At 71.2% G+C, this 112,728-nt stretch carries 101 protein-coding genes, 1 pseudogene and 2 riboswitches (1 of these 104 cut by a window edge); of the genes and pseudogenes, 51 read left to right on the top strand and 51 right to left on the bottom strand.

All coding sequences use genetic code 11. The features are described 5' to 3' along the window. Positions 1-943: the 5' portion of a YafY family protein gene (locus ACIBO2_RS33835; RefSeq protein ID WP_358543174.1), read on the bottom strand. Its footprint begins 65 nt before the window's first position; the window shows 943 of its 1,008 coding nt (coding positions 1-943); it begins with the start codon at positions 941-943; its stop codon lies off the left edge, out of view. A 138-nt stretch (positions 944-1,081) separates the two neighbouring features. On the opposite strand from ACIBO2_RS33835, the gene ACIBO2_RS33830 reads away from it, so the two are divergent. Both ACIBO2_RS33830 and ACIBO2_RS33825 read left to right on the top strand, forming a co-directional pair. Then, complete coding sequence (locus ACIBO2_RS33830; protein ID WP_358543177.1) at positions 1,082-1,456, top strand: nuclear transport factor 2 family protein; 375 nt, start codon at positions 1,082-1,084, stop codon at positions 1,454-1,456. Positions 1,457-1,668: 212 nt separating this feature from the next. Then, positions 1,669-1,881 (top strand): annotated as a pseudogene (locus ACIBO2_RS33825) (helix-turn-helix domain-containing protein); the annotation flags it as partial. 126 nt (positions 1,882-2,007) lie between these two features. Here the strand turns inward: ACIBO2_RS33825 and ACIBO2_RS33820 are convergent. Next, the gene (locus ACIBO2_RS33820; protein WP_358543179.1) at positions 2,008-2,889 is read right to left on the bottom strand and encodes a nucleoside hydrolase; all 882 of its coding nucleotides are present in this window, start codon (positions 2,887-2,889) and stop codon (positions 2,008-2,010) included. Between the two features lie 259 nt (positions 2,890-3,148). Here ACIBO2_RS33820 and ACIBO2_RS33815 point away from each other — a divergent pair, with 259 nt between their 5' ends. Together ACIBO2_RS33815 and ACIBO2_RS33810 are read left to right on the top strand one after the other, a co-directional pair. Continuing rightward, entirely contained in the window at positions 3,149-3,862 is a 714-nt protein-coding gene (locus ACIBO2_RS33815) for a haloacid dehalogenase type II (protein ID WP_358543182.1), read from the top strand. Positions 3,863-3,934: 72 nt separating this feature from the next. After that, the gene (locus ACIBO2_RS33810; protein WP_358543185.1) at positions 3,935-5,116 is read left to right on the top strand and encodes an erythromycin esterase family protein; all 1,182 of its coding nucleotides are present in this window, start codon (positions 3,935-3,937) and stop codon (positions 5,114-5,116) included. 142 nt (positions 5,117-5,258) lie between these two features. Here ACIBO2_RS33810 and ACIBO2_RS33805 read toward each other — a convergent pair whose 3' ends face one another. Further along, a complete protein-coding gene (locus tag ACIBO2_RS33805; RefSeq protein ID WP_358543187.1) occupies positions 5,259-5,873 on the bottom strand; it encodes a TetR/AcrR family transcriptional regulator in 615 nt (204 codons plus the stop codon). Between the two features lie 98 nt (positions 5,874-5,971). Between ACIBO2_RS33805 and ACIBO2_RS33800 the strand changes: the two genes are divergently transcribed. Next, positions 5,972-6,721, top strand: a complete 750-nt coding sequence (locus ACIBO2_RS33800; protein ID WP_358543189.1) for an NADPH-dependent F420 reductase — start codon at positions 5,972-5,974, stop codon at positions 6,719-6,721. A gap of 94 nt (positions 6,722-6,815) precedes the next feature. On the opposite strand, the gene ACIBO2_RS33795 is transcribed toward ACIBO2_RS33800, so the two are convergent. Both ACIBO2_RS33795 and ACIBO2_RS33790 read right to left on the bottom strand, forming a co-directional pair. After that, positions 6,816-7,325 (bottom strand): MarR family transcriptional regulator, encoded by a 510-nt coding sequence (locus ACIBO2_RS33795; RefSeq protein ID WP_358543192.1) that lies wholly within the window; start codon positions 7,323-7,325, stop codon positions 6,816-6,818. 132 nt (positions 7,326-7,457) lie between these two features. Then, on the bottom strand, positions 7,458-10,418 hold the full coding sequence (locus ACIBO2_RS33790) for a glycosyl hydrolase (RefSeq protein WP_358543195.1): 2,961 nt from the start codon (positions 10,416-10,418) through the stop codon (positions 7,458-7,460). A 262-nt stretch (positions 10,419-10,680) separates the two neighbouring features. Here ACIBO2_RS33790 and ACIBO2_RS33785 point away from each other — a divergent pair, with 262 nt between their 5' ends. Continuing rightward, positions 10,681-11,559 (top strand): helix-turn-helix transcriptional regulator, encoded by an 879-nt coding sequence (locus ACIBO2_RS33785; RefSeq protein ID WP_358543198.1) that lies wholly within the window; start codon positions 10,681-10,683, stop codon positions 11,557-11,559. Positions 11,560-11,674: 115 nt separating this feature from the next. Then, the gene (locus ACIBO2_RS33780; RefSeq protein ID WP_358543201.1) at positions 11,675-12,139 is read left to right on the top strand and encodes a hypothetical protein; all 465 of its coding nucleotides are present in this window, start codon (positions 11,675-11,677) and stop codon (positions 12,137-12,139) included. A gap of 36 nt (positions 12,140-12,175) precedes the next feature. Here ACIBO2_RS33780 and ACIBO2_RS33775 read toward each other — a convergent pair whose 3' ends face one another. After that, positions 12,176-12,565, bottom strand: coding sequence for a RidA family protein (locus ACIBO2_RS33775; protein ID WP_397302123.1), 390 nt, complete (start codon positions 12,563-12,565; stop codon positions 12,176-12,178). Between the two features lie 67 nt (positions 12,566-12,632). On the opposite strand from ACIBO2_RS33775, the gene ACIBO2_RS33770 reads away from it, so the two are divergent. Continuing rightward, positions 12,633-13,280, top strand: coding sequence for a CGNR zinc finger domain-containing protein (locus ACIBO2_RS33770; protein ID WP_358543207.1), 648 nt, complete (start codon positions 12,633-12,635; stop codon positions 13,278-13,280). A gap of 279 nt (positions 13,281-13,559) precedes the next feature. Here ACIBO2_RS33770 and ACIBO2_RS33765 read toward each other — a convergent pair whose 3' ends face one another. Continuing rightward, positions 13,560-14,462, bottom strand: coding sequence for a LysR family transcriptional regulator (locus tag ACIBO2_RS33765; protein WP_358543210.1), 903 nt, complete (start codon positions 14,460-14,462; stop codon positions 13,560-13,562). A gap of 79 nt (positions 14,463-14,541) precedes the next feature. On the opposite strand from ACIBO2_RS33765, the gene ACIBO2_RS33760 reads away from it, so the two are divergent. The 5 genes from ACIBO2_RS33760 to ACIBO2_RS33740 all read left to right on the top strand — a co-directional run bounded on the left by ACIBO2_RS33760 (position 14,542) and on the right by ACIBO2_RS33740 (position 19,457). Beyond that, positions 14,542-15,798, top strand: a complete 1,257-nt coding sequence (locus ACIBO2_RS33760) for an MFS transporter (protein ID WP_358543213.1) — start codon at positions 14,542-14,544, stop codon at positions 15,796-15,798. A gap of 2 nt (positions 15,799-15,800) precedes the next feature. Next, positions 15,801-16,688, top strand: coding sequence for an SDR family oxidoreductase (locus ACIBO2_RS33755; protein ID WP_358543216.1), 888 nt, complete (start codon positions 15,801-15,803; stop codon positions 16,686-16,688). Positions 16,689-16,700: 12 nt separating this feature from the next. Continuing rightward, positions 16,701-17,120, top strand: coding sequence for a hypothetical protein (locus tag ACIBO2_RS33750; RefSeq protein WP_397302119.1), 420 nt, complete (start codon positions 16,701-16,703; stop codon positions 17,118-17,120). 73 nt (positions 17,121-17,193) lie between these two features. After that, complete coding sequence (locus tag ACIBO2_RS33745) at positions 17,194-17,328, top strand: hypothetical protein (protein ID WP_358543222.1); 135 nt, start codon at positions 17,194-17,196, stop codon at positions 17,326-17,328. 101 nt (positions 17,329-17,429) lie between these two features. Then, on the top strand, positions 17,430-19,457 hold the full coding sequence (locus ACIBO2_RS33740) for a hypothetical protein (protein WP_397302117.1): 2,028 nt from the start codon (positions 17,430-17,432) through the stop codon (positions 19,455-19,457). On the opposite strand, the gene ACIBO2_RS33735 is transcribed toward ACIBO2_RS33740, so the two are convergent. Further along, complete coding sequence (locus ACIBO2_RS33735) at positions 19,439-21,385, bottom strand: hypothetical protein (protein ID WP_397302114.1); 1,947 nt, start codon at positions 21,383-21,385, stop codon at positions 19,439-19,441. The two genes, ACIBO2_RS33740 and ACIBO2_RS33735, sit on opposite strands and share 19 nt — an antisense overlap. Before the next feature lie 73 nt (positions 21,386-21,458). Continuing rightward, the gene (ftrA, locus tag ACIBO2_RS33730; RefSeq protein WP_358543228.1) at positions 21,459-22,427 is read right to left on the bottom strand and encodes a transcriptional regulator FtrA; all 969 of its coding nucleotides are present in this window, start codon (positions 22,425-22,427) and stop codon (positions 21,459-21,461) included. Between the two features lie 98 nt (positions 22,428-22,525). Here ftrA and ACIBO2_RS33725 point away from each other — a divergent pair, with 98 nt between their 5' ends. Continuing rightward, positions 22,526-22,984 carry a rhodanese-like domain-containing protein gene (locus ACIBO2_RS33725; protein WP_358543230.1) on the top strand — a complete coding sequence of 153 codons (459 nt, stop codon included), beginning with the start codon at positions 22,526-22,528 and terminating at the stop codon, positions 22,982-22,984. A gap of 37 nt (positions 22,985-23,021) precedes the next feature. Here the strand turns inward: ACIBO2_RS33725 and ACIBO2_RS33720 are convergent, their stop codons facing one another. The 4 genes from ACIBO2_RS33720 to ACIBO2_RS33705 are packed head-to-tail and all read right to left on the bottom strand — an operon-like array spanning position 23,022 to position 26,738. Continuing rightward, entirely contained in the window at positions 23,022-24,239 is a 1,218-nt protein-coding gene (locus tag ACIBO2_RS33720) for an SGNH/GDSL hydrolase family protein (RefSeq protein WP_358543232.1), read from the bottom strand. Between the two features lie 12 nt (positions 24,240-24,251). Next, positions 24,252-25,556 (bottom strand): FAD-binding oxidoreductase, encoded by a 1,305-nt coding sequence (locus tag ACIBO2_RS33715; RefSeq protein ID WP_358543234.1) that lies wholly within the window; start codon positions 25,554-25,556, stop codon positions 24,252-24,254. Between the two features lie 31 nt (positions 25,557-25,587). Continuing rightward, positions 25,588-26,292, bottom strand: a complete 705-nt coding sequence (locus ACIBO2_RS33710) for an SDR family oxidoreductase (RefSeq protein ID WP_358543237.1) — start codon at positions 26,290-26,292, stop codon at positions 25,588-25,590. Beyond that, on the bottom strand, positions 26,286-26,738 hold the full coding sequence (locus tag ACIBO2_RS33705; protein WP_357958631.1) for a carboxymuconolactone decarboxylase family protein: 453 nt from the start codon (positions 26,736-26,738) through the stop codon (positions 26,286-26,288). The genes ACIBO2_RS33710 and ACIBO2_RS33705 overlap by 7 nt, the downstream gene beginning before the upstream one ends. Positions 26,739-26,896: 158 nt before the next feature. On the opposite strand from ACIBO2_RS33705, the gene ACIBO2_RS33700 reads away from it, so the two are divergent. Then, a complete protein-coding gene (locus ACIBO2_RS33700; protein WP_397302108.1) occupies positions 26,897-29,755 on the top strand; it encodes an AfsR/SARP family transcriptional regulator in 2,859 nt (952 codons plus the stop codon). Positions 29,756-29,859: 104 nt separating this feature from the next. On the opposite strand, the gene ACIBO2_RS33695 is transcribed toward ACIBO2_RS33700, so the two are convergent. The 5 genes from ACIBO2_RS33695 to ACIBO2_RS33675 all read right to left on the bottom strand — a co-directional run bounded on the left by ACIBO2_RS33695 (position 29,860) and on the right by ACIBO2_RS33675 (position 37,183). Next, positions 29,860-30,576: an alpha/beta hydrolase gene (locus tag ACIBO2_RS33695; RefSeq protein ID WP_358543241.1), complete on the bottom strand. Its 717-nt coding sequence runs from the start codon at positions 30,574-30,576 to the stop codon at positions 29,860-29,862. A gap of 91 nt (positions 30,577-30,667) precedes the next feature. Then, complete coding sequence (locus ACIBO2_RS33690) at positions 30,668-31,903, bottom strand: sensor histidine kinase (RefSeq protein WP_397302105.1); 1,236 nt, start codon at positions 31,901-31,903, stop codon at positions 30,668-30,670. A 1-nt stretch (position 31,904) separates the two neighbouring features. Further along, entirely contained in the window at positions 31,905-33,326 is a 1,422-nt protein-coding gene (locus ACIBO2_RS33685) for an alpha/beta hydrolase (protein WP_397302103.1), read from the bottom strand. A gap of 664 nt (positions 33,327-33,990) precedes the next feature. Next, the gene (locus ACIBO2_RS33680) at positions 33,991-36,231 is read right to left on the bottom strand and encodes an alpha/beta fold hydrolase (RefSeq protein WP_397302100.1); all 2,241 of its coding nucleotides are present in this window, start codon (positions 36,229-36,231) and stop codon (positions 33,991-33,993) included. 34 nt (positions 36,232-36,265) lie between these two features. After that, positions 36,266-37,183 (bottom strand): ATP-binding cassette domain-containing protein, encoded by a 918-nt coding sequence (locus ACIBO2_RS33675; protein ID WP_358543253.1) that lies wholly within the window; start codon positions 37,181-37,183, stop codon positions 36,266-36,268. Positions 37,184-37,393: 210 nt separating this feature from the next. Between ACIBO2_RS33675 and ACIBO2_RS33670 the strand changes: the two genes are divergently transcribed. Both ACIBO2_RS33670 and ACIBO2_RS33665 read left to right on the top strand, forming a co-directional pair. Then, positions 37,394-38,566, top strand: a complete 1,173-nt coding sequence (locus ACIBO2_RS33670) for a sensor domain-containing protein (protein ID WP_358543256.1) — start codon at positions 37,394-37,396, stop codon at positions 38,564-38,566. After that, positions 38,551-39,210 (top strand): response regulator transcription factor, encoded by a 660-nt coding sequence (locus ACIBO2_RS33665; protein ID WP_358543259.1) that lies wholly within the window; start codon positions 38,551-38,553, stop codon positions 39,208-39,210. The genes ACIBO2_RS33670 and ACIBO2_RS33665 overlap by 16 nt, the downstream gene beginning before the upstream one ends. 771 nt (positions 39,211-39,981) lie before the next feature. Here the strand turns inward: ACIBO2_RS33665 and secD are convergent. Then, complete coding sequence (secD, locus tag ACIBO2_RS33660; protein ID WP_358543262.1) at positions 39,982-42,273, bottom strand: protein translocase subunit SecD; 2,292 nt, start codon at positions 42,271-42,273, stop codon at positions 39,982-39,984. Positions 42,274-42,310: 37 nt separating this feature from the next. Further along, positions 42,311-42,643 carry a hypothetical protein gene (locus ACIBO2_RS33655; RefSeq protein ID WP_358543265.1) on the bottom strand — a complete coding sequence of 111 codons (333 nt, stop codon included), beginning with the start codon at positions 42,641-42,643 and terminating at the stop codon, positions 42,311-42,313. 123 nt (positions 42,644-42,766) lie between these two features. Here ACIBO2_RS33655 and ACIBO2_RS33650 point away from each other — a divergent pair, with 123 nt between their 5' ends. The 5 genes from ACIBO2_RS33650 (at position 42,767) to ACIBO2_RS33630 (ending at position 47,650) form a co-directional block, all read left to right on the top strand. Next, positions 42,767-43,144 (top strand): hypothetical protein, encoded by a 378-nt coding sequence (locus ACIBO2_RS33650; RefSeq protein ID WP_358543268.1) that lies wholly within the window; start codon positions 42,767-42,769, stop codon positions 43,142-43,144. Between the two features lie 271 nt (positions 43,145-43,415). Beyond that, the gene (locus ACIBO2_RS33645) at positions 43,416-44,189 is read left to right on the top strand and encodes a rod shape-determining protein (protein WP_397302096.1); all 774 of its coding nucleotides are present in this window, start codon (positions 43,416-43,418) and stop codon (positions 44,187-44,189) included. Positions 44,190-44,221: 32 nt separating this feature from the next. Further along, the gene (locus ACIBO2_RS33640) at positions 44,222-44,563 is read left to right on the top strand and encodes a TraR/DksA C4-type zinc finger protein (protein WP_225302033.1); all 342 of its coding nucleotides are present in this window, start codon (positions 44,222-44,224) and stop codon (positions 44,561-44,563) included. Between the two features lie 57 nt (positions 44,564-44,620). Beyond that, positions 44,621-46,321, top strand: a complete 1,701-nt coding sequence (locus ACIBO2_RS33635; protein WP_397302092.1) for a PucR family transcriptional regulator — start codon at positions 44,621-44,623, stop codon at positions 46,319-46,321. Between the two features lie 84 nt (positions 46,322-46,405). Beyond that, positions 46,406-47,650: an NAD(P)/FAD-dependent oxidoreductase gene (locus tag ACIBO2_RS33630; protein ID WP_397302089.1), complete on the top strand. Its 1,245-nt coding sequence runs from the start codon at positions 46,406-46,408 to the stop codon at positions 47,648-47,650. A 70-nt stretch (positions 47,651-47,720) separates the two neighbouring features. On the opposite strand, the gene ACIBO2_RS33625 is transcribed toward ACIBO2_RS33630, so the two are convergent. The 3 genes from ACIBO2_RS33625 to cobF form a co-directional block, all read right to left on the bottom strand. Beyond that, complete coding sequence (locus ACIBO2_RS33625; RefSeq protein ID WP_358543282.1) at positions 47,721-48,947, bottom strand: MFS transporter; 1,227 nt, start codon at positions 48,945-48,947, stop codon at positions 47,721-47,723. A 186-nt stretch (positions 48,948-49,133) separates the two neighbouring features. After that, positions 49,134-49,766 (bottom strand): DJ-1/PfpI family protein, encoded by a 633-nt coding sequence (locus ACIBO2_RS33620; RefSeq protein WP_358543285.1) that lies wholly within the window; start codon positions 49,764-49,766, stop codon positions 49,134-49,136. Between the two features lie 167 nt (positions 49,767-49,933). Then, positions 49,934-50,692 carry a precorrin-6A synthase (deacetylating) gene (gene cobF / locus ACIBO2_RS33615; protein WP_358543287.1) on the bottom strand — a complete coding sequence of 253 codons (759 nt, stop codon included), beginning with the start codon at positions 50,690-50,692 and terminating at the stop codon, positions 49,934-49,936. 63 nt (positions 50,693-50,755) lie between these two features. Here cobF and ACIBO2_RS33610 point away from each other — a divergent pair, with 63 nt between their 5' ends. The 4 genes from ACIBO2_RS33610 (at position 50,756) to ACIBO2_RS33595 (ending at position 53,976) form a co-directional block, all read left to right on the top strand. Beyond that, on the top strand, positions 50,756-51,142 hold the full coding sequence (locus tag ACIBO2_RS33610; protein WP_358543290.1) for a pyridoxamine 5'-phosphate oxidase family protein: 387 nt from the start codon (positions 50,756-50,758) through the stop codon (positions 51,140-51,142). Further along, the gene (gene cbiE, locus ACIBO2_RS33605) at positions 51,139-52,350 is read left to right on the top strand and encodes a precorrin-6y C5,15-methyltransferase (decarboxylating) subunit CbiE (RefSeq protein WP_397302085.1); all 1,212 of its coding nucleotides are present in this window, start codon (positions 51,139-51,141) and stop codon (positions 52,348-52,350) included. The genes ACIBO2_RS33610 and cbiE overlap by 4 nt, the downstream gene beginning before the upstream one ends. Continuing rightward, on the top strand, positions 52,347-53,102 hold the full coding sequence (gene cobM / locus ACIBO2_RS33600; protein WP_397302082.1) for a precorrin-4 C(11)-methyltransferase: 756 nt from the start codon (positions 52,347-52,349) through the stop codon (positions 53,100-53,102). The genes cbiE and cobM overlap by 4 nt, the downstream gene beginning before the upstream one ends. A 73-nt stretch (positions 53,103-53,175) precedes the next feature. Then, positions 53,176-53,976, top strand: coding sequence for a cobalt-precorrin-6A reductase (locus tag ACIBO2_RS33595; protein WP_397302079.1), 801 nt, complete (start codon positions 53,176-53,178; stop codon positions 53,974-53,976). On the opposite strand, the gene ACIBO2_RS33590 is transcribed toward ACIBO2_RS33595, so the two are convergent. Genes ACIBO2_RS33590 through cobG form a run of 3 tightly spaced genes read right to left on the bottom strand, consistent with a single transcriptional unit; the run spans position 53,967 to position 57,359 of the window. After that, positions 53,967-55,448: a precorrin-2 C(20)-methyltransferase gene (locus ACIBO2_RS33590; RefSeq protein ID WP_397302076.1), complete on the bottom strand. Its 1,482-nt coding sequence runs from the start codon at positions 55,446-55,448 to the stop codon at positions 53,967-53,969. The two genes, ACIBO2_RS33595 and ACIBO2_RS33590, sit on opposite strands and share 10 nt — an antisense overlap. A gap of 5 nt (positions 55,449-55,453) precedes the next feature. Beyond that, positions 55,454-56,074, bottom strand: a complete 621-nt coding sequence (locus ACIBO2_RS33585; protein WP_358543922.1) for a precorrin-8X methylmutase — start codon at positions 56,072-56,074, stop codon at positions 55,454-55,456. A gap of 37 nt (positions 56,075-56,111) precedes the next feature. Beyond that, positions 56,112-57,359 (bottom strand): precorrin-3B synthase, encoded by a 1,248-nt coding sequence (gene cobG / locus ACIBO2_RS33580; protein ID WP_397302072.1) that lies wholly within the window; start codon positions 57,357-57,359, stop codon positions 56,112-56,114. Between the two features lie 12 nt (positions 57,360-57,371). Further along, positions 57,372-57,580, top strand: a riboswitch (cobalamin riboswitch). 30 nt (positions 57,581-57,610) lie between these two features. On the opposite strand from cobG, the gene cobN reads away from it, so the two are divergent. Then, positions 57,611-61,294: a cobaltochelatase subunit CobN gene (cobN, locus tag ACIBO2_RS33575; RefSeq protein ID WP_397302069.1), complete on the top strand. Its 3,684-nt coding sequence runs from the start codon at positions 57,611-57,613 to the stop codon at positions 61,292-61,294. Here cobN and ACIBO2_RS33570 read toward each other — a convergent pair. From ACIBO2_RS33570 to ACIBO2_RS33535, 8 genes are all read right to left on the bottom strand, one after another. Continuing rightward, positions 61,249-62,670, bottom strand: a complete 1,422-nt coding sequence (locus ACIBO2_RS33570; RefSeq protein ID WP_397302555.1) for a cobyrinate a,c-diamide synthase — start codon at positions 62,668-62,670, stop codon at positions 61,249-61,251. The genes cobN and ACIBO2_RS33570 overlap by 46 nt on opposite strands. An 8-nt stretch (positions 62,671-62,678) precedes the next feature. Continuing rightward, positions 62,679-63,281 carry a cob(I)yrinic acid a,c-diamide adenosyltransferase gene (gene cobO / locus ACIBO2_RS33565; RefSeq protein ID WP_393479134.1) on the bottom strand — a complete coding sequence of 201 codons (603 nt, stop codon included), beginning with the start codon at positions 63,279-63,281 and terminating at the stop codon, positions 62,679-62,681. Positions 63,282-63,283: 2 nt separating this feature from the next. Further along, positions 63,284-65,446: a VWA domain-containing protein gene (locus ACIBO2_RS33560; RefSeq protein ID WP_358543312.1), complete on the bottom strand. Its 2,163-nt coding sequence runs from the start codon at positions 65,444-65,446 to the stop codon at positions 63,284-63,286. A gap of 38 nt (positions 65,447-65,484) precedes the next feature. Continuing rightward, positions 65,485-66,132: a histidine phosphatase family protein gene (locus tag ACIBO2_RS33555; protein WP_397302065.1), complete on the bottom strand. Its 648-nt coding sequence runs from the start codon at positions 66,130-66,132 to the stop codon at positions 65,485-65,487. A 6-nt stretch (positions 66,133-66,138) separates the two neighbouring features. After that, a complete protein-coding gene (locus ACIBO2_RS33550; RefSeq protein ID WP_358543317.1) occupies positions 66,139-66,876 on the bottom strand; it encodes a CbtA family protein in 738 nt (245 codons plus the stop codon). 8 nt (positions 66,877-66,884) lie between these two features. Then, on the bottom strand, positions 66,885-67,073 hold the full coding sequence (locus ACIBO2_RS33545) for a CbtB-domain containing protein (RefSeq protein WP_357960438.1): 189 nt from the start codon (positions 67,071-67,073) through the stop codon (positions 66,885-66,887). Positions 67,074-67,107: 34 nt separating this feature from the next. Beyond that, a riboswitch (cobalamin riboswitch) is annotated at positions 67,108-67,237 on the bottom strand. Next, positions 67,215-68,765: a M28 family peptidase gene (locus ACIBO2_RS33540; protein ID WP_397302062.1), complete on the bottom strand. Its 1,551-nt coding sequence runs from the start codon at positions 68,763-68,765 to the stop codon at positions 67,215-67,217. It overlaps the preceding riboswitch by 23 nt. Positions 68,766-68,943: 178 nt before the next feature. Next, entirely contained in the window at positions 68,944-70,437 is a 1,494-nt protein-coding gene (locus tag ACIBO2_RS33535; RefSeq protein ID WP_358543321.1) for a phosphoesterase, read from the bottom strand. Positions 70,438-70,780: 343 nt separating this feature from the next. On the opposite strand from ACIBO2_RS33535, the gene ACIBO2_RS33530 reads away from it, so the two are divergent. From ACIBO2_RS33530 to ACIBO2_RS33505, 6 genes are all read left to right on the top strand, one after another. Then, on the top strand, positions 70,781-71,260 hold the full coding sequence (locus tag ACIBO2_RS33530) for a CrcB family protein (protein WP_358543324.1): 480 nt from the start codon (positions 70,781-70,783) through the stop codon (positions 71,258-71,260). Continuing rightward, positions 71,257-71,610 carry a DUF190 domain-containing protein gene (locus ACIBO2_RS33525; RefSeq protein WP_358543327.1) on the top strand — a complete coding sequence of 118 codons (354 nt, stop codon included), beginning with the start codon at positions 71,257-71,259 and terminating at the stop codon, positions 71,608-71,610. The genes ACIBO2_RS33530 and ACIBO2_RS33525 overlap by 4 nt, the downstream gene beginning before the upstream one ends. Before the next feature lie 8 nt (positions 71,611-71,618). Further along, positions 71,619-71,981: a CrcB family protein gene (locus tag ACIBO2_RS33520; RefSeq protein WP_358543928.1), complete on the top strand. Its 363-nt coding sequence runs from the start codon at positions 71,619-71,621 to the stop codon at positions 71,979-71,981. Between the two features lie 74 nt (positions 71,982-72,055). After that, on the top strand, positions 72,056-72,868 hold the full coding sequence (locus tag ACIBO2_RS33515) for a sulfite exporter TauE/SafE family protein (RefSeq protein WP_358543329.1): 813 nt from the start codon (positions 72,056-72,058) through the stop codon (positions 72,866-72,868). 163 nt (positions 72,869-73,031) lie between these two features. Next, on the top strand, positions 73,032-73,784 hold the full coding sequence (locus tag ACIBO2_RS33510; RefSeq protein WP_358543332.1) for a Chromate resistance protein ChrB: 753 nt from the start codon (positions 73,032-73,034) through the stop codon (positions 73,782-73,784). Continuing rightward, a complete protein-coding gene (locus ACIBO2_RS33505; protein ID WP_358543334.1) occupies positions 73,781-74,209 on the top strand; it encodes a DUF1232 domain-containing protein in 429 nt (142 codons plus the stop codon). The genes ACIBO2_RS33510 and ACIBO2_RS33505 overlap by 4 nt, the downstream gene beginning before the upstream one ends. 171 nt (positions 74,210-74,380) lie before the next feature. On the opposite strand, the gene ACIBO2_RS33500 is transcribed toward ACIBO2_RS33505, so the two are convergent. The 5 genes from ACIBO2_RS33500 to ACIBO2_RS33480 all read right to left on the bottom strand — a co-directional run bounded on the left by ACIBO2_RS33500 (position 74,381) and on the right by ACIBO2_RS33480 (position 78,810). Continuing rightward, complete coding sequence (locus ACIBO2_RS33500; RefSeq protein ID WP_397302056.1) at positions 74,381-75,160, bottom strand: ABC transporter permease; 780 nt, start codon at positions 75,158-75,160, stop codon at positions 74,381-74,383. Then, positions 75,153-76,178, bottom strand: coding sequence for an ABC transporter ATP-binding protein (locus ACIBO2_RS33495; RefSeq protein WP_358543338.1), 1,026 nt, complete (start codon positions 76,176-76,178; stop codon positions 75,153-75,155). Before ACIBO2_RS33495 ends, ACIBO2_RS33500 begins: the two co-directional genes overlap by 8 nt. A gap of 170 nt (positions 76,179-76,348) precedes the next feature. Next, on the bottom strand, positions 76,349-77,641 hold the full coding sequence (locus ACIBO2_RS33490; RefSeq protein WP_358543340.1) for an ArsB/NhaD family transporter: 1,293 nt from the start codon (positions 77,639-77,641) through the stop codon (positions 76,349-76,351). Then, positions 77,638-78,090: a CBS domain-containing protein gene (locus tag ACIBO2_RS33485; RefSeq protein WP_397302053.1), complete on the bottom strand. Its 453-nt coding sequence runs from the start codon at positions 78,088-78,090 to the stop codon at positions 77,638-77,640. Before ACIBO2_RS33485 ends, ACIBO2_RS33490 begins: the two co-directional genes overlap by 4 nt. 33 nt (positions 78,091-78,123) lie before the next feature. Then, positions 78,124-78,810 (bottom strand): TetR family transcriptional regulator, encoded by a 687-nt coding sequence (locus ACIBO2_RS33480; RefSeq protein WP_358543346.1) that lies wholly within the window; start codon positions 78,808-78,810, stop codon positions 78,124-78,126. 102 nt (positions 78,811-78,912) lie between these two features. Between ACIBO2_RS33480 and ACIBO2_RS33475 the strand changes: the two genes are divergently transcribed. Continuing rightward, positions 78,913-80,052, top strand: coding sequence for an NAD(P)/FAD-dependent oxidoreductase (locus tag ACIBO2_RS33475; RefSeq protein WP_358543349.1), 1,140 nt, complete (start codon positions 78,913-78,915; stop codon positions 80,050-80,052). Between the two features lie 13 nt (positions 80,053-80,065). On the opposite strand, the gene add is transcribed toward ACIBO2_RS33475, so the two are convergent. Both add and ACIBO2_RS33465 read right to left on the bottom strand, forming a co-directional pair. After that, the gene (gene add, locus ACIBO2_RS33470; protein ID WP_358543353.1) at positions 80,066-81,010 is read right to left on the bottom strand and encodes an adenosine deaminase; all 945 of its coding nucleotides are present in this window, start codon (positions 81,008-81,010) and stop codon (positions 80,066-80,068) included. Then, positions 81,007-81,981: a nucleoside hydrolase gene (locus ACIBO2_RS33465; RefSeq protein ID WP_358543355.1), complete on the bottom strand. Its 975-nt coding sequence runs from the start codon at positions 81,979-81,981 to the stop codon at positions 81,007-81,009. Before ACIBO2_RS33465 ends, add begins: the two co-directional genes overlap by 4 nt. A gap of 69 nt (positions 81,982-82,050) precedes the next feature. Between ACIBO2_RS33465 and ACIBO2_RS33460 the strand changes: the two genes are divergently transcribed. The 6 genes from ACIBO2_RS33460 (at position 82,051) to ACIBO2_RS33435 (ending at position 87,134) form a co-directional block, all read left to right on the top strand. After that, positions 82,051-83,046, top strand: a complete 996-nt coding sequence (locus tag ACIBO2_RS33460; RefSeq protein WP_358543358.1) for a LacI family DNA-binding transcriptional regulator — start codon at positions 82,051-82,053, stop codon at positions 83,044-83,046. A gap of 40 nt (positions 83,047-83,086) precedes the next feature. After that, positions 83,087-83,515, top strand: coding sequence for an MmcQ/YjbR family DNA-binding protein (locus ACIBO2_RS33455; protein WP_358543360.1), 429 nt, complete (start codon positions 83,087-83,089; stop codon positions 83,513-83,515). 148 nt (positions 83,516-83,663) lie between these two features. Then, positions 83,664-84,482 carry an NAD(P)H-binding protein gene (locus ACIBO2_RS33450; protein WP_358543362.1) on the top strand — a complete coding sequence of 273 codons (819 nt, stop codon included), beginning with the start codon at positions 83,664-83,666 and terminating at the stop codon, positions 84,480-84,482. A gap of 185 nt (positions 84,483-84,667) precedes the next feature. Continuing rightward, positions 84,668-85,105, top strand: coding sequence for a hypothetical protein (locus ACIBO2_RS33445; protein WP_397302047.1), 438 nt, complete (start codon positions 84,668-84,670; stop codon positions 85,103-85,105). Next, a complete protein-coding gene (locus tag ACIBO2_RS33440; RefSeq protein WP_358543370.1) occupies positions 85,102-86,325 on the top strand; it encodes a divalent metal cation transporter in 1,224 nt (407 codons plus the stop codon). Before ACIBO2_RS33445 ends, ACIBO2_RS33440 begins: the two co-directional genes overlap by 4 nt. Further along, positions 86,322-87,134, top strand: coding sequence for a hypothetical protein (locus ACIBO2_RS33435; RefSeq protein ID WP_397302044.1), 813 nt, complete (start codon positions 86,322-86,324; stop codon positions 87,132-87,134). Before ACIBO2_RS33440 ends, ACIBO2_RS33435 begins: the two co-directional genes overlap by 4 nt. Positions 87,135-87,186: 52 nt before the next feature. Here ACIBO2_RS33435 and ACIBO2_RS33430 read toward each other — a convergent pair whose 3' ends face one another. Further along, on the bottom strand, positions 87,187-87,780 hold the full coding sequence (locus ACIBO2_RS33430) for a helix-turn-helix domain-containing protein (protein WP_358543373.1): 594 nt from the start codon (positions 87,778-87,780) through the stop codon (positions 87,187-87,189). Between the two features lie 229 nt (positions 87,781-88,009). Here ACIBO2_RS33430 and ACIBO2_RS33425 point away from each other — a divergent pair, with 229 nt between their 5' ends. Next, positions 88,010-88,885, top strand: coding sequence for an LLM class flavin-dependent oxidoreductase (locus ACIBO2_RS33425; RefSeq protein WP_397302041.1), 876 nt, complete (start codon positions 88,010-88,012; stop codon positions 88,883-88,885). 15 nt (positions 88,886-88,900) lie between these two features. Further along, entirely contained in the window at positions 88,901-89,860 is a 960-nt protein-coding gene (locus ACIBO2_RS33420) for an alpha/beta hydrolase family protein (RefSeq protein WP_397302038.1), read from the top strand. A 17-nt stretch (positions 89,861-89,877) separates the two neighbouring features. On the opposite strand, the gene ACIBO2_RS33415 is transcribed toward ACIBO2_RS33420, so the two are convergent. From ACIBO2_RS33415 to ACIBO2_RS33395, 5 genes are all read right to left on the bottom strand, one after another. Continuing rightward, the gene (locus ACIBO2_RS33415) at positions 89,878-91,674 is read right to left on the bottom strand and encodes an ABC transporter ATP-binding protein (RefSeq protein WP_358543378.1); all 1,797 of its coding nucleotides are present in this window, start codon (positions 91,672-91,674) and stop codon (positions 89,878-89,880) included. Then, positions 91,671-92,159: a hypothetical protein gene (locus ACIBO2_RS33410; protein WP_358543380.1), complete on the bottom strand. Its 489-nt coding sequence runs from the start codon at positions 92,157-92,159 to the stop codon at positions 91,671-91,673. The genes ACIBO2_RS33415 and ACIBO2_RS33410 overlap by 4 nt, the downstream gene beginning before the upstream one ends. A 75-nt stretch (positions 92,160-92,234) precedes the next feature. Then, a complete protein-coding gene (locus ACIBO2_RS33405) occupies positions 92,235-92,429 on the bottom strand; it encodes a hypothetical protein (protein WP_357960560.1) in 195 nt (64 codons plus the stop codon). Between the two features lie 74 nt (positions 92,430-92,503). Next, positions 92,504-95,443 (bottom strand): BTAD domain-containing putative transcriptional regulator, encoded by a 2,940-nt coding sequence (locus ACIBO2_RS33400; protein ID WP_397302034.1) that lies wholly within the window; start codon positions 95,441-95,443, stop codon positions 92,504-92,506. A 12-nt stretch (positions 95,444-95,455) separates the two neighbouring features. Further along, a complete protein-coding gene (locus ACIBO2_RS33395; protein ID WP_397302031.1) occupies positions 95,456-95,893 on the bottom strand; it encodes a S26 family signal peptidase in 438 nt (145 codons plus the stop codon). A 211-nt stretch (positions 95,894-96,104) separates the two neighbouring features. Here ACIBO2_RS33395 and ACIBO2_RS33390 point away from each other — a divergent pair, with 211 nt between their 5' ends. Beyond that, positions 96,105-96,950, top strand: a complete 846-nt coding sequence (locus ACIBO2_RS33390; RefSeq protein ID WP_397302028.1) for a universal stress protein — start codon at positions 96,105-96,107, stop codon at positions 96,948-96,950. A 120-nt stretch (positions 96,951-97,070) separates the two neighbouring features. Here ACIBO2_RS33390 and ACIBO2_RS33385 read toward each other — a convergent pair whose 3' ends face one another. Continuing rightward, positions 97,071-97,712 carry a response regulator transcription factor gene (locus ACIBO2_RS33385; protein ID WP_358543387.1) on the bottom strand — a complete coding sequence of 214 codons (642 nt, stop codon included), beginning with the start codon at positions 97,710-97,712 and terminating at the stop codon, positions 97,071-97,073. 190 nt (positions 97,713-97,902) lie between these two features. On the opposite strand from ACIBO2_RS33385, the gene ACIBO2_RS33380 reads away from it, so the two are divergent. The 7 genes from ACIBO2_RS33380 to ACIBO2_RS33350 all read left to right on the top strand — a co-directional run bounded on the left by ACIBO2_RS33380 (position 97,903) and on the right by ACIBO2_RS33350 (position 107,723). After that, positions 97,903-99,165, top strand: a complete 1,263-nt coding sequence (locus ACIBO2_RS33380; protein WP_358543389.1) for an MFS transporter — start codon at positions 97,903-97,905, stop codon at positions 99,163-99,165. Beyond that, the gene (gene ppk2, locus ACIBO2_RS33375; protein WP_358543391.1) at positions 99,162-99,962 is read left to right on the top strand and encodes a polyphosphate kinase 2; all 801 of its coding nucleotides are present in this window, start codon (positions 99,162-99,164) and stop codon (positions 99,960-99,962) included. Before ACIBO2_RS33380 ends, ppk2 begins: the two co-directional genes overlap by 4 nt. 40 nt (positions 99,963-100,002) lie before the next feature. Next, positions 100,003-103,656 carry a nitrate reductase subunit alpha gene (locus ACIBO2_RS33370; RefSeq protein WP_358543393.1) on the top strand — a complete coding sequence of 1,218 codons (3,654 nt, stop codon included), beginning with the start codon at positions 100,003-100,005 and terminating at the stop codon, positions 103,654-103,656. Next, entirely contained in the window at positions 103,656-105,311 is a 1,656-nt protein-coding gene (narH, locus tag ACIBO2_RS33365) for a nitrate reductase subunit beta (RefSeq protein ID WP_397302024.1), read from the top strand. The genes ACIBO2_RS33370 and narH overlap by 1 nt, the downstream gene beginning before the upstream one ends. Beyond that, complete coding sequence (gene narJ, locus ACIBO2_RS33360) at positions 105,308-105,937, top strand: nitrate reductase molybdenum cofactor assembly chaperone (protein ID WP_358543398.1); 630 nt, start codon at positions 105,308-105,310, stop codon at positions 105,935-105,937. The genes narH and narJ overlap by 4 nt, the downstream gene beginning before the upstream one ends. Beyond that, positions 105,934-106,650, top strand: a complete 717-nt coding sequence (gene narI / locus ACIBO2_RS33355; protein ID WP_358543400.1) for a respiratory nitrate reductase subunit gamma — start codon at positions 105,934-105,936, stop codon at positions 106,648-106,650. The genes narJ and narI overlap by 4 nt, the downstream gene beginning before the upstream one ends. 89 nt (positions 106,651-106,739) lie before the next feature. Further along, positions 106,740-107,723: an Acg family FMN-binding oxidoreductase gene (locus ACIBO2_RS33350; protein ID WP_397302020.1), complete on the top strand. Its 984-nt coding sequence runs from the start codon at positions 106,740-106,742 to the stop codon at positions 107,721-107,723. A 22-nt stretch (positions 107,724-107,745) separates the two neighbouring features. Here the strand turns inward: ACIBO2_RS33350 and dxs are convergent, their stop codons facing one another. Beyond that, complete coding sequence (gene dxs / locus ACIBO2_RS33345; protein ID WP_397302018.1) at positions 107,746-109,671, bottom strand: 1-deoxy-D-xylulose-5-phosphate synthase; 1,926 nt, start codon at positions 109,669-109,671, stop codon at positions 107,746-107,748. Between the two features lie 51 nt (positions 109,672-109,722). Next, entirely contained in the window at positions 109,723-110,403 is a 681-nt protein-coding gene (locus ACIBO2_RS33340; protein WP_358543406.1) for a GntR family transcriptional regulator, read from the bottom strand. 99 nt (positions 110,404-110,502) lie between these two features. Between ACIBO2_RS33340 and ACIBO2_RS33335 the strand changes: the two genes are divergently transcribed. Beyond that, on the top strand, positions 110,503-112,131 hold the full coding sequence (locus tag ACIBO2_RS33335; protein ID WP_397302014.1) for a GAF domain-containing protein: 1,629 nt from the start codon (positions 110,503-110,505) through the stop codon (positions 112,129-112,131). A 30-nt stretch (positions 112,132-112,161) separates the two neighbouring features. On the opposite strand, the gene ACIBO2_RS33330 is transcribed toward ACIBO2_RS33335, so the two are convergent. After that, positions 112,162-112,581 (bottom strand): pyridoxamine 5'-phosphate oxidase family protein, encoded by a 420-nt coding sequence (locus ACIBO2_RS33330; protein ID WP_358543411.1) that lies wholly within the window; start codon positions 112,579-112,581, stop codon positions 112,162-112,164. Positions 112,582-112,728: the final 147 nt, after the last annotated feature.

Raw genomic sequence — 112,728 nt, 5'->3', positions numbered from 1 at the left:
GGCGGAGCTCGGCCGGAGCGAGGACTTCGGCGTCGGTACCGAAGGCCAGCAGTACCTCGGCCGCGGCCAGAGAGCGGAAGCGCAGCTCGACGTGCACCCGCTCCGGTTGGTCGTCGGCGTCCGGCGAGAGGTCGGTGGGAGGGGGCCCGGCCAGATCTGCTTCGTGGATGCGCAGGAATCTGGCAAGGATGTCCCGGTGGACGCTGACCGTGACGGGCAGTGGGGCGGGAATGTCGTCGATGTGGCGGCGCAGGCCGTCCCAGACGTCGGCCAGTTCGAGGCCGTCGCGGCGTCGTACGGGCTCGTCGAGTATGCCGGCTGACTGGGCTCGATCGGTTCGGAAGAGTGCGGGCTCGCCGCGATGGTCGGCGATGAGGTACCAGACGCCTGCCTTGTTGACCAGGCCGTACGGATCGAGGGTGTAGGAGCGGACGCGGTTGTCGCGGCCGTGCCGGTAGCGCAGGCGCAGCCGCCGGTCGGTGAAGATGGCCTGCTGGAGTACGGCCAGATCGACGGCCGGCCCGGTGGCGGGGCGTGCCGGTCCGCCGCGCCAGCGCACCGGGTCGATGAGGATACGGCGGCTGGCCAGGTCGGCGTCCGGCCGGTGCGGGGCGGGCAGGGCGGCCATCAGCTTGCGCAACGCGGAGCCGAGGGCCCGGCCCAGGCCCAGCTCGGTGTGAGCATGATCGGACAGCAGGACGAACAGGGCGCGGGCCTCGTCGGCGGTCAGGCCGGTGACATTGGTGCGGTAGCCGGGCAGCAGGGCGATGCCGCCATGGGGCCCGCGCACGGTGTAGACGGGCACACCGGCCGCCGACAGCGCCTCGATGTCGCGCATGACGGTGCGGACCGACACTTCCAGGCGCTCGGCCAGGTCGCCGGCGGGCAGCCGGCCGTGGGTCTGGAGCAGCAGCATGATCGACAGCAGTCGCTCGGACCTCATGGTGCCAAATTTACCTATGTATATGACAGCACCTGACATATACCTCGGTGAAGCTACAGGCAGAGAGCCACCTACAGGAGGCGGCTCCGAGCGTCCCCGGGCTCGCCAGGGATAAAGCGCCACGAAAGGAACTGTGCTGTGACCGCAACGAACGCGCTCGCCCAGAAGGTCGCCGAGGACTTCGTCCGCGCATGGACCAGCAAGGACGTCGAGAAGGCGCTGAGCCTGCTCGCCGACGACGTCGTGTGCGAGGCCCCGACCGGCACGTTCGAGGGAGTAGAGGGCTACCGCCAATTCCTCGAACGGTTCGCGAACTCGCTCATCGGCGCCACCGTCATCGACGTCCTGAGCAACGACACGAACGCGGCGACCGTGTACGCCGTCGACACGCCCATCCTGAAGGACTTCCGCGGCATCGACTACCTCACCGTCGAGAACGGCGAGATCACCCGCGTGATCAGTGTCTTCGACCTGCTCCCGATGGCTAAGGCCAGAGGCGACATCCAGCACTGACCCGGCCGCGCCGGGGCCCGCATGCGTGAGCGGCAACAGCCTCGGTCAGCAGGCGCGGGCCTGCTGGGCCGCGTCGCGGGCAGCCATTCAGGCGGTGTGCGGGTCGAAGGCCGCCCGGTTCTGGGCGACGAAGCTCTCCCCATCGAAGGGGCCGGCGCCGCCGATCTTCTTCACGAGGTCGTTCGTGCCGGCGAAGACGCCGTGCCGGGCGGATGTGGGTGACGGCCACCGGGAAGCGCTCCAGCACGCGTTCCGCGACCCAGTGCTGGCGTGCCGCGTTGCTGGCGGTGTCGCGACGGACACTGATCCGCCGCTTCCGCGAGGAGAGCGGCACTCCGCCCATGGCCTGGCTGACCGACGCGCGCATCGACCGGGCCCGCGAACTGCTGGAGGCGACCACCGTGCCCATCGAGCAGATCGGCCGCCTCACCGGGCTCGGCGCTCCCGGGCCGCGTTCCACCGGCACCTTGGCACCTCGCCTCAGGAATACCGGAGCCTGTTCCGCCACGAGGACGAGATGGCGGACGCCTGACCGATCACACCCGCGCGCGTCAGTCGTGCTCGCGGCCGAACGCCCTGATCTTGGCGAACATGTCCTCCAGCAGGAAGCGCACGTCGATCTCCTCGCAGACCTTGATCGGGTGGTTCGAGCCGGGCAGGTAGGAGCCGCCCGCGCCGAAGCGGGGAGCGGGCCTGACGCGCAGGTTTCCGCTCGCGGGAAAGAGCATCAGCGCGATGGCCGGTGAATCGCCCAGTGAGCGGGACTCGATCGGGCCGGGGTGGTACGTCGCGTTCCACTCGTGCAGCTGCTTGATCAGGTAGCGGCCCAGCGGGCCGGCGTCGCCGATCTTCTCCGCCAGTTCGGCATAGCTCACCGAGACCTTGGTGTAGACGTCTCTGGGCACCTGCCACACGCTGATGCCGGAGTCGAACACCACGTTGGCGGCGTGGATGTCGTTGGAGAGGTTGAACTCGATTCGCGAGCCTTCGTCGTAGCCGCGGTACCCGGAGCCACCGATCCAGATCACCACCACCGGCCGTCGTACGAGGTCGGGGTCCAGCAGGATCGCCGAGGCCATGTCGGTCAGCGGCCCGAGGAACGCCACATAGAGCGGGTCTTCCTCGCTCGCGAGCTTCGACTCCTCGATGATCAGCCGGGCCCCGGGAGAGTCCACCGCGGTGTGCTCGTCCGGCAACGGCGTCGCCGCGCCGTTCGCGACGGTGACGGAGCCGGTCAGGCCGAGCAGATCCAGCAGGAGATCGATCTCCTCGCGAGACTCCTCCATGCTCCGCTGCGACCGCGAGCTGCCGAAATGGGCGGGGATCAGCCCGCGCATGTCGAGAGTCGGCGACAACAACCCGTGGACGATGGCGAACTGGTCATCGGCCTCGTTCTTGGCGTCGGTGTTGATGATCACTCTGCGCTGGCGCATCGCAGCTCCAATTGCATAATTATGCACTGCCGCATAATCTTCCGTTCCGGTAGGTTGTCCGATCTCCGGGGCGCTGTCAATGAGGAGCGCTGTCAACGACTGGCAGATGATCTCGGATCGCCTGACTGCCTGTTATACGGTTAACCGTGTCGATTAACCCGATTACGGTGGCGGGCGCCGTCGCCGACGAGCTGTGCCGTCGGCTGTTCGCCGGCCTGGTAGGCGCAGTGCGGAAGACCTCGTCCCAGGAGCGTGCACGGTGACCTTCAGCGATTTCGACGCCCTCAGCTTCGACTGCTACGGGACCCTCATCGACTGGGAGACCGGCATCGCGGCCGTCCTGCGTAAGTGGGCCGGCACACACGGTCTCCGGATGACTGACGAGCAACTGCTGGCGGCGTACGCGCCGCACGAGGCGCAGGCTGAGGTCGAGCACCCCAGCGACCTCTACCCCCGGATCCTGGCCCGCGCGATGCGGGGCCTGGGTGCGAAACTCGGCGTGCCGGTCAGCGACGAGGAGGCAGAGCGGCTGGCGGTCTCCGTGCCTGACTGGCCGGCCTTCCCCGACTCGGCGGAGGCGCTCGAGCGGCTCGCGCGCCGGTACAAGCTCATCATCTTGTCCAACGTGGACCGGGCCTCCTTCGCCGGCTCGAACAAGCGCCTCGGCGTCACCTTCACCAGCATCCTCACCGCTGAGGACATCGGCTCCTACAAGCCGTCTCCCCGTAACTTCGCGGCGCTGGTGGGCGAGGCCGGGCGGCTCGGAGTGGCCGACGGCAAGTTGCTGCACGTGGCGCAGAGCCTGTTCCACGACCACGTGCCGGCCAAGGCCGCGGGCCTGCCGACGGTGTGGATCGACCGCCGTCATGACAACCCGGGTGGGGGAGCGACGCCGGCGCCGTCGGCCGATGTCACCCCGGACTGGACCTTCACGTCCATGGGCGCGTTCGCGGACGCGGTCGACGCTGTTTGACGGTACACACACGTAAACAGTCTGAAATGCCGCCAAAGTTTACACAGAAGGTTCAACGATACAGTCGAATTCATGACGGCCTTCAGCCGGGACGCCGCCCGCCCCCTCACCGGCGGCGCCCTCACCGCGCTCCTGTCTCCCGCCATCCGCCTGCTCGGCCTCGGCGAGCCCACCCACGGCGTCGAAGCCTTCCTCGAACTGCGCAACGAGCTCTTCCACCACCTCGTCGAGCACGAGGGCTACCGCTCGATCACCTTGGAGAGCGACTGCCTCGCGGCCCTGACCGCCGACGCGTACGTCGCCGACGGCACCGCGACCCTCGACGACGTGATGAGCCGCGGCTTCAGCCACGGCTTCGGCGCCTCACCCGCCAACCGTGAGCTCCTGCGCTGGATGCGCGCCTACAATGAGCAGCGTTCTCCGCACGAGCGGCTCCACTTCTACGGCTTCGACGCCCCGCTGGAGGTGACCGGCGTCGCCAGTCCCCGCCCAGCCCTGACCGCGCTGTACGACTACCTCGCCGCCCACCTCGACCTGGCCTGGAGTCGCGAGACCCTCGACGAGCTGCTCGGATCCGACGAACGCTGGATCGACCGGGGCATCATGGATCCCACCGAGTCCGTCGGCCGCGCCCCCGGGGCCAAGGAACTGCGCCTGCTCACCGACGACCTGCGCGCGCTGCTCACCGCGCACGCCCCCCACCTGGCGGCCACCACCTCACTCGACGACTGGTGGCGCGGCGACCTGCACGCCCGCACCGCCGCCGGGCTCCTGCGCTATCACGCCGGCCTGGCCGACACCGCGCCCACCCGCCTCGGCACGCTCATGTGCCTGCGCGATGCGATGATGGCCGACAACCTCGACTCCATCGTCCGCCGCGAGGCCCGTCGCGGCCCCACGCTCGCGTTCGCCGGCAACCGCCACCTGCAGCGCGACAAGAGTCACTTGTGGTTCGCCGGTCAGTCGCTCCAGTGGTGGAGCGCGGGCGCCATCATCGGCACCCACCTCGGCGACCAGTACGCCTTTGCCGCCGCCACCTTCGGCACCCGCGGCTCCGATGTCCCTCATCCCGACACCCTCGAAGGGCTCCTGTCGACCCTGCCTCACGCCCGCGCCGTCATCGATCCCGGCCGCCTCGCCGAGACCCTCGACCGGAAGCTGACGCCTCGCGTGCCGGCCGACCACACCTATCTGCCCCTCGACCCGGCCACCATCGACCAGATCGACGCCATCGTCTTCGTCAAGGAAATCTGAACCACCCATCGTGGCCGCCGTCCCCGAAAGGGGTCCCTTCCTGGGCGCGGTTCGTCACACGACCGCCTCAATGCCTGTGACGGCCTGTCGTGGCCGGGGCCCCTTGATGGGAATGCCCTTCGGGGGGAGATGGCCGACCACCTCAGTGGTGGGTGGGTGTGCCGTCGAGGTGGTGGAGGGCGGCGAGGAGGGGCCAGGTCGACGCGGCCATCTCGTTCGGTGTCCGCGGGCATCCGCGCTGGAGCCAGTCGGAGGCCACGCCGATGAGCGCGCCGGCGGTGAACGCGGCGGGTACGTCATGCGGGACCTCAGGCGCCGCGACCGGTGACGCGCATGCGGCGAGGTGGATGGTCGCGGTGATGCGGCGGCGTACGTGGTCGATGACGCGCGCGCTGCCCTGCGGCCCCAGCAGGCTGCGATAGAGACCGGCGTACTCGGCGAGGTTGGCGAAGAACGCGGCCAGCGCCTGGATCGGGTCCGGCGCCTCGTCCGCCGTCTCGCAGGCGAGGGCGGGCAGGGACTCGATCAAGTCGTCGACCATGGCGGTGCAGGCGGCTTCAGCCAGCTCGTGTACGTCCCGGTAATGGGAGTAGAAGGCGGAACGGCTCACCTCGGCCCGCTCGGCGACGTCGGCGACGCTGATCTGCGACAGGTCCCGCTCCTCGGCGAGCTGGATCAGAGTGCGCCGCAGGGCCGCCTGGGTGCGTCGCACGCGCAGGTCGACCTTCGGGGGATTGCTGTCTCTGGTCGTTGCCACATCCGTAACTCTAGCCTACCGTACATGTGTCTTTATTCTTGCATGTGTGCTGTATCTTGCAGATGTCCCGTAAATTTCCTCACTGAGATGGAGACGCCATGACCAAGACCCTCGGCCTCATAGGCACCGGAATGATCGGCGGCACGCTGGCCCGCCTCGCCGTCGCCGCCGGCCTGAACGTCGTTCTGAGCAACTCGCGCGGCCCCGAGACCCTCGCCGATCTCGTGACCGAGCTGGGCGGGCAGGCCCGCGCGGCCACGCCGGCCGCGGCCGCCGAGGCCGGTGACCTGGTCGTGGCCACCGTTCCGCTGCACGCCTACGAGCAGCTGCCGGCCGCCGCTCTGGCGGGCAAGATCGTGATCGACACGATGAACTACTACCCGGAGCGCGACGGACGCATCGCCGAGCTGGACTCCGACGAGCTGACCTCCAGCGCCCTGGTGCAGCGGCACCTGGCCGGCTCACGCCTGGTCAAGGCGTTCAACAACATCGACTTCCACCGCCTGTCCACCAGCGCCCGGCCGGCCGGGGCCGCCGACCGCAGCGCCCTGCCCATCGCGGGTGACGACCCGGCCGCCAAGGCCGAGGTGATCGCGCTGCTGGACGTCCTTGGCTACGACGCGGTGGACGCCGGGTCACTCGCCGACAGCTGGCGCGTCGAACCGGGCACGCCGGTGTACGTTCAGCCGTACTTCCCGGGGCAGATGCCCGAGGGGGTCGGCCAGGACGAGGCGTTCCGCTGGTTCTTCGAGACCCCGGGCGTCCCGGTGTCGGCCGCTCAGGTGAAGGAACTGATCGACAGCGCCGTCCGAGGCGTGGCGGGCGGAAAGCTTCCCTCTGTGGCGTAGTCCGGCGCGGCCGGGATCGGGCTGACGCCCTCGCCCACGATGGCGTGGGGGCCACTCAGCCCGACCTGGCATGGCCTTTCGGCGTCGGCAGTTTTCACGTTGACAGTTGCCACATCGTGTCGCGGGCAAAGCGGGCGAGGAGGCGTTTGAGCGTGTCCACGTCCTCGTCGCTCCAGTCCGCCAGGAGCGACTCAAGGTCCTGCTGGACGCACTCCATGATCCGCTCCCCGATCTCCCGTCCCCGGGGAGTGAGGGCGAGCAGCACGCTGCGTTCGTCCGATGGCTCGCGAACACGCACGATGAGGCCCGCGTCGTGCAGGCGATGGGCGATCTTGGTGAGATTGGCCCGCCCTGTTCCGAGGGCCAGCGCGAGGTCGCTGGGCCGCATCGCTCCCCGGTAGCTGAGCTGGTTCACGACGAGGAACATCGGCACATCGTTGACGGGGAATTCGACGGCGGCCATGAGGGCCAGCCGTACCGCATGACTGTCCGCCCAGTGGATGATCGAGGAGAGGGAGACGCGCGGATCGAGGAGGTCCGGGGCGATGACGGAGGACAGGTCGATGTCCTGATCGTCCAGCTCGTGGCGTTGTGTCCGCGTCACGATGTGCCTCTCCTCGCCCGTTGTATCCCCGGGAACCCTACTGCCGGTCGGGCGGGTGGGCGACCGGATGCGGAGGCCCACCGCGCGACCGGTCGCCGGCCCGGCCGCTTCAGCCCGCCCCTCCCGGCTGGCTCAGCTCGCCGTCGCTTCGCGCAGTAGCAGCAGTCGCACCGGTCCGAGCAGGCCGTGGTCGTGTACCTCGGTCTGCTGCATCCCAGCGCCTCCGGCGAGCTGTGCGGCGATGTCGGGAATCGAGTCGTAGTAGCCGCGGGCGAGCAGCCGGTTGTTCAGCGAACTCGACACCCGGACCGTCACCGTGTTCTCCCCGGGCCGCAGGTCGGAGGTGACATCCACGGTCGGGCGGGAGGTGTCGAAGCCCTTGACCGTGCCCTCATTGACCTGGACGGAGCCGAGGCCACCCGCCGTCGATCCGAGGTCCAGCACGTACCTGGCCCCCGCGACGGGCGCCTCCTCCAGGGTGAACGTCGCGTCGTACGCGCCGACGCCGCTGACGTCGGGACCGACCTCGGGGAGGTCCTTCCACGGGCGGAGCGAGCCGTGGCCGCCGTCGAGGCGGGTGATCGCGGTGGTGGGCCGTACCTCGCGGGTCTCGTAGCCGAGCCCGCGGTCCTCGCTGATCACCTCGAACTCGCCGGCGTCCCAGCTCTCGACCGTGGTCGTCCACTCCACGATCTCCTGGAGGAGGCGCGGCTCGACGGGCTCGGAGCCTGACGGCTGCCGTGCCGAGCGGTCGATCGTGAACAGCGCGGTCTCCCCGGGCGCCAAGCTCACGGTGATGATCGTCCGCCCCGCTTCGTGCCGGACGCCGGAATGAGGGCGGATGTCGCCGGTCCAGGGGTCGATCCGGTGAGCCGTCCCGGTGCCGGGGAGGGCGATCTCGACCGTGGCCGCCTCGCCGGTCTCGTACAGGAAGTGGTACAGGTACAGGTGCAGCAGGTCGCCGTCCTCGCGCAGGTGGCTGAGCAGGCTGCGGTTCTCGCCGGTGAACTCGGCGCGTCCGGCGATGCCGAGTTCGCGCAGCGCCTCGACGGTGCCGGCCGGGGCGTTCACCTCGGCGACGGTCGGCAGCGCGCGGAGTCGCGCCATCGTCTGGGCGAGCTCCTCGTCGCGGCCGTCGAGCCCCGGAGTGCGGGCGGCGGCATGGGGGTGGGTGGTGTACTGGCCGGCCATGAGCCACTTGAGCTCGGTGGCGCCGTTGACGATGAGCAGCTTCAGCCCCTGCCGCGCCCACTCCAGGAGCTTGACCGCCACGTCCGGGTCGAGCGTGTCCTGGTAGACGACGAGCGCCTGGTAGCCGGGGCCGTGCGGCTGCACTAGCCCGTCCGCGAACGACACCTCCTCGCGCAGCAGCAGTGAGCCGTCGAAGAACTCGTAGGTCCACCCGGCGTCCTGCATGCCCAGGTCCCGCCACCAGTGGTTGTCCCGGTCGCGCATCCACATGCGCCCGTAGGCGTCCTCGTCCGGGACCCGCCGCCCGTCCTGGTCGAGGAAGACCAGCCCCGAGGTGTTGTCGGTGAAGTGGTCGGTACGGAGGATCCCCACGTCGATCCGCGGCCGGCCCTGCCGCAGGACGCACTGGTAGCGGCCGATCGCCTTGTTCCACAGCGGGTAGAACTCCGCCGCGGGCTGACGTGTGTCGAACCGCTCGGAGAACATCGGCCACATGCCCTCATGTCCCGGCCAATGGGTGACACCCTCCGCGCCCGCGGTGCTCGCCCAGCCGTGCAGCACGGTCTTGGTGATCCCCGCCGCCAGCTGGGTGGCGATGATCTGGTCGTAGAAGCGGTGGTCGAGCATGTGATTTCGGGTGGTCGCGCCGGTCTCGGAGGAGTACTGCTTGCCGAACAGGTGCGCCGGACCGGCCAGCAAGCGATAGGCGTCGATCTGCGCGCCGAACTCCAGGGACTCCGTCTCGATGCCGTCGACCTCCGGCCCGGGCCGGGTGAGCTCGAACGGCAGTCCGTAGCTGATCTCGGCGCGGAGCGAAATCCCGTTGGCGTGCAGGAACGCGGCGAAGGGGCGGAGCATGTTCTCGATGTAGAGGTCGGTGAGCGTACGCACGTAGTCGAAGCGCACCTTCTCGACGGTGACGCGGTGCTCCTCGCGCACGTCGTTCTGGTAGATCGTGCTGACAGCCATGAAGGGCGCGGACCGGATCAGGAAGGGCAGCCAGCGGGTGAGGTCGTACCCGCGACGGGCGCGGAACTCCCGCGCGAGGGTGCGCCCCCAGAACATGCCCCCGGCGCCGTAGACGGACAGTTCGAGGGAATCCATGTACATCTGCGCGCGCGGGTTGCGGCTGATCTGCTCGCGCAGCTCCGGTGTGAGGACGACCGAGTCCCAGTAGTCGATGACCGCGTCGACTCCGTCCCGGTCCAGGTAGTTGACGGTGTAGTTGACCGACGCCGAGGGGGAGGCGGTCTGTCCGGTGCCGTGCATCCAGAAGACGAACAGCCGCCAGTCGCCGTCGGCGGGCGCGCTCCACTCCAGCGCCTCGTCCCGCACCTGGTCGGAGAGGTCGACGACGGAGTCGAGGTCGAGGATCGCGCCCGCCTCGCCGCTCTCCAGCAGGCGGGCGGCCACGACGGCCACCAGGTGCTGCTCGGTGATCTTGCCGCGGTGGCCGGGAATGTGCAGCGTCGGCGGCTCGGCGTCCAGGTCGACGCGCGGCAGCGCCCCGCTGCGGGAGCTCGAAGGGGCGAGGTCCTCGAACACCACGTCGAGCTCCTGGGCCGCGGCCGGGTCGTCGGGGGTGATCGTGGGGAGATTCGCGTTCGACCAGTTCGTGCCGGAGGTGAAGCTCACCGACATGTTCCGCTTAGTGGTCTCTTCGACGACCACCTGGGAGTCGTGCACCCACTCCTCCGCGCCCCAGCCGTAGCGAGAGTGGTCGATGGCGCCCTCGTCCATCGCGAGGAACTCCATCCCGCCGAAACCCAGCCGGTGCGCGGTGTCGATCTCGCGGATCAGCGTCTCGTCGGTGTGCAGGCCCTCCGCCAGCCACCAGCGCAGCTCGGGCCGGAACTCGATCGACGGGTCGGCGATCATGCGGGCGAGGTCGTCAAGTGACACGCGTTTCTCCCTGAACGTCAATGGGGCCCTGAGAGTGCCCGCCGGACCGACACTAGGGCGCGCAACAGCAGAAAACAATGTCGTGAGGAAACAATAAATTGTCCTGAGGAAACTTGTGAGCTCTCGCGTACGCCTCGGAACAACGGCTCGACAGTGGCTCGACAGCGTCTCGGCTTCGCGGCAAGCTTGAGATCAGTGGACGCGGCCGCCAGCGGTCCGAGCCGGAACTACCCGAAATGTCAGCCAGTGGCGTGGAGCGGATATGACGGTTCCGAGGCCGGACAACCACTACGCGCGCCTGCTCGGCGCCACCCTGCGCGGCCACCGGGTGGCGCGCGGCATGTCGTTGCGCAAGCTGGCCGGTCAGATCGGGCTGAGCGGGCACGGCACGCTCGTCGACTACGAGCACGGACGGCGCATTCCGCCGGAGGACCTGCTGACGGCCTGCGAGAAGGTCCTGGACATAGCCGACGGCCACCTGCTCAACCTGCGGGAGAAGGCCCTGGCCGAACGCGCGGGCCACGCCGCCGCCCTCCTGCTCGACCCGCCGTCCGAGTCGGGGTTGGAGCCGGTGCCCGAGCCACCTCGCAGGCGGCGTGGGCTGATCCTGTCCGCAATCGTGCTGCTCGTCGCCCTGACGGTCGGCGCGGTGGTGACGTTCCCACTGATCACGGGCGGCGCCGCCGCGACGGTCCGGGTCGGGTTCGAGCGCGACACCGACGACTGGGTCATCCTGTACGGCCCGCAGGTCGCCCAGGCCGAGGTGACGACGAGCATGGCGTACGAGGGCCGCCACAGCCTCCTGGTCACGGTCGCCGGCGCGTCCTCGTCCAAGGGCTACTCCGCCGTGGGCACCACGCACGACCTCACCGGCCTGCGTACCGGGATGAAGGTGACCTTCCACCTCTGGGTCCCGGGACGTCAGTCCGGCGGCGTCCGGTTCTTCGCCTACGACTCGGCCTCCAAACCCCATTGGGCCCCGGAGACCGGCGAGACGGAGGTCCACCTGCCGTCCACCGCGGGTTGGTCCGCGTTCACCTGGACCGTCCCGCAGGTGGACCGCGTGCACGCGATCGGCATGCAGATCTGGTCGGAGTCCGACCGGCCGCTCATCGTCGCCGTGGACGGCGTGGCCTGGTAGCCGGTTCACCGATGGTCCGGGAACGGTTCCCGTTTGGTCCGCTTCGGGTCGCGGCGGCTTGACCAGGGATAACGTCCCCATCGTCGCGTACCCCTCACCGGCAAGGAGAGCAGGCATGATCCCGAGACTCCGCAAGGGCAGGCTCGCCGCCACGGCGGCCGTGGCGATGGTCGCGCTGTCCCTGATGGCCGGCCCGGCGGCCGCGTCCAAGGGCGGCTGCAAGGAGAGCTCCACCATCCAGGGCTACCAGATGGGTGTGTGCCTCTCGGACCTGGACCAACCCATCCTGACCTTCCCCGACGTCTACGTGAACAAGACCCCGGCCAGCACCTCCGGCTGCCGGCTGTACCTGGAGCTGTGGGAGGGCGGCAAGTGGGAAGGGGAGGTGGTGACCGACCCCTTCTCCTGCGCCAAGGGACACTACCCGCTGGTCGCCGGCGACAACGGCATCGCCAGGGAGCCCGGCTGCCACAAGCTGCACTCGCACGCCTACATCCGCATCAACGGCGGCCCCATCATCCGGATCGGCGACAGCCCCGAGATCTGGTACGGCTGGCCGGGCGACACCTGCCCTTCGTGACCTACCGGGACGCCCCCCGCGCGGCGACGCGGGGGGTCACACGACGGCGACGGCGTCGACCTCGACGAGGAACCCGGGGCCCAGGCCGGCGACGACGTGCACCGTGATGGCCGGCGGTGGGTCGGCCCGGTTCCACACCTCCTGGAAGGCGGCCACGCCCTCGTCGAAGGTGTGGCCGTCCACCACGGCGATGCGCCAGTGCACGATGTTCGCCAGGCTCGCCCCCTCGCTCGCCAAGATGGCCGCGAGGTTGCGGAACACCTGCCTGGCCTGCTCCCCGACCGTGGGACCGACGACCTTGCCGTCGGCGTCGACGCCGTTCTGCCCGCCGATGTAGATCGTCTTGGCCGGCTGTTCGACCACGACGGCCTGGCTGAAGGCCGGGCTGCGGTGGAGTCCCTCGGGGTTGATGTGCCGTGTGCTCATGTGTCGCCCTCCTTTGACGCTGACACCAGTAATAGTGGTTTCGTACGACACCAGTTATAGTGGTTTCATGCGTATGAGCACAACCGGCCGGATGCTGCACGACCCCAAGGGAGGGTCGTTCTGGTTCGACGCCGGCGCGGTCTGCCTGGACTTCGCCCACACGGGCGGCGAGGGTCGTTACGCGGTGTTCGAAACCCTGCACGAGCCTGCCGACCTGGGCGAATGGCTGGCCGAGCCGCCGCTGGCCGCGGTCATGACGGTCCCCGTGACGGCCCGCGAACTGATCGCGGCCAAGGCCCTCCGCCAGGCGATCTGGGACGCGGCGCACGCCCAGGCCGCGCGTCGCCCTCTCCCCGCCGAGGCGGTCGCGACCATCAACCGGGCCGCGGCCGAAGCGCCGCTGGTTCCCGAGCTGGTCTCCGCGTCGGTCTCGGCGTCGGTCTCCGCGTCGGTCGCCGGAGGCGCGACCGCGGGGTGGGTGTCGCCCGTGCGGGCGACGCAAGCGCTGTCGACGCTGGCGCGGGAGATGATCGAGCTGCTGTCCGGGCCGCTCTCCGGGCGCATCCGCGAGTGCGCGAGCGACGACTGCCCGCTCGTGTTCGTCGACTCCTCCCGCCCGGGGGCCCGGCGCTGGTGCGCGATGGAGCGCTGCGGCAACCGCCACAAACTCCGGGCGCACCGCGCCCGGCGCACCACGGAGCCGGATGGCGGCTGATGCCGCCATCCGGCCCGGGGAACGTCAGCGCGCAGGTTTCACGTCTTGCTCACGGCATGCCGAAGGCGAGGCCCGTCCGGCGGCCTGGTCGTACCGATGAATCCAGGAAGTGATCCCACCGCCAGCTTGGTTGTCGCCTGCCAGTTCGATCACGGAAACCTTGCCGTACGTGGTTGAGGCGTCGCGAACAGTTCCGATCACTGCACGCTCGCGCCGCTGGCCGTGGCGTTGGTGAAGGACGGCGCAGGCGACGCCGCGGCCGTTGAGCGCTTTCTTGACCTATTCGTCGGGAACCGCCACCGCGGATTCCGCCGCCGAGATGCCGAGGGCGGACAGGAACGCCGCGGCGACGGGGGAGGGAGAGAAGCGACTCCAGATGAGGTGCTCCATACGGGCGGGAGCGTCGCGAAGCTGGAGGACGGGCAGATCGGCGAGTTCGGCCACGAACGCGGCGGGCAGCATCCCGATGCCCAGGCCCTGCCGAACCAGGCGAGTGATGAAGTCCACGGTCGTCACCTCGAAGGCGACCTCCCGCCGCACCCCGGCCGCCGCGAACGCCTCGTCCGACTGGGCCCGCGCGGCGGTGCCCGGGGGGAAGTCGACGAACGGTTCGTCCGCCAGTTGACGCAGGTCCACACGCTGCTCGTCCGCCAGCGGGTGGTCGGGCGCGACCAGGGCGACGAGGTCGCCGCGCGCCAGTTCGCGGCCGCGGACTCCCTTGGGGCGCACGCCCAGGGGAAGCCCCAGGAAGGCGACGTCCAGGGTGCCCTGGCTCACCCCTTCGATGAGATCCTCGCTCGCGCCCGAGCGGAGGCTGATCCGTACCTGCCGATGCCGCAGGTGGAACTCCTTCAGCGCGGCCGGCAGATCGACCGCCGCGACCGTGGGGATGGTGCCGATGGCGAGCCGGCCGCGGATCTCGCCGGCGGCGGCCGCCACCTCGGCGCGGGCGCGTTCGGCGGCGTCGAGAGCCTGGCGGGCCGCGGGCAGGAACGCCGCGCCGGCGGGGGTCAGCCGGACGCGGCGGCTGGTGCGCTCGAACAGCTTGGCACCCAGCTCGCGCTCCAGGCGGGCGATCTGGTGGCTCAGCGCGGACTGGACGACCAGGCACTGCTCGGCGGCGCGGGTGAAGTTGCTCGTCTCCGCGACCGCGACGACGTAGCGCATCTGCTGCAGTTCCATGGATCAATCGTGATACACGATCGGTCCGATGACAAACATGCGTTGGACTCATTGATCTCCTGTCGCCCAAGGTAGGGGCATGACGGCGATGAGACCTCACAACACGGACGGCGGCCTGTCACGCGGGCTGCTCCTGCTCATGTCGGTGGCGACCGGGCTGGCCGTCGCGGGCAACTACTTCGCGCAGCCGCTGCTCGACCTGATCGGCCGGGAGCTGGGGATCGGGTCATCACGGGCGGCGCTGTTGGTGACGGCCGCGCAGATCGGGTACGCACTGGGGCTGGTCCTGCTGGTGCCGCTCGGCGACCTGGTGGAGCGGCGGCGGCTCGCCATGTCGCTCTACGCGGCGACCGCGGTGTTCCTGCTGGTCTCGGCCATCGCTCCCCATGGCATGGTCCTCCTGGTCAGTACGGCCCTCACCGCGCTGACCTCGGTGGGCGCGCAGGTCGTGGTGCCGTTCGCGGCGACGCTGGCGGCTCCGGCCGAGCGTGGCCGGGTGGTCGGCACGGTGATGACCGGGCTGATGCTCGGCCTGTTGCTGGCGCGTACGGCATCCGGAGCCCTGTCGGAGCTGGGCGGCTGGCGGACGGTCTACTGGGTGACCGCGATCCTGATGGCGTTGATGGCCGTGCTGCTGCGCGCCTTCCTTCCCCGACTCGGCGGAGGCGGTGGGCGCCGGTCTTATGTCGGTCTGCTGCGCTCGACGGCGGCGATGTTCCGGTACGAGCCGTTGCTGCGGTGGCGGGCGGGCATCGGCGCGTTGAGCCTCGCCTCGTTCAGCGTGCTGTGGACGGCGCTGACCTTCCTGCTGGCGGGCTCGCCGTACGGCTGGCCGGAGTCGGCCATCGGCCTGTTCGGGCTGGCCGGTGCCGTGGGCGCGCTGACCGCCACGGTGGCCGGGCGGCTGGCCGACCGCGGGTACGTGCAGATCGTTTCCGGCGCCGGGACGGTCCTGCTGGTGGCGTCCTGGCTGGCGCTCGCGGCCGGGGCGCACTCGCTGGTCTTGCTGCTCGCCGGCGTGATCGTGCTGGACCTGGCCCATCAGGCGGTGCTCAACAGCAGCCAGAACGTCCTCTACGCACTCCGGCCCGAGGCCCGCAACCGGATCAACTCCGCCTTCATGACCTCCCTGTTCGTCGGCGGCGCGGTGGGGTCCGCGCTGGCCTCGGCGGTCTGGGCGAACAGCGGCTGGACCGGCGTGTGCGTCCTGGGCGCCACCCTCTCGGCCGGGACCCTCGTGCTCTGGATCCTGGAGCGCGTCATCGTCGACCGGGCGACAGGCAAGCCCCCTAAGGTCGTCCGCGACCTCGTCCGTACCTCCACCAAGGGAGAATGAGCATGTCGCGTACCGTGCTGATCACCGGCGCCACCGGAACCGTGTCCACCGCACTGATCAACGCGCTGGAAGGCGCCGATGTGGACCTCCGGGCTCTCGTCCGCGAAGAGTCCAAAGCGGCCGGCCCGCGCGAGCGGGGCGCCGAGGTCTTCGTCGGTGACCTCGACGACGCCCGGTCGCTGCCGCCCGCCTTCGAGGGCGTGCAGGACGTGTGGCTGCTCACCCCGAACAGCCCGCGCGCTCCGGAGCACAACATGAACGCCGTGTGGGCCGCCCGCCAGGCCGGCGTGGAGCGCGTCGTGCGCCTGTCCGTCGTCGGCGCGGCGCACGACGCGCCGAACCGCAGCGGCAGGTTGCACGCGCTGTCGGACCGGGAGACCGAACGGTGCGGCATGCGCTGGACGATCCTGCGTCCCCACTGGTTCATGCAGAACCTGCTGAACGAGGCGGGCGACCTCGCCGCCACCGGCACCTTCTCGCTGAACATGGCCGCGGCGCGGGTCGGCATGATCGACGCACGCGACATCGCCGAGTGCGCGGCCCGCGTGCTCCTCGACGACCCGGATCGCCACCACGGCCAGACGTACACCCTCACCGGCCCGCGCTCGCTGACGTTCGACGAGGTCGCCGGCCACCTGGGTCTCGCTCTCGGCAGGTCCATCACGCACGTGCCGGTCAGCGACGACGCCAAGCGCAAGACACTGCTCGGCTACGGCGTTCCGCGGTGGATCGTCGACATGCTGGAGGAGTACGCGCAGGCGTATGAATCCGGCTGGGGAGACTTCATCACCGATACGGTCGCCGACCTTCTCGGCCGCCCGCCGCGCGACGTCGCCGACTTCGCCCGCGACCACGCCGCCGCGTTCGCCCCGGCCGCCGGCAACGACTGAAGGCATCAGACCATGCGACCAATCACGGGATTTGGTGCGACTCTCGCCGCACTCATGCTGGCCATCACCATGGGCGGTTCCGCCGGAGCGACATCGGACCGGCGGGCCAGGACGTCTCCGACCTCCCTCTCGTTACCCGACGGCTTCCAACCCGAGGGCATCGCCATCGGACCCGGCCCGTTCGCCTTCATCGGCTCCATGGCCGACGGCTCCCTCTACCGCGCCGACCTGCGCACCGGACGCGGCGCGATCATCAGCCGCGGGCCCGGCACACCGTCACTCGGGATGAAGACCGACCCGCGCGGACGGCTGTTCGTGGCGGGCGGCACGGGTGATGACGCGCGGTGCGGATCCCGCTCACCGGGGATCTGGTGTACGGCGACGGCTTCAACGCCAACGGCATCACCCCGACTCCGGACGGTCGGGGCCTGATCGTCGTGCAGTCGAACACCGGCGGACTGTTCCGCTGAACGCGGCGGGGACCAGCGGCCGCGTCGTGCGGCGGGTGAGTGATCGCCGGTTCGACGTGCCGGCGACCGTGGCGGCCTTCGGGTCCCGGCTGTACCTCCCCAACCCCCGCTTCGACACCAGCCCGACCCCCACCACCCCGTACACCGCCGTCGCGATCCCCCGCCCCTGAGCTGCGGTCGTGAGTCGCCATCGCGTCCTCCTAGGCCGACTACGGCCCTAGCCGTAATAGGAGTACTTGACCGTCACCCCCCTACTTCCTAGATTTCGGTCATGACCTTAATCAGGAGAATCCTGGCGGTGGGGCTCAGCGCCGCCATGCTGCTGAGCGTGGCGCCCCCCGCCCACAGCGCGGCCGACCGGCACCGGACGGGCCGGGTGACCGATCTCGGCGTCCCGCTGCAGGACGTGCTCCTCCTCGGCGGCGTCGTGGCTCCCGGCCCAGACGGCCAGGCGGCGCTTTGGGGCGCCTCCTCGGGTACCCCCGCCCACCTCAACGCCGTCGACCCCGCCACCGGCGCCGAACGCGGCCGGTTCGACCTGCCGGGCGCCGCCGGGTCCTGGGCGGTGGACGCGACGCCCGACGGCAGCCTCTACGCCGGCACGTACGGCGACGGCCGCCTCTACCGCTGGACCCGCCAGGGCGGCGTCGCCGACCTGGGCCGCCCCCTGCCGTCGGAGAACTTCATCTGGTCCGTGGCGGCCGGCGAGGGCGCGACCGTCTACGGCGGTACGTCACCAGGCGGCCGGCTGTTCGGCTACGACCCGGCCGGCGGCGTCCGGGACTACGGCCGGCTGTCCCCGTCGCACGCCTACGTCCGCAGCGTCTCCCACGCCAACGGCAAGATCTACGCGGGTACGGAAGCCCCGGCGGCCGTCTTCGAGGTCGATGCCGCCACGGGCGTGGCCGAGCGGCTGCCCGCCCCGCCGGGGCTGGACCTCACCGACAAGTGGGCCTACGACGTCAACGCCGTCGGCGGGTTCCTCTATGTCAGGTTCGGCAGCGCCTTCCCGGGGCCGTTGCACGTCTGGGACATCGCCGCCCATGCCTGGACGGACACCGTCGAGTCGGCCCACGGCCTCGACGTCTCACCGCCCGACGACCAGGGCCGCGTCTACTTCGTCAAGGCCGCCGAGCTGGTGTGCTACGACCCGCGCACCCGTACGGTGACCGGGACCGGGATGCCGTTCACGGGGCGGGTGGCGAACACCCGGGGCATCGGCTGGGCGGAGCTGGGCCTGCCCGACTATCCCGGCAAGAGCCTGGTCGGGCTGCTGTGGAGGGGGCTGATGTTCCGCTACAACCCGCAGACCGGCGCGCGCTCGTTCGTACAGACCGGCATCAAGGGCGAGCCGATCGACATCACCGCCATCGCCGATGGTCCGGACGGCCGCGTCTACACCGGTGGCTTCCTCAACGGCGGGTTCGCCGCGCTCGACCCGAAGACAGGGGAGCGGGCCGAATTCCACACCTTCTCCCAGAGCGAGGCCATGACCGCGCACGCCGGCAAGCTGTACGTCGGCGCCTACCCCGAGGCCAGGGTCTACGCCTACGACCCCGCGCTGCCGTGGAACAGCACCGAGTACTCGCCCAGCCCGGAGCCGGGACCGGCGCCCAACCCGGCCAGGCTGTTCGACCTCGCGGCCGACAAGCAGATCAGGCCGCGCGCCCTGGTGTCGGCGGGGCGCTACCTGGTCGCCGGTACGATGCCCGACCTCGGTCAGCTCGGCGGGGTGCTGGCGGTGTGGGATCCGGTGAAGGGCGAGCTGAAACACGCCGCGCGCAACGTCGTACAGGACCAGAGCATCGTGTCGCTGGCCTACCGCGACGGCGTCGTCTACGGCGGCACCTCGATCTACGGCGGCCAGGCGGCCACCCCGCCCACCCAGCCCGAGGCCAAGCTGTTCGCCTGGTCGGTGCGGGAGAACCGGCTGCTCTGGGAGATCGTCCCCGCGCCGGGCAAGCCGGCCATCCCGGCGCTCGCCTTCGACCGCCGCGGGCGGCTGTGGGGGATCGCGGGCGGCGAGGTGTTCGCGGTGAACGTGGCGGCCCGCAAGGTGGTCTCCAAGGTCACCCTCTCGTCGAGTACGAGCGCGAGCGGCGCCCTCTCCCTCAACAGGAGGGACGGCCTGCTGTACGGCGCGCACGCGGGGACGGAGGTGTTCGCGCTGGACCCGGTCTCCGGGCGGCGGACGGTGCTGCGGCAGGGACCTGTGCACCAGCTCGCGGTGCACAGGTCCGGGGACGTCTACTTCGCCGAGGGGCCGCGGTTGTTCAGGTATCAGCCGCAGAGCCGGTAGGTGGAGAAGTTCTCGAAGCGTGACAGGTACATGTGCTGGTCCGGGCCCTTGAGCAGGATCGAGATCGGGCGGGCGATGAGCGTGAGCGTCATCGCCGCCCGGTCGATCCGGTAGGCCTTGCCCTGCACCTTGCCGTACAGCATGCCGTCGCGGCCCAGCTCGATGTTGGTGTCGAGCCAGACCTGGGTGGCGGTGGACCACGGGTAGGTCTGGTGCCGCACACTGCGCAGGGTCTGGCCCGTGGCCGGGTCGAGCTCGAAGAGCGTGTCCGGCGTGAGCCCCCAGAGCCTGCCCTCGCCGTCGAAGGTGATCGAGCCGAGCGCCAGGTCGCCGGGCACCGGGGTGCTGGTCCACTTGAGGGTGTCGGTGGCGATGTCGTAGGCGAAGGCACGGGCTTCGCCCTGAGGGGTGCTGGTGCCGCCGAACGCCGACGTCGTGCCGTACAGGACGCCGTCGCGGTAGGCCAGGGCGATGATGCTGTGACCCGGGATGAGGTCGCGCCTGATCACCGACCTGCCGGTGGCGGGGTCGAGCAGCCCCAGAGCGCCGCCGACCGTGCCGGCCTTGGGCACGGTGCCGAAGGCGAGCCAGTCGCCGGCCGAGACCATGGCGAAGGGCCGGTCCTGCTCCTGGTCGGCGAGGCCGAGCAGCAGCCGGGGCTCGGTGCCGTCGAACTCGTAGATGCGGGCGCCGGGGTAGACACCGAGGTAGAGCTTGCCCTTGTGGGTGACGATGCCCTCGCTCTGGCCGACGTTCGGCCAGAACTGTGCCGCGCCGGTCACCGGGTCATAGGCGGCCAGGCCGCCGGTGAAGAAGCCGCCCGCGTAGACGCGGCCGTCAGGGCCGACCCCCATCGACCTGATGGAGACGGGCTGGCCGGTCAACGTGGAATCGAACAACTTGCCCCGGCCGCTCTTGCGGTCGTAGTGCCACATACGGCCGGTGGAGGAGGTGCCGACGAGCGTGTGGCCGATCCAGCCCAGCGGGCGGGCGGCGCCGCCGCCGAAGTCGGTGAAGCCGAGCCGGGTCGTCTTCCGGCGCTTGATGTCGTAGACGGCGAGCTCTTCGCCCTGGAACAGGTAGACGCGCTCGCCGCGGGCCCCGCCGCCGACGGTGAGGCTGTCGACGTCCTCCACCACGTCGCGCCATCGGTTCCCGGCCAGGTCGTAGACGCCCATGGGGTTGGCGCCGGTGGAGGTGCCGAAGCGGACCAGCAGGCGACCGGCCACCACGTCCAGGTCGTAGGCATAGCCGCTGCCCTGGATCGGTGGGTCGATGACCTTGATCAGGGTGCCGTCGGGCTTCAACACCGCCACCTTCATGCTCGCGGCGCCCATGCCGGCGTAGATCGTGCCGTCCTTGGCGATGGCGAGGTCGCGTATGTACTGCTCGCCCGGCACCGGGCTGCCCAGGTCCGAGATCCGCCCGGTGGCCGTGTCGTAGCGGAAGAGCCGGCCGTTGGGCGAGGTGCCGCCGTAGACGGCGGAGCCGTCGGGGCTGGCGGCCACGGTCCACACGAACGTCTCGCCCGGCACGGCGATGCCCAGTTCGCTGACCTTGTCGGTGGCGGGGTCGTAGCGGAAGAGCCGGCCCATGGCCCCGGCCGTGGCGTTGTAGCTGCCCACGTAGACGGAGTGATCGGGGGCGACGGTGACGGCCCAGGAGCCGAGCGCGTACGGCAGCGGCCGTTCGGCGACCAGAGTGGCGTCCGCCGCGTTCCTGATGCCGAGCATCGCGGGGCCGGACGCGCTGGAGGTGACCGAGTAGACGCGGGCGCCGTCGCGCGCCGTGCCCGCGGTGGTGGCGCCGGTGAGCGGCAGGGTGCCCAGGCTCTGGAAGCCGCAGCCTGTCGGAGGCGCAGCGGTTTCGGCCTTGACCGGAGATGTGATGGACAGTGCGATGGCTAATGCCACAGCGAGGATGCGCATAGGTCCCTCCAAGAGAGATATAACGGCCTTGACCGTAATTTCTCGCCTGGCTCTCTGGCAAGAGCCGCCAGGGTCAGCGGCCGAATGCCTTCCGGTACGCGGACGGGGAGGTGTGCATCGAGCGGCTGAAGTGGTGGCGGAAGGTCACCGGGCTTTCGAAGCCGACGGCGGCCCCGACCTCCTCGACCGGCGCCGTGGCCGACTCCAGCAGCGGCAGGCTGGCCGCGATCCGCTGCGCGATCACCCAGCGCAGGGGGCTGGTCCCGGTCCTGCGGTTGAAGTGCCGGACGAAACTGCGCTGCGACATCCCGGCGACACGGGCCAGCACCGCCACCGTGATCGGGCGGGAGAGATTGGCCAACGCCCATTCCATCGTCCTGGCCACGGCGTCGTCATCCTCGACGGGGGTGACGGCGGCCTCGATGAACTGCGCCTGGCCGCCCTCCCGGTGCGGTGGCACGACCAGCCTCCTGGCCACCGCGTTGGCCACGCCCGGGCCATGGTCCCGGCGGATGAGGTGGATCAGCAGGTCGATGCCGGCCGCGCTGCCCGCGCTGGTCAGAACATCGCCGTTGTCCACGTACAGCACGCCCGGATCGACCCTGACCTGCGGAAAACGCTCCTGGAGCAGCTCGGCGTACCTCCAGTGCGTGGTGGCCGAGCGGCCGTCAAGGAGGCCGGCCGCCGCGAGGACGAAGGCCCCCGAGCAGATCGACACGACGCGGGCGCCCCGCTCGTGCGCCCGTCGCACCGCGTCGATGAGTGCGGGGGAGACCTCGGCGCGGACGTCCGCCACACCCGGGACGATCACCGTCCGCGCCTCGGCGAACACCTCCAGCCCGTACGCCGCCTGGATGGTGAAGCCGCCGACCGCCCGCAGCGGGACGTCGTGCTCGGCGCAGACGGCGAGGTCGTACCACGGGACGTCCAGCTCCGGCCGAGGAAGCCCGAAGACCTCGACGACGCACCCCAACTCGAACGTGCTCATGCCGTCGTAGGTCAGGACCGAGACGGTGCGGTTGCTGTCATAGCGTCGGAGCATGGCTGGATATTAGCGACATTAGGCATTCATGCCACTCGTGAGGGTGCGGGGGAGCGCTGCACCATTCATGGAAGGAACGAGTTGGAGGTAATCCCGAAATGTCAGCAGTTCTCGCCACGCTGGCCGCCGACGTGGCCGCCACTGTCGCTCACTTTTCCGCCCGTCTGACGTTCGAGACGGACGTGTCCGATGTCCACGCCGATCTCAGCGCGGGTGATGCGAGCATCGTCGTGGTCGACTCGCGCAGCGTGGAGAGCTGGCGTCAGGGCCACATCGAGGGCGCCCTTCACCTGCCCACGGCGGAGATCGCCGCACGCGCGCCATCGATCGTCCCCCGTGACGTGACCGTGGTGACGTACTGCTGGGGGCCCGGGTGCAACGGGGCGACGCGCGCGGCGCTGGAGTTCGCCAAGCTCGGTTATCGCGTCAAGGAGATGATCGGCGGCTTCGAGTATTGGGCCCGCGAGGGCTTCCCCGTCGTGACCGGCTCCGGCGTGGAGAGGCGGCCCGCCGACCCGCTGACGGCTCCCGTCCACGCCGACGCATGCGGCTGCTGACCTGGTCACATACGGCCGCTGACCGCGGACCCCGGCTTCATAGGGTGCGCAGGTCGATGGCGTCGGCCATCGCCTGGTAGCCCGCCGGGTTGGGGTGGAGGTGGTCTCCGCTGTCGAAGCCGGGCCGAATCCGGTCGGGGTCGGCGGGGTCGGCGACGGCGCGCTCGAAGTCGACGACCGCGTCGAACGCGCCGCTGGTCCGGATCCACGTGTTGACCGCGTCGCGGATCCGCTCGGCCTCGTCAGTGAGGTACGCGTACCCCTTGGCGGGCAGGAGGGTGCCGCCGACGATCCGCACGCCGTGCGCGTGGGCGGCGCGGATGAGCTGCCGGTAACCGCCGATCAGGTCGTCGGCACCGACCTTCACCGCGGGCGAGGTGCAGGGCGTGGGTTCCTGCAGGCCCAGGAGGATGTCGTTGATGCCCTCCAGCACGATCACGCTCTTGACGCGGGACCGGTCGAGTACGTCCCAGCGAAAGCGCGCCAGTCCCCGCTCACCCAGGCACGCTGAGTCGTTGAGCAGGCGGTTGCCGGCGATGCCGAGATTGAGCACCGGCCGTCGTCCGGCCAGCCTGTGGGCCAGCGCGTCCGGGTAGCGGTCGTCGGCGTCCTGGGTGGCGCCGTACCCGTCGGTGATGGAGTCGCCGAAGGTCGCCACCGCTGCCGCGTCGCCCAACACGTCTACTCCGGACAGGTAGAACCAGGAGCTGTTGGTCTCGGCGAAGGAGGCCGCGCCGAGGTCGCGGAGGTGATCGCCGATGGCCCGGTAGGAGGTGGCCTGCGCGAGGTTGTGGTAGGTGGCCGGGCCGGTGGTGCCCTGGAAGTAGAGCGTCACGGTCAGCCGCTCGCCCGGCTTGACCGCGAGACGGACGGGATCGCTGGCGGCTTGCCCACCGGTGGGAATGTTCACGGAGGCGGAGCGCGCGAAGGACAGCGGTCGGAGGGTCTCCGCCTGCACTGCGGCGCCCGTGCCGGCCTTGCCCACGCTCGCGCCGGTCAGCCGGAGCGGGGTGCCGCCGTAGCGGTTCGACAGCCGGATCCGGAGCCTCGAGCCGCCGGCGGTGACCCGCACCACCTGGCGGACGGAGTGGTTGGCGAAACCTTTCTCCGCCCAGGTGGGATACCAGACGTCGGCCGACGGCTGCTGGACGGCGCTCGCCCATCCCGCTGTCCACCTGCCGGTTTCCGCGTCGGCGGGTGCCGGTAACGCCGTCAATGTGGCGATCAGGGCGGCCGCGGTCGCGATTTTCCACATGTGGGTGCTCCTTCAGTCCAGGACGGGGAAGTTGGCGCGGAAGACGCCATAGGGATCGCGGTCGCGCTTGATCTCGCGCAGCCGGGCCAGGGCGCCGGCGGGGAAGGCTTGGGCGGCGTTCTCCGCCGGCGCGAGGAAGGTGTACGGTTTGCGCCCGCTGACCGCCTGCCCCAGCGCCTCGACCAGGGCCGCCTGCTTGCCCCGCACCGCGTCGGCCAGGTGAGGCAGCCGCAGGCCGAGCAGGTAGAGCAGGTACGGCTCGGCGAGCACGCCACCCGCGCCGCCGCCGGGATCGGCCTCGGCCAGCGCCCCGCCCAGATGCCGGACCTGCAGGTTCAGCAGCGGCGCGAGGTCGGCGCCGGCGAGCGTCTCCAGCGTCGCCTCGTCCAGGCCGGTCAGCAGTTCGGCGCGGGCCAGCATCGGGCTGGGCTCGATCGGCTCCGCGGCGATCGTGCCCAGGTCGGCGAGGTCCATCAGGCCGCGGCTGTCGGAGAGGCTGCCGCCGATCTCGTCGAAGACGGCCAGCAGCGCCTTGGCCTCCGCGTCGTCGCCGAGGTAGGTCACGTCCACGGTGACCATCGGCGGGGCGGGGGGCGGCGGAGCCACGCGGTTGACCCACACCGACAGCTCGCGTGGCGCGTCCGCGGTGATCTGGCGGAAGGCGTCGAACACCGCGGCCGTACGGGCGGCCGGCCAGACGATCCGTCCGCCGTACACGCTGGGCGCCGGGTACAGCGCCAGCTCGATCGAGGTGATCAGCGCGTAGTCACCGCCACCACCGCGCAGCGCCCAGAACAGCTCGCTGTCGGATTCGGCGGTGACCCGCACCTGCTCGCCGTCGGCGTCGACGATCTCGAAGGCGCGTACCGAGTCGGCGGCCCAGCCGTACTCGCGGCCGAACCACGAGATCCCGCCGCCGGCGACGAACCCGGCGACCGTCACCGCCGGGCTGCTGCCGGCCAGCCCGGTGAGGCCGTACTTGCCGGTCTCGGCCAGCACCCGGCCCCACCGCACGCCGGCACCGACCCGGGCGACACGTGCCTCCGCGTCGACCTCCACCCAGTCCAGGCGGCCGGTACGCAGCAGGATCACCCCCTGCACATCGCCCGAGGCGCCATGGCCCGACGGCTGGGCGGTGACCGTCAGCCCGGCTTCGCGGGCGTATCGCACCAGCGCCGCCACATCCTCGGCGTTCTCGGCCGTCACCACGGCGGCCACCGGCTGGTGCACGCCCACCGCCCACGGCCGGGCCGCCTCGTCGAACCCGTCCTCGCCGGGGAGCAGTACACGCCCTCGGACGGCATTACGCAGATCCATAGCTGTCATCTCCTTCAGGGGTTACCAGGGACTACCAGGGAAGAGGGCCTTCGTGCTGGACGAAGGTGGCGGTGGGGCCGTCGGCTTCCAGCAGGGCCATGGCCACGATCGGTGCGGCGCCTTCTTCGGGGGTTTTGATGCCTTCGTTGTGGTTGATGTCGGTCTTGACCCAGCCCGGGTCGACCGTGTTGACCTTGATCGGGGTGTCCCACAGTTCTTTGGCGTAGGACACGGTGATCATGTTCAGGGCGGCCTTGGAGGAGCAGTAGGCCAGGTTGAGCATCGGCCACAGCGGATGGCTCCGGTCCAGGGTGCGGCCGATCGAGCCGCGCTCGCTGGAGACGTTCACGATGCGGCCCGCCGACGAGCGGCGCAGCAGTGGCAGCATCGCGTTGGTGACCTCGATGACGCCGAACACGTTGGTCTCGTAGACCTGGCGGGCCTGCTCTACCGAGGTCTCGCTGGGCGGCCCGTCGGCGAAGGTGATCCCGGCGTTGTTGACCAGGATGTCGAGCTTGCCGTACTCCTGCTCGATCCATGTGGCTGCGGCTCTGATGCCGGCCGCATCGGTGACGTCGAGTCGCACGTACGGCAGGCCGAGCAGCTCGGCCCCGGCGCGTCCCCGCTCCTCGTCACGGGCGCCGATGATCGCGGTGATGCCCCGGTCACCGAGCTGGCGGGCGATCTCGAAACCGATGCCCTTGTTCGCGCCGGTGACGAGGGCGACCGCTACCATGCCGCGCCCGCGATCTGCCGGGTGGTGGCGTTGAGCCTGTTCCACAGGTTGACGGTGGAGACCGTCATGATCAAGGCGGCGAGCTCGGTCTCGGAGTAGTGGTCGGCGGCCTCGTCCCACACGTCGTCGCCGACCTGACCGCCGTCGGCGAGCCGGGTGACCGCCTCGGCCAGTGCCAGCGCGGCGCGTTCCGCATCGGTGAAGTACGGGGCCTCGCGCCAGGCGGCCACGGCGAAGAGCCGCTCGTCGCTCTCGCCCTGCTTGCGCAGGTCCTTGGCGTGCATGTCGACGCAGACGCTGCACCCGTTGATCTGGCTGGCTCGCAGCAGCACCAGGTCGGACGTGACCTTGGGCAGCCCGGCCTGGTCGGTGGCCTTCTGGAGGTTCATCAGCGCCTGCATGGCACCGGGCAGGACGATGGCGGGGTTCTTCATGCGTGCTTGCATGGTCTGTCTCCTGGAGAGTTCCGAACGTTGTCGCTCATATGACTGAGGCGAGCGGGGGAATGTGACCGCCGCGCCGTACGACCAGCATCACGGGGGCGATTAATACATCGGCGATGCATCGGCGATGTGGTGATCCGCCGCGGATATAGACTCCTGCGATGCTCGGCGGGAATGTACGGTTTGCGGTCCTGGGTGCCGTGGAGGTGTCGGTCGATGGCCTGGAGCTTCCTTCGCTCGCCCCGCGGCACCGTGCGTTCCTGGCGTACCTGTTGCTGCATTCCGGCACGGTGCTGAGTGTCGAGCGGCTGAGCGAGGCGATGTGGGGCCCGACGCGGCCGGACACCGCCCGGGCTCAGGTACACGCCGCGCTGACGGCGATCCGGCGCACGCTGCGCGCGGCGAACGCGGGCCACCTGGTCGAGACCCGGCCGGCCGGATACGTGATCACTCCGGAGCCGGGACAGCTCGACTTACAGGAGTTCACCACGCTCGTGGCCAAGGCGAGGTCCGAACTGGGGTCCGAACTGGGGTCCGAGCAGGGGTCCGAGCCGGCCGCGGCCGTACGGACGCTGCGTGGAGCGCTCGCCCTGTGGCGCGGGCCCGCCTTCGCCGACGTCCAGGCCCATTTCGCCGAGAGCGCCAGGGCACGGCTGGAGGATCGGCGGCTGGCCGCGATCGAGCGGTTGGTGGAGCTCGAGTTCGCCGCCGGAAGGCACGAGGAGCTCATTGATCAGCTGGCCGCCGAGCTGACCGCCCATCCCTTGCGTGAACGACTGGCCGGGCAACTGATGCTGGCCCTGCGCCGCGCCGGGCGCCAGACGGACGCGCTGGCCGTCGGCCGTGGCTACCGCCGCAGACTGGCCGATGAGCAGGGGCTGGATCCGGGCCCTGCCTTCCTGGCCGTGGAGGAGACCGTCCTGCGCGGTGAGCCGCCCGTGGCTGCCACGATCCGGCCCGCGGCGGCCGACCTACTCGCCACGGCGAGGCCCGCGGAGGCCGTGCTGCCCGCTGCCGTCACGGCCCGGCCCGAGGCGGCGTTCCTGCCCTACGACATCGCCGACTTCGCCGGCCGCACCGCGCAGGTGGAGGAGTTGTGCGAGCCCGCCGGCCAGGCGGTGACGATCTCCGCGATCGACGGCATGGCCGGCATCGGCAAGACGGCGCTGGCCGTCCACGCCGCGCATCGGCTCGCCGAGCGATACCCCGACGGTCAGCTCTTCATCGACCTGCACGCTCACACAGCGGGCCAGCGGCCACTTGAGCCCGGGGAAGCGCTGGAGGTGCTGTTGCGGCAGCTCGGCGTGCCGACCGAGCGCATCCCCGCGTCCATGACGGAGCGGGCCGCGCTGTGGCGAGCCGAGCTGGCCGGCCACCGAGTAATGCTGGTGCTGGACAACGCCGCCGACGCCGCCCAGATCCGGCCCCTGCTGCCGGGCGCTTCGAACAGCCTGGTGCTCATCACCAGCCGCCAGCGGCTCACCGACCTGGATGGCGCGCGGGCCCTGTCCATGGACGTACTGCCCCTGCCCGACGCCTTGGCGCTCTTCACCGGCATCGTGGGCGAGCGTGCGGCCGCCGAGCCCGCGGCGGTCACCGAGGTTCTGCTGCTGTGCGGGTTCTTGCCGTTGGCCGTACGCATCGCCGCCACCCGTCTGCGGCACCGCCCTCGCTGGAGCGTGGACCATCTCGCCGAGCGCCTGCGTGATGAGCGCCGCAGGCTCACCGAGCTGGCCAGGTCGGAACGCGGCGTGGCGGCCGCGTTCACCCTGTCGTACCGCCAGCTCACCGCTGACCAGCAGCGGCTCTTCCGCCTGCTCGGACTGCATCCCGGCCGCGACTTCGAACCCTACGCGGCCGCCGCGCTCGCCGATCTCCCCGTGGAGCATGCCGAGGACGTACTGGAGGACCTGCTGGACGCGCACATGCTTCAGCAGCGCGTCTTCGGCCGGTACGTCTTCCACGACCTGCTCCGCCGGTACGCCGCGGACCTGGTGGCCGAGCAGGAGCCGCCGCAGGCCAGGGACGCGGCGCTGACCCGGCTGCTCGGCCACCAGCTGACCACGGCGTCGGCCGCCATGGAGGTGCTCTACCCCGACAGCGCCCACCGGCGACCGCGCATCGAACGAGCCACGCTCCCACCGGTCCCGCTCCATGACGCGCCGCAGGCATTGGCGTGGCTGGAGGCCGAACGAGCCAACCTCGTCCTGGCCGCCGATCGCGACGTGGCGCACACCAGCCTGCTGGCCACCACGCTGTACCGCTATCTCTACGACCACGCCCACCACGACGACGCCCTCACTCTGTACGGCAAGGCACTGCGGGCCGCCCGACGCCGTGAGAATCCGGCCGACGAAGGGCGGGCGCTGACCGACCTCGGCTGGGTGCATCAGGTGCGGGGGCGCCATGACGTCGCCCGTGAGCACTTCGACCGGGCGCTGGCCGCCTGCCGTACAGCTGAAGACCGGCGAGGTCAGGCGCGGGCGCTGCTCGGCTTAGCCAGGGTGAGTACGGACGAAGGCGACCACGAGCGGGCCAAGGAGGCGAACCTGCGCGCCCTTGAACTGTTCCGCGACATCGGCGACCGGTTCGGGGAGGCCGTGACGCTGGACTACCTCGGCATCGTCCACGAGCGGCTTGGCCGGTACGCGCTGGCGGCCGACCTGCATCGTCAGGCGCTGGAACTGTCCCGGGAGATCGGCAGCCGAGGCGGTGAGGCCGACGCTCTGGACAACCTCGGGGTGGCCTGCACCCGGCTGGGCCGGCTCACCGAGGCACGTGACCATCACGAGCAGGCGCTGGAGCTGTATCGGCTCTTCGGCTACCGGCGAGGCGAGGCCAAGGCACTCAACAGCCTGGCCGAGATCGCGGCGACCATGGGAGACCTCGGCCAGGCCGTACGCCTGCACAGCGCGGCTCTCGATCTGGCCGTGGAGCTGAGCAACCGGAGCGAGGAGAAGCGCGCCCGCGAGGCCATCGCCCAGCTCCTCCCCGCACCGGAGACCTCTCACCGAAAGTGACCAGGGGGCTGGCGGTCACCGGTACGACGACGCCTGCGGACGGTACATGTCCTACCGCCGGACCGGCCACAGCCGCCATGACGGACTCGCAGTCGACGGTGGTGTCAGCACAGATGACGGGCGAAGAAGCGCAACGCGCTGTCGGCCTCGAAGGCCGGCACGTCCCCGTGCTTGCCGGGGTTGGCGTGCAGCGTCTTCTCACTCGAACCCAGGGCGTCGAACAGCGCCAGGGCATCCTCGCGCGGAACCCGCTCGTCATCCCACTGAACCAGGAACCGCACGGGCACCGCGACCCCGGCGGCGGCCTCGGCCGAGGCCAGTGACGTCCCGCTCAACCCCAGCACCGCCGCGCGGACGCGCGGCTCGGCGGCGACCAGCGGAATGCCGAGAGCGCAGCCCAGCGACATGCCCCAGTAGCCCACTGGGCCGACATCCCCGAGCGCGTCCAGGACCGCGCGCCATTCCGGGACGGTCTGGGCGGCCAGCAGAGTGTGCAGCTCGGCCAGCAGGGGGAGCGGGTCGCCCGCGCCGGCCATGCGGGCGCGCATCTCGGTGATGATCCGCTCATGTTCGGCGCTTCTGGGCCGGTCGCCATGGGCGGGGGCGTCGATGGCCGCCGCCGCGTACCCGCACTCGGCCGCCAGCCGGACGGCGCGGGCCACCACGCCAGGGGCCCGCTTGTGCTCTCCGCCGCCATGTCCGATGAGAACCAGAGCACGGGGCTCGGCGTCGTCCGGCGTCCACAGTACGCCGGGGATCTCGCCAAGGGTGAAGGGTCGTTCGGTGACGCCGTCGGTAGACGTCTGAGAGATGAAGCGCATGCGCGTTTCACGCCTTTCGGGATGCCTTGCGCGGGCGCTCCCTAGGCCATGCGAGGGAGGGAGCCCCGACCTGTCACAGCGTTGATCGGACTCACCTCCTGGGGTTTGATGCGGTGCACGGCGACGCCGAAGTTATCACAAGGGGGGCGCTCACGTTCCGCAGGGCGGGCGATGCCTGACGCGGCACCAGGGCCGACGGATGGTCAAGGAGCGTCGCGGGTGACGAGGCCGTGTTCGTGGGCGTAGATCGCGGCGTGCACGCGGGTCCGCAGGCCGAGTTTGGTGAGAATCCGGTTGAGCCGCCCGTTTCGACCGGTCCCACCGACAGTGTGCCGTCGAACAGGCGCACCCGTTCCCGCATCCCCCGGATGCCCTGGCCCTCAGCCTGGGACGCCGGCGCAGGGGCGCCGTTGTCGAGGACCTCAACGCACAGGCCGCGGTCGTCATGACGTAGGTGGACGGTGACCTCGCTCGCGGTCGAATGGCGTACGACGTTCGTCAGTGCCTCTTGGACCACCCGGTAGGCGGTGTGGTCGACGGCCGGCGACAGGACGCCTGCTGTCCCCGTACGGCGGATGGTGATCGTACGATCGGCGGAGGTGAGCTGCCCGGCCAGCCGCTCCAGGTCGGCGGTGCCGGGCTGAAGGGCGGCCGGGTGCTCGCTGAGCGTCCGTAGCAGGTCACGCACCTCCGTCAGCGCGGACAGCGACAGGTTCGAGATCACTTCCAGGGCCCGCGTAGCCGAGGTCTCGTCGCGCATTCGCCGGGCCGCCGCGGCCTGCAACCGGATCGCCGTCAGGTGGTGGCCCACGCTGTCGTGCACGTTCCTGGCCAGCCAGGTGCGCTCCTCGGCCAGCACACGCTCCGCCTCGGCCCGCTGCACTCGCAGCGACTGACCGGCCCGGTCCCGGTGCAGCCGCAGCGCGTAGCCCGTGGCCACCGGCGCGACACTCATGATCACTATGCTGGTGAGCGCCAGCCCCTTTCCGCCGGTCACCATGCCGATGCCCGTCACCCAGCATGTGGAGATCGCCAGCACCAGAGCGGGATGCCGCGGCCGGTGGTAGACGGCCGCGCAGAACACGGCCATCGTGACCAGCATCCCTTCCCAGCGGTGCAGCTGGACCATCCCGGCCAGCGCGATCACCGCGGAGGCCACCGCGGCGGTCAACGGCAGCACCCGCCGGATGAACAAGGGGAGGCTGACGCCGGCACTGAAGACGACCAGGAGCGGCACGTCGGGCGGGACCGACCCTTCCAGCGCCGTCAGCAGCGTCGCAGCGGTCGCGGCGCCGACGACGAGCAGAACCTCCCTCAGCCAGAGCATGTCACGATGATGCCGGACCGCAGGTCGTGCCCAAGGGCGGGAGCTGCCCGGTGATCAGGTAGCGGTGCACCTGATCGCGGATGCAGGGATTGCCGCTCAAGTAGAGCGCGTGACCGCCCTTGGCCGCCATGTAGCGGGCGCCGTCAAGTTGTGCCGTGATCCGGCGGGCGTACGCGGGCGGCGCCACGTCGTCGTACAGGCCGCCGGCGATCAGGATCGGGGGCAGGCCGCGAGGCTGTACCGGATGGGGCGGGAAAGGCGTCTTTCGCGGGAGTCCGGTGCAGAAGTTGGCCAGCGGCCACGCGATGGTCCAGCCGATGCGCGGCGCGGTGCGCTTCAGCCGCTTCTCCGTGGCCTTGACCTCGTCATATGCGGTCGGGTACGGGAAGTCGGCGCAGTTCGCGATCCTGCTGAAATCCGGATCGGCCACACCGGTGGACGGCTTGGCGAACCGGGTGGCGTCACCCGCGTACGCCTCGGCCAGGGACTCGGCCAGTCCGGGCCACGTCGCATCGAACGTGACAGTCGCGCGGGAGGCGATCAGTGTCGCACTGGCCGCTGCTCCGGCGCCGGCGCCGGGCGCGGGGATCGGCCGCTTGGCTGCGCGGTCCATGACCTCGTCCCACACCTTGAGCACGTCGCGGCCGTGGAGCGCGCAGCTCTGGTCGGTGGCGCACCACTCGGCGAAGCGATGGAGGTTGTCTTCCTTGACCTTCGCCTTGGGCAGGAGCCATTCGGCCCACGATCGGTTGGTGTGGTCGATCGGGCTGTCCAGGTACATGCGGCCGACGCGTGAGGGGAACTTCTCGGCGTAGGCCACACCGAGGACTGTGCCGTAGGAGTTGCCGTAATAGTTGATTTTCTGTTCGCCCAGCGCCCCTCGGACGGTCTCCAGGTCATGGGCCCCTTGACCGGAGTCCAGGTGGCCCGCGAGCGGGCCGGCGGCCTCGGCGCAGCCGTGACCGAAGCGGCGGTTCTGCTCTGTGTACCGGGTGTAGGCGGCGCGGTCGGGGAACACCCACTCCGCGTTCGCAGCCCACGGCGCCGGGCCGGGGCAGCGCACCCCGGTGCTCGCCTCGAATCCGCGCGGGTCGAAGACCACCACGTCGAACCATTGGGTCAGGTCGGCGAAGGCCTGCTTCGCCTGACGCAGGACCGAGATCTGCTGGGCGGGGCCGCCCATGTTGAGGACGAGCGTCCCCTTCTTGGCGGCCGGGTCCCTGGCGGGCAGCTTGGCGAGTCCCAGCGTGATCTGCTCACCCTTGAGGGCGGCCCAGTCGGCGGGTACGGTGAGCCGGCCGCATTGCAGGCCGTCTCCGCAGTCCTGCCAGGAAAGCTTGGCGCCTGCCGTCGCTGTCGCCGGTGCCGCCGCCACCGCGGAGAGCAGCATCGTGCCGAGCACGGCGAGGATCGTCTTCTTCATGACCCTCAGCCTTGCCGGACGGCCTGTTGGTGGTCGTCCACCTTTCGATAGATCCTCACGCGCGCGCACCGGCGATCACCTTTCGATGGATCTTCACGCGTGTGCACCGGCGCTCGCCTTGCGATTCGCCGAACCGGCGCATGGTGTGGGTGATGTAGGGCGAGACGGTGGGATCGAGGCCCAGCAGCGCGCCGAGGCGAAGACCGGTCGCCGTCCTCGCAAAGCACCAGCGTGCCGCGGGTGCTGACCGTCATGTTGTCGGGCAGGTCCAGCGCCAGTGTTGTCGGGCAGGTCCAGCACCGAGTAGCGCGGCGACCTGCGCCTGCCCTGGGTACGGCCCTCCGCTCGAGTCCACGCGGCCAGCCCCAAGTGCTCACCCGCTGCCGGCTGTCAGACACGAGTCTGCCGCGTTGCATCGGACGGACCCGTTAAGACTGATTAGTAGCTAAGCGTGACGATGACCACACTCCGCATTCTCAGATCTGAGCAGTTGTGGAAGCGGGAAGACCCCGGCAATGTGAGTGAGATCGCCGGGGTTCTTGATGTTCACGTCGGCGGCTGAGGGCGCGTTTCCGTCGGCTACCGAGACGTGGCCCGCCCCCTTGCCGTGGCCAGATGGCCCACTCTTACCGCAGCACCGGGCTCCGCACCACCATGCTGAGCTTCACTCGGCGGGGCGGCAGACGGTGCCGGGTGGAGGGAGACGCAGGCTGGTCAGGTAGCGGTTGACGTGGCCGATGATGCAGGAGACGCCGCTGTTGTAGAGCGCGTGGCCGTACGCCTGGTATTGGATCGCCGCCGAGCCCGGTACGCCCCGTACGAGGTCCGCGGACGGGTCGAAGTCGGTCCAGGAGCCGACGCCGAGAAATGGCGGCAGTCCCTTGGTGGGCAGCGGCTCGAACGGGTCGGTGACGGGGGTGGGCCAGCCGGCGCAGCCGAGCCGGTGCCACAACTCGATACCGGAGAAGTTGGGCAGCAGCCGCTCCCCCTTACGGCGCTTTTCGCGGTAGTCCGCGTAGGAGTTGTATCCCATGCCATCCGGGCAGTGGGTCATGTTCATGCCGACGACCGAGGGGACCTTGAGGCTATACGTGCCTTGCCGGACATAGTCGGCGAAGCCGGAGGCATCGCCGATCACGGCCCGTTTGATCGCTTCGGCGAGTTGCGTCCATCGCGGATAGTCGGGCTTCTGACCAGGCGAGATGACGCTGGGAGCGGCGGCCTCCTTGATGTCGAACCCGCTGTAGGCGACCTGCGACGGCTCTCCCCTGATCGGGATCGGTGAGCGGTCGGCGCGCTTGATCAGCGCCCGCCAGACCTCGCCGACGTCCTGGCCGTGCAGGGCGCAGGCGGTGGTCGCCGCGCACCAAGCGGCGAAGCGTTCGAAGGACTTCTCGCTGGTGAGCCTGCTCTCCGCGTCGTCCATGGTCGGGCTCATCGTGCCGTCAATCACCAACGCCCGGACTCGGGCGGGGAACAGGCGGGCGTAGGTGACGCTGGGGATGCCGCCGTAGGAGGAGCCGATGAAGCTCAGCCGCTCCTCGCCCAGCGCGACACGGATCGCCTCCATATCACGCGCCACGGACGCCGAGTCGAGGTGGTCGAAGTACTCCGGGTCGGCGGCGCGGCAGCGCTGCGCGGCTTCCCCGTTGCGCCGGCCAAGCTCCGCGTACTCGGCGGGGCTGTCGGGCAGGGCGATCCACGGTCCACCGATCAGACACTTGTACGGCAGCACGCCCTTGTCGACGGTGTTACGCGGTTCGACGGTGACGATGTCGAAACGTTCGCGCAGTTCGGAGAAGCTGCCCGCGTACTTGCTCAGGTCCTTGACTCCGGAAGCGCCCGGGCCGCCAGGGACCGCGAACACCGCGCCGATGCGGCGTTGGACACCTGTGTTCGGCAGCATCCCGACGGTCAGGCGGATCTTCCTGCCGGATGGCTTGGACCAGTCCACGGGCACCTCGATCGAGGCGCACCTCATCTCCTTGGACAGTTCCTTGTCCGCGCATGCCGCCCAGTCCAGCGAGGAGGTTCCAGAGCCGGGCGAACCGGACGCGGCAGCGGGCACCGCCGACACCAGCATGGTGACGGCCGCACCGATGGCCAGGGCCCTGATCCGGCGTCCCCTGAGCGTGATCGCCGTCGCGCCCGCCGTCAGTGCGGCGATCACGTACGCGACCAGCAGCCCCGCCGCAGCCGCGGGCGACAGCTGCCCACCGCCGACCCCCGCGATCTGGAGCGGCAGATTCTCGATCATGAACGAGCCGACCTGGGCGCGTAGGGAGGAGGGCAACGTCTTGACCACCACCGGCAGCACCACGATGATCACGGTCAGCACGACCAGGGTGCCGGGGGTGGAGCGGACGGCGGCCCCGACGCCCAGCCCGATCAAGGCGAAGGCCGCCATCGACAACCCAGCGCTGATCACCGAGGCGAGCACGCCCGGCTCCGACAGTGACGTGCCCAGCGTCTGGCCGTCGCGGAGCAACTGGCCGGCCCGGTCGCCGAGCACCACCATGGCGGCCGCGTGCATGGCGAACGCCAGAATCTGACCCGCCACCAGCGCGACCGCGGCCAGGCCCGGGATCTTGGCCAGCAATAACGCGTGCCGGCGCGGCACGGCGACCAGGCTCGTCTGGATCATCTTGGTGCTGTACTCGGAGGTGATCGTGAGGGCGCCCAGCGTGGCGAAAACGAAGTAGGCGACCGCGATCCCGTTGCCAAGGCCGTCGCCGTTGCCGGTGAAGGCCATCCGCTCGTCCGGCGACTGGTTGTCGAACCCGCGGCCGATCATGAACGCCACGCCGGCGCAGGCCAGGACGGCCGCCACCGAGCAGGCCAGCAGGTAGAGATTCGAGCGGAGCGAGCGGAGCTTGAGCCACTCGGAAGCGATCACATCGATCATCGGACGGCCTCCCTGTCACCGGCCTTGTATTCCGTCATCGGACGGCCTCCCCAGCACCGGCCCGGTATTCCGTGCTGTCCTCGGTGAGCCGCATGAAGGCGTCCTCCAGGGAGGCGCCGCGCGGGGACAGCTCCGCCAGCGCGATGCCACCGGAGAGCGCCAGCGCGCCGATCCTGGCCGCGTCGAGATTCCGTACGGACAGGGCGCCGTCGTCCTCAGGGGTCACCGTCGCACCGTGCGCGTCCAGAATGGCGGCGAGGCCGGCCGGGTCGGGCGTGCGGACCAGCACGTCGCGCTGGAAGTGGCCGGCCAGAGCATCGATGGGGGTGTCGGCGATCAGCCGGCCCCGTCCGATGACGATGACGTGATCGGCGGTGAGCGCCATCTCGTTCATCAAGTGGCTGGACAGCAGCACGGTGCGGCCCTCGTCGGCCAGCGAGCGCAGCAGATCGCGCAGCCAGCGGATGCCCTCCGGGTCGAGGCCGTTCAGTGGCTCGTCGAACATCAGCACCCCCGGATCCCCGAGGAGCGCAGCCCCGATCCCCAGGCGTTGCCGCATGCCCAGCGAGAAGCCGCCGATCCGCTCGTCGGCGACGCCGGTCAGGCCGACCTGCTCGAGCACGGCGGCCACCCGGGCACGGCCGATGCCGTTGCTGCGGGCCAGGCAGGCGAGATGCGCCCGCGCGCTGCGGCCCCCGTGCACAGCCCCGGCGTCGAGCAGCGCTCCCATTGAGCGCATGGGCCTGGACATTGACGCGTATGGACGGGCGTTCACCAGGGCCTTGCCCGCGAGGGGCACCTCCAGGCCGAGCACGACGCGCATGGTGGTGGATTTGCCCGCGCCGTTCGGGCCGAGGAAGCCGGTTACCAGTCCCGGTTTCACGCTGAATGTTAGGTCGTCCACGGCGACCTTGTCGCCATATCTCATGGTCAGTCCGCTCACTTCGATCACGGCCTGGCCTCCCTTCGTCGGTTGACGGCCGCCGGCCTTCTGGCTCGGGTCGCCGATCTCGATGCCTGCTTCGGTTGACGGCCGCCAGCTTTCCGGCTCGGGTCGCCGATCTCGATGGGCGTGCGCCCACCGGCCGGGGCGAAGATTCCCACCTCCGGAGGTAGGCCTAGACCTACCGACCGCGCTCCGCGCATCGGGCAGACTTCTGGCGTGACCGGCATTCGAAACCTCATCGCCGCAGGTGGTGGGCTGCTGCTCAACGTCGCCACGGGTGTGGCCGCGCTGGTGCTGCTCGCCATGCTGCTGGTGAGCCTCGCGCTGGTCCCGGTAGCCGGGCTCGGCCTGCCGCTGCTGGTCCGCGTGCTCGCGCTCGTACGGTCTCTGGCGCGGCTGCAGCGTGACTGGGCGAGCCAGGTGCTCGACCCGGCCAACCACCGGCCGCACCGGTGGCACAGCAGACCGCGAACCCCACTGGTCCTTGTGCTGCGGGATGCGCGGACCTGGCGGGATCTGGCGTGGCTGGTCGTGCACGGCCTCACCTGGCACGGCCCGGCGCTCGTCATCTGGGCGCTCCTGGCCGCGTTCGACTACATCTTCTCGGTGCAGGTGGTCGTGGTCGACAGCGTGACCACGTTCGCCTTCAGTGTGGCCGTCGTGGCCATCGCGGTGATCGCCGTCATGGCGGTGCCCGTACTGCGCACCGGGCAGGCACGGCTGACGGGGATGTTGCTCCTGCCTGACGCGACCCCGGCCGCGCGCATCCGACACCTGACCGAGTCGCGGGCCGTGGTGGTGGACGCGCAGGCGGCCGAGCTGCGCCGGATCGAACGCGACCTGCACGACGGCGCGCAGGCCAAGCTGATCGCGATCCGGATGAACCTGGGTCTGGCCCGCAACGCCCGCGATCCCACCCAGGCCCAGCTGATGATCGACGAGGCCAGGGAGGTCGCCGGCCAGGCGCTGACCGACCTGCGTGACCTGGTGCGCGGCATCCACCCTCCGGTGCTGACCGACCGCGGTTTAGCCGGGGCGATCCAGGCCGCCGCGCTGCTGTGCCCGATACCGGTGACGGTCGAGATCGAGCTGCCTGGCCGGCTGGAGGCGCCGGTCGAGTCCGCGGTCTACTTCGCCGTCGCCGAGGCCCTCACCAACGTGGCCAAGCACAGCGGCGCGTCGCGTGTGTGGCTGCGGCTGTCCCATGTGGGCGGCCTGCTGCGCGTGAAGGTGTGCGACGATGGCCGCGGCGGAGCCAACCGGGCCAGCGGCAGCGGCATCCGAGGCATCGACGCGCGTCTGTCGGCCTTCGACGGCCGGCTCATCATCCGCAGTCCTCTCGGCGGCCCTACCGAACTCACCATGGAGTTGCTGTGCGCGTTGTCATAGCCGAAGATCTCGCCCTGCTCAGGGATGGGTTGATCCGCTTGCTGACGGCGTACGGCTTCGAGGTGGTCAAGGCGGTCGACAACGCTCCGATGCTGCTCGACGCGCTCGCTCATGGCCGTCCGGATGTCGCCGTGGTCGATGTGCGGCTGCCGCCCGGCTATACCGACGAGGGGCTGCGCGCCGCCCTCGAGGCGCGGCGGCTGGTGCCGGGCCTGCCGGTGTTGATCCTTTCGCAATACGTGGAGCAGTTGTACGCCCGCGAACTGCTCTCCGACCGGCCTGGTGGGGTGGGTTACCTGCTCAAGGATCGCGTCGGTGACGTCGACCGGTTCGTGGACGCGGTGCGTCAGGTGGCCTCCGGCGGCACCGTGATGGATCCCGAGGTGATCTCGCAACTACTGAGCCGTCACAGCCGCGACGAGCCACTGGGTGAGCTGACCCCTCGGGAGCGGGAGGTGCTGGCGTTGATGGCGGAGGGGTTGTCCAACATGGCGATCGCCGCCCGGTTCCAGGTCACGGACAAGGCGATCAGCAAGCACACCAACAACATCTTCGCCAAGCTTGGCCTGCCGCCGTCCGACGATCACAACCGGCGGGTGCTGGCGGTGCTCGCCTACCTGCAGGCCGCCCCAGAGACGGCTTGACCTGGCGGCCTCTCAGGCCGGGCTGTCGAACTGGCGGCCTCTCAGGCCGGGCTGTCGAACTGGCGATCCCCCAGGCCCGGCTGCCGAACTGACAACAGTTGGATAGGCGACCCCACACCAGTCTGGAACCCACAGAACGACAACTCCCTCCTGTGCCGGGCAGCGAGGAGCAATCGTGCCAGGCGTGCGCGGTCGTGGTGGCATCGCTCCGGCGGCGGCTTCTTGCTCAAGGCTGCCCGGCGGTTTCCAACAAGGTTGCCCGGCGGCTTCCCGCTCAAGATGGAAGGAGGGCGGGGGGAGCGGCAAGGTCGTGGGAAAGCATCCGGCGGACACGCTCGTTAGCTCTGGCCCAGCCTGCCGGGCCTCGACTTCGGTCCTCTTCGGCCTACTCCTCCAGCTGCCGGGGTGCTTCCGCCACCCGTTGCCTGCGCTGCTGAACGCCACCCCACGCCTCTTCGGGGATAGGGTCTCATTGCGAATCTACATTGTAAAGGCGCTCAACTGAGAACTTTCCACACACCAACAAAGCACGGGCTTCGCCCGTACCCCCATCAACAACTCCATTGACGACTCGCTGATGGGAACGCAGCGGACTGGGGGGCAGGGCGCTCGGCACATCTGTCAGCGCCGGCTCACCCAGTCGCTGAGCCGGCGCTGGTGACGGGGGCGGGGGCGGAGGGCGGGGCGCTCCGGTGGCGTGGATGACTCCTCTGCATAGTTCCACCGGGCGCCCCGTGCGGTGCTTACAGGACCGCGCCGCCCCGTGCGGTGCTACAGGACCGCGCCCGTGCCCTGCCGGCGGCGTTTGCGCGGCTGGGGCGGCTGGGGTGGGGGTTGCTTGCTGAGGCGTTCGAGCTCGATTGCGAGGGGGCCGGCCACGAACGATGACGACGCGGTCCCCACCACGATGCCGAAGATGAGCGCGATGGCGAAGTCGCGCAGCGTGTCACCGCCGAAGACGGCCAGCGCGGTGAGGATGAACAGGGCGCCCAGGCCGGTGTTGACGGTACGCGGCACGGTCTGCAGGATCGCCGCGTTGACGATGCCGGGGAAGCGTGCCTGCCGCGAGGCCTGCCATAGTTCGCGGACGCGGTCGAAAACCACCACCTTGTCGTTGATTGAGTAGCCGATGATGGTCAGCATGGCTGCCAGGAAGACCCCGTCGATGGGTTTGCCCAGCCAGGCGAACAGGCCGAGCACAGCGAGGGTGTCCACGACGAGGGCCATCACGGCGGCGGCGCCGAATGTCCAGCGGAATCTGACGGCCAGGTACAGCAGTTGCGCCGCCAGCGCCACGGCGAGTGCGATGAGCGCGTTGCGCCGCAGTTCGTCGCCCAGGCTGGGGCCGATGAGCTCGTCGCGTTGCTTGGTCACTTCGCCGAGCTGGGTATCGAGTGCCTGCTCGATGGCGGCGCTGTCGTCGGCGCTGATCTGGCCGGTACGCACGGACACGCTGGTGCCGGAGCTTTGCACGTTGGCCGCCGGGTGGCCGGCCTCGGCCACCGCCTGCCGCGCGGTCTCGGCGCTCACCGGTTGCGCGGCTGTGTACTGGAGCATCCGACCGCCGGTGAACTCGATGCCGAGGTTGAGCCCGTGCAGGGCCAGCCCGGTCACGGCCGTGGCGACCAGGGTGGCGGCCGCGGCCAGCCACCGTCGGCGCCCGGCCATCAGGGACGGGTCGCGCCGGGTGATCCAGGCCCTGACCCGGCCGTGCACCGCCAGCCCGGACAGCCGGGCCAGCCGGGGGCTGGTTCCGCTGAGGATGAGGTGGGTCAGGACACGGGTGATGAGCATGGCGGAGACGAGTGAGGCAAGGACGCCGACGGCCAGCGTCACACCGAATCCGCGCACCGGCCCTGAGGCCAGCCAGAACAGCAATCCGGCGGCCAGGAGCGTGGTGATGTTGGAGTCGGCGATGGCGCTCCAGGCGTTGGCGAAGCCTCGGTCGAGGGCGGTGCGCAGGCTGCGGCGCGGCGCGCGGCCATACTCTTCCCGCGCTCGCTCGAAGACCAGCACATTGGCGTCGACCGCCATGCCGATGGCCAGAACGAACCCGGCTAGGCCGGGCAGGGTGAGCGTTGCGCCGAGGGCGAGCAGGGCGGCGTAGGAGATGAGCCCGTAGGCGGCCAGCGCGAGGGTGGCCAGCAGCCCCGACAGCCGGTAGGTGAGGATGATGAACAACGCGGTGAGCAGGACACCGGCGATGCCTGCCTTGGCGCTGGCCTCGATGGCCTGCGCGCCGAGCGTGGGGCCGACGGTGCGCTGCTCGATCAAGGTGAGCGGGACGGGCAGGGCGCCGCCCTTGATCAGCACGGCCAGGCCTTGTGCCTCCTGGTGGGTGAAGGAGCCGCTGATCTGGGTGGATCCGCCGGGGATGCCGATCTGGCAGGGCACGCCCGCATCGACTTGGGGCGACGAGATGATCTCGTTGTCCAAGACGATGGCGACCCGCCGCTGGGGGTTGCTCGGGCTGTGGCAGGCGGCCTCGCCGGTCAGCCGCTGCCAGGCGGCGGCGTCGCGGAAGTCGACGGTGGCGAACCAGCCCGGCCCCTGCTGCGGGTCGTTGCGTGCGGCGGCGTCGCTCACCCCGTCGCCGGTGATCGCGGCAGGGCCGAGCCGCAGGCGTTGCCCGCCTTCGTCGGCCAGGACCTGCCCGGATGCGCCGATGCCCCTGCTGGTGGGGGTGCCTTGATCGGCGCTGGTGTCGTCGGCTTGTTCCAGGACCGGGTGGAAAGTGAGCTGGGCGGTCTTGCCGATGACTTCGGCGGCCTGGCGGGGATCGAGCACCCCGGGCAGCTCGACGATGATGCGCCGATCGCCGGAGCGCAACAGGGTGGGGTCGACCACGCCGAGCGCGTCGGCGCGCCGGCGCAGCACGTCCAGGGCACGGTCAGTGGTCTCGGCGTCGGCCTTGACTGTTGAGGCGTCTCGGGTTTCGAAGACGAGTTGGGTGCCACCGCGCAGGTCCAGCCCTAGACGTGGCGATGTGGTGAGGGTGAATAGCAGTGCGGTGGCGGCGATGGCGCACGCCGCCACCGCGCGCCAGAAGGGCGCGCGGGACATGAAGCCTCCACGGGCTGTCGAAGAAGGAAAGGGGACGTCAGCGCGTCGTGGAGGGTGGCGCTCGGGCCGGCGCCTGACGGGCGGGCGGCTGAGGTGCCGCGGTGAAAGGCCGGGCGAGGGCCGTCAGGGGCCGCGCCCGTGGACCGGGCCGTTCGGTGGACGGCAGTACGGCCGGCCACATCGGCAGCGCGGGCGCGCTGCGGGCGGGATGCAGCCGGGGCAGGGCCGCGTCCTGCACGGCGTGCTCGGACGGGCCGCTCCACCAGGTCGCGGGCGTCGCGGTGACGGGCAGCTGGGCGCTGCCAGGCGCGGGGCCCAGCAGGAAGGCCGACAGCAGCAGGAGCAGAACGGCGGGCAGTCTGCTGCGCACGTCTCCTCCTGGCAGGTTACGGGTCGGGTCTCGGCGGTGACCGTACCCCGGCCCCGGCGCGGATCGCACCCTGCGATGGAACGGCATGCCCTTTTTCGCGCCGTCTGGGCTATGGTCTGCCCTATGACGGGACCGTGGAGAACACCACGAGGGTCCATCGCGTTCGCCGGCGTGATGGGTCTGGTCCTGCTGTGCTTGGTGCTGGCCGGCGCCACCGGCAGTGCGAGCGCCGACGGCCCGATCGCGCCTGAGAATTCGCTGTCCGGCCTGGCATGGAGCCCGGACGGTGGGGGCGGTGACCTGCCCGGTCTGCCCCCGCAGGCGGGTAGCGTCCGCGAGCACCACGTGCTGGCGCTGTGGCCGCCGTTGCGCGGTGAGCGTCACGATGAGCCCGCTTATCTGGCGCTGTCGGCGTCGCCTGGCTCGAAGGTCGATGAGCTCCGCGATCCGCAACAGCTCGCGCACCGCACTGCGGGATCGCGCAGCCCGCCGCTCATCTAGCCGACGCTACCTCTCTCCGAAGGGCTGCGGCCGCTCGTGCCGTGGATCCTGACGCCCCATGTCCCGAGCCCATGGACTGCGCCCTGGTGGGGCTGGTCCATGCTCGCCGTCGCCTTCGGAGCCCTCTCGCGGTCCCTGCAGCAGGGCCGTGTCCTGTACTGCCTTCCTTTGGCCTCAGCAAGGAGCCGATCATCGTCATGTCCGTTGTCGAATCAGTTCACGCCTGGCCGCGGCTGGAGCGGCCACATCCGGCATCGCCGGGAGGTGCGAGGTGAGCACCGGGCAGCGCTTCGTGGCGCTCGACCTGGGTACCGCGCGTACCCGGTCGCTGTCCTTGAGCGGGTTCGCCATCGTGGACCGGCCGTCGTCGGTCACCCGGCCGCCGTCCGGCTCCGGCCTGGCGGCCGCGCTGTGGCCCGTCCGGCACGGCATGGTGGCCGACCCGGACGCCTGCCTGCGGCTGGTGCGGCGGCTGCTGCAGGACGCCCAGGTATCGGGGAGCCGCCCGCGATGGGTGCTGGCCGGCGTGCCGGTGGCGGCCTCGCCGAGCGATCGCCGGGCGGTCCGCGCCGCGGTCGCCGAGGCCGCCGGATGCGAAGTGGGCCTGATGGAGGAGCCGATGGCCGCAGCCGTCGGCGCCGGCCTGGACATCCTCGATTCCCGGCCCTGCCTGGTCCTGGACGTGGGGGCGGGCATTGTCGAGGCCGTCGCCATCGCGGACGGGGCCGTCACCGACGCGGTCGCCCTCCAGCTCAACGCCACCACCAGCGAGGGGCTGGTGTCGTATGCGCTGGAAGGCGTCATCGAGATGACGGCGGGCCTGGTGCGTCGCCTGCCCGCCGCTTCGCGTCCGGCCGCGCGCAAGCGGGGTTTGACGGTCACCGGCGGCGGTGCTCACCAAGAGCAGCTGCTGGCCCGCCTCCGCGCCGCGCTTCGCCTGCCGGTCACAGCGACGCCCCAGCCGCAGCACGCCACCATCCGCGGCCTGATGCGCCTGTGCCTGCAGCCGGCTCTGACGGCCGCCCTCGCCCCGCGCGTCCGCTGACGTCTTCGCTTCGCAAGAAAGGACCTTCGATCATGACCGACAGCCACGCGACCTCACACCTCAGCAGCGTGCAGCTTGAGTCGCTGCGCCAGGACCTGACCCAGCAACGGGAGCAGCGCAGCCGGTACCTGGATAGGCTGCGGGCACAGGAGCAGGACGGTAGCGGCGCCGACGGCACCTGGCAGGAGCTCCTCGCCTCGATCACCGCCGCCGAGCGCGCCGTCGCCGAACTCGCTCAGGCCTACGACAGGCTGGAGGCCGGCATCTACGGCCGCTGCGGCCACTGCCAGGCGGCCATTCCGTTCGAACGGCTCAAGATCCGGCCGCTGGCCCGCAACTGCATCGACTGCCAGCGGCGGCACGAGGCCGCCTGACAACCAGTGAGAGGGGAGCGGGGTCGCCCCGCCCCCTCTGGGCACCCGGAGCCGCACATGATCACATTGGACCGCCTGGTGAACGTGCTCGGCGGGTACGGCGTACGGTTGTGCGGCCGTCCCGAGACCCGCTCGGCCTGGCTGCGCAGCGTGGCGGTGCCGGATGCCACCGACCGCCACGTCACCGGTGATCTGCTCCTGGCCGTCGGCACCTCCTCGATCGCCGAGGCGGTGCGGTGGGCGGCCGCCGCCCGCGCCGCGGCGGTCCTGGTCCGCCCCATCGAGACCGCGACCGGGACCGACGCTGACCCCCCGTGCGCCTCGCCGAGCGCGGCGGCCGAGCGCGAGGCCGCCGCGCTCGGCGACCAGCTCGGGGTGGCTGTGCTGCTGGCCGATTCCGCGGTCTCCTGGAGCCAGCTCGCCGGCGTGGTGTACGGGCTGGTGCTGGAGAGCCGCGAGACCGCTTCGGGGCGCGGCCCGACCGACCTGTTCGCCCTGGCCGACAGCCTGGCCGACACGATCAGCGGGGCGGTGACCATCGAGGACCGGCACTCGCGGGTGCTGGCCTACTCCCGCTCCCAGCAGGCGGGGGATCCGGCCCGGTTGGAGACGATCCTCGGCCGGCGCGTCCCGGACCGGCTACGCGAGCTGTTTCAGCAGCGGGGGGTGTTCGCCCAGTTGGCGGCGACGGACGAGCCGGTGTTCGTCCCCGCCGATCCCGGGCACGGCCTGACCGGGCGGATGGCGGTGGCGGTGCGGGCCGGCCGCGAGTTGCTCGGTTCGGTCTGGGTGAGCTGCGAGCGCCCGCTGACCGGCGCCCGCCGGCGCGCGCTGGCGCACGGCGCACGCACGGTGGCGCTGCACCTGCTGCGCTCGCGGGCCAGCGCCGACCTGGAGCGGCAGGTGGAGTCCGACCTGGTCATCCGGCTGCTGGAGGGCAGCGTCGACGCGGAGACGGTGATCAGCCGGCTGGGCCTGCCGTCGCAGGCGCTGCGGGTCATCGCGATCCGCGCCCACACCGACGGCGAGGAGCCCCACGCCGCGCTGCTGCTGGCCTTCGAACAGGCCACCACCGGCTTCGGCTGGTCCAGACCCGGCCGCAGCACCCTGCTCGGCGACACGCTGTACACGATCCTGCCCGCCGAGCAGGCGGACATCGCCCGCCACTGGATCGCCGCGCTGCGGGTCGAACTGCCCGCCCGGGTACGCATCGCGGCCGGCATCGGCGCGCCCGCCGCGACCGAGGAACTGCCCGCCGGCCGCCAGGAGGCCGACGAGTGCCTGGCTTTGCCCGAGACCGGCCGGCCCGGCACCGTCGCGCCCGCCTACGACGAGTCGTGGGACGACATCTTGCTGCGGCGGCTACGCGCGGCCTCGCGCACCGGCCGTACCCCGGCCCGCGGGCCGCTGAGCACGCTGCTGCGACATGACGCCCGCCATGGCACACGCTACGTGCCCACGTTGCGGGCCTGGCTGGAGACCCAGGGCGACCCCGCTTTGGCCGCCGAACGACTGCGGGTGCATCCCAACACCGTCCGCAACCGGCTGCGCAAGATGAGCGAGATCACTCTCCTGGACCTGGACGACCCCCGTAAACGCCTCGCCATGATCATCATGCTGGCCGCCTCCGACGCCGAGGACGACCCCGCCGATGATCTTGTGCCAGGCCTGTCGCTGACGCCGACGCGGCCGGTCAACGCCGTCGAGGCGTGGCTGGGGGCCGGGCGTTGTGACGATGGCACAACGGCCGCGAAGTGATTGTCGGCCGCCCACAACGCCGCCGGCTGCCGCGCGCGCCATGCTGGCTTGGACACCGGCATTCGTACCCGTTGGAGGTTGGGCATGGTCGGCAACTGGCCGCGATCGGTGATCGTGGTGGGCGCGGGCATCGTGGGCCTGTCGACCGCGTGGTTCCTGCAGGAGCGCGGCGTCGAGGTCAAGGTGGTCGACCGTGGCGGCGTGGCGGCCGGCGCATCCTGGGGCAACGCCGGATGGGTCGCCCCAGGCCTGGCCATCCCGCTGAACGAGCCCGCGGTTCTGCGCTACGGCCTGCGCTCGCTGCTGAACGCGGACGCGCCGCTGCACGTGCCGGCGAGCCTCGATGCGGGGCTGTGGGTGTTTCTGGCCCGGTTCGCCGCCAACTGCCGCTGGCGATCGTGGATGCGCGCCGTGCGCGCCAACCTGCCGCTCAACGAGGAATGCGTCGAGGCTTACGAGGTATTGGCCGCCAACGGCGTGTCCGCCCCGGTCATCGCGGCGCCGATCACCGCCGCGTTCCGCACGGCACGCCATGCCGAGAGCCTGCTGCGCGAGCTGCGCCGAGTGGAAGCGGCCGGGCAGCGGGTCGACCATACCGTGCTGGACGCCCGGCGACTGGCCGAGTACGTGCCGCTCGCCGGTCAGGCGCTGGGCGTGGGGGTGCGCATCGACGGGCAGCGCTACGTCGACCCGGGCGCCTTCGTGCACGCCCTGGGCAAGGCCGTGATGAGCCGCGGCGCGACCGTGTACGCCTTCGAGGTCGACGAGGTGCGCACCGACGGCAGGAAGGTGATCGTGCGCTCGGGCAAGGGCACCGTCCTGTCGGCCGACGCGGTGGTACTGGCCACCGGTGCGTGGCTGCCCCGCCTGGCCCGGCAGTGGGGCGTGCGCGTCCCGGTCCGGGCCGGCCGCGGCTACTCCTTCACCGTGCCGGTGGACCACCCCGTCCCTGGCCCGATCTACCTACCCGACGTACGGGTGGCGTGCACGCCGTATCGCAACGGGCTGCGCGTGGCCGGCACCATGGAATTCCGCGACCCGGACGCCCCGCAGGTGCCCGCCCGGCTGGAGGCCATCGTCGCCTCCGCCCAGCCCCTGCTGCGCGGTGTGCACTGGGACGAACGCACGGATGTCTGGGTGGGCCCTCGCCCGATCACCCCGGACGGACGGCCGCTCATCGGCGCGACCAAAGCCCCCGGTATCTACGTGGCCGGCGGTCACGGCATGTGGGGTCTGGCCCACGGCCCCATCACGGGGCGGCTGCTCGCCGAGCACATCACCACCGGCAAGCAGCCCACCGCCCTTGCCGACTTCGCCCCCCTGCGCTGACGGGCTTCTCCTGTCCGGCCGAGCGCGCGGGCTGGCCATTGTGCCGAATACGTCAGGCAGATCTTCGCCGTCAACCTGGCAGGCGCCGCAGCATCAATGGCACCAGCAGGAACGCCAAGCCGGCAGCCAGGAAAGCACCGGCTCCGACAGCGCCGACGACGGTCGCGGCGGCCGCGGCCAGCGGTGGGACCATGGGTTGCGCCACGCCCCACGATGATCCTTGTACGGCGAACCAGCGCGGCCGGTCGTCTTCCGGCGCGGCATCGGCGACCGCCGCTTGCCAGCGGCCGAGCAGGACGCTGTTGGCCGCGGTACAGCCCAGGTAGGCGGCGATGGTGAGTGGCACACTGGTGGTGGCGGCCATCACCAGCGCGAGCACCCCGAGCAGCAAAGCGCCCACCCCGAGAATCAGCCCGTGCGAGCGCCCGGCCAGCAGCCGGCGGGCGGCCCACAGCGTGAGGGGGGCCAGCGCGGCGGCGCTCGCCAGCGTCAGGCCGGGCAGCCACGATGCGGCGCCCCGTTCCAGCAGCGCCAACGGCACGTACATCAGCACCGCCAGAGAGCCGATCGCGAACGCGGTGCCCGCCACGGTCAACCGCATCAACGCGGCGGGTGGCCGCCAGCGCCCGCTCAGCCGCTCGGTGCGGTGCCTGCTCTTCCCTGCGGGCTCGGTGCGGCGCTCGTTTGGCCCAGCGGGCCGCTCGGCGCGGCGGCCGCTCTTCCCAGCCTGCTGCTCGGCGCCGCGCCCGCCGGATCGGGCATCATCGCGTGGCAGGAACGAGACCGCGACGGCCGCCGCGACCAGGCAGGTGAGCGCGTCGGCGGCCACCAGCCAGCGCACTCCCAGCGGCAGGAGCACCGCCGCCAGCAGCCCCGCCGCGGCCCCGGCCGCCGACAGTGCCACTCCCAGGACGGCGAAGGTGGCATGGCGCTGCTCACCCTCGCTCGCCCTCGCCAGCAGTTCCTGCGAGGGGGGCTCGTACACCTCGAAGGCCAGTCCGACCAGCGCGATGGCGATCAGCACCTGCGCCGGGCTCTGCGCCAGGACGAGCGTGAACAGGGCCAAGCCGGTCGCGGCCAGCCCGGCACTCAGCACACCGCGCGGCGAGAACCGCTCCAGCAGCAGCGCCCCCGCCCAGCGCGAGAGCAGCGCGGCCACCCCGAACAGGGCCAGCGCCGCCGCGGCCAGCTCCGGCCCGGCCAGCACCGCCAGGAAAGACAGCGCGTAGGCGCCGAGCGCGTTGAGAATCCGGACCCACAGCAGCACCCGCGCCGCCACCGGCAGCGACCTCCACATGGAACCCCCGAGACGCCGACAAAGACGCCATCCTCACAGACGCCACCGACGATTCCGGTGCCCTCCTGGAGTCTGGTGGCGCCGTGGGAGCTCAGCGACCTGCGGCTCGGCTGGCCGGCCGAGCTCGGTGCCGCGCCCACGGGATCCGCGTTCGCATCGGCCGACCGGCCAGGCTCGCCGCCGTCCCTATCCCGTTGCGGTCCTCGTGCGCAGCGTCGCTTCGACCGTACGCACCCTGGAGATGACGCGCTGGACGATCTCCTGCTTCTCACCGACAGGCGCCGCGTACTCGATCGCGGCCCGGGCGGCGGCCTCGCCGACCGTGTGGAGGAGCGTCCACGCCGCCAGATAGACAGATGCCAGGCATCCGCCCGCGGTGGCGATCGCGCCCTCCGCGTGGAACGGCGCGTCCAGCACCGTCACTCCGCGCTCTTCGAGCCAAGGCCGTGTGATGGTGTCGGTGCAGGCGGGTCGTCCGGCCAGAAGGCCGAGGTGCGCGAGCATCAGGGCTCCGGAGCACTGCGAGCCGATCAACTGTCGTGCGGGATCAAGGGGGAGACGCGTGAGCAGGGTGTCATCAGCGACGACATCACGGGTCTTGATGCCGCTGCCGAGGAGTACGACGTCGGCCTCGGCGATGAAGTCCAACGGCCGTTGTCCGGTCACCTCCACGCCGTTCATCGAGGTCACGGCGGGCGCTGGTGTCGTGATGTACGCGGTGACGTCCTGACCTTGCACGCGAGCGCGATTGATCAGCCCATACGCGATAAAGCTGTCGAGCTCGTTGAATCCGTCAAAGGTGACGACCGCGACCTGCAAGCTCACTCCCTGCGCAGCTCTCCACAGCAAGCTCATATGGTACAAGTCTCACGACTGGCAGTTCAGGTCGGGCTCCTGCTGGGGGCGACGACGTCTTCCACGCCACCGACCGCCGCGTCCGCGAGCTGCCCATCACCGCCGATGCGCTGCTTTGACCACGCGGGTCCTCAGCCGTCCGTACGGGGGAGGCGGCGCAGCAGGTAGGTGTCCATGATCCAGCCCTTGCGAGCCCTGGCCTCGGCGCGAAGCTCACGGATCCGGTCGCCGACCTCGGCCACCGGGCCGGACACCAGGATCTCGTCGGGGCTACCCAGATAGGCGCCCCAATGGATGTGGAAGTCGTCGAGGCCGGCGAAGGAGCAGTGGGCGTCCAGCATGACGACGACGTCGTCGGCGGACGGGCCGTCCTCGGCCAGACGGCGGCCGGTGGTCAGGTGCACGGGGCGGCCGACCTGGGTGAGGCTGGTGCGGTGCCGGGCGGTGAGCGCGGCCACGCTGCTGACCCCGGGGATCACCTCGTAGTCGAAGGTGACGTTTCCGCGTTGGAGTATCTCCTCGACGATGGTCAGCGTGCTGTCGTACACGCCCGGGTCACCCCACACCAGGAACGCCCCCGTCTGGCCCTCCTTCAGCTCCTCGCGGATCAGCTCCTCGCAGGCCAGCGCGCGGCGGGAGCGCCAGTCCTCGACGGCGGCGGTGTAGGCGGGGGTGGTGCGGTCGCGCTCGGGGTCGCGGGCCTCGGCGATCCGGTACGGCGGGCGGCCGTGCTGGTCGATCAGGTCCAGCCTGAGGCGTACGAGATCCTGTTTGACCTCGCCCTTGTCGACGATGAAGAACACGTCCGTGGCGGAGATGGCCTTGGCCGCCTGCAGAGTGAGATGGTCGGGATCTCCGGCGCCGATGCCGATGATGAGTAGCCGCTTCACCCGCACGAGTCTGCCAGAGAGCCGGATATACGATATGCCTCCGCAATTCCCTTGAGGAGGCTCGTGAATCTGGTCGAGCAGGGCGCCGCTTTCGCCGCGTTCTGGCAGGAACGGCACCTGTGCACGCTCTCAACGGCGCGTTCCGGCGGGCCGCCGCACGCGGTGCCGGTCGGCGCGACGCTGGATCTGGAGACCGGCATCGCCCGGGTGATCACCTCCGGGACCTCGTACAAAGCCCGGCTCATCGGGGCGGACGGCGCGCTGGTCGCGCTCAGCCAGGTGGACGGCCGACGGTGGTCGACGCTGGAGGGGCGGGCCGTGGTGCGTACCGAGCCGGAGCAGGTGGCCGACGCCGAGCGCCGTTACACCGCCCGCTACAAGCCGCCCCGGCCCAACCCGGCGCGGGTGGTCGTGGAGATCCAGGTGACGCGCGTGCTGGGCAACGTGTGATCACCGTCGTCGGCATCGGCGCGGATGGCTGGGACGGCCTGCCGCCGGAGTCGCGCCGCGTACTGGAGGCGGCGGAGGTGCTCATGGGCGCCTCCCGCCAACTCGGCCTCGTGCCTCGGTCCCGTGCGGAGCGGGTGGCCTGGCCCTCGCCGCTGCTGCCCGCGCTGCCCGCGCTCATGGAGCGGTACGCCGATCGCCAGGTGTGCGTGCTGGCCAGCGGCGATCCGATGTTCTACGGCATCGGCTCCACCCTGGTGCGGCTGCTCGGCGCGGCCCGGATCAGGGTGCTGCCTCATCTGTCGTCGCTGTCGCTGGCGTGCGCTCGGCTGGGCTGGCCGGTCGAGCAGGTGGACGTGGTCAGCCTGGTGGGCCGACCTCTGGCCGCGCTGAACGCGGCGGTCCTTCCCGGGCGCCGGGTCCTGGTGCTGGGCGCCGGTCGGGACACTCCAGCTCTGGTGGCGGGGCTGCTGGCCGGGCTCGGGTACGGTCCGAGCCCGATGACGGTCTTGTCGGACCTGGGCGCGGCGTCGGAGTCCGTCCGGACGGGAACGGCCGAGAAATGGGCGGGAACGGCCGCGATGTCGGCGTTGCAGGTGATCGCGGTCGAGTGCGTCGCCGGACCCGGCGCCGAGCCGTTCGCTCGCGTGCCCGGACTGCCGGACACGGCCTTCGAGCATGACGGGCAGCTCACCAAGCGCGAGGTCCGGGCCGTCAGCCTGTCACGGCTGGCGCCGCTGCCCGGCGAACTGCTGTGGGACGTGGGCGCGGGCGCGGGCAGCATCGCCGTCGAATGGCTGCGCGCCCACTCGTCGAACGCCGCCGTGGCGGTCGAGAGCAGGGCCGATCGCGTCGCCGCCATCCGCCGCAACGCCGACCGGCTCGGGGTTCCCGCCCTGCGGGTCGTGGAGGGGCGAGCGCCGGTGGCGCTGGAGGGTCTGCTCGCGCCGGACGCGGTGTTCGTCGGCGGCGGCGCCACCGCGCCCGGAATGCTGGAGACCTGCTGGGCGGCGCTGCGGCCCGGCGGCAGGCTCGTGGTGAACGCCGTGACCTTGGAGTCGGAGTCCGTCGTCGCCGGATGGTACGCCCGGCTGGGCGGCGATCTGGTGCGCCTGTCCGTGCAGCGGGCCGCGCCCGTCGGCGGGTTCACCGGCTGGCGGGCCGCGATGCCGGTGACCGTGTGGTCGATCACCAGAAAGGACGTGCCGTGACCGTGTACTTCATCGGGGCGGGGCCCGGTGCCGCGGATCTGATCACGGTGCGGGGGTTGCGGCGGTTGGAATCATCGCCGGTCTGCCTGTACGCGGGCTCGCTCGTCCCCCGCGAACTGCTGGAGTCCTGCCCGGCGGGCGCCAGGCTGGTGGACACCGCGAACCTGACGCTCGACGAGATCGTCGCGGAGCTGGCCGCCGCCCACACCAAGGGCGTGGACGTGGCGCGGCTGCACTCGGGGGACCCGTCGGTGTTCAGCGCGGTGGCCGAGCAGATGCGCAGGCTGGACGTGCTCGGCGTGCCGTACGAGGTGGTGCCGGGCGTTCCGGCGTTCGCGGCGGCGGCGGCCGCGCTGGGCCGGGAGCTGACCGTGCCCGGTGTCGGCCAGACGGTCATCCTGACCCGTACATCGGCGCGCGCCACGCCGATGCCCGACGGCGAGGACCTGACCACGCTTGGTGCCAGCCGGGCCACGATGGTGCTGCACCTGGCCGTGCAGCGGATCGACGCGGTGGTGGCGGAGCTGCTGCCCTCCTACGGGGCCGACTGCCCGGTCGCGGTGGTGGCGCGGGCGAGCCGGGCCGATGAGGTCGTTCTGCGCGGCACGCTGACGGACATCGCCGCGCAGGTCCACGAGGCGGGGATCCGCCGCACCGCGGTGATCGTCGTCGGCCGGGCGCTGTCGGCGACGCAGTTTCCCGACAGCCACCTGTACAGCGCGGAGCGGGAGCGATCATGCGACGGGACTTGATCGCGCTGCCCCTGCGGCAAGGCAGGCGGTGCCGCAGGGCGAGCGGCAAGGCGCGGGAGCGCAGGATCGCGGCATGAGACGGGTTCTGATCCTGGGCGGCACGGCGGAGGCGCGGGCGCTGGCCGCCGAGCTGGCCGACGTCCCGAGCGTGCACGTGGTGTCGTCGCTGGCCGGGCGGGTGACGAACCCGAGGCTGCCGGTCGGCGAGGTGCGTTCGGGCGGGTTCGGTGGGCCGGACGGGCTGGCCACGTGGCTGGCCGCCGAGCGGATCGACGCCGTGGTGGACGCCACCCACCCGTTCGCGGCGCGGATGACGGCTTCGGCGGCCGAGGCGTCGGCGCGCACGGGCGTGCCGCTCCTCGTCCTGCGCCGACCGGGCTGGCCGCAGGGACCAGCCGACACCTGGCAGCGCGTCGACTCCCTGGAGGCCGCCGCCACCCGCTTGGCCGAAGCCGCCACCGCCCGCCTGGCCATCGCCAAGCCGGTCGAGCCGACCGAGGGCACTACCGAGTCGGCCGGGCCGGTGCGGGTGTTCCTCACCACCGGGCGCCGGAGTCTGCCCGTCTTCACCGGGCTGGCCGGAGTGTGGCTGCTGGCCAGGTCCGTCGATCCGCCCGAACCGCCGGTCCCGCCCCACGTACACGTACTGCTCGACCGCGGGCCCTACACGGTCGAGGGCGAGCTGGCCCTCATCCGCGAGCACCGTCTGGACGTGCTGGTCACCAAGGACAGCGGCGGCCGGCTGACCGCCGCCAAGCTCGTCGCGGCCCGCGAGCTGGGGCTACCGGTGATCATGGTGGACCGGCCGCCGCTGCCGACGGGTGTCCGTCTGGTGGAGACCGTGAACGCGGCGGCCCTCTGGGCTCAGGGGTAGCGGCGGGGGGTGTAGACGACGCCGCGAGCGGTGACCTGGGTCGTGGAGGAGCCGACGATCAGCAGGCAGCGCATGTCCACCTGGGCCGGGTCGAGCTCGCCGAGCGTGGTGACGGTGACGCTCTCCTGCGCGCCGCCGACGTCACGGCCGATCACCACGGGGGTGGCCGCGTCGCGATGCTCCAGCAGCAGGTCACGCGCGGCGGCGAGTTGCCACGTACGGCTGCGCGAGGCCGGGTTGTACAGCGCCAGCACCAGGTCGGCCTTGGCCGCCGCGGTCAGCCGGCCGGCCACCACGTCCCACGGTTTGAGCAGGTCCGACAGCGACAGTACGCAGTAGTCGTGGCCGAGCGGCGCGCCCGCCCTGCTGGCCACCGCCTGCGCGGCCGTCAGACCCGGCACGATCCGCACCGGCACGTCAGGGAACCCGGCCGCCGCCTCCTCCAGCACCGCGCTGGCCATGGCGAACACCCCGGGATCGCCGGAGGACACCACGGCCACCCGTGCGCCCGTCGCGGCCAGCTCCAGCGCGTGCCTGGCGCGTTCGGCCTCCACCCGGTTGTCGGTGCGGTGGCGGCGCTGGCGCGCGTTGGGCGCCACCCGGTCCACGTACGGGCCGTAGCCGACCAGGTCGGTGGCCGCGGCGAGGGCCTCCTGCGCTTCCGGCGTGAGCCACGGCCGCCCGGCCGGGCCGAGGCCGATGACGGTCACCTCGCCGCGCCCCTCGGTCGACGAGGGCTCGGGGACGAAGGTGCGCTCGGCCGGGCTGGCGAGCAGGGCCAGCGAGAAGTACGGAACGCCGTCGGCGTCCACGTCCTTGAGCGGCGCGACGCGTTCGGCGCCCATGGTGGCACGCTCGACGTACCAGGCGTCGTCCAGCCGCCCTGCCTCGGCCAGGGCGTCGCGGACCTTCTCGAACGTCCTGCCCAGCTTCAGCACCGCCGCCGAGTCGGTGCCGCGCAGCCGCTCGGCCAGCACTTCGGCGGGCAGCGTGCCGGGCAGTACGGTCAGCACTTCGTCGCGCTCCACCAGCGGCCGCCCCAGGACGGCGGAGGCGGCGCTGACCGAGGTCACGCCCGGCACCACCTCGGTCGGATAGCGGTGGGCCAGCCGCTTGTGCATGTGCATGTAGGAGCCGTAGAACAGCGGGTCGCCCTCGCTCAGCACGACCACGGTCCGGCCCGCGTCCAGGTGGGCGGCCAGCCGTTCGGCGCAGTCGGCGTAGAAGTCGTCCAGCGCGCCCTGGTAGCCACCGGGGTGGTCGGTGGTCTCCGTGGTCAGCGGGTACAGCAGCAGCTCCTCGATCTGCCCCTTCCGCAGGTACGGCAGCGCGATCGAGCGGGCGATGCTGCGGCCGTGCCTGGCGGCGTGGTAGGCGATCACGTCCGCCTCGCCGATCAGCCGGGCCGTCTTGACCGTGACCAGCTCCGGGTCTCCCGGGCCCAGTCCGACCCCGTACAGTCGTCCCGTCATCGCCGTCACTCCGTCTCGTTCGCGATGGCGTTGACCGCCGCCGCCGTCATCGCACTGCCGCCGCGGCGTCCGTGCACCACCAGGTATTCCAGGTCGCTGTCCGCCAGAGCCCGCTTGGACTCGGCCGCGCCGATGAAGCCGACCGGCACGCCGAGCACCGCCGCCGGCCTGCCGGCCCCCTCGGCGACCAGTTCGAGCAGCCGGAACAGGGCGGTCGGGGCGTTGCCGATCGCCACCACGGCGCCGTCCAGCCGGTCGCGCCACAGCTCCAGGGCGGCGGCGCTGCGTGTGGTGCCGAGGCGTTCGGCCAGCTCCGGCACGCCTGGCTCGCCCAGAGCGCACACCACGTCGTTGTCGGCGGGCAGCCTGCGCCTGGTGACGCCGGAGGCGACCATCTGCGCGTCGCACAGCACGGGCGCGCCGCGCCGCAGCGCCTCGCGGGCCCGGACGACCACCGAAGGCGACCAGTCCAGGTCGGCGACGAGGTCGGTCATGCCACACGCGTGGATCATCCGCACCGCCACCTGGGCCACATCCGGGGGCATCCCGGTGAGATCGGCTTCGGCACGGATGGTCGCGAACGAACGCCGGTAGATCTCGGCGCCGTCGCGCAGGTAGTCGGTCACTGCTGCCTTTCCTCGCATCGGTCGAAGCTGACCGCCATCAGTGCGGTCGTTCCTCGTATCCGTCGGCGGTGGCCACCATCTGGACCACCCGGCCGCGGGGCAGTCCGCAGCGCCGCTCGCAACCGGCCCAGTGCACCGGCGTCGCAGCGGGCGCGTCCAGGGTCGCCACCCACCGCCGTACGTCCTCCTGCACGTCCGCCAGCGATTTGGCGCAGCCGGGACGTCCGGTGCAGGCGCTCACGCCGACCCAGGGCGACGCCGGATCGGTCACCAGCCCGGCCGTGGACAGCTGCCGCACCGCCCGCTCGGCCGCGGCGGGGGACAGGTCCAGCAGGACGATCGTTCGCCAAGGCGTCAGCCGTACGGGAACCGCCCCACCGTCGTCGGCGGTGTCGGCGATGGCGCGTACCTGAGCGGCGGACAGCCGCCCGAGCGGCACCACGGCCTCCAGCGCCACGCGGCCGTCCCGCTGATCGACAGGCCCGGGGCGACGGGCCGAGAAGGCAGGGGAGGCGTCCAGGGCGGTCGTCTTACGCGCGCCCGCCACGCCCAGGTGGGCGGCGATTCGGGCGGGACCGTCCGCCAACTCCGCGATCCGCCACGCGCCCCGGTCACGATCGGAAAGCCCGCGCTCCCGCTCGTCGAGGAACGCTTCGGCGGCGGCGATCATCAGCCCGACCGCCGCGTCACGGGACACGACAAGCCCGACGTCCACGCCCGCCAGCAGCAGTGACAACCAGGCGCCACCGCCCGCCACCGCGCCCTCGGGCAGTGAGACCCAGGCGTCACCGTCCACTGCCGCAGGCACGAGAGTGACATCGGCGGCCAGCTGCCACGTATCCCCAGTGCCGTCGTCCAGCGCGAACAGAAAGCGCCCCGGCAGCCCGGCCAGCCGGACCCGTGCGCACAGAGCCAGGTCCAGGGCCTCGATCAGGGGTTGCGTGTCCACCGAACCCGAGGGACCACGGCCGCCGAGCGGCGAGGCGACGATGTTGCGTACCCGTTCGTGCGCGGCCGAGGGCAGCAGCCCAGCGGCGGCGATCCGTTCGGCGAAGGCGGCCGGCGCGCGCAGGCCGCGCACCTGTACGTTCGCCCGCGACGTGAGCTCGACCACCCCGGAGCCCAGCTCCGCCGCGCAGGCCGCCAGCTCGCGGAGCTGCCCGCCGGAGACCGCGCCGCCGGGCAGGCGGACCCGGGCCAGCGGGCCGTCGGCGGCCTCGTGCACCTGGAGCGCTCCCGGACAGGCGTCGGGCCGGACCCGTCCGGAAAAGTCGGCTATGGACACGATGAGGATGGTAATGCCACTTCTGGTGGAGGTTGCTCCTGCCGTAGGCTCCTGGGTAGGCGATGGCAAAGGGAGGAAGCCGGTGCGAATCCGGCGCGGTCCCGCCACTGTGACCGGGGAGCGAACCCCACCGCAGGCCACTGCCCGGCAACGGGTGGGAAGGCCGGGGTGAGCGCTGATCCGGGAGCCAGGAGACTCCTGCCGTCGCGACACCCACGACCGGGGCGAGGACCCCGAGGGAGGATCGCGCCGTGCCTGGCGACAGCCGTACCGTCCTGCTGCTCTCCACCTCCGACACCGACCTGTTGAGCGCGCGTGCCTGTGGCGCCGCCTACCGCCTGGGCAACCCCGCCCGGCTCGGCCCCGACGATCTTCCCGGCCTGCTGGAGGGGGCCGACCTGGTCGTCGTACGGCTGCTCGGCGGTCGCCGCGCCTGGCAGGAGGGGCTCGACGCGCTGCTGGCCGGGCCCCGTCCGGTCGTAGTGCTGGGCGGCGAGCAGGCGCCGGACGCCGAGCTGATGGAGCTGTCCACGGTGCGCGGCGGCGTCTGCGCCGACGCGCACGCGTACCTGGCGCACGGCGGGCCCGCCAACCTGACCGAGCTGCACGCCTTCCTGTCCGACACCGTCCTGCTGACCGGCAGCGGGTTCGCGCCGCCGGCGCCCACGCCGTCCTGGGGGCGGCTGGAGCGCGAGGCACGGTCACACGAGGGGCCCGTGATCGGGGTGCTCTACTACCGGGCGCACCACATGGCGGGCAACACGGCCTTCGTCGAGACGCTCTGCGCCGCCGTCGAGGAGGCGGGCGGGCAGGCGCTGCCGGTGTTCTGCTCCTCGTTGCGCACCGCCGAACCCGAGCTGCTGGACACCCTGCGGGCCGCCGACGCGCTGGTGGTGACCGTACTGGCGGCGGGCGGCTCGCGTCCCGCGACAGCGGGCGCGGGCGGGGACGACGAGGCGTGGGACGTGGGCGCGCTGGCCGCGCTCGACGTGCCGATCCTGCAGGGCCTGTGCCTGACCACGTCCAGGCAGGCGTGGGAGGACAACGACGACGGCCTGTCGCCGCTGGACGCCGCCTCGCAGGTGGCCATCCCCGAGTTCGACGGCCGGATCATCACCGTGCCGTTCTCCTTCAAGGAGATCGACCCCGACGGGCTGACCGTCTACGTCGCCGACCCCGAGCGGGCCGCGCGGGTGGCGGGCATCGCCGTACGCCACGGGCTGCTGCGCCACACCCCGCCCGGCGGGCGGCGGCTGGTGGTGATGCTGTCGGCGTACCCGACCAAGCACTCGCGCGTCGGCAACGCCGTCGGCCTGGACACCCCCGCCAGCACCGTACGGCTGCTGGCCCGGCTCGCCGAAGCGGGCTACGACCTGGGCGAGGGCTTCCCCGGCGTGGCCGAGCAGGACGGCGACGCGCTCATCCACGCGCTCATCGCCGCGGGCGGCCAGGACCAGGACTGGCTGACCGAGGAGCACCTGGCGGGCAATCCGGTACGCATCTCCGCCGCCTCCTACGAACGCTGGTACCGCACGCTCCCCGCCGACCTGCGCACCGGGATCGAGCGGCACTGGGGAGCCCCGCCCGGCGAGCTGTTCGTCCATGACGGCGACATCGTCCTGGCGGCGCTGCGCGCCGGGAACGTGGTGGTCATGGTCCAGCCGCCGCGCGGCTTCGGCGACAACCCGATCGCCATCTACCACGACCCCGACCTGCCGCCCAGCCACCACTACCTGGCCGCCTACCGCTGGCTGTCGGCCGAGTTCGGCGCGCACGCGATGGTGCACGTGGGCAAGCACGGCAACCTGGAATGGCTGCCGGGCAAGTCGGCCGGCATGTCCGCCTCGTGCGGCACCGACGCGGCCATCGGCGACCTGCCGCTGATCTACCCGTTCCTGGTCAACGATCCGGGCGAGGGCACCCAGGCCAAGCGGCGGGCGCACGCGGTGCTGGTGGACCACATGGTGCCGCCGATGGCGCGGGCGGAGACGTACGGCGACATCGCCCGGCTGGAACAGCTCCTGGACGAGCACGCCACCATCGCCGCCATGGACCCGGCCAAGCTGCCCGCGATCCGCGCCCAGATCTGGACACTGATCCAGGCCGCCCGGCTCGACCACGACCTCGGGCTGGCCGATCGGCCGCACGACACCGAGTTCGACGACTTCATCCTGCACGTGGACGGCTGGCTCTGCGAGGTGAAGGACGCGCAGATCCGCGACGGCCTCCACGTGCTCGGCCAGGCGCCGGTCGGGCAGGTCAGGGTGGACCTGGTGCTGGCCATGCTGCGCGCCAGGCAGATGTGGTCGGGCCGCGAGACGCTGCCCGGCTTACGTGAGGCGCTCGGCTTGGCCGAGGACGGCACGGCGGGGCTGGCCGACGTGGACCGGGCCGAGGCGACCGCCCGTGCCCTGGTGGCGGCGATGGAGGAGCGAGGCTGGGCGCCGGAGGCGGCCGAGGAGGTGGCGCAGGAAGCTGCGGAGAAGCTCGCGGAGGAGGTTGCGGAGGAAGCTGTGGAGGAAGCTGCGGAGGAGGTCGCGGAAAAGGTCGCGCAGGAGGTCGCCCTCGCGCTGCCCGCCGATCGGCGCGAGCTCGTCACGCGGGTGCTCGCGTTCGCCGCCACCGAGGTGGTCCCGCGCCTGGCCCGGACGACCGACGAGCTCGACCACATCCTGCACGCCCTGGACGGCGGCTACGTGCCCGCCGGGCCGAGCGGCTCGCCGCTGCGCGGCCTGATCAACGTACTGCCGACCGGCCGCAACTTCTACTCCGTCGATCCCCGCGCGGTGCCCAGCCGCCTGGCCTGGGAGACCGGCCAAGCGATGGCCGAATCGCTGCTGGAGCGCTACCGCGCCGACACCGGCGACTGGCCGCGCTCGGTGGGGCTGTCCATCTGGGGCACCAGCGCCATGCGTACGGCCGGCGACGACGTGGCCGAGGTGCTGGCCCTGCTCGGCATCCGCCCCGCATGGGACGAGGCGTCCCGCCGGGTCACGAACCTGGAGCCGATCCCGCCGGCCGAGCTGGGCCGGCCGCGCGTCGACGTGACCGTCCGCATCAGCGGCTTCTTCCGCGACGCGTTCCCGCACGTGGTGGCCATGCTGGACGACGCCGTACGGCTGGCCGCCGGGCTGGAGGAACCGCCCGAGCACAACTACGTACGCGCCCACGTGACCGCGACCGGCGGCGAGGAGCGGCACGCCACGATGCGCATCTTCGGCTCCGCGCCGGGCGCCTACGGGGCCGGGCTGCTGCCGCTGATCGACAGCCGCAATTGGCGCGACGACACCGACCTGGCCGAGGTGTACGCGGTCTGGGGTGGCTACGCCTACGGCCGCGACCTCGACGGCGTGGCCGCGCGCCCGCAGATGGAGGACGCCTACCGCAGGATCGCCGTGGCCGCCAAGAACGTCGACACACGCGAGCACGACATCGCCGACTCCGACGACTACTTCCAGTACCACGGCGGCATGATCGCCACGGTCCGCGCGCTCACCGGCCGGGCCCCGGCCGCGTACGTGGGCGACAGCACCCGCCCCGACGCCGTGCGCACCCGCACCCTGTCGGAGGAGACCTCACGGATCTTCCGCGCCAGGGTGGTCAACCCGCGCTGGCTGGCGGCGATGCGGCGGCACGGCTACAAGGGCGCCTTCGAGCTGGCCGCGACCGTGGACTACCTGTTCGGCTACGACGCCACGACGGGCGTGGTGGCGGACTGGATGTACGACAAGCTCGCCGAGACGTACGTGCTGGACCCGGAGAACCAGGAGTTCATGACCCGGTCCAACCCATGGGCATTGCACGGCATCGCCGAACGGCTCCTGGAGGCCGCCGAGCGGCGCATGTGGGAGCACCCGGACCCGGAGATCCTGCGCGGTCTGCAGGAGGTCTATCTCAAGACCGAAGGGGACCTGGAGGACGACACGAGCCGGTGAGCGAGGGCCGGCGATCCGGCCCAGTGAAGGTGCAGGTAGGACGCGGTGACCAGCGGGTCGCCGTGTCCGTCCGTGCCGCCGCCCCGGTTACGGAACAGCGGCTCGCCCGCGTGCTCGACCGTGGTCCGGTGGAACTCGTGCCCGTGGAAGCGCTCGCCCGCCCTGGTCAGGGGCGAATCCTTCAGGGCCACGGCGTCCCGGTAGCCGAGCGTGAGCCTGCCGGTCATCCGTGCCCGGCCCGGCACCCGCCCGCACATGCGCCGCCCGTCCAGCTCCTCGCACAGGTAGAGCAGCCCGGCGCACTCGGCGGCGATCGGGCCGCCGAAGGCCGCCACCTGGTCACGGAGCTGCTCGTTGGCGGCCAGCTCGGCGGCGTACACTTCGGGGAAGCCGCCGCCGAGCACCACCGCGGCGGTGCCGTCCGGCAGCTTCTCCTCGCGCAACGGGTCGAAGGTCGCCACGTCCGCGCCGGTCGCGCGCAGCAGTTCGACGTGCTCGGCGTACCCGAACGTGAAGGCCGCCCCGCCCGCCACCGCCACGACGACACCCTCTCCTACGCGCGCTCTCTCCTCGACGCGCGCGCTCTCCTTCGCCGGGCCCCATGCCGGGCCGGCGAGCTCGGGCGCCGCCGTTTCCGGGTCCCATGCCGGGTCGGTGAGGGCGGGCGCCGTCGCGGGGTCCCATGCCGGGGCGGTGAGTGGGGGCGCCGTCGTCGCCAGCCGCATCAGCCCGTCCAGGTCGCAGGAGCGCGCCACCAGGGCGCCGAGCCGTTCCACGGCCCGTACCGCCTCGGCCTCACGCTCGGCGGCGGGCACCAGACCCAGATGGCGGGAAGGTGTGGAGACGGCGTCGTCGCGGCGGATCGCGCCGAGCACCGGCATGCCTGCCGCGTCCAGAGCGGCCCGGCACAGTTCCTCGTGCCGGTCCGAGGCGACCCGGTTGAGCACCACTCCGCCCACCCGTACGCGCGGGTCGAATGTGGCGAACCCGTGCACCACGGCCGCCACCGACCGGCTCTGCCGGGCCGCGTCCACGACCAGCACCACCGGCGCGTCCAGCAGCCGGGCGACGTGCGCGGTGGAGGCGAAGTCGCCGTCGCCCTTACCGTCGAACAGCCCCATCACGCCCTCGACCACCGCCACTTCACACCCGGCCGCACCGTGCAGGAACAGCGGTGCCACCCGCTCCTCGCCCACCAGCCACGGATCCAGGTTGCGCCCCGGACGCCCGGCGGCCAGCGCGTGATAGCCCGGATCGATGTAGTCGGGCCCCACCTTGTGCGGCGAGACCGCCAGCCCGCGCGCCCGCAGCGCCGCCATCAGCCCGGTGGCCACGGTCGTCTTGCCGCTGCCCGACGAAGGCGCGGCGATCACCAGCCGCGGCACTACCACTCGATGCCTTTCTGACCCTTCTGCCCGGCGTCCATGGGATGTCGTACCTTGCCCATCTCCGTAACCAGATCGGCGAGTTCGACCAGCCGCTCGGGTGCGTCCCTGCCGGTGATCACCAGGTGCTGGCTGCCCGGCCGCCCGGCGAGCGTCTCCAGCACGTCGTCCAGATCGAGCCACCCCCACTTCAGCGGGTAGGTGAACTCGTCCAGCACGTAGAACCGGTACGTCTCCGCCGCCAGGTCGCGTTTGATCTGCGCCCAGCCCTCACGGGCGTCGGCCGCGTGATCCTCCTCGGTGCCGGGACGCTGGATCCACGACCAGCCCTCGCCCATCTTGTGCCAGGTCACCGAGCCGCCCTCGGCCGTGTCGCCGAGCACCTTGAGCGCCCGTTCCTCGCCGATGCGCCACTTGGCCGACTTCACGAACTGGAACACCCCGATCGGCCACCCCTGGTTCCAGGCGCGCAACGCCATCCCGAACGCGGCCGTCGACTTCCCCTTGCCCGGCCCGGTGTGCACGATCAGCAGCGGCCGCGTCCGGCGCTGCCGGGTCGTGAGACCGTCGTCGGGCACGGTGGCGGGCTTCCCTTGCGGCATGATCAGACCGCCTTCCGGTGATCACGTACGACCGAACTCAGGTCGGAGAGCGTGTCGAGCGAGACCAGGCGCGCCCGCAGTCGCACCGCCAGCCGGACCGCCAGACCCAGCCGCACCGGGCCGCTCTCGCAGTCCACGACCACGCTCGCCGTGCCGTCCAGCAGGGCGGCGGCCCGTTCCACATCGCCGCCCGCCGTCACCCGCCCGTCGGTCACCAGCACCAGCAGCGGCCGCCGTGCCGGGTCACGCAGCCGCTCCACGCGCAGCACCTCCGCCGCCCGCACGAGCCCGGCCGCCAACGGGGTACGGCCGCCGGTCGGCAGCGAGCGCAGCCGGGCCGCGCCCGCCTCCACCGACGAGGTCGGCGGCAGCGCCAGCACGGCGCCCGCGCCACGGAAGGTGACCAGGCCGACCTTGTCGCGCCGCTGGTAGGCGTCGAGCAGCAGACTGAGCACCGCCGTCTTGACGGCGCTCATCCGCCGGCGAGCCGCCATCGAGCCACTGGCGTCCACCACGAACAGCACGAGGTTGCCCTCCCTGCCCTCGCGCACTACCTCGCGCAGGTCGTCCTGGCGCAGCACCAGCCCGGGACCGGTGCGCCCGCGCGTCACCTGGTACGGCGCCGCCGCCAGCATCGTCGCCATCACGTGGAGATCGCGGACCCGTCCGCCGGGGCGGCGTGCGGCGGTGGCCCGGCCGCGTGTGGTGCGCGAGCGCGAGCGCCGCCCCGCCACGCCCTCGCCGATCCCGGGCACCTGAAGCAACGGCACCCTGTACGGCGCCGCCAGCCCGGCCACCCGGCCCGGCGGCTCCTGCTCGCGTGTGCCCCCGGCGTCCGGTGGCTGCCCAGCCTCGGCCGACTGCTTCGCCGACCCCCTGCCATCCGGCATCCAGCCGAAATTCGGCATCCAGCCGTGGTTCGGCACGCGGCCGTCGTTCGGGACGCGGCCATCATCCATCGTCCCGCCGTCGGAGGGACCGGTCGGCTGATCGCGCATCGGTGTTTCGCCGTCACCCGCCGGTGGCGCGGCGCTCGCCGGGCGGCCGTCCTCCCCAGGCCCGGAATGGTCAGCAGCCCCGGAGACGTCAGGAGGCCCGGAGGCGTCAGGACCCCCGCCACCGGGACCCTCCGGATCGTCCGGATCCTCATCCTCCGACGTGCTCTCCAGCAGCTCGTCGAGCAGCGACTCGTCCAGTCCCGGCGCGTCGAAGGGGTCGCGCCGCCGCCGATGCGGCAGCGACAGGCGGGCCGCCGCCCGTACATCCTCGGTCGTCACCGCCTCGCGCCCATGCCAGGCGGCATGGGCGATGGCGGCGTTCGCCGTGACCAGGTCGGCCCGCAATCCGTCGACCTCGAACGCCGCGCACACCGTCGCGATCTGCCGCAGCCGCGCGTCGGGCAGCCGCACGCCGGACACCCGGCCGCGGGCCTGGGCGATCCTGGTCGCCAGCGCCGATTCCTCGGCCGCCCACCTGGCCGCGAACTTCTCGGCGTCCGCGTCGAAGGCCAGCCGGCGCCGTACCACCTCGGCGCGCTCCACCGGATCCCTGGACGCCTTCACCTGCACCGTCAGCCCGAACCTGTCCAGCAACTGCGGACGCAGCTCACCCTCCTCCGGGTTCATGGTCCCGACCAGCAGGAACCGGGCCGGATGCCGGACCGAGACCGACTCCCGTTCCACGTAGCAGGTCCCCAGGGCCGCCGCGTCCAGCAGCAGGTCGACCAGGTGGTCGTGCAGCAGGTTCACCTCGTCCACGTACAGGACGCCGCGGTGCGCGGCCGCCAGCAGGCCCGGCTCGAACGCCTTCACCCCCTCCGTCAGCGCCCGCTCCACATCGAGTGAGCCGGCCAGGCGGTCCTCCGACGCGCCGACCGGCAGCTCCACCAACGCGGCCGGACGGCGAAGCCCTTGGGCGTCCGGCTCGTGCGGGCCGTCCGGGCACTCGGCGTCGGGCGCGGCCGGATCGCAGGCGAACCGGCAGCCCGGCACCACGTTCACCGGGGGCAGCTGGGCGGCCAGCGCGCGCACGATGGTGGACTTGGCGGTGCCCTTCTCACCCCGTACCAGCACACCGCCCACCCGTGGCGAGACGGCGTTGAGCACCAGCGCCAGCTTCAGGTCGTCGAGCCCGACGACGGCGCTGAACGGATACGAGACGATCAAGACAGGACCTTCCGTACGTTCAAGACAGGATCTTCCGGTTAAAGGATCTTCCGGTTGACGTGGGCGACCCGCCAGCCGCCTCGCGTGACGGTCAGCTCAGTGACGGACAGCGGCGCGAGATCGAAACGGGCGGAGTGCACTGGGTCCAGTCCCAGCGCATGGCCGAGGGCCGCCCGGATGGCGCCCGCGTCGCAGACGGCGACCGCCTCGGGCTCCCCGCGCACCGAGTCGAGCCAGTCGGCCACCCGCGCCGCCAGCACGGTCAGGCTCTCCCCGCCGTGCGGCGCCGCGTCCGGATCCGCCAGCCAGCTCGCCAGCGCGTCCGGCTCCTCCCGCGCGACCCGTCCGTACGGCAGGCCGCGCCACCGGCCGTGATCGGCCTCCGCGAGCGCGGCGACCACGCACGCTTCCCGGCCGAGCGCGGCGGCGGTCTGCCGCGCCGCGGCACTGGGAGCGACCCACGCCACCGAGTCGACCGCCGCCGAGCCGCCCGCCGCCGAGCCGGTCACTGCCGAGCCGGTCGCCGCCGAGCCGACAGCCATCGAGTCGGCCACCACCGAAGCCAAGCCGTGTGCCCTGGCCAAGCCGTGTGCCCTGGCCAGGCTCGACGGGTCGGCGTCCTCATCCGCCCCGGGAAAGCAGGCGGTCCGCATCCCCGGCGTGCTGGCGTGCCGGACGAACAGCACGCCGGCTCAGCCCGGCGAGGCGGCGGTCGCGGGTACGGCCCCCCGCCGCGCCGCCCTGTCGCTCACCCACCCGAACAGCACACCGAAGGCCGTCCAGAAAACGAGCTGCGTCCCTAACGACACGAGCCTGAACTGCCACAGCAACGTGGCAGGAAAGCCCTCGGGCACCTCGTCCACGGTCGGCAGCAGCAGCCACGCGGCGACCACCGGGACCAGGTACGCGACCCCGGCCGCGACCCACCGCGCCCAAGGCCCGGCGGTCACCCGGCGCGCGGTCGCCACCGCGATCGCGATCGCGGCCAGGCCGACAAGGATCATCACGACATAGAGGGCGGTCCGGCTGTTGATCGTTTCCGGGTCTCCGACAGCCGGCGGATTGGCCGGATATTTCACGAACGGTACGAGGATCACCGCCCCGAACGCCGACCCGGCGGCGGCGAGCGCCAGCCCGCCCTCCGACCGTGGACCGACCCGGCCCCGCAGACCCGCGTACACCAGGGCGAAGACCCCTCCCACGGCCAGCCCGTACAGGCCGGTGGCGAGGAAGAGCCCGGCCTTCTGGCCCGGCCTGCTGACCAGTTCCTCCTCGCCGTGGTCATGGCCAGGTTCCTGCGCGGCGTGCGCCTGTTCCAGTGCGATCGCACTGTCCACCTGCGGTTCCCCGAAGGCGAAGGCGAAGCCGCCCGCGATCAATCCGGCCAGCAGGCCCAGAAGCAGGCCCCTGACCAGCAGGGTGCGTACCATGCCTGGGTCTAGTGGCAGGGCACGCCGAGCAGGTGACGCCCGTCGTGCATGAGTTCGTGCAGGTACGCACCCGTCTGCGAGATGGCGCCGTTGTCCATCAGCACCAGGTAGGCGACCAGCAGCAGTACCGGTACGGCCAGCAACCACAGCCGCAGACGGGGGAACGGAATGACGGTAGGAGCGGACAGACCACTCATCAGTGCCTCCTCAGGGATGACGCGTCCCAACAAATGAGGTCACGGAGGCCCAAGCGACCTGGCTCCCGGGATCTACGTCCCGGATACAGTGGCGCGTCCGCACCGGCATCTCACCGGATTTCCCTTGGACAACCGTGAAATCTACCGGAACGTATCCTTTCCTCCCGTTCGCGTCAACACATCGAGGAAGCCGGACGTTGACGGTGTGAAGCGCGCACGGCTGGTCGCGGGTGCCACTCGCGGCGGGATGGAGCGGAGGTTGAACGCGTATCGCGCGACGGAGTCGGCGATGGCGTCCGCGTCCACGTCCAGCGCCGTGGCGTTGATGTTGGCGATGGTGTCGCACGCCTGGTGGTAGCAGGCGTCGTAGGCGACCCCGGCAGTCCCGCCGAACAGCGCCGCCTCCGCGGCCGTCTTGATCCCCTCGGCGCCGGTGAAGATGCCGCCGGCCGGGATCCCGACCGCGATGAACGGCCCGTAGTCCGAGCGCCCGTCGAAGTCCGTGCCCACCGTGGGCAGGCCGCGCGAGCCGTAGAACGCCGCCAGCTGCTTCTCGATCTCGGCGGAACCGGGCGGACCGGCGGGGGAGCCGACGTTGTCGGAGTCGTCCCCGTCGTACAGCTTGTAGGCGTAGTTCGGCGTGGCCACCATGTCGAAGTTCAGATACACCCGGACGCGGTCCCGCTGCGCCTGCGACAACGACCCGACGTACTGATCGGAACCGAGCAGCCCGATCTCCTCGGCGGCCCAGAAGGCGAAGCGGACCTTGTTCTTGACCGGGTAGAGCGCCATCTCCTCGGCGACCTCCAGGATCGCCGCGCTGCCCGAGCCGTTGTCGTTGATGCCGGGCCCCGCCGTCACGCTGTCGAGATGCGCGCCCACCATAACGACATTGCGCGGGTCGCCGAAGCGGGTCTCGGCGATCACGTTGTCCGTGCTGCCGAGGACGAGGTTGGCGTCGACCTTGAGGTGTACGCTCGCGCCCGGCGTGCTCGCGAGTTCGTTGCCCACGGCGAAGTCGGCGAACACCATGGGGATCCCGCCCCGCCACTCGCCGATGTCCAGCGGGAACGCGTCGGTACGACCCGGCTGACCCTCGTTGAAGATGATGAGCCCGGTCGCACCCGCCGCGGCCGCGTTCTGCACCTTCGTGACGAATGGGCAGGTGCCGCGCTGGACGAGCGCGATACGGCCGGCCATGAACCCGGCGAAGTCCGCCGCTTCGCAGCCGCTGGTCGAGGTCGGCGTGGGAGTGGGTGGCAGCGTGAGGTCCACGCCCTGGACCTGCGCGGTCACCTCGCCCGAGGGGGAGGGCTGGAAGGTGAAGAAGTCCTCGTTCGGTACGTACGTCTTCGCGCTCGGCGCGGTGAGCGCCAGCGTCGGCGGGCTGTTCTCGGCCCAGCTCTTGACGTAGTTGATCGGTTGCAGCGTGACCTTGTAACCGGCCTTGCGCAGCTTGTTCGCCACGTAGTCGCGGGAGGCGTCGTAGCCGCTGGTGCCGGTCGCGCGGATGCCGCCATGGGCGGTGGCGATGTCCTGCAGGGCTTGCAGGTGCTTGGCGACGTTCGTCCCCTTGACCTGCTTGACCAGCAGCTTGGCGAAGACGTCGTCCAGGCCGCCGGCGGTGGCGGGCACGGCCATGGCGATGGTCAAGGAGAGCGCGGTGGCCAGGATGGTGATGACTCTGCGCATTCGGATTCCCCTGTAGGACAGGAACGGGAAGGCAGACGATCCCCGAGGCTCGCCGAACGCGAACGTAACCCGGCCCCGCACCGTTGGAAGACCCCCAGCTGAAAGACCTCCGGCGCCACGCTTGGCGCGGAGAGAGGGCGGCCGCGCGTGGTACGCGGGACCGCCCAAGGCCGGCGGGCTAGCGGACGCGGATGAAGACGGGATTGGAGTAGAACCACAGGTCCTGCCACGGGCTCTCCTTGCCGTCGGCCGCCGGCTCCATCTCGTCGGTGCTGGTGCCGCGTACCCGCAGGTAGCTGTCGGCCTGCACATCGCGCAGCGTGTGCCGGATGACATAGTCCCGGCCCTGCCGGCGCCAGTCGCCCGGCCCGAAGCGCGCCACGACCTTGGTGGTGGGGTTGGTGTCGGCGTCCAGGTTGGCGCTCACGCCGCTCACCTGTCCGGTGATGAGGTCGACGCGCCGCACCTCCGGGCGGTCGCCGTTGCCGTTCTTGCCCTCCAGCGGCCGGAACCGGATCTCGGCCTCGACGTCGGTGCGGTTGCGCCGGTTGACCACCAGCGTCTCGCCGACGGTGGCCTGGCGGCCCTGGTTGCCGGCGGTGACGTCGAGAGCGGTGATCAGGTCGCCGGTGGCGACGAAGATGCGGCCGTTGCGCAGGGCGTCCATGATGTCGCCGTAGTCCTGGCGGGCCATCACGTACGTCTTGCTGTACTCGCCCGGCCAGAAGTCCGAGCCGCCGCGGGTCCAGTGCACGTGCGAGTCGGAGGTGGCCGTGATCCACCAGTGCCGGCCCTCGCCCAGCAGCGAGTCCCACAGGCCGCCGACCCGCGCGGTCATCTGGTCGAAGCCGCCGTAGGTGGGGTGGTTGCCGTACCCGCCGCGGGCGCCGCCGTTCAGCGGGCCGGCCTGGTGCCCGGGGGCGCCCTCGAATCCCACGTACACGTCGGGGGCGGTGTTGTTGCCGTTGCGGAACTCGCGCGGAGTGTCCTGCCCCCACACGCCGAGCCCGGTCGCCGACCGCGCCGCGTGGTGCGCGATCACCAGCGGCTTCTGCCGCATGTCGCGGGCGGCCTTGAGGAACTCCACCATCTTGGCCTCGGTGTCGCGCCCGGGGTCGGCCGGGAAGGCGTCGTGCTTGGCGAAGCGACTCTCCAGCTCGAACAGCTGCCGCGCCTCGTCGGCGTGGTGCGGGATCATCAATGTGTGGTGGTCCAGCGCCGGCGCGTCGAACTCCATGCCCCAGAACTGCAGGACCTCGGGTACGAGCACCCGCGAGCGCAGCAGGTCGGGGTAGGCCTGCTCCAGGTTAACCTTGGAATGCGTCGGGCCGCCGTGGTCGGTGCACATCGCCCAGGTCAACCCGAAATACTTGGCCATGATCGCGTTGGTGACGATCGGGTAGACCGCGTCGGCGCCCTTGTGGAAGGTCGGCGGGCTGGTCTTGATGTCGAACTCACCGCTGTACTCGGAGTGGACATGGTGATCGCCCGCCCGCCACATCCGGCCGTTGTTGGCGCCGTCGCCGAAGGAGCGCTCGTCGTCGGCCTGCGCGGCGGTGCCGCCCACCAGGGGTGCCGCGGCGGCCAGCGTCGCGCCGACACCGGCGTACTTGACCAGCCGCCGCCGGGAAAGCCCGGCAGATTCGGGCCGTTCATCCTTGTTGTTCCTCACGATGAAGCCTTTCGCGGTGAAGGTAGGGTGCCGACCCGCAAGCCTCGAAGAGCCCGCTGAACGCCATGTGAACGCCGCTCGGGACGAGCAAGAACACTGCGTTGATCCCATCCGGAACCCGCCCGAACCCGGGGCCGCTGTCGACGCTGAAAGGGGCAGGCCCGAGAGGTCGCCGCCAGGTCCTGTTCGGGCCGATCGGTATAGTCGAGGGGAACCTCCCTGGGGGAGGTCGCGGTGGTGGGGCCCACCGCCTCGCCGCCGATCCGGTGGCGGGTATCCGTGGCACCCAGCCGCCAACGGTCCCTACCAGAGGTTGTTTCGTGCTGCTGGTAGGAGGATTTTCATGTCCCGTCCCGAAACGGAGCGTCCCGTGGACGCCGATGTCGACCTGCGCGTGGCCGCCCAGCGGGCCGAGCTGCGCCGGGCTCCGTGGGCGACGCTGGGGGTGATCGCGCTCGGCGGCGCGGCGGGTGCGCTGACCCGCTACGGCCTGGGCGTGGCCTTTCCGCGCCAGGCCGGGGCCTTTCCGTGGACGACGCTGGCCATCAACACCGTCGGGTGTCTGCTGATCGGAGTGCTCATGGTGGCCATCACCGAGGTCTGGTCCGCGCCCGGATGGGTGCGCCCGCTGCTGGGCGTCGGCGTGCTGGGCGGGTTCACCACCTTCTCCACGTACATCCTGGAGACCAGCCAGCTGCTGGCGGGCGACGCGGCTCGCATGGCGCTGGCGTACCTGGCGCTGACCCCCGTGCTGGCCTTGACCGCGGTATGGGCGGGCAGCGCCGCGGCCCGCTGGTGCCTCGGAAAGAGCAGGCGGGCATGAAACTGACCGGAGCGGCGCTACGGCTGACCATCTACGTCGGCGACACCGACACCTGGCACCACAAGCCGCTGTATCACGAGATCGTCCACCGCGCGCATGCGGCCGGGCTGGCCGGCGCGAGCGTGTTTCGCGGCATGGAGGGCTACGGCGCCTCCAACCACATCCACACCTCGCGCATCCTGTCGCTGTCGGGGGACTTGCCGGTGTCGGTCGTCATCGTCGACGCCGCCGAACGGATCCGGGCCTTCCTGCCGCAGCTGGACGAGCTGATCTCTGAGGGGCTGGTCATCTTGGACGAGGTCGAGGTGATCCGCTACGTCGGCCGCCCCAGCAGCGGGCAGGCCCGGTGAGCGGCCCGCTGACAGTGGCGCTGGTCGTTCTCGGCGCGGCGATCGGCGCGCCCCTGCGCTACCTGGCCGACCGGTTCGTCCAGGCCCGCCACGATTCCCTGTTCCCGTGGGGCACCTTCAGCGTCAACCTGGCCGGATCGGCGCTGCTGGGCTTCCTGGCCGGACTGCCCGCCGACGGCGCGGTGCTGGCCTTCGCCGGCGCCGGGTTCTGCGGCGCGCTGACCACCTACTCCACCTTCAGCTATGAGACCCTGCGGCTGGCCCAGGACGGCGCTCGCTTCGTCGCCTGGGCCAATGTGGTGGCCAGCGTGGCCGGCGGCCTGGGCGCGGGCGTGTTCGGCTTCGCGCTGGCCCATGCCGTGACGGGCTGAGCCTGGTGGTGATCGATGCCGCGCTCGCGTCGGCGTCGGATGGCGCATTCGCGTCCACTTCGGATGTCGTGTCCGTGCCTACGTCGGATGTCGTGTACGCGTCGGCGTCGGGTGCCGCGTGGGCGTCGGATGCCGCGTTCGGGTTGACGTCGGTGATCGACGGCACGTTCGCGCTGACGCTGGCCGCCGCGTGCGCGGCGGCGTTCGTGCTGGCGGTGGTCTCGGCGGTGGCCGGGTTCGGTGGTGGGGTGCTGCTGCTGCCGGTCTTCACCGCCTTGTTCGGGTTACGCGTGGCGGTGCCGATGCTGACGCTGGCCCAACTGGCCAGCAATGGCTCCCGGGTCGTGTTCAACCGGCGTGAGCTGCGCTGGTCACTGGTGGGCTGGTTCGCCCTCGGTGCCGTCCCGCTGGCCGTGGCCGGCGGCCTGCTGCTGGCGCACGCTCCGCTGGGGCCGCTCAAGCGGCTGCTGGGCGTCTTCTTGCTGGTCGTGGTCGCCTGGCGGCGCCTGCGCCCCCATCCCCGCTCGCCGGCCGACCCGGCCTTCGCGGCGGTCGGAGCGGCCTCCGGTCTCGGCTCGGCGCTGCTGGGCTCGGTCGGACCGCTCACCGCGCCGTTCTTCCTGGCGTACGGCCTGACGCGAGCCGCCTACATCGGCACCGAAGCGGCCAGCGCCCTGGTCATGCACCTGGCCAAGATCGCCGCTTATGGTGCCGGAGATCTGCTCGGCTGGCGCGTCCTGACCTACGGCGCGGCCCTGACCCCGGCCACGCTGGCCGGCGCCTGGCTGGGCAAGAAGATCGTCGCCCGGGTGAGCGACGGCGTGTTCGTCGTGGCGGTGGAGGCCGGGCTGGTGGTGGCCGGCGGGTTGTTGCTGATCGGTCTCTGACCTGGGTGGATTCTCGTGGCCGCGGCTTTCAACGGCCGGTGTCGGCCTGGCCGCGAATGGCGGCGGTGACGCGAATCGGCGATCAGGTAGAGGCCGTGATACCGGAGCTCATCTCGCTGGAGCTATTCGTTGCCGAAAATTGTTACGGGTGTAACATGGGCGCGTGACGGAGAGCGCGGACGAGCAGGGCTGGTTGTTGATCAGCGTGTCCACGGCGGGAGCCGCCCCGACGCTGCGGGTGCAGGTGTGGCGCAAGCTGCGCTCGCTGGGCGCGCTGTATCTGCAGCAGTCGGTATGCCTGCTGCCCGAACGCGAGCAAACCCTGCGGCAGGTGCGCCGCTTGCTCGACCGGGTCCGTCAGCAGGGCGGCACCGGCCGCCTCCTGCACATGGCGCTGACCGATCAGGCCGAGAAGCGGCAGGTCACCGGCGAGTTCAACGCCGCCCGAGACGCCGAGTACGCCGAAGTACTGGAGCGCCTGCCCGCCTTCCGGCAGGAACTGGCGCGTGAGCGGGAGCGCGGCAGGGCCACCTACGCCGAGGTCGAGGAGTCGGAGGCCGACCTGGAGCGTTTCCGCTCCTGGCTGGCCAAGATCGCCGCCCGCGACTACTTCGCCGCCCCGGCCGGCGCGGCGGCGCGAGCCGGGGTCGAGGAGGCCGCAGCCGACCTGGCCGCCTTCGAGCAGGACGCGCTCGCGGCCGAGTCACCGGCCACGGAGAGCGGTCTCACCGTGGTGGCGCGGACCGCGTCCGAGGCGCCCGCCACTGACAGGGGTTCCACAAGGGCGGCGCGGACCGCGGCCGAGGCGCGGGTCACGGAGAGCGATCCCACAAGGGCGGCGCGGGCCGCGTCCGAGGTGCCCGTCACCGAGAGCGGTCTCCCCGTGGCGGAGAACGGAACGGGGAAGCGGCCATGACCGGCTGGTGGGGATGGGATCTGCTGATCGGGATCGCCGTCGCGCTGCTGGTCACCTGGTTGGCGCTGATCGCGGCGCTGGCAGTCCTCCGGCCGCGCGGTGGGCTGCTGCGCGAGGCGTTGCGCCTGCTGCCCGACGTGCTGCGGCTGGTGCGCCGCCTGGCCGCCGACCGTGAGTTGCCACGCGGGGTGCGGGTACGTCTGGGGTTGCTGCTGGCCTATCTGGCCATGCCTCTCGATCTTGTGCCCGACTTCATCCCGGTCCTGGGTTACGCCGACGACGCGATCATCGTCACGGCGGTGCTGCGCTCGGTGGTCCGCCGCGCCGGGCTGCAGGCGGTGCGCCGCCACTGGCCCGGCACCGAGGACGGGTTCACCGCGCTGTGCCGCCTGACCGGCCTGGCCGAGCGCGGCTCGGCGTCCTGAGTCCCGCTGAGAGCCTGTGGCATCCAGCCGACCGCGGGCCGGCTTTGTGGCATCTTGCCGACTGCCGGCCAGCGAGCTCGGGCGGCCCGCCCGCTGACCTGCAGGTTTGGGCGGCCCGACCGCTGGTCAGCGGGTAGGCGGCGTTCTTCTGTCCCGCAGGCTGCGTGCCCGTCATCGGGTATGGTCGGCGCGGTTCCACCAGAGGGCGGTCGTGACGACTCCGGCCGCGCCGGTGGCCGCGCACAGCAGTAGCCCGGCGAGGCCGGGCGGGTCTTGGCCGGGGCCGGCGATGCGGGCGTACAGGGCGGGCACCGACCAGGGGAAGGCGGCGCCGTAGCCGAGCGCGGCGATCACCTGAGCGGCGAAGACGATGGCGAGCAGGACGCCGACGGCGGCCAGGTAGCCGCGGCCGGCGCTGGCGGCCAGGGCCAGTGGGGTGGTGGTCAGCGCGGCCAGCGCGGCCGCGGCCACGATGCGGCCGACGCCTTCGCCCGCGCTCGGCCCTGACCAGCCGGGCAGGGCGAGCAAAGTGCCGATCAGCAGACCGAGCCCGGCGAGTAGCAGGGCCAGCAGCAGCGCCCAGAGCGCGGCGATGGTGAACTTGGCGGCCACGATGGCGGTGCGGGAGGTGGGCAGGGCCAGCAGGTCGGTGGCGGTGCGATCACTGAACTCGCGGCCGAACAGCCAGATGGCGATCATCCCGTAGAGGCCCAGGCCGCCCACCGCGACGGCCTGGGCGAGCAGGGCGAGATAGCCGGGCCAGTCGGCGCTGGCGCTGGACAACTGGGCCTTGGCGCCGAGCAGGCCGAACGCCCGGGCGCGGGCGGGGTCGGCCAGGATGAACATGAACATCCCGCACATCAGCGCGACGATCGTGAAGGCCAGCGCGGTGATCCAGGGCAGACGGCTCCGCCGCACCTTCAGCAGTTCCGCCCACAGCGCCTCACGCATGCTCGGCCCCCGATTCGGCACTCGGTTCGGCACGCCTCTCGGCCGCCGACCCGGCACGCGTCTCGGCCCCCGATTCGGCGCTCGTCCCGGCTCCTGGTGCGGCCTGGGCGCTGGGCCCGACCGTACGCAGGAAGAAGGTCTCCAGGTCTTCCTCCTCCAGATGGAGGTCGGTGGGCGGCACGCCGCCGTGGACCAGGACGGTGGCGACCTGTTCCGGCTGGGCCAGGGCGCGGGGATCGGTGAGCAGCAGGCCGGCCGGCCCAAACTCGGGGCGGTAGCCGTATGCGCGGAGCACCGCGCGGGCGGCGTGGTCATCGCGGGTGGCCAGGCGCAGATGGCGGCGGCGGTGCCGGTCCAGGTGGTCGGCGTCGTGTTCGCCGATCAGGTGGCCGTGGTGCAGGATGCCGATGCGGGTGGCCAGGCGGGCGACCTCGGCCAGCAGGTGGCTGGACAGGAACACGGTGGTGCCGTGCTGGTGGGCCAGATCGGTGAGCAGGGCGCGGATCTCGGCGACGCCGGCGGGGTCCAGGCCGTTGACGGGCTCGTCGAGGATGAGCAGGGCGGGGGCGTGCAGCAGGGCCCTGGCCAAAGCCAGGCGCTGCAGGTTGCCGAGCGACAGGGCGCGGGCGCGGCGGTCGGCGTACGGGGTGAGCGCCAGCCGTTCGATGATGTCCTCGGCGTTGCCAGGTAGCCGGCGCAGCCGGCGGACCACCTCCAGGTTCTCGCGTACGGTCAGCTCGGGATAGGCGGCGGCCTCTTCCACCAGGTAGCCCACCTTGGCCCAGGCGGTGCGGTCGCCGGCCGAGACGTCGGCGCCCAGGACCCGTACCGTCCCGGCGGTGGGTGCGATCATGCCGAGCAGCATGCGGATCAGGGTGGTCTTGCCGGCACCGTTGAGACCGAGCAGGGCGTAGATCTGTCCCGCCCGCACCCGCAGGCTGACGTCGTCGACGGCTGCCACGTCGCGATAGCGCTTGCTGAGGTGCGCGATCTCGATGACCGGGGTTGCCGCGCTCATGGCCGGGGACACAGACCGAGCGTCATCAAGTCGTGGGGGTAGGGGTTTCGGGGGCACACGGGCACATCCTTCACTCGATACGGAGTGGACGTGCCGACCAGGCTTCCCGGCTCACCTGCTGCCAGCGTACCCCTCGCGGTTCACCCCGAATAGTGACGCTTCCGGACTTGTCACATGAGGTAGCGCAGCCATAGGTAGGGGGCGACCAGTGTGACGGTGACCGCGGTGACGATCAGGCCGTACTTGGTGAACTGCCAGAAGCTGATGGGAGTGCCGTTGCGGGCGGCAATGCCGAGCACGACCACGTTGGCGGCGGCACCGACGGCGGTGGCGTTGCCGCCCAGGTCGGCGCCGAAGGCCAGCGCCCACCACAGCACCTGTCCGGGCCCGTTGCCGCCGCTTGCCTGCACGAGGTCGGACACGATCGGGCTCATCGTCGCCACGTAGGGGATGTTGTCGACGATGGCCGACAGCACGGCCGAGGCGCCCAGGATGCCCATGGTGGCCAGTTCCAGTTGTCCGCCGGTCGCCGCGGCGGCGGCCTGGGACAGCCGGCCGATGACGCCGGTCTCGACCAGCGCGCCGACCATGACGAACAGCCCGGCGAAGAACACCAGCGTGGGCCACTCCACCTCGGCGATGGCCTGCTCGGTGGTCACCTTGGTCGCGGCCACCAGCACGCCCGCGCCGAGCAGCGCGACCACCGAAGGCTCGTAGTGCAGCACGGGGTGCAGCACGAACGCCGCCATCACCAGCGCCAGCACGGCCAGCGACTGCCACAGCAGCCTGTGGTCGGCGATCGCCTCCCGCTCCTCCAGCGCCATGATCTCGCTGGCGCGTTCGGGGTCGTAGCGGAACGAGCGGCCGAACATCAGCCAGCACAGGCCGACGAACACCGCCATCAGCACGATGACCATGGGTGCCATGTGGAGGAGGAAGTCGTTGAAGCTCAGGCCCCCACGGCTGGCGATGATGATGTTCGGCGGGTCGCCGACCAGGGTGGCCGTGCCGCCGATGTTGGAGGCCATCGCCTCGGCGATCAGGAACGGCGCCGGGTTGACGGCCAGCCGCTCGCACACCAGGAAGGTCACCGGCGCGATCAGCAGCACCGTGGTCACGTTGTCGAGCAGCGCCGAGACGCCGGCGGTGATCAGCACCAGCTGCGCCATCAGCCGGAACGGGCGCCCGCGAGCGCGCTTGGCGGCCCAGATCGCCAGGTACTCGAAGACGCCCGTCTCCTTCAGTACGCCGACGATGACCATCATGCCGAGCAGCAGGAAGATGACGTTCCAGTCGATCCCGGTGTGCTCGGAGAAGAACGCCGCCTTCGCGCCCGTGGCGTGGACGGCCAGCATGATCCCGGCGCCGCCGAGCGCGGCGGCGACCCGGTGGACCTTCTCGGTGGCGATCAATGTGTACGCGATCAGGAACACCGCCACGCTCACCCAAGCCGGCGCATTCACGCCCCGAGCACCCGGTCCAGCAGCGCCTGCAGCGTCACGGCGCCCAGCAGGCGCCTATCGGCGACGATCGCGACCAGCGGGCTGTGGGTGCGGGCCATCAACGCGGCCAGTTCCAGGACGGTGGCATCGGGGTCGGTGACCGGCAACTCGCGCCGGTCTCGTGGCAGGACCTCGCGTATGGTGCGGCCCTCCAGCGCGTTCAGGAAGGCGTCGGCGTGCGCCTCGTCCACCACCCGGGCCAGCGCCGGATCATCCTGGCAATAGCCGGGCACGGCCAGCCGCAGCACCTGGGTGCCGGGCAGGATCGTGAACGGGGCGCCGTCGTCGTCCACCACGATGATGCCGGGCAGATCCTGCTCGGCGAGCATCCTGGCCGCGTCGATCACGGGAGAGTCGAGACCGACCACGGGAAAAGCGGCGAGCAGGTCGTGGGCACGCACTGGGCACATCCTTCGGGGTTCCGCACCGCCTGAAGCGCGGCATCACGGGGCCGCGGTCGTGTTCAGGCCGTCCAGGAGCAGGTCGAGGCCGGTGATGAACTGGTCGCGGTCGTCGTGGTCGCGCAGGTCCGTGGTGGTGCGCGTCAGGAAGGGGTAGTCGGCGGGGTCGAGTTCTGCCCAGCTTTCGGCGGTCCGCGCGAGGTAGGCGTCCCGGCTGGTGGCCGCGTCGAGGGTGGCGCATGGGGTGATGATCTGGGCGCTGACGCCGGTGATGTAGTAGGAGATCGCGGTGGAGACCGCGAAATGCCGTTCGGCGGGCAGCTCGGTTCGTGCGACAAGGGTGCCGATGCGGTCGAGCAGGCGCAGCGCGTTCGCCAGCGTGGCCGGGGCGGTGACGTGGGAGGCTGCCCACGGGTGCCGATCAAGGGCATCGAAGACGGCGATGGCGAGCGCGCGCAGCCCGGCGCCGGCGCCCTCCTCGAGGCGCGGAACCGCGGCGAAGGCGTGGCCGAGCACCTGATCGGCGGCCAGGGCGACGAGCTCGTCCTTGTTCGTCATGTGCCAATAAAGCGCGCCGGGTCCGGTGTTCAGCTGTTTGGCCAGCAGCCGGAAGGTGAGTCCCCGTTCGCCGTGCTCGTCCAGCAGCGTGACGGCCGCGTCGACGATCACCTCTCGCGAAAGGGCGCCGGCGCGTCCCCCAGTGGGTGCTCTTCCGCGTGTCCGTGCCATGACCTCATTTTGACACATCCTGGACCGGCGTTCCATATTACTTATGGAACGCCGATCCATATTGGAGTCCGGGCAGCCGCCCGTACGGGAACGAGGAAGCCCATGAACACCAGCCACCACCCGATCGCCATCGTCGGCGCCGGCCTCGGCGGCTTGACCCTCGCCCGGGTCCTGCACGTCCACGGCATCCCCGCGACGGTCTACGAGGCCGACCCCTCGGCGAAGTCCCGTACGCAGGGCGGCCAGCTCGACATCCACGAGGACGACGGGCAGCGCGCGCTCGCCGACGCCGGTCTCACCGCCGAGTTCCGCGCGATCATCCACGAGGGCGCTGAGGCGCTGCGCGTGCTCGACCGGCACGGCAAGCTGCTGTTCGACGCCCCGGACGACGGCAAGGCGCGGCGTCCCGAAGTGCTCCGCGGAGACCTGCGCCGGATCCTGCTCGACTCCCTGCCCGGCCAGACGGTCCAGTGGGGGCGCAAGGTCACCGGTGTCCGGCCCCTCGGCGACGGCCGGCACGAGCTGACCTTCGCCGACGGCGCGAGCGTGACCAGCGGCCTGCTCGTGGGTGCCGACGGCGCCTGGTCGAAGATCCGCCCACTGCTGTCCGACGCCGAGCCCGAGTACACCGGCACGACCTTCATCGACACCTACCTCTACGACGCCGACGAGCGGCACCCCGCGACGGCCGAGGCGGTCGGCGCCGGCGCGATGTACGCGCTGACCCCGGGAAAGGGGATCATCGCGCACCGCGAGGCGGGGAACATCCTGCACACGTACGTCGAGCTGAACCGCCCCGCCGAGTGGATCGACGACCTCGGCTTCACCGATGCCGCCGCCGTGACCGCTCGGGTCGCGGCCGAGTTCGACGGGTGGGCGCCGGAACTCACCGCGCTGATCACCGACGGCGAGACCGCTCCGGTCGCGCGCATGATCCACACGCTCCCGGACGGGCACCGATGGGATCGCGTCCCTGGGGTGACGCTCCTCGGCGATGCCGCGCACCTGATGCCGCCGTCAGGCGATGGCGCGAACCTGGCGATGTTCGACGGCGCCGAACTCGCCAAGGCGATCGTCGCGCACCCCGGCGACATCGAAGCGGCACTCACCGCCTACGAGAAGGAGCTGTTCCCGCGCACCGAGGCCTTCTACGCCGACGCCCACGAGATGCTGGACCTCTGCCTCGGCGACCGCGCGCCGTTCGGACTCATCGACCTCATCAACGGTGATCCCCAGCCCTGAGCCGCACCGTCGATCACGGGGCGAAGGCCGCGGCGGCCGCGTGATCCTGCGCGAGCCGCTCCTGCTCAGCCGTCCACCCGGCCGCCGCGCGCAGCCGGTCGAACTCCTGGGACAGGGTGGTCCCCGAGGTGGTGCGCGCGTCGGTGCTGATGGTGACGGCCAGCCCGTCGGCCAGGAGCCGGGCCGCGGGATGCGCTTGGAGGCTGGAGACCGCGCCGGTCAGTACATTGCTCGTCGGGCACATCTCCAAGGCGATGCCGTCGCGCCGCAGCCGCTCGAGGAGCGCGTGCTCGCCGGCGCACCTGACGCCGTGGCCGATCCGGCGCGCGCCGAGCACGTCGATCGCCTCCCACATGCTGTCGGCGCCCGCCGCCTCACCGGCATGGACCGTACACGGGAGTCCGGCCGCGTGGGCGAGATCGAAGGCGGCCCGGTGCGGGGTGGCGGGGTAGAGCCGCTCATCGCCCGCGAGGTCGAGCCCGGCCACGTGGTCGCGATGCCGCAGCGCCGTCTCGGCGACGGCGAGGCTCTCCTCGGGTGTCTGGTGTCGCAGGCAGCACAACAGCAGCCCGGTGCGTACGCCGGTGGCCTGCCGCCCCGCCGCCAGCCCCTCGGAGACCGCTTGGACCGCCTCGTCCTGGGTCATGCCGCGATGGCCGTGCAACTGCGGGGCGAAGCGCGCCTCGCCATAGACCACGCCGTCGGCGCTCCAGTCTTCGACCAGCTCGCGGGCGGCCCGGTGGAGGGCGTCGGGGGTCTGGAGTACTCGCAGCGGCAGGTCGATGTAGGTGAGGAAGTGGCTCAGGCTGCCGCAGGAGGCGGGTGCCGTGACCAGCTGTTCGACGGGGGCGGTCAAGGCGATGCCCTGGTGGCGGGCCAGGTCGGCGACCGTGCCGGGGCGTACCGATCCGTCGAGATGACAGTGCAGTTCGTGACGCGGTACGGAAGCGGCGATCATTGGTGCTCTTTCAGGTCGTGTCGGCTTTGGTGGATTCCGGCGCAGGTGGTGAACAGCAGGTCCTTGAAGCCGACTTCATTGACCCGGCGGACCAGCGTCAGATTGGGCGGCGGGGCGGAGCGGCGGCGGTCGATGATCAACTGGCCGCGGGTCTCGTCGCCGAGGGCGATGTCCACATGGGCCCGCTCCCGTTGGGTGATCAAATCGGGCCGCAGTGCCACGGCCATGGCGACCGGGTCGGGGAGGTCATAGCCGGCCAGGCCGGTGACGTCGCGGGCCCAGTCGGCGAGAGTACGGTTCACGCGGTGGGCGAAGGTGGCCATCGGGGTGCCGAGCCGCTCCAGCCGGGACTGGTCCTCGGGCGTCATGACGGCGTCCCGGCGGGAGACGTCCCAGCCGATCCAGGTCACTTTGTCGGACGTGGCGCTCCGCAACACCACCCGGGCCGCCTCGGGGTCGGCCCAGGCGTTGAACTCGGCGGTGGCCGTGATGTTGCCGCTCAGGTCCGCGGCGCCGGCCATGCAGTACACATGCCGGTAGCGGGTCAGCAGATCGCGGTCGCGGACCAGCGCGGCCGCGAGATTGGTGAGCGGGCCGAGCGTGACCAGCGTCAACTCGCCCGGGTGATCGCGCGGGGAGGACAGCAGGACCTCGACGGCGTGCCGCTCCTCGGCCGGCCGCAGCGGGTCGGGTAAGCCGATGTCGCCCATCCCGTCCTGGCCGTGCACCTGCTGGGCGGTGGACAGCGGACGTGTCATCGGGCGTTCGCATCCCGGGTGGACGGGGATGTCGACGCGCCCGGCCACTTGCAGGGAAAAGAGCGCGTTGCGGGTCCCCGTCGCCAGGGGTACGTTCCCCGCCACCGTGGTCACGGCGCGAATGTCGCCCAGACCACTGGCGGCGGCCAGCAGCAGCGCAACCGCGTCGTCCGACCCGGTGTCGGTGTCGATGATCAAGGGAAGAGCCGGCACTGCTCACCTTTCATCTAATCGGTTAGACCACAGCCATCTAATCGATTAGATGGCAGAATGTAAACCGCTATGATGAAACGCGCAGACAAGCCCATCACGCTGGCCGATGTCGCCCGCCGAGCGGGGACCTCCACGGCGGTGGTCAGCTATGTGATCAACAACGGTCCGCGTCCCGTCGCCGCCGCGACGCGCGAACGCGTCCTGGCGGCCGCGGCCGAGCTGCGCTACCGGCCCAACCGCATCGCCAGGGCGCTGCGCTCGCGTACGACGGGCGTGGTCGGCCTGGTGCTGGCCGACGCGTCCAATCCCTACTTCGGCGCCCTGGCCAGACACATCGAGCAAGCGCTCGAGAAGCGCGACCGCCTCACGCTGGTCGGCAACGCCGGATACTCGGCGGATCGCCAGCGGCATCTCATCGAACGTTTCCTGGCCGCCCAGGTCGACGGGCTGGTGATCGTCGCCGCGGACGGCGGGGGAGATGTGGCGGCTCAGGCTGAGGCGGCAGGCGTACCGGCCGTGTACGTCCATCACGGGCACCCCGGCGGGCACGGACAGGTGGTGGCGGCCGACAACCAGGCCGCCGTGCGCGAAGCCGTCGCACACCTGCGCCGGCACGGGCACCGGAGCCCCGCCTTCCTGTCCGGCCCCACCGACGAAGGGCCCGTGGGAGTGCGCCGCGAGGCCTGGGCCACGGCCGTGTCCGGCGATCCGGACGCCGTGCTCCTGCGCTGCGACTACTCACGCGGCGCCGCGGACTCCTTGACCCGCCACCTCATCGCCGAAGGGGCCATGCCGCGCGCCTTGATCACCGCCACGGACGAGCACGCCATCGGGGTCCTGTCCGGGGCGTGGGCCCGCGGGCTCGCGGTCCCCGACCGGCTGGCGCTGATCAGCCTCGACGGTACGCCGGAGAGCGCCCACACCGCTCCGGCGCTGACCGTTACCGAGCAGCCGCTGCGGGTCATGGCGGAGCAGGCCGTCGAGCTGCTGTTCGGCGACATTTCCGAGGCGCTTGCCGCGTATGCCCCGTTGGTCGTCAGACGCAGCTGCGGCTGTGCGGCTTGATGATCTCGTCCAACACGCTGAAACCTCTTACGCTGGGCGTGTGCCCGACGATGATGGAACCCGGCCCGCCCGCGTCGAGGACGTGCACGAACTGGCTCTGGCCATGCCGCACGTCACCGTCGTACACGGGACCGGCGGCAATCCGGTCTACCAGGTGGGCGGCAAGTCGTTCATCTTCTTCCGCAATCCACGGCCGGATGCGGTCGACCCCGAAACCGGGGAACGCTATCCGGATGTGATCGTCTTCTGGGTCGAGTCCGAGGCGGACAAGCAGGCGCTGGTGCAGGACGAGGCGTCGCAGTTCTTCACCACCGCGCACTTCAACGGTCACCCGTCGGTACTCCTGCGGGCCGGCCGGATCGGTGAGCTCACCCGCGACGAGTTGGCCGAGGTGGTCCAGGACGCGTGGCTGTCGCGTGCGTCGGCGCGCAGAGCGGCAGCCTGGCTGAGCACACATCCTCCGGCGTGATCACACTTCGACCGGGGGAAGCTCGCTCACGGGTCCGGGCGCCCACCTCTCGAAGGTTCATTCAATTAATTGATTGAGTAGTATGTGCGGCATGTCATGTCGCCAAGGGAACGGCATGCTCACCGAGGATCAGGGGAGGCCCCACACAATGGTCACGGTTGTTTTCGGCGCCCGGGGGAGTGTCGGCCGCCATGTCGCCGCAGGTCTGACCGCTTTGGGCAGGCCGGTCCGGCTGACGAGCAGGACGCCGGACAGCTCCCACATAGCGGCGGATCTGGACGCGCCGGAAACGTTGCCCGCCGCGCTGGAAGGCGCCTCGCACGTCTTCCTCTATGCCAAGCCCGCGGGCATCGCCGGTTTCGTGACGGCTGCCCTTACTGCGGGGGTGCGGCACGTGGTGTTGCTCTCGTCCGGGGCGGTCGTGCAGCCCGGCGCCGACCGTAATCCGATCGCGCGGGACCATCGCATCGTGGAGTCGGCCCTGGAGGAGTCCGGGTTGTCTTGGACCTTCCTGCGGCCGGGGATGTTCGCGACCAACGCCCGATGGTGGTGGACGCGGGCGATCAAGGGCGGGGAGGCGGTGCGACTGCCGTACCCGGAGGCGATGACGGCTCCCGTCAGCGAGCGGGACATGGCCGCGCTCGCGGTGACGGCGCTGACCGAGCACGGGCACGGGCGGCAGGCGTACACGTTGTACGGGCCGCAGGCGCTCACCCTGCGCGAGCAGGTCGGGCACATCGGCGCGGCCATCGGCAGGGAGATCCCGATCGAGGCGATCACACCCGAACAGGCGCGGGCCGACCTGGGCAGGACGATGCCCGCGATGGGCGTGGAGGCGATCATGGGCGCGTGGGCAGCCGGCGCCGAGACCGTCCCGGAGACCTCCGTCATCGTCGAGAAACTCACCGGACACCCTGCCCAGACCTTCGCGGAATGGGCACGGGACCACGCCGCCGACTTCCGCTGACCACCTCCAGGCCGGTCCTGCTCTGACAGGTCTCGCAGGCCCTTCGCCGTCGCAAGGTGCATGATCGTTCGGCGGCTGGGCAGGTGCACCCTCGTGCAAGATGAGGGATTGGTGTTGCTCGCGGCCTGGGGGCAATTCCTGGTGCTGCTGGTGCTGCTGGGGTACTTCCTGCTGCGGCGCCGTACATGAGGGCCTCGAAGCATGTCGCGCTGACCCTGGCCGTGCTGCTGCTGAGCGGGTGTGCGAGCCCTGCCTGGGATGACCACGACTACGGGCTGAAGGCCGCCCAGTCGGCGCAGTCGGCCGCCTCAAGCCTGGAGATCGTACGGCTGGCCGTACGCCACGAGGACCGCCTGACCACGCCCTACCTCAAGACGCTGTTCACCGAGACGGTCAAGGATCTGGGCAGCGTCAACAGCCAGTTCGGCGGGGTGCAGCCGCCGTCCCCCGCCGCCGACGAGGTGCGCGGGCGGCTGCTCGACCTCACCGGCGAGGCCGAGGACCAGGTGGCGTCGCTGCTCATCCAGGTCAGGCGGGACGGGATCAAGGATTCGGCCGCAGCCGCAAAGGACCTTGAAGGGGTCGCCACGAAGCTGCGGGCCTTCGAGGAGGCACATCGGTGAAGAAGCTCTTCGCGGTGACGCTGGGCATCCTCACCGCCTTCGGAGGGTTCGTCGACATCGGCGACCTGGTCGCGAACTCACTGGTCGGCGCCAGGTTCGGGATGTCGCTCGCCTGGGTGGTCGTGGTCGGCGTCATCGGGATCTGCCTGTTCGCCGAGATGTCGGGCCGGATCGCGGCCGTCTCGGGGCGGCCGGTGTTCGACCTGGTCAGGGAGCGGATGGGGCCACGGGCCGGCCTGGTCAACCTGGGGGCGTCGTTCTTCATCAACGTCCTCACCCTGGCCGCCGAGATCGGTGGCGCGTCACTGGCCCTGGAGCTGGCCACCGGGATCAACTACCTGCTGTGGGTGCCGGGCGTCGCGCTGGTGGCGTGGCTGGTGATGTGGCGTGTCAAGTTCGAGACGATGGAGCGGATCTTCGGGCTGGCCGGGCTGGCGCTGGTGGCGTTCGCGGTGGCGCTGTGGCAGCTCGGGCCCGACTGGCACGAGCTGGGCCGCCAGCTCACCCAGCCGCCGGCCGACGAGGGCGCGCCGACGTACTGGTACTACGCGATCGCCCTGCTCGGCGGCGCCATGACGCCGTATGAGGTGTTCTTCTTCTCCTCCGGCGGGGTCGAGGAGAAGTGGACCCGCAAGGACCTGATCACCTCACGGGCCAATGTGTTCGTCGGCTTCCCGCTGGGCGGATTCCTGTCGCTGGCCATCGCGGGCTGCGCGGCGGTGGTGTTCTTCCCGGTGAAGGCGGAGGTCGACACACTCGGCCAGATGCTGCTGCCCGCCGGGATCGGACTGGGGCAGCTCGGCCTGGCGGCGGTGATCTTCGGGGTGTTCGCGGCGACGTTCGGCGCGACTCTGGAGACCGCGCTGTCGTCGGGCTACACCATCAGCCAGTACTTCGGCTGGCAGTGGGGCAAGCTGGTCCGCCCCCGCGACGCCGCGCGCTTCCACTCCGTGGTGCTGGCGGTGGTCGTCATCGCGATCGCGCTGATCCTGACGACCATCGATCCGATCATGGTCACCGAGTACTCGCTGGTCTTCTCGGCGGCGGCGCTTCCCCTGACGTACCTGCCAGTGCTCATGATCGCCAACGATCCCGACTACATGGGCGACCAGGTCAACGGCCGGTTCGGCAACGCACTCGGGACCGCGTACATGATCCTTCTGCTCGTGGTGGCCGTGGCGGCCGTCCCGCTGATGATCGCGACGAAGGCGGGGCAATGAGGGCTAGGGAACTGCACGCGAACCTGCACCTGCTCGACCGGCAGGTGATCAGCGCCGACGACGGGCACCCGGTGTGCAAGATCGACGACCTGGAGCTGACCTTCGACGAGGAGGGGCGCCCCTACATCGTGTCGATCCTGACCGGCCCGCTCGCGCTGGGCCCGCGCCTCGGCGGCCTCGTCGGCCGCCTGATGGTGGCGGTCACCGAGCTGTTCCGCCCCGAAGAGGATCCCGGTCCGCAGCGCCTCCCCATGCGCCTGGTATCCGACATCGACAGCGCCGTCACGGTGGGGGGTACGCCTCAGGAGGCGGCTCTCGAACACTGGGCCCGGGTCAACCTCATCGCCCCGCTGCCGGGCAGCGGCGCCGAGCCGGTCGCCCGCGACCGGCACCCGGCCAGGATCGGCGAGGTCACGGGCGAGCTGCGGATGAGCACCCTGCTCGGCCGCCGCGTCCTCGATGCCGACGGCAGGCCGGTCGGGCAGGTGGCCGATGTACGGCTCCGCCAGGACGGGCCGATGCTCGGCGACGTACAGCACGCTTTTCGCGTCGCCGGCCTCATCGTGGTCCCTCGTCACACCGGCCGGTTGTTCGGCTACGAACGCGGGCCGCACGGACCTGGACCAGCCCTCGTCCGGGCCCTCGTCAGAGGACTGCACCGCGACAGCCGCTACGTCACCTGGGAGCAGGTGGACGACCTCGGCGAGGATGTGCGGCTCAACGCCGACACGGGCGCGCTCATGCCGCTCTCCGACCTCTATCGGCCAGTCTCAGCAGATGAGGGGCAGGAGAGCGGGCCGACAGCGTAACGGACCGCCGGTAACTTTGTAGAATACCGCCGGTATGAACACCCGCGCGTCGCTACCGCGGTAGGCGGAGTCCCGCGATGAGGAATTCGACCAGCCGCCGAGCGTCGTAGCGGGGATCGTTCTCCGCGCCGATGCAGAGGTTCCCGACGCCGCGCATGAGCTCCAGGGCGTCGACGTCGGCGCGGATCTCGCCGGCGGCGGCCGCGGCTTGGAGCAGGTGGCCGCACACGGGTACGAGCCGGTCGAGGAAGTAGGCGTGCAGCGCGTCGAAGCCGGCGTCGTCGGAGCGGAGTACGGCGGCGAGCCCGTGCTTGGTGACCAGGAAGTCGACGAACAGGTTGATCCATCGCCCCAGCGCGGCGTAAGGACTCGCGACGGCCGCCAGCAGGGCCGGCCCGGCCTCGGCGCAGGCCTCGACCTGGTGCCGGTAGACGGCGATGATGAGATCCGCCCGGGTCGGGAAGTGCCGGTAGATCGTGGCCACCCCGACTCCCGCCCTGGCCGCGATGTCGCGCACCGGCGCCTCGACGCCCGAGGTGACGAAGACGGCCGCGGCGGCGTCGAGCAGCGTCCTCTCGTTGCGCCGGGCATCGGCCCGCTTGCGGGGGCCCGCGCCTCCGTCGTCCACCGTTACCGTTCCCTCCATTGTCGGGTTGCGAACCGGAACCGTGTTCCTTATAGTAGTCGGAACGGGATTCCGTTTACTCATGATGCCAGAGCGCCGACCGGCGGCCAACCCGCGCCTCGTCATCGCGTCATGCCCATGCCTGGGATCGCAGTGGGATGCGAGTAAGTCGATGCGATGGGCGTCGGCAGAACATATCGGAAACCCGTTCCGTTTATAGCGCCCAGCGTCGAAAGGACCAAAGCCCTCAATGTCGCAAACCACCCGACCCCGCTTCGGGATCATGACCGCCCCGTCACAGGTCGACTACCACGACGTCCTGCGGGTCTGGCGCGAGGCGGACACGATCCCCGAGATCGAACACGCGTGGCTGTTCGATCATCTCCTGCCCATCTTCGGCGACCCGAACGGCACGATCTACGAGGGCTGGACGTTGCTCTCGGCCCTCGCCGCCCAGACCCGGCGGCTGCGGCTCGGCGTGCTGGTGACCAGCAACCGCATCCGGCCTCCCGCGATCCTTGCCAAGATCTCCACGACCGTCGACATCGTCTCCGGCGGACGGCTCGACTTCGGCATCGGCGTCGGCTCACGACCCAGCGTGCCCTGGGCCCGGCGCGAGTACGAAGCACACGGCCTGCCCTTCCACGACACCGCCCACGCCGTGGGCAGCCTCGCCGAAGCGTGCACGGTGATCAGGCGATTGTGGACCGAGACCGAACCGTTCGACTTCCACGGCACGTACGTCCAGGTCACCAACGCTTTCGGCAACCCCAAGCCGGTCCAGCGCCCCCACCCGCCGATCCTCATCGGCGGACGCTCGTCCGCGACGCTGCGCGTGGTCGCCGAGCACGCCGACCTGTGGAACATCCCCGGCGGCGACATCGACGACGTCATCAGCCGCAGCGCGCTGCTGGACCGCTACTGCGCCGAGATCGGCCGTGACCCCGCCTCGATCACCCGCTCGATCCACCTGCCCGTCTCCTACGACCAGCCCGGCAGCACCCGGGACGCGATTGGCGAAGCGCTCGACGCCGGTTTCCGGCACATCGTCCTCGGGTTGTCGGCGCCCTATCCCGCCGACGTCGCACGCTGGGTCGCCGACCAGTTCATCACCAAAGACCACTGAAGGAGCATCCCAATCATGATCGAAACAGACATGGCGGTCCCGGCCGCGGGCGACGGCGACGTGGCCGTCAGCGCACCCACCCCGGTCGTCTCGGTGAAGCCGGTGGTCCTGTCGGCCCCGGGCCGTGGTGAGGACCTGCGGGTGCGCGTGTCCGCGCCCGCGGCCGGGCACGAACTGCCGGTCATCGTCTTCTCGCACGGCTTCGGCTGGTCGTCGGACGGCTATGCCCCGCTGGCCGACTTCTGGGCCGCTCACGGCTTCGTGGTGATTCAACCCACCCATCTCGACTCGCGGACGCTGAGCCTGCCGCCAGAAGATCCCCGTACCCCACTGATCTGGCGTTACCGGGTCGAGGACATGAAGCGCGTCCTCGACCAGCTCGATCTCCTCGAAGCCGCCGTACCCGGCCTCGGCGGGCGCCTCGACCACGGCCGCGTCGCCGCGGCCGGGCACTCCTGGGGCGGCCAGACGGCGAGCATGCTGCTGGGCGCGCGAGTCCTCGATCCCGAGGGCGAACCGGGACAGGACATGTCCGACCCCCGGATCAAGGCGGGGGTGCTGCTCGCCACGCCCGGCCGGGGCGGAGCCGAGCTGAGCCCGTTCGCGGCCGAGCACTTCCCCTTCATGAATCCGAGCTTCGCGGGCATGACCACGCCGGCCCTCGTGGTCGCGGGGGACCGAGACCAGTCCCACCTGACCGCCCGAGGGCCGGAGTGGTTCACCGACCCCTACTTCTTGAGTCCGGGCGGCAAGAGCCTGCTCACGCTGTTCGGGGCCGAGCACTCGCTCGGCGGAGTCTCCGGCTACGAAGTCGCGGAGACGACGGACGAACACCCCGGACGTGTCGCCCTGATCCAGCGGCTCACCTGGGCCTACCTTCGCCATGTCTTCTACCCCGAAGACCCGAGCTGGCTCGCGGCGCGCTCCGCGCTGGCGGACGATCCCGAGCCGCTGGGACGGATCGAGAGCGACTGAAGCGGCCCGGGTGGGCGCTACGCCTCGACGCGGTAGCCGCTGGCCTGGGTTTCGAACAGCCGGGCGTAGCCGCTGTCCGCGGCCATGAGGTCGTCGTGGGTGCCCCGCTCGACGATGCGCCCGTCGCCGAGCACCACGATGAGGTCGGCGTCCCGCACGGCGCCGAGCCGGTGGGAGACGAGCAGGCTGGCACGGCCCGCCCGGTGTTCACGCAGCCGCCGGTGCACCTGGTATTCGGCCTCCGCGTCGAGTCCCGAGCTGGGTTCGTCGAGGATGAGCAGGTCGCGCTGTTCGCGGACGAGCGCGCGGGCCAGGGCCAGCCGTTGCCACTGGCCTCCGGACAGCACCACTCCGGCCTCGTCCTCCGGGCCGAAGAAGATCCGGCTCAGCATCGTGTCGTACCCGTGCGGCAGGGCCCGTACGGTCTGGTCGGCTCCGGACATCTCGGCGGCGGCCTGGATCCTGCTCCGGTCGGACATCGCCTCGATCTCGCCGACGCCGATGTTCTCCGCCGCGGTGAGGTCGTAGCTCATGTAGTCCTGGAAGAGCACGCCCATCCGGGCGCGGAGGTCGGCCGGCGGTACGTCGCGAATGTCCACGCCATCCCAGAAGATCGCCCCCCGGGAGGGGTCGTAGAAGCGGCACAGCAGTTTGATCAGCGTGCTCTTACCGGCTCCGTTGAGTCCGATCAACGCGACCGACGCGCCGTGAGGGATGGTCAGGTCGACGCCGCGCAGCACCCAGGGGTGGCCCTCGGCGTACCGGAACCACACGTCGCGCAGTTCGATGCCGCGCCGCAGGGCCGGCAGCGCGGCCGGGCGGTGCGGCGGTGGGAGGTCGTCGGAGAGTGACATCACCCGCTCGTGGTGGTCGAACAGGAGCAGTGAGTGGCCGGCGTTGGCCGCGTTCTCCACGGTCGCGATGAGGGCGGCCTGGGTGCCGGCCACCGCCCCGGCGAAGGCCGTGACGTCGCCCAGGGTCAGCCGCCCGGACAGGGCCGAATACACCGCCCAGACCAAGCCGATGCCGCTGACCAGGGCGGACAGGGTCGCCAGTGACGACTGCGTGAGCGCTTCGCGCCGGTCGAGGCGCCGCTCGGCCGTCTGCATCGTGGTGAGCTCGCCGATGACCCGGCGCCTGAGGAAGTCGCCGAGCCCGAAGAGCCGTACCTCCTTGGCGGCCTCCACGTCGGTGAGCAAGGAGGAGTAGAAGATCTGCCGCCGGGCCGCCGCCGACTGCCCGGCGAGCATCCTGGTCCGCCGCTTCTCCAGGGACATCCTGGCGGCGAGGGTGGGCAGCGCCGCGACCGCCACCAGCCCGGCCATCAGCGGGCTCAGCACGGCCAGAGCGCCGAGGAGCCCGGCCAGGGCGATGACGTTGCGACAGAGATCGAACAGGCCCGAGGTGATCGGCCCCATCGCGCCGCCCGTGGCCTGCGTGGCCATCCGCAACTCGTCGAGGAAAGCGGGGTCCTCGAAGCGTGACAGCCCTTGGAACTCGTTCACCCTCGTGTACAGGCGGTCCTGCAGCAACAGGTCGAGCCGGCGGTCCGACTCGCCCCGCAGGTACCCCGTGACGTGCGGCAGCACCCCGGAGGCCAATCCCAGCGCGACGAGCCCGGCGACCGGGCCCAGCGCCCGTTCCGCGAGGCCCGTCGCCAGCCCGTCGATGAGCAGCTTCGTCGCCCACAAGGCGCCCGTGGGCAGCAGCCCGGCCACGACGGTGACGACCAGCTGGGACACCGCCAGCACAGGTCCCGCCCGCCAGCACAGCAACCCCAGGGTGGCGGCCCGCCGCAGCCGGTCCGGCATCATCCGGCGGTGGCCATGGCGGCGAGTTCCGTGTCGGCGGCCAGCACTCTGCCCTCCTGGTCGGCCCGGAGGAAGGTGGGGAAGGCCTCCACGCCGAGGGCGTGCGCGAGACTGCCGGCCTCATCGCCCGTGATCACGCTCGACACGCCGCCGACCACGGTGACGAGATCGGCCACCTTCGCGCCGTCGCCGGTGATGACCGCCAGGGCGGGCTCCTTGCCCGCCTCCTCGGCGAACTGCGGTGCGCGCTCGTGACAGGTGCTACAGCCGACGTCGAAGAAGCCGACGAGCCGCGCGCCCGCCGCCGCCTCGGGCAGCGTGCGACCGACCAGGACGCCCGGATCGTACGGCATGAGCATCGCGTGTCCGGCCAGGCGCTCCAGCTCAGCGGTGTGCTCGCGGAGCCGGCGGAGCACTCCCAGGTTGAGCACCAGGTTGAACAGGCACAGGAGGGCGAGGAACACGACAGCGGCAACCAGGAAAGCCATCAGGAAACAACCTCACTTCGAGCGAGCCGGGGTCTGGCGGCGGGTGGCCGCCGCCGCCAGACCTGCGTGTCCTACTTAGCCGCCGCAGACTCTGAACGCGTAGCAGGCGCCGCATCGGGTCGTGCCGCCGGCGGTGGTGCAGATCTTGCGGAAGTCGGAGCGCTCCCGGCAGTAGCAGTGGACGTACCACTCGGCGGCCGCCTTCGCGGACGCCTTGGGCACCAGCTTGCCGAGAATCCGGTCGCCGAGCCGGCCAAGAACAGCAGTCATGGACTCGTTCCTTTCGTAGCGATGCGGTTAGCCGAAACCTATTCGGGCGGCATACAGCACCCCATACAGCCGCGCTACAACCGGGCGGTGAGCAGCCTTTCCAGCACCGGATCGCAGCGCGTCGCGGGATCGGCGAACAGTCCCGCGGCCTTGCCGGCGTCCGCCGCGGCCCCCGGGTCGCCGAGGGCCGCGCGTGCTCTGGCGAGCTGGCGGAGGCAGGCGGCGTGGCCGTACGCGTCGCCGATCTTGGTGGTCAGCTCAAGGACGCGGGTCAGGTCGGCCACCGCCGCGGCCGGATCGCCCTGCCGCAGCCGGATCTCGGACCTGCTGAGCAGTACCTCCCACTGGTCCTCCCGGTTGCCGGTCGCCTCGCAGCGGACCAGCGCCTCCGCCAGTACCGCCAGTGCCTTGTCCCGCTGGTCGAGCAGGCAGTGGGCGCGGCCGAGCGCGGCCAGGGTGATGCTCTCGCCGTACAGGTCGCGATCGGCCCGCCGGATGGCCAGGCACCGTTCGAAGCGGTCCACCGCCTCGGTGTGGCGGCCCAGCCGGAGCAGCACCTCGCCCAGGTTGTGCGAGACCAGTCCGACCCGGTTCGGCCGGTACGTCTCCAGCAGCAGCAGGCCCGCGCCGATGTGCTCGAAGGCCGCGTCGAGATCCCCGGTCTGCATGCACAGCCAGCCGAGATTGTGCAGCGCCAGCCCTTCCTCACCGCGCTCGCCCACGGCCCGCCAGAGGCCGAGCGCCCGGTGCAGGAGGGCGCGGGCCGCCTCGGGCCGGCCGGACTTCCACTCCAGCAGGCCCAGCGTCGCCAGCGTGGCCGCCTCCGCGACACGGTCGCCGTCACGCCGCGCGACCTCGATGGCGAGCCGCGCGATGGTCTCGAGCTCCCGCCAGTAGCCGCTCTTCATCGCGATGGCCTTGATCAGCGCCGTCAGCTCGATGACGAAGCCACCCCGCTCACCTTTCGCCGCCTGTACGGCCGCCGCCACCAGGAACGGTAGCTCCGTGTCCAGCCACCGTAGGGCCGCGGCGAGATCCGGCAGTCCCACATCGGAGGCGTTCCCGCCCCCGCCGGCCGGCACCAGGTGTGGTTGCAGCAGGGTCTGCAGCCGGCGGAGACGATCGAGGTACCACTCCAGAGCCCGTCCGACCGCCCGCGTACGCTCCCGTGGCGCGTCATGGGCGACGGCCAGCTCCGCGGCGAACAGCCGCAGCAGGTCATGCATGCGAAACCGGCCGTCGCAGACCGGCTCCAGCAGCCGGGCCTCGGTCAGCTCATCGAGCGCGGCCTCCGCCGTCGTCTGGTCGACGTCGGCCAGCGCGGCGGTGAGCTCGACGCCGGCCTCAGGCACCTCCAGCACGCCGAACGCCCGGAAGACCGCCTTCGCGGTGCTGGTCAGCGTCCCGTACCCGACCTCGAAGCAGGTACGCACCCGCAGGTCGGCGGCCTGGAGCTCGTCCAGCCGCCGTTGCTGGTCGCCCAGCCGCTCGCCGAAGCGGGCCAGCGACCAGTCGGGCCGGCCCGCCAGCCGGGCACCGGCGATGCGCAGGGCCAGCGGATGGAAGCCGCACCAGCGGGCGATCTCCGCGGCCGCTCGCGCCTCGGCGCTCACCCGCTCGGGACCGGCCAGCAACCTCAGCAGGCGCACCGACTCCACCTCGTCGAGCATGCCGACGGCGATTGGCACGGCGTCCATGGTGGTCAGCGCGGCGCGACTGGTGACCAGCGCCGCGCAGCCGCCGCCCGCCGGCAGCAACGGCGCCACCTGGGCGGCGCCGACGGCGTTGTCGAGGACGACCAGGACGCGGCGGTCGGCCAGCAGCGACTGGTAGTGGGTGGCCGCCTCCGCCGGTGCCGCCGGGACGTCGCAGGGCGGCACTCCGAGCGCGCGCAGGAAACGGCCGAGCACCTCGGCCGGCCGCAACGGGGGCAGGCCCGGCGTGGATCCCTGGAGATCCACGTAGAGCTGGCCGTCGGGATAGCGGTCGGCCACGCCGTGCGCCACCGTCAGGGCGAGCGCCGACTTGCCCGCCCCACCAGGCCCGTGCAACGCCACCACGGGCGGGCTCGCCGCGTCGGGACCGTGCGGCCTCTCCACGGGCGGGCCCGCGCCGGAACCGATCACGGCCGCGCCCGCCTCCCCGTACAGGACGCTGCGCAGGTGGGCCCGCTCGGCCGAGCGGCCCACGAACGCCAGCGGCGCCCGGGGAAGCAGACGTGGGCGCGGGCGTCCGTCCGCGACGGGCACGGCCGCGGTGTCTCGGTCGGCCGCCAGCAGGGCGGTGTCCCTGCGCAGGATCGCCTGCTGCAGCAAGCGCAGGTCCGGCCCGGGATCGATGCCCAGCTCGTCGGCCAGGACCCGGCGGGCGGCCCCGAACGCGTCCAGTGCGCCGACCACGTCGCCGCAGCGATAGAGGGCCGTCATGAGCTGACCGTGCAGCCGCTCGCGCAGCGGATACTGGCGGATCACCTCGCGCAACCGGGCGGCCGCGAGCTCGTTCCTGCCGAGGGCGAGCTGGATGTCGGCGTGTTCCTCCACCACGCCCAGGTAGTGGTTGGTGAGGCGGGCGACCACCTCGCGCAGCGTGGGCCCGAGCGGTACGTCCTCCGCCGCCGTCCCTTCCCACAGGGCCAGGGCCTGGGTGAATGCCTCCCCGGCGGCGCTCGTGTCGCGCTTGGCCAGCGCCTGGCGGCCGCGCGCGGACAGCGCCTCGAACTCCAGGAGGTCGAGCTCCTCCGGTCCGGCCCGCAGCAGGTAGCCGACGTCGGAGGTGACCAGCCGCTCCTCATCCGGCAGCAGCTTGCGCAACTGCATGAGGTACGTACGCAGGTTCGCCACCGCGGAGCGGGGCGGCCGCTCGTCCCACACCTCCGCCACCAACGACCTGATGGGTACGACGTGACCCGCCCGGGCCAGCAGCATGGCGAGAACGGTACGTTGCTTGGGCGCCGTGATCCTGACCGGCGATCCGTTGACCTGGATCCGCATCGGCCCGAGAAGTCGAAACCGCACGATGTACCCGCTTTACAGCGGTGGCCCGCCCAACCGGCGCAGCGCGACACCGAGCAGGCGGTCGGCGTCGAAGAACCCGCGCTGCCGGGAGTCGACGCTGTCGATGTTGTCACCCAGGACGACCAGCGCGCCGGCGGGCACCCGGGCCACGCCGTCCCCGATCCCCGGGGGAACGGGGTCACCGGGTAACGCGACGGCCCGCTTGATGTTCCAGTGCCGGCCGTCCCGTCCCGGCGGTCCGAGCCCCGCGGCGGTGCGCGGCGGTTCGAGCACGACCACGTCGCCCGTGGTGACCTGGTCGATCCGGCGCCTGCGTACCAGAACCAGATCTCCGTCGGAGAGCGTCGGGGCCATGCTCGTCCCCTCGACCGTGACCACCACGTAGCGCCTTCGCGCCCACAGGGCGCCCGCCACCGCCGCCAGTACGAACCCACCGATGATCATCTTCATGGCGCTCTTCCACCGTCGGCCCTGCGAGGAATGAGACTTCTTTTGCGAAACGATCTACGTTGGGACGTGGCCCTGTCAAGGCGGCGGATTCTGGTGATTGGTTCACTGCGGGACCAACGGCACTCGTATTCGGGACTTCAGCCCCCTGTGGTCGGCCGCCTGTTTCGCGAGGCTGGAGCTGAGGTGTTCCAGTTCGGGAAGGGGTTGTGTGATGACCAGACGGATCGTGGTCGGCGTGGACGGGTCCGAGCCGGCGACAGCGGCGGTGCGGTGGGCCGCCGCCGACGCTCGGCGCAGGGGACTGGCCCTGCGGATCGTGCATGTCTGCGAGCCGTGGCCGTACGGGCTCGCCGCGTTCAGCGCGGAGTACTGCGCGGGCACGCTGGATGCCGCCGCCGACCAGGCGCGTGAGCTGGCGGGCGGCGTGGAGGTGACGACGGAACTACACACCGGCAACCTGGTCGACGAGCTGATCGGCGAGTCGGCGTCGGCCGACAGCCTGGTGCTGGGCAGCAGAGGACTCGGCGGTTTCAGCGGCATGCTGCTCGGCTCGGTCGGCACCGCCGTCGCGGGGCACGCGTGGGGCCCGGTGGCGATCGTCCGCGGGCGCGGCCAGGAAGAGCACGGCCGGATCGTCGTCGGCTATGACGGGTCGGAGGACTCCGAATTCGCCATGCAGTACGCCATCGAGCAGGCCCGCGCCCGCCACGCGCGGCTGCACGTCCTGTACGCCTGGCAAATGCCGATCTTCTCCCCGTACGCGGCCGCCTACGACAGCCTGCTGGACAACGCCTTCCAGCACGAGGTCCATACGGCCGGCGAACGGGTGAGCCCCTGGCGCGAGAAGTACCCCGACATCGAGATCACCGACGAGCAACTGTGCGAGCACCCGGCCGGCGCCCTGATCAAGGCCTCGACCACGGCCGACCTGGTCGTCGTCGGGTCGCGTGGGCTGGGCGGATTCGCCTCGGCGGTGCTGGGCTCGGTCAGCCGCGCCGTGCTGCACCACGCTACGTGCCCGGTCGCGGTCGTCCGGCCGCACCCGGAGAGGTCATGAACGGCGACTCGCCGACCACGGGGGACGACGATGAGCGGAGCGATCGTGGTCGGCTTCGACGGCGCTGTGGTGGGCGCTCCGAGGATCACGACGTGACCGGCCATCCGAGGTCTCGGGCGGTCAGTCTCGCCGATTCGTCCGCAGTCGTGCCGAGAGCGCCGCCGCCTGCGTACGGCGCTGCAGGTCGAGCTTGGACAGCAGGTTGGACACGTAGTTCTTGACCGTCTTCTCGGCCAGGAACATCCGCTCGCCGATCTGCCGGTTGGTCAGCCCTTCGCCGATCAGGTCGAGGATGTTGCGTTCCTGATCGGACAGGGCCGCGAGCGGGTCCCTTCTGGCGGCCTGCTCCCGCAGTCGTTGAAGCATCGCCGCGGTGGTCTGCGGATCGAGCAGCGACTGCCCCGAGGCGACCGTGCGCACGGCGCCGACCAGGTCGGAGCCGTGGATCTGCTTGAGCACATAACCGGCGGCGCCCGCCATCACCGCCTCGAACAGCGCGTCGTCGTCGGCGTAGGAGGTCAGCATCAGGCACGCCAGCCCGGGCAGCCCGGACCGGGCCTCACGGCACACGTCCACGCCGTTACCGTCGGGCAGCCGGACGTCCAGCACCGCCACGTCCGGCTTGAGCGCCGGAATGCGGGCGATCGCCGACTCCGCGGTGCCGGCTTCGCCGATCACCTCTATGTCGTCCTCGGAGTCCAGCAGGGCGGCCACGCCCCTCCGTACCACCTCATGGTCGTCGACGAGGAACACACGAATCATGCTCCGACGCTAACCGGCCAGGTCAACCACGGAATAGAGGCCAAAGTCCCAAAAGCGAGTGAAGACCAAAGCACTCAATAGGCAGGACTTTCGCCCCTAGGAGGCATAGAGCTGCTGCTGTGGGATGCGAGGGGATGAGGCAGGGCAAAAGACCAGGTGGCAGCGGGTGAATGCGACAGGAACGGGTGAGATGAGCACCGACAGGATCGACCGAGCAGTCCCACGCTCCGATCTCCGTGGGCCGGCGCTGATGCTGGCGGTGGCGACCGTGGGATTCGCGGTGAACTTCTGGGCGTGGGCGCTGCTCAGCCCGCTGGGCCCGCGCTTCAAGGAACTGCTGGGACTGTCGGCGGCCCAGCAGGCGCTGCTGGTCGCGGTTCCGGTGATCGTCGGCTCGCTGGGCCGCATCCCGGTCGGGGCGCTGACCGACCGCTTCGGCGGCCGGGTGATGTTCCCGCTGATCTCGGCGGCCACCATCGTCCCGGTGCTGTTCATCGGTCTGGCCGGGCATGGCTCGCTGGCGGCGCTGCTGGTGGGCGGGTTCTTCCTGGGCATCGGCGGGACGGCGTTCGCGGTGGGCGTGCCCTTCGTCAGCGCCTGGTTCCCGCCCGAGCGCCGTGGCCTGGCCGTCGGCGTCTTCGGCATGGGAATGGGCGGCACCGCGATCAGCGCGCTGACCACGGTCAAGCTGGTCAGGACCGGCGGCTCGGCCACTCCGTTCCTGCTCACCGCGGCCGTGCTCGCCGTCTACGCGATGGTGGCCTGGTTCGTGCTGCGGGACGCTCCGGGCCGTACGGCGCCCGCCCAGTCGACCATGGCGCGGCTGGCCGCGGCCGTGCGCCTGCCGATCACCTGGCAGGCCTGCGTGCTGTACGCGGTGACGTTCGGCGGATACGTCTCCTTCTCCGTCTACCTGCCGGTCTATCTGCGGTCGGCCTACGGACTGGAGCAGGCCGACGCGGCCGACCGGATGGCCGGGTTCGTGATCCTGGCGGTCGCGGCGCGTCCCGTCGGCGGCTGGCTGTCAGACCGGATCGGGGCGATTCGGGTCCTGGCCGCCGTGTTCGCCGTCGTCGCGCTCTGCGCCACGGTCCTGGCGTTCACCCCGCCGCTGATGCCGCTGGGCACGGTCGCGTTCCTGACCATGGCGGCGGCGCTCGGCGCCGGCAGCGGGGCCACCTTCGCCCTGGTCGCGGTGGCGGCCCCGGCCGACAAGGTCGGCTCGGTCACGGGCCTGGTCGGCGCGGCCGGTGGGCTGGGCGGGTTCGTGCCGCCGGTGGAGATGGGGTTCGTCTACGGCCTGTTCGGCTCCTACGGGGTGGGCCTGGCCCTGCTGGCCGGGGTGTCGGTGCTGACGCTGGTGCTGACTTTGACCGCGGTGCGTGCCACGGCCAGGCGGCGCTCCGCCGCGCTACCGGTGCCGTTCGGACCGTCCGCCGAGGAAGCCCGATGACGAAGAGACTGCCGCGCAAGACGTACGAGAAGGAGCTCTTCCGCCTGCAGGGAGAGCTGGTGAAGCTGCAGGAGTGGGTGCGGGTGCGAGGCCGGCGGGTGGTCGTGATCTTCGAGGGGAGGGACGCGGCGGGCAAGGGGAGCACGATCAAGCGGGTCTCCGAATACCTCAACCCGCGCGTGGCGCGCATCGCGGCGCTCCCGGCACCGACCGAGCGTGAGCGGTCGCAATGGTACTTCCAGCGCTACATCGAGCATCTGCCCGCCGCCGGGGAGATCGTGCTGCTCGACCGCAGCTGGTACAACCGCGCGGGTGTCGAACGGGTGATGGGATTCTGCACCCACGAGGAATACACGCGGTTCCTGCACCAGTGTCCGATCTTTGAGCGGTTGCTGGTGGAGGACGGGATCCTGCTGCGCAAATACTGGTTCTCGGTGAGCGACGAGGAGCAGGAGCGGCGCTTCCACGACCGGCTGAAGGATCCGATGCGGCAGTGGAAGCTGTCGCCGATGGACCTGGAGTCGATCAATCGCTGGGAGGACTACTCCAGGGCCAAGGACGAGATGCTGGTGCACACCGACATCCCAGAGGCGCCGTGGTACGACGTGGAGAGCGAGGACAAGCGGCGGGCCAGGATCAACATGATCGCGCACCTGCTGTCCACGATCCCCTACGAGGAGGTACGGCGGGCGGAGCTGAAGATCCCGCCCCGCCCGCCCGCCACCGGCTACCGGCGCCCGCCGCGCAGGCCGGAGACCTTCGTGCCGGACGCCGCGGCGGACCTCCGCCTGCCATGACATGACGATCGAAGCGCTGATGGATGAAGGAGTTGTGCGAATGGCGGGTATGGACGGGCCGGTCAGTGACGCCCTGCTGAGACTCGGCCGGCACCTGCGACCCGGCGCGGTCTCCGACGACCTGCGGACCCTGCACCAGATCGGCGGACGCCAAGGCGACGCCTTCTACCGCGACCGGTGGAGCCACGACAAGGTCGTCCGCTCCACCCACGGCGTCAACTGCACCGGCTCCTGCTCCTGGAAGGTGTACGTCAAGGACGGCGTGATCACCTGGGAGGCGCAGCAGACCGACTACCCCAGCGTGGGCGGCGACCGGCCCGAGTATGAGCCACGCGGCTGCCCGCGCGGGGCCGCCTTCTCCTGGTACACCTACTCGCCCACCCGGGTCCGTTTCCCGTACGCCAGGGGCGTCCTGGTGGAGATGTACCGGGAGACGAAGGCGAGGCTGGGCGACCCGGTCGCCGCCTGGGCCGAGATCACCACGGACCCGGACAAACGCCGCCGCTACCAGTCGGCCCGCGGCAAGGGCGGCCTGGTGCGCGTCACCTGGGACGAGGCCTGCGAGATCATCGCCGCGGCGCACGTGCACACCATCAAGACCTACGGCCCCGACCGGGTGGCCGGTTTCTCCCCGATTCCGGCCATGTCGATGGCCTCGCACGCGGTGGGCGCCCGGTTCGTGTCGCTGATCGGCGGGGCGATGCTGTCGTTCTACGACTGGTACGCCGACCTGCCGGTGGCCTCCCCGCAGGTGTTCGGCGACCAGACGGACGTGCCGGAGTCGGCCGACTGGTGGGACGCCGCGTACCTGATGCTGTGGGGCTCGAACGTGCCGGTCACCCGCACGCCCGACGCCCACTTCATGGCCGAGGCGCGCTACCGGGGCCAGAAGGTGGTGGTGCTCGCGCCCGACTACAACGACGCCGCCAAGTTCGCCGACGAGTGGCTGGCCCCGCACCCGGGCACGGACGGCGCGCTGGCCATGGCGATGGGGCAGGTGATCCTCAAGGAGTTCTTCGCCGACCGGCCGACGGCCGGCTTCACCGACTACGTCAAGCGCTTCACCGACCTGCCGTTCCTGGTCCGGCTGCGTGAGCGGGACGGATCGTACGTGCCGGACAAGTTCCTCACCGCGGCCGACCTGGGGCAGGAAGGGGAAGAGGCGGCGTTCGCTACGGTGCTGCTGGACGCGCGGAGCGGCGAGCCGGTCGTGCCGAACGGCTCGCTCGCCTTCCGCTACTCCGAGCAGGGGCGGGGCCGCTGGAACCTCGACCTGGGCGAGGTGGACCCGCTGCTGACCGTCCTGGGCGAGCACGCGGTGCCGGTCGCCCTGCCGCGCTTCGACGGGCACGGCGACGGGGTGCTGGAGCGGGGTGTGCCGGTGCGGCGGGTGGGCGGTCACCTGGTCACCACGGTGTACGACCTGATGCTCGCCCAGTACGGCGTGGCCCGCGACGGGCTGCCGGGGCGCTGGCCGTCCGGCTACGACGACGCGGCGGAGCCGTACACCCCGGCCTGGCAGGAGGCGATCACCGGCGTGCCCGCGGCCAAAGCGGCCCGGATCGCCCGCGAGTTCGCGCGCAACGCCGAGGAGTCGGGCGGCCGGTCCATGATCGTCATGGGGGCGGGGACGAACCACTGGTTCCACTCCGACACCATCTACCGCTCCTTCCTGGCGCTGACCACGCTGACCGGCTGCCAGGGCGTCAACGGCGGCGGCTGGGCGCACTACGTCGGCCAGGAGAAGTGCCGGCCGATCACCGGCTGGGCGCAGCTCGCCTTCGGCCTGGACTGGTCGCGCCCGCCCCGGCAGATGATCGGCACCGCCTACTGGTACCTGCACACCGACCAGTGGCGTTACGACACCTACGCGGCCGATGTCCTGTCCTCGCCGCTCGGCGACGGCGCGTTCGCCGGCAAGGCCACCGCCGACCTGCTGGCGCAGTCGGCGCGGCTGGGCTGGATGCCGTCGTACCCGACCTTCGACCGCAACCCGCTCGACCTGGCCGACGAGGTGGCCGCGGCGGGCGCGGAGGCAGGGCCGTACGTGGCCGAGCAGGTCGCCGCGGGCCGGCTCGGGTTCGCCTGCGAGGACCCCGACGCGCCCGCGAACTGGCCGCGCGTGCTGACCGTGTGGCGGGCCAACCTGCTCGGCTCCTCGGCCAAGGGCAACGAGTATTTCCTGCGCCATCTGCTGGGCACCGACTCGGCCGTGCGGGCCGATGAGGCCGCGCCTGGGCAGCGGCCAGAGAGCCTGACCTGGCCGGAGCGGGCGCCGCGCGGCAAGCTCGACCTGCTGCTGTCGCTGGACTTCCGGATGACCTCCACCACGTTGTTCTCCGACATCGTGCTGCCCGCCGCCACCTGGTACGAAAAACACGACCTGTCCTCGACGGACATGCACCCGTTCGTGCACGCCTTCACCCCGGCGATCGACCCGCCCTGGCAGACCCGCACCGATTTCGCCGCCTTCCACGCCATCGCCAGGGCCTTCAGCGCCCTGGCCAAGACCCACCTGGGCACTCGTACGGACGTGGTGGCCATGCCGCTGACGCACGACACGCCCGATGAGCTGGCCACCCCGCACGGGCGGGTGCACGACTGGCGCGTGACGGGCCGGCCGCCCACTCCGGGACGCGACTTCCCCAAGATCGTCACGGTGGAGCGCGACTACGGAGCGGTGGCGGAGCGGATGGCCGCCCTCGGCCCGCTGCTGGAACGGCTCGGCGCCACGACCAAGGGGCTGACGTACGATGTCTCCGGCGAGATCGCCCGGCTGGGCCGGATGACCGGCACCGTCCGCGGCGGCAGCGTCGAGGGCCGCCCCTCCCTGGCCCGCGACAGCGACATGTGCGAGGCCATCCTGGCCCTGTCGGGCACCACCAACGGGCATCTGGCCGCCCAGGGGTTCGCCACGCTGGGCCGGCGTACCGGAACCTCCTTCGACGGGCTGGCCGACGAGCACAAGCAGATCACCTTCGCCGACACCCAGGCCCGGCCGGTGCCCGTGATCACCTCGCCGGAATGGTCGGGCAGCGAGACCGGCGGGCGGCGCTACTCGCCGTTCACCATCAACATCGAGCACCGCAAGCCCTGGCACACCCTCACCGGCCGCCAGCACTTCTATCTCGACCACGACTGGATCCACGAGGCCGGCGAGGCGCTGCCGACCTATCGGCCGCCGCTCGACATGACCGCGCTGTTCGGCGAGCCCGGCGTCGGCGCCTCCGGGGCGGACGGCATCGCCGTGCGCTACCTCACCCCGCACTCGAAGTGGTCCATCCACTCCGAATACCAGGACAACCTGCTCATGCTCACGCTCTCCCGAGGCGGGCCGACCATCTGGATGAGCCCGGCCGACGCGGCCAAGGCGAAGATCCGCGACAACGACTGGATCGAGGCGGTCAACCGCAACGGGGTCGTCGTGGCCCGCGCGGTCGTCTCCCACCGGATGCCCGAGGGCACCGTGTACATGTACCACGCGCAGGAACGCGTCGTGGACGTGCCCAAGAGCGAGACGTCGGGGCGGCGCGGCGGCATCCACAACTCCCTCACCCGCCTGCTGATCAAGCCCACCCACCTGATCGGCGGCTACGCCCAGCTGTCGTTCGCCTTCAACTACCTCGGGCCCACCGGCAACCAGCGCGACGAGGTCACCGTGATCCGCCGCCGCTCTCAGGAGGTCGACTACTGATGCGGATCATGGGGCAGCTGGCCATGGTGATGAACCTCGACAAGTGCATCGGCTGCCACACCTGCTCGGTCACCTGCAAGCAGGCCTGGACCAACCGGGCCGGGGTCGAGTACGTCTGGTTCAACAACGTCGAGACCCGCCCCGGCCAGGGCTACCCACGCACTTACGAGGATCAGGAGACCTGGAAGGGCGGCTGGGAACTCAACCGGCGCGGCCGGCTCCGGCTGAAGGCGGGCGGGCGGCTGAAGAAACTGCTCACCATCTTCGCCAACCCGCTCATGCCCTCCATCCAGCAGTACTACGAGCCCTGGACCTACGACTACGACCGGCTCTTCTCGGCCCCCGCCTCCGAGGACACGCCCGTCGCCCGGCCCAGGTCGCTGATCACCGGCGAGCACACGAAGATCACCTGGAGCGCGAACTGGGACGACAACCTCGCCGGCGGCCCCGAACTCACCGCCGCCGACCCGGTTCTCCGTAAGCTGTCGGACCAGGTGAAGCTGGAGTTCGAGCAGGCGTTCATGTTCTACCTGCCGCGCATCTGCGAGCACTGCCTCAACCCCTCGTGCGTGGCCTCCTGCCCGTCCGGCGCGATGTACAAGCGATCCGAGGACGGCATCGTCCTGGTCGACCAGGACCGCTGCCGTGGCTGGCGCATGTGCGTGACCGGCTGCCCGTACAAGAAGGTGTACTTCAACCACCGCACCGGCAAGGCGGAGAAGTGCACCTTCTGCTACCCCCGGGTCGAGGTCGGCATCCCGACGGTCTGCTCGGAGACGTGCGTGGGCCGCCTGCGCTACCTCGGCCTGCTGCTCTACGACGCCGACCGGGTCCTGGAGGCCGCTTCCGTCCCGGACGAGAAGGATCTGTACGAGGCGCACAAGAGCGTGCTGCTGGATCCGCGCGACCCCGAGGTGATCGCCGCCGCCCGGGCGGCGGGCATCCCCGAGGACTGGCTGGAGGCGGCCCGGAACTCCCCGATCCACCAGCTGATCTTCGAGTACGGCGTGGCCCTCCCGCTGCACCCGGAATACCGCACGATGCCGATGGTCTGGTACATCCCGCCGCTGTCGCCCGTGGTCGACGTCCTGGCGAACACCGGCCACGACGGAGAGGACGCCGGCAACCTGTTCGGTGCGATCGACGCCCTGCGCATCCCGATCGGCTACCTGGCCGAGCTGTTCACCGCCGGCGACCCCGGGCCGGTGCGGGCCGCGCTGCGCCGCCTGGCCGCCATGCGCTCCTACATGCGCCGCCTCAACCTCGGCCAGGACCCCGACGAGTCGATCGCGGCCGCCGTGGGGATGAGCGGCCCGCAGGTCGAGGGCATGCACCGGCTGCTCGCCCTGGCCCCCTACGGCGAGCGGTACGTCATTCCCAAGGCCCACGCCGAGCAGGGCGCGCGGCTGGAGGAGAGCGCCACCGGCTGCAGCCTCGATTACGAGGGCGGCCCCGGCATGAGCGGCCCGTTCGGCGAGTCCTCCGGTCTGCCCGACCCGGTGGCGGTGGAGAACTTCCACGCGCTGCGTGAGCGGCAGTCCGGCGACGACCTGGAGGACGTCGGCGAGCTGCGCGGCCGCGTCAACCTCCTCAACTGGGACGGCAAGGGCACCCCTGAGGGGCTGTTCCCGAAGAGAAACCGGGACGGATCATGATGAGAGCTCTGGGAGAAGGCGAACTGCGCACCGCCCACATGGTGGCCAGCGTGCTGCTCGGCTACCCCGACGAGCGGCTGTACGGCGCCCGCCAGGTGCTGGCCAAGGCGGTGATCACGCTGCCCGCCGGGGAGGTCCGCGACCGCCTGACCGCCTTCCTCGACCACGTCGCGGGCACCGCTCAGGCCGACCTGGCCGCCCACTATGTGGCGACCTTCGACCTCAAGCGGCGCTGCTGCCCGTACCTGACGTACTACGCCTACGGCGACACCCGTAAGCGCGGCGGGGCGCTGCTGCGTTTCAAGCACGCCCTGCGCGCGGCGGGCTTCGAGGTCGCCGATGGCGAGCTGCCCGACCACGTGGCGGTGGTGTGCGAGCTGTCGGCCCGCGGCGCCGTGCGGGAGGCCGGGCGCCTGCTGCGGGAGCATCGGGCGGGCCTGGAGCTCCTGCGTACGGCGCTGGAGGACGAGCGCTCGCCGTACGCCGGCGTGGTGGCCGCCGTGACCGCCACGCTGCCCCCGGCCGGCCCGCGTGAGAAGGAGGCCGCGCTGCGGCTGGCGGCCGAGGGACCGCCCGCCGAGGAGGTCGGACTGGAGCCCTACGCCGTCACGGAGGCATCCCGGTGAACGCCCTCGACATCCTGCTGTGGGTGGTGGCGCCCTACGTGGCGATCACCGTGTTCGTGCTCGGCCACGTCTGGCGCTACCGGTACGACAAGTTCGGCTGGACCACCCGCTCATCACAGATGTACGAGTCACGGCTGCTGCGCGTCGGCAGCCCGCTGTTCCACTTCGGCATCCTGGTCGTCCTGCTCGGCCACATCGGCGGGCTGGTGATCCCCAAGAGCTGGACCGAGGCGGTGGGCGTGAGCGAGGCGACCTACCACGCCGGCGCCGTCCTGCTCGGCACCATCGCGGGCCTCGCCACCCTCGGCGGCCTGGCGATCCTCATCTACCGGCGCCGCACCGTCGGACCGGTGTTCACCGCCACCACCCGCAACGACAAGCTCATGTACCTGGTGCTGAGCGCCACCATCGTGCTCGGCCTGGCCGCCACGGTGGCGGCCAATGTCATCGGCGGCGGCTACGACTATCGCACCACCATCTCACCCTGGTTCCGGTCGATCTTCTCCTTCAGCCCGGACCCCGCCCTGATGGCCGGCGCGCCCATCCTGTTTCAGCTGCACGCGCTCAGCGCGCTGCTGCTGTTCGCCATCTGGCCGTTCACCCGGCTGGTGCACATGCTCACCGCGCCCCTCGGCTACCTGACCCGCCCCTACATCGTCTACCGCGGCCGCGCCGACCGGCCGACCGGCTCCCGTACGCCCTGGCGCCCCTGACCGCGGGAGCAGCGAGGAGTGCCGTATGGCCGTGATCGATGGGACTTTGGCCTCTGCCGGTGGCAGGCACGCGGGCGGATCGTGGATCCATGGCGATCCGCGGCCTGACCTGGGAGAACGACATGACCATCGACATCGCGCTCGAGGCGGCGCGCTGGGCACCGTCGGTGCACAACACCCAGCCCTGGACCTTCGCCGTCACGGGCCAGGAGATCGCCGTCCGCGCGAGCACCGATCGCAAACTGGCCCTGGAAGACCCTGGCGGCAGGGAAATGCTGATCAGCTGCGGGGCGGCCGTGTTCAACCTGCGTACCGCGCTGCACCAGGCCGGCCGCGAGCCGATCGTGCGGATCCTGCCCGATCCCGACCGGCCCTCGCTGCTGGCGACGGTACGGCTGGGCGAGGCCGTCGAGCCTGACGAGCACACCAGCATGCTGGCCGGGCAGATCGAGGTGCGGCGTACGCACCGGGCGGGATTCACCGAGACGCCCGTGCCCGAGCGGCTCGTGGCACAGTGGCAGCGCGAGGCCGCCACCGAGGGCGCGACCTTCACGCCGGTCGGGGCGCCCGCCGCCGTGCGGGCCCTGGCCGCGCTCACCGAGGCGGCCCAGGCGGTCCAGTCGCAGGACTGGCCCTTCACCCTCGAGGTCATGCGGTGGGCGCGCCCACCGGAAAGCACCCGAGGCGACGGCGTGCCCGCCGACGCCTACCCCAAGCAGCCGGCCGGCGAATTCGCCCAGCGCGACTACGCCCACCAGCACTCCTGGGGCATCGACACCGACCAGCGCATGTCATGCGCCACCGGGGTGGTGGCGCTGCTGACCACCCGCGAGGACACCCGCGAGGCCTGGCTGGCGGCCGGGCAGGCGCTGCAGCACGTGCTGCTGCACGCCTCGGCCCACGGAGTGAGCGCCGCCTTCCACACCCAGGTGCTGGAGGAGCCGCACCTACGCGACTTCCTCCGGCAGCGGATGTGCGCGGGCGCCTACCCGCAGATGCTCATGCGGCTCGGCATCGCCGCCGACGAGAGCCACGGGGTCCGCCGCCCGCTCACCGACCTGACCGACCCATGATCTTCCTCCTGATCCATAGGGGTCAGGCGGACGAGGCGTCCTGGGGTTGGCGTGTGAGCCGGAGGAAGGTCTCCTCGACCTGGCGGGCGATGTCCGCCGCGGTCAGGCCGAGGCGGGCGAGCACGCGATCGCGGCCTGCGTGGTCGAGGAACGCCACCGGCACCCCGAAGTCACGCATGGGCACGTCGACCCCCGCGTCGCGCAGGGCCTGCGCGACGGCGGAGCCGACGCCGCCCGCCCGTACCCCGTCTTCCACCGTCAGCACCATGCGGTGCCGGGCGGCGAGGCCGGGCAGCAGGTCATCGACCGGTTTGACCCAGCGCGGGTCGACCACCGTGGCGGTGATGCCGTGATCGGCCAGGCGTTCGGCGACCCGCAGGCACAGCGGAGCCAGCGCGCCGACGGCCACGATCAGGACATCTGCCGCCGGTTCGGTGCCCGTGCTCCGGCGATCAACGGTGGCTTCCCGGAGCACGTCCATGCCGCCGATCCGCCCGACGGCCGGGATCGGGGGACCGACGCTTCCCTTCGGATAGCGGACCAGTGTGGGCGCGTCGTCCACCACCAGCGCCTCGCGCAGCTGTTCCCGCAGGCGTTCGCCGTCCCGGGGTGCCGCGATCCGCAGCCCCGGTACGACCTGGAGGACGGCCAGGTCCCAGACGCCGTTGTGCGAGGCGCCGTCGTCGCCGGTGATCCCCGCCCGGTCCAGGACGAACGTCACCCCGCACTGGTGCAGTGCCACATCCATCAGCAACTGGTCGAAACAACGGTTGGCGAACGTGGCGTACACGGCGACGACCGGATGCAGCCCGCCCGTGGCCAGTCCCGCCGCGGCGGTGGCCGCGTGTTGCTCGGCGATGCCCACGTCGAGGACCCTGTCGGGGTAGCGCTGGGCGAAGGGCTCCAGCCCGGTCGAGCGCAGCATTGCCGCCGTGATCGCCACCACGTCCGGTCGTTCGGCACCGATCCGCACCAGTTCCCCGGCGAACACCGAGGTCCAGTCCTCTCCGGCCACGCGCAGCGGCACGCCGGTGTCCGGGTCGATCACCTTGACCTGGTGGAACCGCTCGTCGGACTGCTCGGCCGGCGGATAGCCGCGCCCCTTCTCCGTGATGCAGTGCACGATCACCGGGCCGGAGAACTGTTTGGCCAGGTGCAGCGCCTGCTCCACCGCCGCCCGGTCGTGACCGTCGATCGGGCCGACGTACTTCAGGCCAAGGTCTTCGAACATGCCCTGCGGCGCGACGAAGTCCTTGAGCCCCTTCTTGGCGCCGTGCAGAGCGTCGAACAACGGACGCCCGATCATCGGGGTGCGGTCGAGGATGTCCCGGGTACGCCGCAGGAACCGTTCGTAGCCGTCGGTGGTGCGCAGCGCCGCCAGGTGGGTGGCCAGGCCGCCGATCGTCGGTGAATAGGAGTGCTCGTTGTCGTTGACGACGATTACCAGCGGCAGCGACGGGTCGGCGGCGATGTTGTTCAGCGCCTCCCATGCCATCCCGCCGGTCAGGGCGCCGTCCCCGATCACGGCGACGACGTGGCGGTCGCGCCGACCGGTCAGACGGTGGGCCTTGGCCAGCCCGTACGCCCAGCTGAGCGCGGTCGAGGCGTGCTGGTTCTCCACGACGTCGTGCGGGGACTCCACCCGGCTCGGGTAGCCGGAAAGCCCGCCTTCCTGCCGCAATCGCGAGAAGTCCTGCCGCCCTGTGAGCAATTTATGCACGTACGCCTGGTGGCCGACGTCGAAGATGACGCGGTCGGTGGGGGAGTCGTAGACCCGGTGCAGGGCGATGGTCAGCTCCACGACGCCGAGGTTCGGCCCCAGATGCCCGCCCGTACGGGAGACCGCGTCGATCAAGTACTCACGGATCTCGGCGGCGAGCCGGTCCAGCTCCGCGGGGCTTAACCCGTTGAGATCCGCCGGACCGCTGATCGACGACAGAACGCTCATGAGAGGACCACTGCTCCTTCGCGAAGTCTTCTTACCCTCAAGCGGCGGCCCTCAAGTGATGGGCCCGCGCCGCGGCTCGCCGCCCGACGACCAGTCACCCGGAATGTGCGACAGGTGCCGGCGCATCAGCTCTTCGGCGAGCGCACGGTCGCCCTTCAGGACCGCCGCCAGCAACGGACGGTGCTCCGCCGCGGAGCGGGCCAGGTCGCCGTCCGCGGTGAGGCGGCGCAGGTTGTACAGGCGGGTTTGGTCGCGTAGGCACGCCACCGAGTCGACCAGTCGCCGGTTTCCGGTCGCCTCCAGCAGCAAGAGGTGAAAGTCGCGATCGGCCTGAAGGTTGCCAGGCAGATCGTGCTCCTCGGCCGTCCGCTCGATGACGTCGACGAGCCGCGACAGCCGCTCCGCACGATCCCCCAAGCCCAACTCGGCCGCCCGGCCCGCCCCGGGCACTTCGAGCATCATGCGCAGCTCGAAGATCTCAGTGAAGTCCTGCTCGGTGAAGGACACGACACGGAATCCCCGGTTGGGCAGCGCCTCCAGCAGACCCTCATCGACCAGGGCGAGCATCGCCTCGCGTACCGGACTCGTGGACACCCCGAGCTCCGTCGCCAGCGACGCCGCCGAATACACCTCGCCCGGCTCCAGGGCGCCCGTGACCAGCGCCTCCCTCAGCACCGACAGTGCCTGATCACGCAGACTCGTCCGCTGCAGGGAAGCTCCCGTCAAAACCATGAACAGTACTATATCACCGATTAGCCGTTACGCCTCATAGGCCACCAGGGCTGATCGAGGGAGCTTTAGCGATCGATCGTGCGGGCAGAAACTGCGAGTATGAGCGATGGATCGGTGATGCCGTCCATGCGGCTGGACGAGCTGCTGGCCGAGCTGCAGGTGCGGCTGAGCGCGGTGCTCGCCACGCGCGACCGCGTGCACGCGCTGCTGGACGCGGTGGTGTCGGTGGGCAGCGATCTCGATCTGGAAACGGTGCTGCGGCGGATCGTGGAGACCGCGACCAACCTGGTGGACGCCAGTTACGGCGCGCTCGGGGTGATCGGCCATGGGAGCACGCTGATCGAGTTCATTCCCGTGGGATTGACCGAGGAAGAGATCGCCAAGATCGAACATTGGCCGCACGGGCTCGGCCTGCTCGGATTGTTGATCAAGGACGCCCGGCCGCTGCGACTGGCGCGGATCGCCGATCACCCGGAATCCTACGGTTTCCCGCCCGGCCATCCGCCCATGGGCACCTTCCTGGGTGTGCCGATCCGGATGCGTGAGGAGGTGTTCGGCAACCTCTACCTGACGGAGAAGCGCGGTGGCGGCGAGTTCGACGAGGAGGATGAGGCCGTCGTCATCGCCCTGGCCACCGCGGCGGGTGTGGCGGTGGAGAACGCGCGCCTGTACGAGCAGACGCGGCGGCGGGAGAAGTGGCTGCGGGCCTCCTCGGAGATCACCACCAGCCTGCTGTCCGGCACCGATCCGCGCGACGTCCTCGTCACACTGACCAGCAAGGCCAAGGAGATGACGGATGCCGATCTGGTCGAGCTGATGGTGCCCGCCGACGGCGGCACCCGGCTGGTGGTGGAGATCGCCGAGGGCGACCGGGCGGACGAGCTGCTGGGCACCTCGTGCGCGGTGGCGACGACGATGGCGGGGGAGGTCTACACCCGGGGCGAGTCGCTCACCGAGGGCGACATGCGGCTGCTGGTGCCCTTGGGCGCGCCGCCTTCGGTGCGCGGGGTGGTCGCCATGAGCAAGCGCTCGGGGCGGCTGCCGTTCAGCGAGGCCGAGGGCCACATGCTGGAGGCCTTCGCGGGCCAGGCGGCCATCGCGGTGGAGCTGGCCGAGGTGCGTCGCGCCGCGGAGCGGCTCAGCCTGCTGGAAGACCGCGACAGGATCGCCAGGGACCTGCACGATGTGGTGATCCAGCGGTTGTTCGCGGTGGCCATGACGCTGATGGGCGCCGTCAGGCTGATCGAACGTCCCGAGGCCACGAGCAGGGTCCAGCACGCCGTCGACGAGCTGGACGAGACGATCCGGCAGATCCGAGCCAGCATCTTCGCCCTGCAGGGCTCGGGGACGAGCGGGCTGCGCGGTCAGGTCACCGAGCTGGTCGACGAGGCCGCCGCACACCTGGGCTTCCGCCCAGGACTGCGGCTGGAGGGGCAGCTCGACACGCTGGTCGGCCAATCCGTGGCCGAGCAGGTGACGGCCGTGCTGCGCGAGGCCCTGTCCAACCTGGTACGGCACGCCAAGGCGGCCAAGGCCGACATCCTGCTGGAGGCGGCGGCCGGTCGGCTGACCTTGGTCGTCACCGACAACGGGTTGGGCATCGAGCCCGATGGCCGGCGCAGCGGGCTGGCCAACCTGGAGGAACGTGCCACCCGGCTGGGCGGCACGTTCACCGTCGATTCACCTGAGGGCGGCGGAACCCGGCTCAGGTGGTCGGTCCCGCTGTGATGCGGTGGCTCAGCTGGTCGGTCCGGCGGCTCAGGTGGTCGGTGCCGCGGTGATGCGGCGGCCGGAAACCTGCTCGGCCGCCACCATGATGTAGTGGTCACGGCTGCCCGGCGCCCACGGCATCAGGGGGAGTTGCGCGAGGCGGGCCATCTCCTCGGGCTCGTGTACGGCTCGCGCGTGCCCGATCGCGGTCACGGACCAGCCGGTACGCCAGTCGGGGTCGAACTCGTCGGCCTCGAAGGCGACCACGCTCCGCCGGGTGGCCGCGGCCAGCTTGGAGCCGACGGAGGTGCGGATCACGATGTGCTCGCCGTACAGGCAGAAGTTGACCGGTTGGACGGCGGGCAGGGCCCGGTCGGTGAAGACGATCCGGCCGATCCGCGCCGTGTCCAGCAGGCCGAGGCACTCCTGGCGAGAGAGCACCTGCAGGCCGGACGCGTCTAGTTGCATGCTTCCCAGCATCAGCGGATCAGGGAGGGGACGTTAGGGTCTTTCGTCCTTGTTTCGCGGCCGTGGGGGGGGGGGGGGGGGGGGGGGGGGGGGGGGGGGGGGGGGGGGGGGGGGGGGGGGCCGGCGGGGGGGCGGGAGCGCGAGGAG

Source organism: Nonomuraea sp. NPDC050022, assembly GCF_044460705.1.
Classification (GTDB): domain Bacteria; phylum Actinomycetota; class Actinomycetes; order Streptosporangiales; family Streptosporangiaceae; genus Nonomuraea.
Note: the sequence above shows the minus strand (reverse complement) of the source record. Positions and strands in the feature narration are given on the sequence as shown.

Coding starts and splice junctions, on each gene's coding strand:
- ACIBO2_RS33725 (WP_358543230.1), top strand. CDS start 22,526: ATGTCAGCAGTTCTCGCCACGCTGGCCGCCGACGTGGCCGCCACTGTC.
- ACIBO2_RS33595 (WP_397302079.1), top strand. CDS start 53,176: ATGAGACGGGTTCTGATCCTGGGCGGCACGGCGGAGGCGCGGGCGCTG.
- ACIBO2_RS33530 (WP_358543324.1), top strand. CDS start 70,781: ATGTCCCGTCCCGAAACGGAGCGTCCCGTGGACGCCGATGTCGACCTG.
- ACIBO2_RS33695 (WP_358543241.1), bottom strand. CDS start 30,576: ATGCGCTTCATCTCTCAGACGTCTACCGACGGCGTCACCGAACGACCC.
- secD (WP_358543262.1), bottom strand. CDS start 42,273: ATGTCCCGCGCGCCCTTCTGGCGCGCGGTGGCGGCGTGCGCCATCGCC.
- ACIBO2_RS33550 (WP_358543317.1), bottom strand. CDS start 66,876: ATGGTACGCACCCTGCTGGTCAGGGGCCTGCTTCTGGGCCTGCTGGCC.
- ACIBO2_RS33445 (WP_397302047.1), top strand. CDS start 84,668: ATGAGGGCCTCGAAGCATGTCGCGCTGACCCTGGCCGTGCTGCTGCTG.
- ACIBO2_RS33420 (WP_397302038.1), top strand. CDS start 88,901: ATGATCGAAACAGACATGGCGGTCCCGGCCGCGGGCGACGGCGACGTG.
- ACIBO2_RS33715 (WP_358543234.1), bottom strand. CDS start 25,556: ATGGATCTGCGTAATGCCGTCCGAGGGCGTGTACTGCTCCCCGGCGAG.
- ACIBO2_RS33740 (WP_397302117.1), top strand. CDS start 17,430: ATGACCTTAATCAGGAGAATCCTGGCGGTGGGGCTCAGCGCCGCCATG.
- ACIBO2_RS33430 (WP_358543373.1), bottom strand. CDS start 87,780: ATGGAGGGAACGGTAACGGTGGACGACGGAGGCGCGGGCCCCCGCAAG.
- ACIBO2_RS33390 (WP_397302028.1), top strand. CDS start 96,105: ATGACCAGACGGATCGTGGTCGGCGTGGACGGGTCCGAGCCGGCGACA.
- ACIBO2_RS33750 (WP_397302119.1), top strand. CDS start 16,701: ATGCGACCAATCACGGGATTTGGTGCGACTCTCGCCGCACTCATGCTG.
- ACIBO2_RS33800 (WP_358543189.1), top strand. CDS start 5,972: ATGACCAAGACCCTCGGCCTCATAGGCACCGGAATGATCGGCGGCACG.
- ACIBO2_RS33450 (WP_358543362.1), top strand. CDS start 83,664: ATGGTCACGGTTGTTTTCGGCGCCCGGGGGAGTGTCGGCCGCCATGTC.
- ACIBO2_RS33330 (WP_358543411.1), bottom strand. CDS start 112,581: ATGCAACTAGACGCGTCCGGCCTGCAGGTGCTCTCTCGCCAGGAGTGC.
- ACIBO2_RS33810 (WP_358543185.1), top strand. CDS start 3,935: ATGACGGCCTTCAGCCGGGACGCCGCCCGCCCCCTCACCGGCGGCGCC.
- ACIBO2_RS33755 (WP_358543216.1), top strand. CDS start 15,801: ATGTCGCGTACCGTGCTGATCACCGGCGCCACCGGAACCGTGTCCACC.
- ACIBO2_RS33690 (WP_397302105.1), bottom strand. CDS start 31,903: ATGCTCTGGCTGAGGGAGGTTCTGCTCGTCGTCGGCGCCGCGACCGCT.
- ACIBO2_RS33525 (WP_358543327.1), top strand. CDS start 71,257: ATGAAACTGACCGGAGCGGCGCTACGGCTGACCATCTACGTCGGCGAC.
- ACIBO2_RS33410 (WP_358543380.1), bottom strand. CDS start 92,159: ATGGCTTTCCTGGTTGCCGCTGTCGTGTTCCTCGCCCTCCTGTGCCTG.
- ACIBO2_RS33680 (WP_397302100.1), bottom strand. CDS start 36,231: ATGATCGATGTGATCGCTTCCGAGTGGCTCAAGCTCCGCTCGCTCCGC.
- ACIBO2_RS33625 (WP_358543282.1), bottom strand. CDS start 48,947: ATGTGGAGGTCGCTGCCGGTGGCGGCGCGGGTGCTGCTGTGGGTCCGG.
- ftrA (WP_358543228.1), bottom strand. CDS start 22,427: ATGCTCCGACGCTATGACAGCAACCGCACCGTCTCGGTCCTGACCTAC.
- add (WP_358543353.1), bottom strand. CDS start 81,010: ATGATCGCCGCTTCCGTACCGCGTCACGAACTGCACTGTCATCTCGAC.
- ACIBO2_RS33380 (WP_358543389.1), top strand. CDS start 97,903: ATGAGCACCGACAGGATCGACCGAGCAGTCCCACGCTCCGATCTCCGT.
- ACIBO2_RS33460 (WP_358543358.1), top strand. CDS start 82,051: ATGATGAAACGCGCAGACAAGCCCATCACGCTGGCCGATGTCGCCCGC.
- narH (WP_397302024.1), top strand. CDS start 103,656: ATGCGGATCATGGGGCAGCTGGCCATGGTGATGAACCTCGACAAGTGC.
- dxs (WP_397302018.1), bottom strand. CDS start 109,671: ATGAGCGTTCTGTCGTCGATCAGCGGTCCGGCGGATCTCAACGGGTTA.
- ACIBO2_RS33640 (WP_225302033.1), top strand. CDS start 44,222: ATGACCGACAGCCACGCGACCTCACACCTCAGCAGCGTGCAGCTTGAG.
- ACIBO2_RS33785 (WP_358543198.1), top strand. CDS start 10,681: ATGACGGTTCCGAGGCCGGACAACCACTACGCGCGCCTGCTCGGCGCC.
- ppk2 (WP_358543391.1), top strand. CDS start 99,162: ATGACGAAGAGACTGCCGCGCAAGACGTACGAGAAGGAGCTCTTCCGC.
- ACIBO2_RS33735 (WP_397302114.1), bottom strand. CDS start 21,385: ATGCGCATCCTCGCTGTGGCATTAGCCATCGCACTGTCCATCACATCT.
- ACIBO2_RS33435 (WP_397302044.1), top strand. CDS start 86,322: ATGAGGGCTAGGGAACTGCACGCGAACCTGCACCTGCTCGACCGGCAG.
- ACIBO2_RS33540 (WP_397302062.1), bottom strand. CDS start 68,765: ATGCGCAGAGTCATCACCATCCTGGCCACCGCGCTCTCCTTGACCATC.
- ACIBO2_RS33475 (WP_358543349.1), top strand. CDS start 78,913: ATGAACACCAGCCACCACCCGATCGCCATCGTCGGCGCCGGCCTCGGC.
- ACIBO2_RS33630 (WP_397302089.1), top strand. CDS start 46,406: ATGGTCGGCAACTGGCCGCGATCGGTGATCGTGGTGGGCGCGGGCATC.
- ACIBO2_RS33700 (WP_397302108.1), top strand. CDS start 26,897: ATGCTCGGCGGGAATGTACGGTTTGCGGTCCTGGGTGCCGTGGAGGTG.
- ACIBO2_RS33765 (WP_358543210.1), bottom strand. CDS start 14,462: ATGGAACTGCAGCAGATGCGCTACGTCGTCGCGGTCGCGGAGACGAGC.
- ACIBO2_RS33720 (WP_358543232.1), bottom strand. CDS start 24,239: ATGTGGAAAATCGCGACCGCGGCCGCCCTGATCGCCACATTGACGGCG.
- ACIBO2_RS33395 (WP_397302031.1), bottom strand. CDS start 95,893: ATGAAGATGATCATCGGTGGGTTCGTACTGGCGGCGGTGGCGGGCGCC.
- ACIBO2_RS33780 (WP_358543201.1), top strand. CDS start 11,675: ATGATCCCGAGACTCCGCAAGGGCAGGCTCGCCGCCACGGCGGCCGTG.
- ACIBO2_RS33495 (WP_358543338.1), bottom strand. CDS start 76,178: ATGAGCGCGGCAACCCCGGTCATCGAGATCGCGCACCTCAGCAAGCGC.
- ACIBO2_RS33775 (WP_397302123.1), bottom strand. CDS start 12,565: ATGAGCACACGGCACATCAACCCCGAGGGACTCCACCGCAGCCCGGCC.
- ACIBO2_RS33505 (WP_358543334.1), top strand. CDS start 73,781: ATGACCGGCTGGTGGGGATGGGATCTGCTGATCGGGATCGCCGTCGCG.
- ACIBO2_RS33650 (WP_358543268.1), top strand. CDS start 42,767: ATGACGGGACCGTGGAGAACACCACGAGGGTCCATCGCGTTCGCCGGC.
- ACIBO2_RS33405 (WP_357960560.1), bottom strand. CDS start 92,429: ATGACTGCTGTTCTTGGCCGGCTCGGCGACCGGATTCTCGGCAAGCTG.
- ACIBO2_RS33760 (WP_358543213.1), top strand. CDS start 14,542: ATGACGGCGATGAGACCTCACAACACGGACGGCGGCCTGTCACGCGGG.
- ACIBO2_RS33705 (WP_357958631.1), bottom strand. CDS start 26,738: ATGCAAGCACGCATGAAGAACCCCGCCATCGTCCTGCCCGGTGCCATG.
- narJ (WP_358543398.1), top strand. CDS start 105,308: ATGATGAGAGCTCTGGGAGAAGGCGAACTGCGCACCGCCCACATGGTG.
- ACIBO2_RS33635 (WP_397302092.1), top strand. CDS start 44,621: ATGATCACATTGGACCGCCTGGTGAACGTGCTCGGCGGGTACGGCGTA.
- ACIBO2_RS33350 (WP_397302020.1), top strand. CDS start 106,740: ATGGCGATCCGCGGCCTGACCTGGGAGAACGACATGACCATCGACATC.
- cobO (WP_393479134.1), bottom strand. CDS start 63,281: ATGCCGCAAGGGAAGCCCGCCACCGTGCCCGACGACGGTCTCACGACC.
- ACIBO2_RS33415 (WP_358543378.1), bottom strand. CDS start 91,674: ATGATGCCGGACCGGCTGCGGCGGGCCGCCACCCTGGGGTTGCTGTGC.
- ACIBO2_RS33425 (WP_397302041.1), top strand. CDS start 88,010: ATGTCGCAAACCACCCGACCCCGCTTCGGGATCATGACCGCCCCGTCA.
- ACIBO2_RS33500 (WP_397302056.1), bottom strand. CDS start 75,160: ATGCGTGAGGCGCTGTGGGCGGAACTGCTGAAGGTGCGGCGGAGCCGT.
- ACIBO2_RS33710 (WP_358543237.1), bottom strand. CDS start 26,292: ATGGTAGCGGTCGCCCTCGTCACCGGCGCGAACAAGGGCATCGGTTTC.
- ACIBO2_RS33485 (WP_397302053.1), bottom strand. CDS start 78,090: ATGTGCCCAGTGCGTGCCCACGACCTGCTCGCCGCTTTTCCCGTGGTC.
- ACIBO2_RS33545 (WP_357960438.1), bottom strand. CDS start 67,073: ATGAGTGGTCTGTCCGCTCCTACCGTCATTCCGTTCCCCCGTCTGCGG.
- ACIBO2_RS33820 (WP_358543179.1), bottom strand. CDS start 2,889: ATGCGCCAGCGCAGAGTGATCATCAACACCGACGCCAAGAACGAGGCC.
- ACIBO2_RS33770 (WP_358543207.1), top strand. CDS start 12,633: ATGCGTATGAGCACAACCGGCCGGATGCTGCACGACCCCAAGGGAGGG.
- ACIBO2_RS33335 (WP_397302014.1), top strand. CDS start 110,503: ATGAGCGATGGATCGGTGATGCCGTCCATGCGGCTGGACGAGCTGCTG.
- ACIBO2_RS33370 (WP_358543393.1), top strand. CDS start 100,003: ATGGCGGGTATGGACGGGCCGGTCAGTGACGCCCTGCTGAGACTCGGC.
- ACIBO2_RS33685 (WP_397302103.1), bottom strand. CDS start 33,326: ATGAAGAAGACGATCCTCGCCGTGCTCGGCACGATGCTGCTCTCCGCG.
- ACIBO2_RS33480 (WP_358543346.1), bottom strand. CDS start 78,810: ATGGCACGGACACGCGGAAGAGCACCCACTGGGGGACGCGCCGGCGCC.
- ACIBO2_RS33340 (WP_358543406.1), bottom strand. CDS start 110,403: ATGGTTTTGACGGGAGCTTCCCTGCAGCGGACGAGTCTGCGTGATCAG.
- ACIBO2_RS33590 (WP_397302076.1), bottom strand. CDS start 55,448: ATGACGGGACGACTGTACGGGGTCGGACTGGGCCCGGGAGACCCGGAG.
- ACIBO2_RS33385 (WP_358543387.1), bottom strand. CDS start 97,712: ATGATTCGTGTGTTCCTCGTCGACGACCATGAGGTGGTACGGAGGGGC.